Source organism: Parasphingorhabdus sp. W113 (genome assembly GCF_055693205.1).
The window spans coordinates 3,080,094-3,192,578 of the sequence record NZ_CM146328.1 but is presented as its reverse complement, the minus strand read 5'-3'; the positions used below and the strand labels follow the sequence as shown (position 1 = coordinate 3,192,578).

The 112,485-nt window shown below is 58.8% G+C and carries 111 protein-coding genes and 1 pseudogene (2 of these 112 running past the window's edge); 57 read left to right on the top strand and 55 right to left on the bottom strand.

Annotated features, from left to right (window positions below):
* A protein-coding gene (locus ACZ1GS_RS15425; protein ID WP_472696057.1) for a tetratricopeptide repeat protein crosses the window boundary here: on the top strand, nt 1-995 show its final stretch. It extends 1,147 nt beyond the left edge of the window; the window shows 995 of its 2,142 coding nt (coding positions 1,148-2,142); the start codon falls outside the window, past its left edge; the stop codon is at nt 993-995.
* An 8-nt stretch (nt 996-1,003) separates the two neighbouring features.
* Here the strand turns inward: ACZ1GS_RS15425 and ACZ1GS_RS15420 are convergent, their stop codons facing one another.
* From ACZ1GS_RS15420 to ACZ1GS_RS15410, 3 genes are read right to left on the bottom strand one after another with little or no spacing between them, the layout of a single operon-like run.
* Entirely contained in the window at nt 1,004-1,663 is a 660-nt protein-coding gene (locus ACZ1GS_RS15420; RefSeq protein ID WP_472696056.1) for a hypothetical protein, read from the bottom strand.
* 38 nt (nt 1,664-1,701) lie between these two features.
* Nucleotides 1,702-2,979: a cytochrome P450 gene (locus ACZ1GS_RS15415; RefSeq protein ID WP_472696055.1), complete on the bottom strand. Its 1,278-nt coding sequence runs from the start codon at nt 2,977-2,979 to the stop codon at nt 1,702-1,704.
* Between the two features lie 10 nt (nt 2,980-2,989).
* Nucleotides 2,990-3,577, bottom strand: coding sequence for a carboxymuconolactone decarboxylase family protein (locus ACZ1GS_RS15410; protein ID WP_472696054.1), 588 nt, complete (start codon nt 3,575-3,577; stop codon nt 2,990-2,992).
* An 89-nt stretch (nt 3,578-3,666) separates the two neighbouring features.
* Between ACZ1GS_RS15410 and ACZ1GS_RS15405 the strand changes: the two genes are divergently transcribed.
* From ACZ1GS_RS15405 to ACZ1GS_RS15395, 3 genes are read left to right on the top strand one after another with little or no spacing between them, the layout of a single operon-like run.
* Nucleotides 3,667-4,983 (top strand): cytochrome P450, encoded by a 1,317-nt coding sequence (locus ACZ1GS_RS15405; RefSeq protein WP_472696053.1) that lies wholly within the window; start codon nt 3,667-3,669, stop codon nt 4,981-4,983.
* A 9-nt stretch (nt 4,984-4,992) separates the two neighbouring features.
* Nucleotides 4,993-5,394, top strand: a complete 402-nt coding sequence (locus ACZ1GS_RS15400) for a putative quinol monooxygenase (RefSeq protein WP_472696052.1) — start codon at nt 4,993-4,995, stop codon at nt 5,392-5,394.
* A 2-nt stretch (nt 5,395-5,396) separates the two neighbouring features.
* Entirely contained in the window at nt 5,397-5,918 is a 522-nt protein-coding gene (locus ACZ1GS_RS15395; protein WP_472696051.1) for a nuclear transport factor 2 family protein, read from the top strand.
* A gap of 41 nt (nt 5,919-5,959) precedes the next feature.
* On the opposite strand, the gene ACZ1GS_RS15390 is transcribed toward ACZ1GS_RS15395, so the two are convergent.
* Both ACZ1GS_RS15390 and rtcR read right to left on the bottom strand, forming a co-directional pair.
* Entirely contained in the window at nt 5,960-6,409 is a 450-nt protein-coding gene (locus ACZ1GS_RS15390; protein WP_472696050.1) for a phosphatase domain-containing protein, read from the bottom strand.
* A gap of 8 nt (nt 6,410-6,417) precedes the next feature.
* Nucleotides 6,418-8,010: an RNA repair transcriptional activator RtcR gene (rtcR, locus tag ACZ1GS_RS15385; RefSeq protein ID WP_472696049.1), complete on the bottom strand. Its 1,593-nt coding sequence runs from the start codon at nt 8,008-8,010 to the stop codon at nt 6,418-6,420.
* Nucleotides 8,011-8,331: 321 nt separating this feature from the next.
* On the opposite strand from rtcR, the gene ACZ1GS_RS15380 reads away from it, so the two are divergent.
* The 3 genes from ACZ1GS_RS15380 to rtcA are packed head-to-tail and all read left to right on the top strand — an operon-like array spanning nt 8,332 to nt 11,402.
* A complete protein-coding gene (locus tag ACZ1GS_RS15380) occupies nt 8,332-9,558 on the top strand; it encodes an RtcB family protein (protein ID WP_472696048.1) in 1,227 nt (408 codons plus the stop codon).
* Nucleotides 9,559-9,591: 33 nt separating this feature from the next.
* On the top strand, nt 9,592-10,392 hold the full coding sequence (locus tag ACZ1GS_RS15375; RefSeq protein WP_472696047.1) for a nucleotidyltransferase domain-containing protein: 801 nt from the start codon (nt 9,592-9,594) through the stop codon (nt 10,390-10,392).
* On the top strand, nt 10,389-11,402 hold the full coding sequence (rtcA, locus tag ACZ1GS_RS15370; protein ID WP_472696046.1) for an RNA 3'-terminal phosphate cyclase: 1,014 nt from the start codon (nt 10,389-10,391) through the stop codon (nt 11,400-11,402). The genes ACZ1GS_RS15375 and rtcA overlap by 4 nt, the downstream gene beginning before the upstream one ends.
* A 3-nt stretch (nt 11,403-11,405) precedes the next feature.
* Here rtcA and ACZ1GS_RS15365 read toward each other — a convergent pair whose 3' ends face one another.
* A complete protein-coding gene (locus ACZ1GS_RS15365; protein ID WP_472696045.1) occupies nt 11,406-11,981 on the bottom strand; it encodes a LysE family translocator in 576 nt (191 codons plus the stop codon).
* A 166-nt stretch (nt 11,982-12,147) separates the two neighbouring features.
* Between ACZ1GS_RS15365 and ACZ1GS_RS15360 the strand changes: the two genes are divergently transcribed.
* The 5 genes from ACZ1GS_RS15360 to ACZ1GS_RS15340 all read left to right on the top strand — a co-directional run bounded on the left by ACZ1GS_RS15360 (nt 12,148) and on the right by ACZ1GS_RS15340 (nt 17,726).
* On the top strand, nt 12,148-12,585 hold the full coding sequence (locus tag ACZ1GS_RS15360; protein ID WP_472696044.1) for an Lrp/AsnC family transcriptional regulator: 438 nt from the start codon (nt 12,148-12,150) through the stop codon (nt 12,583-12,585).
* A gap of 66 nt (nt 12,586-12,651) precedes the next feature.
* On the top strand, nt 12,652-13,332 hold the full coding sequence (locus ACZ1GS_RS15355; protein ID WP_472696043.1) for an ABC transporter ATP-binding protein: 681 nt from the start codon (nt 12,652-12,654) through the stop codon (nt 13,330-13,332).
* Nucleotides 13,325-15,895, top strand: a complete 2,571-nt coding sequence (locus ACZ1GS_RS15350; RefSeq protein ID WP_472696042.1) for an FtsX-like permease family protein — start codon at nt 13,325-13,327, stop codon at nt 15,893-15,895. The genes ACZ1GS_RS15355 and ACZ1GS_RS15350 overlap by 8 nt, the downstream gene beginning before the upstream one ends.
* Nucleotides 15,895-16,965 carry a lipocalin-like domain-containing protein gene (locus tag ACZ1GS_RS15345; RefSeq protein WP_472696041.1) on the top strand — a complete coding sequence of 357 codons (1,071 nt, stop codon included), beginning with the start codon at nt 15,895-15,897 and terminating at the stop codon, nt 16,963-16,965. The genes ACZ1GS_RS15350 and ACZ1GS_RS15345 overlap by 1 nt, the downstream gene beginning before the upstream one ends.
* 83 nt (nt 16,966-17,048) lie before the next feature.
* The gene (locus tag ACZ1GS_RS15340) at nt 17,049-17,726 is read left to right on the top strand and encodes a nitroreductase (protein ID WP_472696040.1); all 678 of its coding nucleotides are present in this window, start codon (nt 17,049-17,051) and stop codon (nt 17,724-17,726) included.
* A 59-nt stretch (nt 17,727-17,785) separates the two neighbouring features.
* On the opposite strand, the gene ACZ1GS_RS15335 is transcribed toward ACZ1GS_RS15340, so the two are convergent.
* Entirely contained in the window at nt 17,786-19,813 is a 2,028-nt protein-coding gene (locus tag ACZ1GS_RS15335; RefSeq protein WP_472696039.1) for an oxidoreductase, read from the bottom strand.
* A gap of 75 nt (nt 19,814-19,888) precedes the next feature.
* On the bottom strand, nt 19,889-20,956 hold the full coding sequence (locus tag ACZ1GS_RS15330; RefSeq protein ID WP_472696038.1) for an NAD(P)H-binding protein: 1,068 nt from the start codon (nt 20,954-20,956) through the stop codon (nt 19,889-19,891).
* A 113-nt stretch (nt 20,957-21,069) separates the two neighbouring features.
* Between ACZ1GS_RS15330 and ACZ1GS_RS15325 the strand changes: the two genes are divergently transcribed.
* A complete protein-coding gene (locus ACZ1GS_RS15325) occupies nt 21,070-22,047 on the top strand; it encodes a polysaccharide deacetylase family protein (RefSeq protein WP_472696037.1) in 978 nt (325 codons plus the stop codon).
* 115 nt (nt 22,048-22,162) lie between these two features.
* A complete protein-coding gene (locus ACZ1GS_RS15320) occupies nt 22,163-23,128 on the top strand; it encodes an NAD(P)/FAD-dependent oxidoreductase (protein ID WP_472696036.1) in 966 nt (321 codons plus the stop codon).
* A 90-nt stretch (nt 23,129-23,218) separates the two neighbouring features.
* Here ACZ1GS_RS15320 and ACZ1GS_RS15315 read toward each other — a convergent pair whose 3' ends face one another.
* From ACZ1GS_RS15315 to ACZ1GS_RS15295, 5 genes are all read right to left on the bottom strand, one after another.
* The gene (locus tag ACZ1GS_RS15315; protein WP_472696035.1) at nt 23,219-26,656 is read right to left on the bottom strand and encodes a TonB-dependent receptor; all 3,438 of its coding nucleotides are present in this window, start codon (nt 26,654-26,656) and stop codon (nt 23,219-23,221) included.
* A 227-nt stretch (nt 26,657-26,883) separates the two neighbouring features.
* Nucleotides 26,884-27,516, bottom strand: coding sequence for a uridine kinase (gene udk, locus ACZ1GS_RS15310; RefSeq protein WP_472696034.1), 633 nt, complete (start codon nt 27,514-27,516; stop codon nt 26,884-26,886).
* Nucleotides 27,513-28,460 carry an isopenicillin N synthase family dioxygenase gene (locus ACZ1GS_RS15305; protein ID WP_472696033.1) on the bottom strand — a complete coding sequence of 316 codons (948 nt, stop codon included), beginning with the start codon at nt 28,458-28,460 and terminating at the stop codon, nt 27,513-27,515. Before ACZ1GS_RS15305 ends, udk begins: the two co-directional genes overlap by 4 nt.
* Nucleotides 28,461-28,504: 44 nt before the next feature.
* Nucleotides 28,505-29,737, bottom strand: coding sequence for a NupC/NupG family nucleoside CNT transporter (locus ACZ1GS_RS15300; RefSeq protein WP_472696032.1), 1,233 nt, complete (start codon nt 29,735-29,737; stop codon nt 28,505-28,507).
* A 19-nt stretch (nt 29,738-29,756) separates the two neighbouring features.
* On the bottom strand, nt 29,757-30,326 hold the full coding sequence (locus tag ACZ1GS_RS15295; protein ID WP_472696031.1) for an LOG family protein: 570 nt from the start codon (nt 30,324-30,326) through the stop codon (nt 29,757-29,759).
* Between the two features lie 131 nt (nt 30,327-30,457).
* Between ACZ1GS_RS15295 and ACZ1GS_RS15290 the strand changes: the two genes are divergently transcribed.
* A complete protein-coding gene (locus ACZ1GS_RS15290) occupies nt 30,458-31,099 on the top strand; it encodes a queuosine precursor transporter (protein WP_472696030.1) in 642 nt (213 codons plus the stop codon).
* On the top strand, nt 31,096-31,887 hold the full coding sequence (locus tag ACZ1GS_RS15285) for a hypothetical protein (RefSeq protein ID WP_472696029.1): 792 nt from the start codon (nt 31,096-31,098) through the stop codon (nt 31,885-31,887). Before ACZ1GS_RS15290 ends, ACZ1GS_RS15285 begins: the two co-directional genes overlap by 4 nt.
* 1 nt (nt 31,888) lies before the next feature.
* Here ACZ1GS_RS15285 and ACZ1GS_RS15280 read toward each other — a convergent pair whose 3' ends face one another.
* From ACZ1GS_RS15280 to ACZ1GS_RS15260, 5 genes are all read right to left on the bottom strand, one after another.
* Complete coding sequence (locus ACZ1GS_RS15280) at nt 31,889-32,497, bottom strand: nucleotidyltransferase family protein (RefSeq protein WP_472696028.1); 609 nt, start codon at nt 32,495-32,497, stop codon at nt 31,889-31,891.
* Nucleotides 32,494-32,964: a c-type cytochrome gene (locus tag ACZ1GS_RS15275; RefSeq protein ID WP_472696027.1), complete on the bottom strand. Its 471-nt coding sequence runs from the start codon at nt 32,962-32,964 to the stop codon at nt 32,494-32,496. Before ACZ1GS_RS15275 ends, ACZ1GS_RS15280 begins: the two co-directional genes overlap by 4 nt.
* 32 nt (nt 32,965-32,996) lie before the next feature.
* Entirely contained in the window at nt 32,997-35,240 is a 2,244-nt protein-coding gene (locus tag ACZ1GS_RS15270) for a xanthine dehydrogenase family protein molybdopterin-binding subunit (protein WP_472696026.1), read from the bottom strand.
* Nucleotides 35,241-35,242: 2 nt separating this feature from the next.
* Nucleotides 35,243-35,713, bottom strand: coding sequence for a (2Fe-2S)-binding protein (locus tag ACZ1GS_RS15265; protein WP_472696025.1), 471 nt, complete (start codon nt 35,711-35,713; stop codon nt 35,243-35,245).
* 112 nt (nt 35,714-35,825) lie between these two features.
* Nucleotides 35,826-36,566, bottom strand: a complete 741-nt coding sequence (locus ACZ1GS_RS15260) for a hypothetical protein (RefSeq protein ID WP_472696024.1) — start codon at nt 36,564-36,566, stop codon at nt 35,826-35,828.
* Nucleotides 36,567-36,682: 116 nt separating this feature from the next.
* Here ACZ1GS_RS15260 and ACZ1GS_RS15255 point away from each other — a divergent pair, with 116 nt between their 5' ends.
* The 9 genes from ACZ1GS_RS15255 to ACZ1GS_RS15215 all read left to right on the top strand — a co-directional run bounded on the left by ACZ1GS_RS15255 (nt 36,683) and on the right by ACZ1GS_RS15215 (nt 46,832).
* Nucleotides 36,683-37,360 (top strand): DUF4129 domain-containing protein, encoded by a 678-nt coding sequence (locus ACZ1GS_RS15255; RefSeq protein WP_472696023.1) that lies wholly within the window; start codon nt 36,683-36,685, stop codon nt 37,358-37,360.
* Nucleotides 37,357-38,667: a DUF4350 domain-containing protein gene (locus ACZ1GS_RS15250; RefSeq protein ID WP_472696022.1), complete on the top strand. Its 1,311-nt coding sequence runs from the start codon at nt 37,357-37,359 to the stop codon at nt 38,665-38,667. Before ACZ1GS_RS15255 ends, ACZ1GS_RS15250 begins: the two co-directional genes overlap by 4 nt.
* Nucleotides 38,664-39,620: an AAA family ATPase gene (locus ACZ1GS_RS15245; RefSeq protein WP_472696021.1), complete on the top strand. Its 957-nt coding sequence runs from the start codon at nt 38,664-38,666 to the stop codon at nt 39,618-39,620. Before ACZ1GS_RS15250 ends, ACZ1GS_RS15245 begins: the two co-directional genes overlap by 4 nt.
* The gene (locus ACZ1GS_RS15240) at nt 39,617-40,828 is read left to right on the top strand and encodes a DUF58 domain-containing protein (protein WP_472696020.1); all 1,212 of its coding nucleotides are present in this window, start codon (nt 39,617-39,619) and stop codon (nt 40,826-40,828) included. Before ACZ1GS_RS15245 ends, ACZ1GS_RS15240 begins: the two co-directional genes overlap by 4 nt.
* 106 nt (nt 40,829-40,934) lie before the next feature.
* The gene (locus tag ACZ1GS_RS15235) at nt 40,935-41,981 is read left to right on the top strand and encodes a stage II sporulation protein M (protein WP_472696019.1); all 1,047 of its coding nucleotides are present in this window, start codon (nt 40,935-40,937) and stop codon (nt 41,979-41,981) included.
* Nucleotides 41,978-42,928 (top strand): RDD family protein, encoded by a 951-nt coding sequence (locus ACZ1GS_RS15230; RefSeq protein ID WP_472696018.1) that lies wholly within the window; start codon nt 41,978-41,980, stop codon nt 42,926-42,928. Before ACZ1GS_RS15235 ends, ACZ1GS_RS15230 begins: the two co-directional genes overlap by 4 nt.
* A 141-nt stretch (nt 42,929-43,069) precedes the next feature.
* Entirely contained in the window at nt 43,070-44,266 is a 1,197-nt protein-coding gene (locus tag ACZ1GS_RS15225) for an acyl-CoA dehydrogenase family protein (RefSeq protein ID WP_472696017.1), read from the top strand.
* 35 nt (nt 44,267-44,301) lie between these two features.
* Nucleotides 44,302-45,435 carry an acyl-CoA dehydrogenase family protein gene (locus tag ACZ1GS_RS15220; protein ID WP_472696016.1) on the top strand — a complete coding sequence of 378 codons (1,134 nt, stop codon included), beginning with the start codon at nt 44,302-44,304 and terminating at the stop codon, nt 45,433-45,435.
* A gap of 104 nt (nt 45,436-45,539) precedes the next feature.
* Nucleotides 45,540-46,832 (top strand): spinster family MFS transporter, encoded by a 1,293-nt coding sequence (locus ACZ1GS_RS15215; RefSeq protein ID WP_472696015.1) that lies wholly within the window; start codon nt 45,540-45,542, stop codon nt 46,830-46,832.
* Here the strand turns inward: ACZ1GS_RS15215 and ACZ1GS_RS15210 are convergent, their stop codons facing one another.
* Both ACZ1GS_RS15210 and ACZ1GS_RS15205 read right to left on the bottom strand, forming a co-directional pair.
* Complete coding sequence (locus tag ACZ1GS_RS15210) at nt 46,833-47,384, bottom strand: hypothetical protein (RefSeq protein WP_472696014.1); 552 nt, start codon at nt 47,382-47,384, stop codon at nt 46,833-46,835. It lies immediately after the preceding gene.
* A complete protein-coding gene (locus ACZ1GS_RS15205; protein ID WP_472696013.1) occupies nt 47,381-48,118 on the bottom strand; it encodes an SDR family NAD(P)-dependent oxidoreductase in 738 nt (245 codons plus the stop codon). The genes ACZ1GS_RS15210 and ACZ1GS_RS15205 overlap by 4 nt, the downstream gene beginning before the upstream one ends.
* Nucleotides 48,119-48,227: 109 nt before the next feature.
* Here ACZ1GS_RS15205 and ACZ1GS_RS15200 point away from each other — a divergent pair, with 109 nt between their 5' ends.
* Entirely contained in the window at nt 48,228-48,998 is a 771-nt protein-coding gene (locus tag ACZ1GS_RS15200; RefSeq protein WP_472696012.1) for an SDR family NAD(P)-dependent oxidoreductase, read from the top strand.
* Between the two features lie 12 nt (nt 48,999-49,010).
* Here ACZ1GS_RS15200 and ACZ1GS_RS15195 read toward each other — a convergent pair whose 3' ends face one another.
* From ACZ1GS_RS15195 to ACZ1GS_RS15180, 4 genes and pseudogenes are all read right to left on the bottom strand, one after another.
* Nucleotides 49,011-49,784 (bottom strand): SDR family NAD(P)-dependent oxidoreductase, encoded by a 774-nt coding sequence (locus tag ACZ1GS_RS15195; RefSeq protein WP_472696011.1) that lies wholly within the window; start codon nt 49,782-49,784, stop codon nt 49,011-49,013.
* Between the two features lie 73 nt (nt 49,785-49,857).
* On the bottom strand, nt 49,858-51,723 hold the full coding sequence (locus ACZ1GS_RS15190; RefSeq protein WP_472696010.1) for a hydantoinase B/oxoprolinase family protein: 1,866 nt from the start codon (nt 51,721-51,723) through the stop codon (nt 49,858-49,860).
* Between the two features lies 1 nt (nt 51,724).
* A pseudogene (locus ACZ1GS_RS15185) lies at nt 51,725-53,781 on the bottom strand (hydantoinase/oxoprolinase family protein).
* A 29-nt stretch (nt 53,782-53,810) separates the two neighbouring features.
* Nucleotides 53,811-54,731, bottom strand: a complete 921-nt coding sequence (locus tag ACZ1GS_RS15180; RefSeq protein ID WP_472696009.1) for a hydroxymethylglutaryl-CoA lyase — start codon at nt 54,729-54,731, stop codon at nt 53,811-53,813.
* A 63-nt stretch (nt 54,732-54,794) separates the two neighbouring features.
* Between ACZ1GS_RS15180 and ACZ1GS_RS15175 the strand changes: the two genes are divergently transcribed.
* A complete protein-coding gene (locus ACZ1GS_RS15175) occupies nt 54,795-55,976 on the top strand; it encodes a CaiB/BaiF CoA transferase family protein (protein ID WP_472696008.1) in 1,182 nt (393 codons plus the stop codon).
* 9 nt (nt 55,977-55,985) lie between these two features.
* Here ACZ1GS_RS15175 and ACZ1GS_RS15170 read toward each other — a convergent pair whose 3' ends face one another.
* Nucleotides 55,986-56,645, bottom strand: a complete 660-nt coding sequence (locus ACZ1GS_RS15170) for a GntR family transcriptional regulator (protein ID WP_472696007.1) — start codon at nt 56,643-56,645, stop codon at nt 55,986-55,988.
* Nucleotides 56,646-56,748: 103 nt separating this feature from the next.
* Between ACZ1GS_RS15170 and ACZ1GS_RS15165 the strand changes: the two genes are divergently transcribed.
* The 4 genes from ACZ1GS_RS15165 to ACZ1GS_RS15150 are packed head-to-tail and all read left to right on the top strand — an operon-like array spanning nt 56,749 to nt 60,916.
* Nucleotides 56,749-57,504, top strand: a complete 756-nt coding sequence (locus tag ACZ1GS_RS15165; RefSeq protein ID WP_472696006.1) for an aspartate/glutamate racemase family protein — start codon at nt 56,749-56,751, stop codon at nt 57,502-57,504.
* On the top strand, nt 57,504-57,935 hold the full coding sequence (locus tag ACZ1GS_RS15160) for a nuclear transport factor 2 family protein (protein WP_472696005.1): 432 nt from the start codon (nt 57,504-57,506) through the stop codon (nt 57,933-57,935). Before ACZ1GS_RS15165 ends, ACZ1GS_RS15160 begins: the two co-directional genes overlap by 1 nt.
* The gene (locus ACZ1GS_RS15155) at nt 57,935-58,333 is read left to right on the top strand and encodes a nuclear transport factor 2 family protein (RefSeq protein WP_472696004.1); all 399 of its coding nucleotides are present in this window, start codon (nt 57,935-57,937) and stop codon (nt 58,331-58,333) included. The genes ACZ1GS_RS15160 and ACZ1GS_RS15155 overlap by 1 nt, the downstream gene beginning before the upstream one ends.
* Before the next feature lie 57 nt (nt 58,334-58,390).
* Nucleotides 58,391-60,916, top strand: coding sequence for a TonB-dependent receptor (locus ACZ1GS_RS15150; RefSeq protein WP_472696003.1), 2,526 nt, complete (start codon nt 58,391-58,393; stop codon nt 60,914-60,916).
* Nucleotides 60,917-61,089: 173 nt separating this feature from the next.
* Here ACZ1GS_RS15150 and ACZ1GS_RS15145 read toward each other — a convergent pair whose 3' ends face one another.
* The 8 genes from ACZ1GS_RS15145 to ACZ1GS_RS15110 all read right to left on the bottom strand — a co-directional run bounded on the left by ACZ1GS_RS15145 (nt 61,090) and on the right by ACZ1GS_RS15110 (nt 69,634).
* Nucleotides 61,090-62,004 (bottom strand): SDR family oxidoreductase, encoded by a 915-nt coding sequence (locus tag ACZ1GS_RS15145; RefSeq protein WP_472696002.1) that lies wholly within the window; start codon nt 62,002-62,004, stop codon nt 61,090-61,092.
* 77 nt (nt 62,005-62,081) lie between these two features.
* Nucleotides 62,082-63,689: an FAD-dependent oxidoreductase gene (locus ACZ1GS_RS15140; protein ID WP_472698158.1), complete on the bottom strand. Its 1,608-nt coding sequence runs from the start codon at nt 63,687-63,689 to the stop codon at nt 62,082-62,084.
* 98 nt (nt 63,690-63,787) lie between these two features.
* Entirely contained in the window at nt 63,788-64,975 is a 1,188-nt protein-coding gene (locus ACZ1GS_RS15135; protein WP_472696001.1) for a CaiB/BaiF CoA transferase family protein, read from the bottom strand.
* Entirely contained in the window at nt 64,972-65,904 is a 933-nt protein-coding gene (locus tag ACZ1GS_RS15130) for a hydroxymethylglutaryl-CoA lyase (protein ID WP_472696000.1), read from the bottom strand. The genes ACZ1GS_RS15135 and ACZ1GS_RS15130 overlap by 4 nt, the downstream gene beginning before the upstream one ends.
* Nucleotides 65,901-66,518, bottom strand: coding sequence for a 3-isopropylmalate dehydratase small subunit (gene leuD / locus ACZ1GS_RS15125; protein WP_472695999.1), 618 nt, complete (start codon nt 66,516-66,518; stop codon nt 65,901-65,903). Before leuD ends, ACZ1GS_RS15130 begins: the two co-directional genes overlap by 4 nt.
* Nucleotides 66,518-67,918 carry a 3-isopropylmalate dehydratase large subunit gene (locus tag ACZ1GS_RS15120; protein WP_472695998.1) on the bottom strand — a complete coding sequence of 467 codons (1,401 nt, stop codon included), beginning with the start codon at nt 67,916-67,918 and terminating at the stop codon, nt 66,518-66,520. The genes leuD and ACZ1GS_RS15120 overlap by 1 nt, the downstream gene beginning before the upstream one ends.
* Nucleotides 67,890-68,390, bottom strand: a complete 501-nt coding sequence (locus ACZ1GS_RS15115; RefSeq protein WP_472695997.1) for a DUF3598 domain-containing protein — start codon at nt 68,388-68,390, stop codon at nt 67,890-67,892. Before ACZ1GS_RS15115 ends, ACZ1GS_RS15120 begins: the two co-directional genes overlap by 29 nt.
* The gene (locus ACZ1GS_RS15110; protein WP_472695996.1) at nt 68,390-69,634 is read right to left on the bottom strand and encodes an alpha/beta hydrolase; all 1,245 of its coding nucleotides are present in this window, start codon (nt 69,632-69,634) and stop codon (nt 68,390-68,392) included. Before ACZ1GS_RS15110 ends, ACZ1GS_RS15115 begins: the two co-directional genes overlap by 1 nt.
* 220 nt (nt 69,635-69,854) lie before the next feature.
* On the opposite strand from ACZ1GS_RS15110, the gene ACZ1GS_RS15105 reads away from it, so the two are divergent.
* From ACZ1GS_RS15105 to ACZ1GS_RS15075, 7 genes are read left to right on the top strand one after another with little or no spacing between them, the layout of a single operon-like run.
* Nucleotides 69,855-70,535 carry an isochorismatase family protein gene (locus ACZ1GS_RS15105; protein WP_472695995.1) on the top strand — a complete coding sequence of 227 codons (681 nt, stop codon included), beginning with the start codon at nt 69,855-69,857 and terminating at the stop codon, nt 70,533-70,535.
* The gene (locus ACZ1GS_RS15100; protein WP_472695994.1) at nt 70,535-71,428 is read left to right on the top strand and encodes a polysaccharide deacetylase family protein; all 894 of its coding nucleotides are present in this window, start codon (nt 70,535-70,537) and stop codon (nt 71,426-71,428) included. Before ACZ1GS_RS15105 ends, ACZ1GS_RS15100 begins: the two co-directional genes overlap by 1 nt.
* Nucleotides 71,425-72,348 carry a polysaccharide deacetylase family protein gene (locus tag ACZ1GS_RS15095; protein WP_472695993.1) on the top strand — a complete coding sequence of 308 codons (924 nt, stop codon included), beginning with the start codon at nt 71,425-71,427 and terminating at the stop codon, nt 72,346-72,348. The genes ACZ1GS_RS15100 and ACZ1GS_RS15095 overlap by 4 nt, the downstream gene beginning before the upstream one ends.
* Nucleotides 72,345-73,766: an aldehyde dehydrogenase family protein gene (locus ACZ1GS_RS15090; RefSeq protein WP_472695992.1), complete on the top strand. Its 1,422-nt coding sequence runs from the start codon at nt 72,345-72,347 to the stop codon at nt 73,764-73,766. Before ACZ1GS_RS15095 ends, ACZ1GS_RS15090 begins: the two co-directional genes overlap by 4 nt.
* Nucleotides 73,766-74,953, top strand: coding sequence for a class I SAM-dependent methyltransferase (locus ACZ1GS_RS15085; RefSeq protein WP_472695991.1), 1,188 nt, complete (start codon nt 73,766-73,768; stop codon nt 74,951-74,953). Before ACZ1GS_RS15090 ends, ACZ1GS_RS15085 begins: the two co-directional genes overlap by 1 nt.
* Entirely contained in the window at nt 74,953-75,234 is a 282-nt protein-coding gene (locus tag ACZ1GS_RS15080) for a hypothetical protein (protein WP_472695990.1), read from the top strand. The genes ACZ1GS_RS15085 and ACZ1GS_RS15080 overlap by 1 nt, the downstream gene beginning before the upstream one ends.
* A complete protein-coding gene (locus ACZ1GS_RS15075; protein ID WP_472695989.1) occupies nt 75,231-76,250 on the top strand; it encodes a zinc-dependent alcohol dehydrogenase family protein in 1,020 nt (339 codons plus the stop codon). Before ACZ1GS_RS15080 ends, ACZ1GS_RS15075 begins: the two co-directional genes overlap by 4 nt.
* On the opposite strand, the gene ACZ1GS_RS15070 is transcribed toward ACZ1GS_RS15075, so the two are convergent.
* Nucleotides 76,240-76,974 carry a hypothetical protein gene (locus ACZ1GS_RS15070; protein ID WP_472695988.1) on the bottom strand — a complete coding sequence of 245 codons (735 nt, stop codon included), beginning with the start codon at nt 76,972-76,974 and terminating at the stop codon, nt 76,240-76,242. The two genes, ACZ1GS_RS15075 and ACZ1GS_RS15070, sit on opposite strands and share 11 nt — an antisense overlap.
* 99 nt (nt 76,975-77,073) lie before the next feature.
* On the opposite strand from ACZ1GS_RS15070, the gene ACZ1GS_RS15065 reads away from it, so the two are divergent.
* Both ACZ1GS_RS15065 and ACZ1GS_RS15060 read left to right on the top strand, forming a co-directional pair.
* Entirely contained in the window at nt 77,074-77,766 is a 693-nt protein-coding gene (locus ACZ1GS_RS15065) for a hypothetical protein (RefSeq protein ID WP_472695987.1), read from the top strand.
* Nucleotides 77,767-77,810: 44 nt separating this feature from the next.
* Nucleotides 77,811-78,374, top strand: coding sequence for a hypothetical protein (locus tag ACZ1GS_RS15060; protein WP_472695986.1), 564 nt, complete (start codon nt 77,811-77,813; stop codon nt 78,372-78,374).
* Between the two features lie 3 nt (nt 78,375-78,377).
* On the opposite strand, the gene ACZ1GS_RS15055 is transcribed toward ACZ1GS_RS15060, so the two are convergent.
* The 7 genes from ACZ1GS_RS15055 to ACZ1GS_RS15025 form a co-directional block, all read right to left on the bottom strand.
* Nucleotides 78,378-78,740 carry a hypothetical protein gene (locus ACZ1GS_RS15055; RefSeq protein WP_472695985.1) on the bottom strand — a complete coding sequence of 121 codons (363 nt, stop codon included), beginning with the start codon at nt 78,738-78,740 and terminating at the stop codon, nt 78,378-78,380.
* A complete protein-coding gene (locus tag ACZ1GS_RS15050) occupies nt 78,737-79,981 on the bottom strand; it encodes a class I SAM-dependent methyltransferase (RefSeq protein ID WP_472695984.1) in 1,245 nt (414 codons plus the stop codon). Before ACZ1GS_RS15050 ends, ACZ1GS_RS15055 begins: the two co-directional genes overlap by 4 nt.
* Complete coding sequence (locus ACZ1GS_RS15045) at nt 79,978-81,132, bottom strand: nitrilase-related carbon-nitrogen hydrolase (RefSeq protein WP_472695983.1); 1,155 nt, start codon at nt 81,130-81,132, stop codon at nt 79,978-79,980. Before ACZ1GS_RS15045 ends, ACZ1GS_RS15050 begins: the two co-directional genes overlap by 4 nt.
* 27 nt (nt 81,133-81,159) lie before the next feature.
* The gene (locus ACZ1GS_RS15040; protein WP_472695982.1) at nt 81,160-82,710 is read right to left on the bottom strand and encodes an FAD-binding oxidoreductase; all 1,551 of its coding nucleotides are present in this window, start codon (nt 82,708-82,710) and stop codon (nt 81,160-81,162) included.
* A complete protein-coding gene (locus tag ACZ1GS_RS15035; protein WP_472695981.1) occupies nt 82,710-84,002 on the bottom strand; it encodes an MFS transporter in 1,293 nt (430 codons plus the stop codon). The genes ACZ1GS_RS15040 and ACZ1GS_RS15035 overlap by 1 nt, the downstream gene beginning before the upstream one ends.
* A gap of 127 nt (nt 84,003-84,129) precedes the next feature.
* On the bottom strand, nt 84,130-86,631 hold the full coding sequence (locus ACZ1GS_RS15030) for a TonB-dependent receptor (RefSeq protein ID WP_472695980.1): 2,502 nt from the start codon (nt 86,629-86,631) through the stop codon (nt 84,130-84,132).
* A gap of 171 nt (nt 86,632-86,802) precedes the next feature.
* On the bottom strand, nt 86,803-87,792 hold the full coding sequence (locus ACZ1GS_RS15025) for a LysR family transcriptional regulator (protein WP_472695979.1): 990 nt from the start codon (nt 87,790-87,792) through the stop codon (nt 86,803-86,805).
* Between the two features lie 139 nt (nt 87,793-87,931).
* On the opposite strand from ACZ1GS_RS15025, the gene ACZ1GS_RS15020 reads away from it, so the two are divergent.
* Entirely contained in the window at nt 87,932-88,414 is a 483-nt protein-coding gene (locus tag ACZ1GS_RS15020; protein ID WP_472695978.1) for a hypothetical protein, read from the top strand.
* A 71-nt stretch (nt 88,415-88,485) separates the two neighbouring features.
* Entirely contained in the window at nt 88,486-89,172 is a 687-nt protein-coding gene (locus ACZ1GS_RS15015; protein ID WP_472695977.1) for a hypothetical protein, read from the top strand.
* Nucleotides 89,173-89,230: 58 nt separating this feature from the next.
* On the opposite strand, the gene ACZ1GS_RS15010 is transcribed toward ACZ1GS_RS15015, so the two are convergent.
* Nucleotides 89,231-90,139, bottom strand: a complete 909-nt coding sequence (locus ACZ1GS_RS15010; RefSeq protein WP_472695976.1) for a DUF1838 family protein — start codon at nt 90,137-90,139, stop codon at nt 89,231-89,233.
* A gap of 125 nt (nt 90,140-90,264) precedes the next feature.
* Here ACZ1GS_RS15010 and ACZ1GS_RS15005 point away from each other — a divergent pair, with 125 nt between their 5' ends.
* Genes ACZ1GS_RS15005 through ACZ1GS_RS14985 form a run of 5 tightly spaced genes read left to right on the top strand, consistent with a single transcriptional unit; the run spans nt 90,265 to nt 95,128 of the window.
* Nucleotides 90,265-91,074 (top strand): HpcH/HpaI aldolase/citrate lyase family protein, encoded by an 810-nt coding sequence (locus ACZ1GS_RS15005; RefSeq protein ID WP_472695975.1) that lies wholly within the window; start codon nt 90,265-90,267, stop codon nt 91,072-91,074.
* 36 nt (nt 91,075-91,110) lie between these two features.
* Nucleotides 91,111-91,620 carry a MaoC family dehydratase gene (locus ACZ1GS_RS15000; RefSeq protein ID WP_472695974.1) on the top strand — a complete coding sequence of 170 codons (510 nt, stop codon included), beginning with the start codon at nt 91,111-91,113 and terminating at the stop codon, nt 91,618-91,620.
* Nucleotides 91,621-91,661: 41 nt separating this feature from the next.
* Complete coding sequence (locus ACZ1GS_RS14995) at nt 91,662-92,840, top strand: acyl-CoA dehydrogenase family protein (RefSeq protein ID WP_472695973.1); 1,179 nt, start codon at nt 91,662-91,664, stop codon at nt 92,838-92,840.
* Nucleotides 92,837-94,033: a CaiB/BaiF CoA transferase family protein gene (locus tag ACZ1GS_RS14990; RefSeq protein ID WP_472695972.1), complete on the top strand. Its 1,197-nt coding sequence runs from the start codon at nt 92,837-92,839 to the stop codon at nt 94,031-94,033. The genes ACZ1GS_RS14995 and ACZ1GS_RS14990 overlap by 4 nt, the downstream gene beginning before the upstream one ends.
* Nucleotides 94,034-94,039: 6 nt before the next feature.
* The gene (locus ACZ1GS_RS14985) at nt 94,040-95,128 is read left to right on the top strand and encodes a CaiB/BaiF CoA transferase family protein (protein ID WP_472695971.1); all 1,089 of its coding nucleotides are present in this window, start codon (nt 94,040-94,042) and stop codon (nt 95,126-95,128) included.
* An 8-nt stretch (nt 95,129-95,136) separates the two neighbouring features.
* Here ACZ1GS_RS14985 and ACZ1GS_RS14980 read toward each other — a convergent pair whose 3' ends face one another.
* Nucleotides 95,137-95,916: a GntR family transcriptional regulator gene (locus tag ACZ1GS_RS14980; protein ID WP_472695970.1), complete on the bottom strand. Its 780-nt coding sequence runs from the start codon at nt 95,914-95,916 to the stop codon at nt 95,137-95,139.
* A gap of 26 nt (nt 95,917-95,942) precedes the next feature.
* On the opposite strand from ACZ1GS_RS14980, the gene ACZ1GS_RS14975 reads away from it, so the two are divergent.
* The 10 genes from ACZ1GS_RS14975 to ACZ1GS_RS14930 are packed head-to-tail and all read left to right on the top strand — an operon-like array spanning nt 95,943 to nt 105,153.
* The gene (locus ACZ1GS_RS14975) at nt 95,943-97,172 is read left to right on the top strand and encodes an MmgE/PrpD family protein (RefSeq protein WP_472695969.1); all 1,230 of its coding nucleotides are present in this window, start codon (nt 95,943-95,945) and stop codon (nt 97,170-97,172) included.
* Nucleotides 97,169-98,476: an MmgE/PrpD family protein gene (locus tag ACZ1GS_RS14970; RefSeq protein ID WP_472695968.1), complete on the top strand. Its 1,308-nt coding sequence runs from the start codon at nt 97,169-97,171 to the stop codon at nt 98,474-98,476. The genes ACZ1GS_RS14975 and ACZ1GS_RS14970 overlap by 4 nt, the downstream gene beginning before the upstream one ends.
* Nucleotides 98,473-99,834, top strand: coding sequence for a phenylacetate--CoA ligase family protein (locus ACZ1GS_RS14965; RefSeq protein ID WP_472695967.1), 1,362 nt, complete (start codon nt 98,473-98,475; stop codon nt 99,832-99,834). Before ACZ1GS_RS14970 ends, ACZ1GS_RS14965 begins: the two co-directional genes overlap by 4 nt.
* Nucleotides 99,831-101,024, top strand: coding sequence for an amidase (locus ACZ1GS_RS14960; protein ID WP_472695966.1), 1,194 nt, complete (start codon nt 99,831-99,833; stop codon nt 101,022-101,024). Before ACZ1GS_RS14965 ends, ACZ1GS_RS14960 begins: the two co-directional genes overlap by 4 nt.
* An 11-nt stretch (nt 101,025-101,035) precedes the next feature.
* Nucleotides 101,036-101,341, top strand: coding sequence for an REDY-like protein HapK (locus ACZ1GS_RS14955; RefSeq protein WP_472695965.1), 306 nt, complete (start codon nt 101,036-101,038; stop codon nt 101,339-101,341).
* Nucleotides 101,341-102,153 (top strand): SDR family NAD(P)-dependent oxidoreductase, encoded by an 813-nt coding sequence (locus ACZ1GS_RS14950; protein WP_472695964.1) that lies wholly within the window; start codon nt 101,341-101,343, stop codon nt 102,151-102,153. Before ACZ1GS_RS14955 ends, ACZ1GS_RS14950 begins: the two co-directional genes overlap by 1 nt.
* Nucleotides 102,153-102,575: a GFA family protein gene (locus ACZ1GS_RS14945; protein WP_472695963.1), complete on the top strand. Its 423-nt coding sequence runs from the start codon at nt 102,153-102,155 to the stop codon at nt 102,573-102,575. Before ACZ1GS_RS14950 ends, ACZ1GS_RS14945 begins: the two co-directional genes overlap by 1 nt.
* Before the next feature lies 1 nt (nt 102,576).
* Nucleotides 102,577-103,446: a polysaccharide deacetylase family protein gene (locus ACZ1GS_RS14940; protein WP_472695962.1), complete on the top strand. Its 870-nt coding sequence runs from the start codon at nt 102,577-102,579 to the stop codon at nt 103,444-103,446.
* Nucleotides 103,443-104,207 carry an enoyl-CoA hydratase/isomerase family protein gene (locus tag ACZ1GS_RS14935; protein ID WP_472695961.1) on the top strand — a complete coding sequence of 255 codons (765 nt, stop codon included), beginning with the start codon at nt 103,443-103,445 and terminating at the stop codon, nt 104,205-104,207. The genes ACZ1GS_RS14940 and ACZ1GS_RS14935 overlap by 4 nt, the downstream gene beginning before the upstream one ends.
* Nucleotides 104,208-104,250: 43 nt before the next feature.
* Entirely contained in the window at nt 104,251-105,153 is a 903-nt protein-coding gene (locus ACZ1GS_RS14930; protein WP_472695960.1) for a VOC family protein, read from the top strand.
* Here ACZ1GS_RS14930 and ACZ1GS_RS14925 read toward each other — a convergent pair.
* The 12 genes from ACZ1GS_RS14925 to ACZ1GS_RS14870 all read right to left on the bottom strand — a co-directional run.
* Complete coding sequence (locus ACZ1GS_RS14925) at nt 105,150-105,302, bottom strand: hypothetical protein (RefSeq protein ID WP_472695959.1); 153 nt, start codon at nt 105,300-105,302, stop codon at nt 105,150-105,152. The two genes, ACZ1GS_RS14930 and ACZ1GS_RS14925, sit on opposite strands and share 4 nt — an antisense overlap.
* Nucleotides 105,303-105,665, bottom strand: a complete 363-nt coding sequence (locus ACZ1GS_RS14920) for a YybH family protein (RefSeq protein WP_472695958.1) — start codon at nt 105,663-105,665, stop codon at nt 105,303-105,305.
* Between the two features lie 4 nt (nt 105,666-105,669).
* The gene (locus tag ACZ1GS_RS14915) at nt 105,670-106,272 is read right to left on the bottom strand and encodes a carboxymuconolactone decarboxylase family protein (RefSeq protein ID WP_472695957.1); all 603 of its coding nucleotides are present in this window, start codon (nt 106,270-106,272) and stop codon (nt 105,670-105,672) included.
* Nucleotides 106,273-106,301: 29 nt separating this feature from the next.
* On the bottom strand, nt 106,302-106,604 hold the full coding sequence (locus tag ACZ1GS_RS14910) for a YciI family protein (RefSeq protein ID WP_472698157.1): 303 nt from the start codon (nt 106,602-106,604) through the stop codon (nt 106,302-106,304).
* The gene (locus tag ACZ1GS_RS14905) at nt 106,604-107,407 is read right to left on the bottom strand and encodes an alpha/beta fold hydrolase (protein ID WP_472695956.1); all 804 of its coding nucleotides are present in this window, start codon (nt 107,405-107,407) and stop codon (nt 106,604-106,606) included. The genes ACZ1GS_RS14910 and ACZ1GS_RS14905 overlap by 1 nt, the downstream gene beginning before the upstream one ends.
* The gene (locus ACZ1GS_RS14900) at nt 107,404-108,756 is read right to left on the bottom strand and encodes an MFS transporter (RefSeq protein ID WP_472695955.1); all 1,353 of its coding nucleotides are present in this window, start codon (nt 108,754-108,756) and stop codon (nt 107,404-107,406) included. Before ACZ1GS_RS14900 ends, ACZ1GS_RS14905 begins: the two co-directional genes overlap by 4 nt.
* On the bottom strand, nt 108,756-109,208 hold the full coding sequence (locus ACZ1GS_RS14895; protein ID WP_472695954.1) for a VOC family protein: 453 nt from the start codon (nt 109,206-109,208) through the stop codon (nt 108,756-108,758). The genes ACZ1GS_RS14900 and ACZ1GS_RS14895 overlap by 1 nt, the downstream gene beginning before the upstream one ends.
* A gap of 12 nt (nt 109,209-109,220) precedes the next feature.
* The gene (locus ACZ1GS_RS14890) at nt 109,221-110,315 is read right to left on the bottom strand and encodes an NADP-dependent oxidoreductase (protein ID WP_472695953.1); all 1,095 of its coding nucleotides are present in this window, start codon (nt 110,313-110,315) and stop codon (nt 109,221-109,223) included.
* On the bottom strand, nt 110,316-110,789 hold the full coding sequence (locus ACZ1GS_RS14885; protein ID WP_472695952.1) for a VOC family protein: 474 nt from the start codon (nt 110,787-110,789) through the stop codon (nt 110,316-110,318).
* A complete protein-coding gene (locus tag ACZ1GS_RS14880) occupies nt 110,786-111,088 on the bottom strand; it encodes a DUF1330 domain-containing protein (protein WP_472695951.1) in 303 nt (100 codons plus the stop codon). The genes ACZ1GS_RS14885 and ACZ1GS_RS14880 overlap by 4 nt, the downstream gene beginning before the upstream one ends.
* 68 nt (nt 111,089-111,156) lie before the next feature.
* Nucleotides 111,157-112,308 carry a nitrilase-related carbon-nitrogen hydrolase gene (locus ACZ1GS_RS14875; protein WP_472695950.1) on the bottom strand — a complete coding sequence of 384 codons (1,152 nt, stop codon included), beginning with the start codon at nt 112,306-112,308 and terminating at the stop codon, nt 111,157-111,159.
* 42 nt (nt 112,309-112,350) lie between these two features.
* On the bottom strand, nt 112,351-112,485 hold the final stretch of the coding sequence (locus ACZ1GS_RS14870) for an alpha/beta fold hydrolase (protein WP_472695949.1). It continues 501 nt past the right edge of the window; the window shows 135 of its 636 coding nt (coding positions 502-636); its start codon lies beyond the right edge, outside the window — the gene reads right to left on this strand; its stop codon occupies nt 112,351-112,353.

Sequence of the window (112,485 nt, the reverse complement as noted above, 5' to 3'; positions counted from 1 at the left end):
GTGACGGGGTGCTGCCCACGGCGATCGACTTGCTGAACCAAGCGTTGCAGCTCGACCCCGAATTTGCCGAATGCTGGACCGCGCTGGCAGAGGCCGAAATCAACATGATCGTTTTTACACCCTGTCTGGACCGGATGGAGCGATGCGAACAGGCGGCACAATATGCGAAGCGCGCGCTCGCGCTGGCTCCGGACCAGGCGCATGCCCGAGTCATCCTGGCGATTCACAAATGGACGCAGAACGACATATCCGGTGCACTCGATCTGGTTTTTGAGGCGTATAAGCTCGAGCCAAATAATCCGGATGTTCTAAATCGTGCCGGTTCTTTTCTGCTTTATTGCGGGCGGTCCCGGGATGCCCTGCCTTATATTGAGGCCTCTATCGATCAGGATCCGGTCAACGGGCGCAACTATGGTATTTTGTGCGCGGTGCATATCAATCTCGGGAATATCGAAACGGCCATTAATGCCGGTCAGAGAATGGTCGATCTCGGTTTTCCAACATTGTTTCTCGCCAAGGCAATCGCCGCATCGGGTGACAGGGAAGCGGCTGTCGAATCCTATCAGCAGACAAGAAAGCTGATGAACACGGTGATCTTTCCACCAGCCGGCAGCGCGCCGATGGAACCAGAAGCCATGGATGCCTATTGGCTGATGGCAGCGAAAGGATTGTGGAGTGGAAACGAGCAGGACCGAAAAAATTACTGCATGGTCCTGGAAATGCTCCACGCAACGCTGCACGATCCGTATGATTCAACCATTGTATTGCCCGCCATCTGCATGGGCGAATCGCAGATGGTCTTCAAAACGCTCGGCGCGCAAATCACACCCGCGAATTTCTTCTGTTTCATGTTGCTCTGGTCCGACTTCGATCCGGCCTGTCAGGTGCGACGCGATCCCGGTTTCATCGCATTTGCCGAACGGATCGGGATGGTTGCGGCGTGGGAAAAATATGGCTGGCCAGACTTGCTGCCCAAGCCCGCCGCCTTAGCATGATCCCCGGTTCAATTCGGCTGCGAAGGATTGCGGTTGCCCGAGAGGTGTTCCGTGGCTGCCGATCCAGAGCCTTTGTGTGATGGCCCGACGGTTCGTCTGACCAGTATCAGAATTACGAACAGACAACAGGCAATGCCCACCGCTGCCGGAAACAAGATCGTTGTCCAGGAATACTGTTCCAGCGCCAGGACAACGAACAGGTTGCGCAGCGCGCCGATGCTGAAAAACATGGCATTTTCTTCCTGAGGGCTGACATAGGCTTTGCGCACTGACGGCCCAAATCCGAGCAGGTCTACGATCGTCAGAACGATGACAGCGGAGAGCGCTGTTTCGGTCAGCAGCCACAATGGCAACGCACTCCCTGCCAGCGCGAGAAACACCCAATCCATGCGAACGATGCTGGTGTCACGAGATTTGATCCAGGCGAGCAGGGCGACGCACAAGGTTATCAGACCGGACAGGCCGATCACCATTGCACCGATGCCGCCGCCGTCGAGCAGTTGGGCGATGCAAACAACAATCGTACCGAAACCCCAGATTGTCCATGAAAAGACGTGCGGACGCGTCTCGTCGCGTAAGATCGAGCCGATATAGGGGTAGAATGCGGCAAAGGTGAGGACGAGGGCGATTGCCCCAAATATCTCTTTTGTAAGAAATATTCCAAACATGCGATCAGCATGAAGGATGCCATTGCGGATTGCGAGGCTTATCTCGCGCGCCGGGGTTCAAATTCGATATGCAGCGCCTTGAGTGAGCGCAGCAGGAAGTGCGGATGATATGCGAAATCATTCTGCCCTTCGGCAAACCACATATCTTCGAACCGATCGACAATGGCGGTGAACCCCCAGATCAGTTCCCGCCGCGCAAGCGGGGCGCCGAGGCAATGATGGGTTCCGGACCCGAAGCCCATATGCGCCCCGGCCTTTTTGCGCTCGAGGTCGATCTTTTCCGGACAGGCGAAAAAGCGGTCATCGCGATTGGCGGCGGCGTAGCGAATGTTGATCACCGAGCCAGCGGGAATCGGAACCTCGGCCAGCTCCGTGTCTTCGTGGACGAAGCGCATCAGGCTTTGCACCGGAGATTCCAGGCGCACCACTTCTTCGACGAAGGTTTTCATATATTTGTCGGGATCGGATTTCAGCTGGCGCCAGACATCCTTGTTTTCAATCAGCAGTTTCATGCCCGCAGCCAGAGCATTGGTCGTCGTCTCGCTGCCGCCGACAAAAGTGTCTGCCATCATTTCAGCGTGCAGTTCATTGTCATTCAGCGGGCGCCCCCAGCCCTCAATCACCGTGTTGACGAGTATGCTGATCAGCGAATCATCCGGTTTTGCGCGCAGCTTCTCGAAAATAGGCTGAAAATAATGTTGCGCCTCAATTTCCCGGTCGACCATTTCCAGATGGCGGTCCTCCGGCAACATCATCGAGATGCGCTGGAAAAAGGCATCGGTCCAGCGCTTGATCTGCCACATGTCGCTGCGTTTCGCGCCCATCTGCTCGCCGATGATGAACAGCGGCAGCGGAATCGCAAATTGCTGCACCCAGTCACAATGACCATCGTCGATAAACCCGTCGATCAATTCATAGGCAAGATTTTCGACCAGCGGATCGATCTGCTTGATGCGGCTGGGCTTGAAGGCTTCATTGAACATCGCGCGCATCTGCTTGTGGTTCGGGTCATCGCGCCCCGCCAGTGTTGGCGCTGGTAGCCAGCCCTTTTCTTCGAACCGGCGGGTCACCTTGCGCCCGCGTTCAATATCGGCTGGCGCTGCACGGCTACTCATATCGGGTGCGGCGCTCGGGAACCGGGTGGGGTTGGTCAGGACCTCGCGCACATCGTCATAGCGGCTGACGATATACATATTGTCGGTTCCGGGCTGCTTGTAGACCGGGGCCTCATCGCGCAGCCTTTTATACGCATCATAGGGGCATTGCTGCGTAGCGGAGTCGAACAGATTGACGGCGGGGTCGGTTTTGGTAGTCATCTGGTCCTCCTCAACGCACCATGATTTTTTCTTCGCCCCATGGCGCAATTGCATCGGATGTTCGGAACGCTTCGGGCAATTCGTCGACCATGTGCCAGGTCGCCGCTAGCCGGCCAAAGCCGACGAAAAAGGCGCAGGTCATCCCCAGTTCGACAATCTCGGCTTCGCTGAAATGGGCGCGCAGTTCGTCATGGACGGCATCGGTAATCGCCAGATGGTCGGTTGCCATCAGCTCGCCATAACGGATCGCCGCCTTTTCGGCGGCGGTCAAATTGTCAGCTTCCTCCGGCTTCTCGAGCGAACAAACCGCGTCTTCGTCAACGCCATCTTGGACCGCATCAGTATAGCGGATCGCCATGCAGCTGCGGCACTGGTTGAAAAAGGCGATGCGCAGCCGGACCAGTTCGACCAGGCGTTCGGGCAGCTGCCGGTTCATCTTCAGCGCACCGCCAAATTGCATCAGCCCCAGTGCCTGGTCCGGGCAATGGGCAAAATAGCGGGTCAGGCCCTGTTCGAGATCCGTCTGCTGATCCGGTTGCACCGCATCACGAATACGCGGATCCCATTGCTCTGGCGGTAATTTGGCTATGCGTCCCATCCGATCCTCTCCAATCTGCCAATGGCTATGCGGTCCAGAATAGGCTTAGTTGCCAACAAGAAAACTGACAGATTGGAGAAGGACAGGTTTTGGACAAGACGCCCAACCACAAGCTAAGCCCGATGGCCTGTCCGGTAACACTCGACGATATCGATCTGTTCGGCCCCGGTGCGGCCGAACATTGGTATGAAGCTTATGACATTCTTCACGATCAGGCGCCGGTGTTGCGCATTCCCGGCGAGGGGCTGACGCCGGACAAGGATGCCTTCATCCTGACCAGACATGAAGATATTGCCCGCGTGGTCAAGGATTGGGACCGGTTTCCGCCGACCCTGTCGCTGCTCGTCAAACAGATCGCAGCGACCGGAAAATTGCCTCAGGACATGCCAGATCTCGACGCGATGATCATGTCGATCTGCTCGTTGCGGCCGACTCCGAAACTGTGGCGCGCGCACCGTCAGGAACTGACCGATCCCTGGGTCGGGCCAGGCGCGGGACGGCATCAGGCCATGATAACCGGTCATGTTGATCAGCTGATCGACCAGTGGATTGCCGACGGCGCTGTGGATTTCGTCCGGCAATTTGCCCGGCCCCTGCCGCAACGCACCATGGCCTCGGTGCTCGGCTTTCCGCTGGACGATATTCCGCAACTGGAAATCTGGGGCAATGCGCAGGTCTTGTCCTACGTCCATGGTTGCGGTCACAATAACAAGCTTAGTGTGGAACAGACGCGAGAGAAATTCCGGTTGCTGGATGGTTTCAGCGACTATGTCCGCGCCAAAACAAGCGAGAAACGGGCGAACCCGCAGGATGACATGATCAGTTTCCTCACCCAGGTGCATTACAAGGCGCTGGATCGGCCGCTGACCGATGACGAGATTAATGGCGTTGTCTATGCCATGGTGATTGGCGGATTGGAGACGACCCAATATGCCATTGCCGAACAGGCGCAGCTGATTTGCGAGCGCCCCGGGCTGTTCCAGACACTCCAGCAGGACCGCAGCCTGATCCGGACATTTATCGAAGAAGGCATGCGGCTGCGTTCGCCAACCCAGGGGCTGTCGACGCGAATCACGGCCCAGGATGAACAGTTTCAGGGTGTGGCCGTGCCGGCCGGGTCCTCGTTGCACTTGCGCTGGGCGGCGGCCAATATCGATCCGACCGAATTTGAAGACGCCAAGCAACTGAAGCTGGATCGCAAGGCTGTTACCCGCCACCTCGCCTTTTCCGCGGGACCGAGAGTTTGCCCGGGCGCCGGCCTGTCGCGGCTCGAGCAGACGATCGCCTGGAACCGGCTGCTCGATCGGTTGGAGGATATGTCCTTCGGCGAGGGCAATGATTTTCTGCATCAGCCCGGCATCATGCTCGGCATAAACAAGCTGCATCTGACCTTCACCCCGGCATAGGAGAGAGACATGACCACGCTGTTGGCCCATATAAAGATCAAGCCTGGCAAGGAGGCGCAATGGGAGGCGATCATGGATGATATGGTGGCCCAGACTTTCGCCACGGAAACCGGTGTGAACCGCTATGAATATTGGAAGGGACAGGAAGAGAATTTCTATTATTGCCTGCTGTCTTTCACCGACAAATGGGCCTTTTACCGGCACCAGATGTCCGACCATCATGAGGGCCATGATTTCGCTGCTGTGCTCGCCGATATCCGGCTTGAATATGTCGACCCGGTAACCGGTGCCGGCGGTGATTTGGCAGCGACCCGCGACCCTGCTCTGCCGGATGATGCGGATGCCCTCACAATAACCGCGCAGGAGCGCTTCCCCCTGGCCATTGCCGGCTGGTGGAGCGGAAGGAAATAGATATGGAAAAGGCGTTGCAGGAGCTGCTCGACAAGCAGGCGATCACCGAAGTGCTCAACCGTTATTCGCGAACCCTCGACTGGCTCGACGACGACGGACAGGCGACATGTTACTGGCCCGATGCAGCGATTGACTACGGCTTCTTCAAAGGTTCAGCCACCGATTTTGTCCCCGTCGTCATGGAGATTGAACGCGCTTCGAAACGCCGCTGGCATATGCTGAACAGCGTCCAGATTCGTTTCCTCGGTGCGGCGGCTGCTGACGTGGAATGCTATGGTCTGGCGGTGGGGATAAACGACAAGGAAGGCGAGATGAAGGGCAATCTCCTTGGTGGCCGCTATCTCGACAAATTTGAAAAGCGCACGATCAAGACCGGCGCGGAATGGCGTATTTCACAGCGGAAATATATTCTCGACTGGACAATCCCGCTACCGGTTCAGCCCGATGGCAGCCCGCGCCCCGAATTTCCCTTGCACATGCTGGACCTGACGCAGTCGGGCCATGGCGATTATCGACCGATGTAGGCCCCGAAAAGATGCCCGCGCGAGCGGCGCGGCCAATCAGGCTAAAAATCTCCGATGTCACATTGCAGGCACGTAATCCCGTTGCGCCGCCACATGTCGACAACCTGCTGACGATCATCAACCGTGAACAGGATAGTCTTTCCCAGCGCGAGCAGCCGATGCAGGATTTCTTCCTTGATGATGTGATCCGCCCGATAATCACCATCGGCGCGCATATGCATGGCGCCAAAAGATATCTCGTTCCAGCTCAACCATTGTTCGGTCAGTTTGCGATGCGCTTCGTTGCGGCCAGTGACCAGGATCAACTCATAGGCCCCGGAGGTCCAGAGCGTATGATAGAGCTGAACGACGGGCTGGTTCGGCACGTCGCTTCCCATATTGGCATTAAACGCTTTCCAATCCGGTTTTGCGCCCCGGACCAGATGGCGGCGGTGCTCAATATCTGCCAATGTGCCATCAATATCGAACAATATTGTTGGTTTTTCGTTCATTGACTCCGTCATCCGTTGAGATCTCGCCAGGACAATTCAAACCGAGCGAGATATTTCCGCAGGCGATCGGCATCATTCGCACTTTTGCGTTTCTTGCGCGACTCCGAAAACAACATGCGACCGGCTTCGGACAGTGATTTGCTCTGCTGACAGGTCTTGATGACCTGCGAGAGCTGCGCCCGATCAAAAGGATCCAGAGCGGTGATGACTGCATCATCGAGCACGGTGGCGAGATCATCAGGTGGATTGGAATCCGGATCGGCCCAGAGCGTTTTCAATCTCGTCAACTCCATCTCGACGGTGTGTTTGTCGATCCGGCCCGTGGGGGACAATGTGGCCATGCGGGTCACACTGGATGCCAGATCGCGGAAGTTGCCAGACCAGATCGCGGAACCGGAAGTTGCAAACCGCAGATAGGCGGCTCTGGCTTCCTTGTTGAAGGTTACGCGGCTGCCTTCGCGCTCGGCAAACCGGTCCAGCTCATAGTCAAGATTTGGTTCGATATCCTCCTTGCGGTCTAACAGTCCGGGCAGGGCAAAGGTCCACAGATTGAGCCGCGCGAGCAGATCATCGCGGAATCTGCCTTTGCGCACCGCTTCGGAGAGATCCCTGTTGGTGCCGGCAATCAGCTGAAAGTCGGAAGACACTTCCTTGTCCGCGCCCACCGGCAGAAACCGCTTTTCCTCTATCGCGCGCAAAATCATCGCCTGTTCGTCAGCACCGAGCTCGCCGATCTCGTCGAGGAAAAGAATACCGTCATGTGCAGTCCGCAGCAATCCGGACCGTTCGCTTGCGGCGCCGGTAAAGGCACCCTTTTTGTGGCCGAACAGCGCCGACATCGCGCTATCGCCGCGCAGGGTGGCACAATTGACCTCGACAAATGCGCCGGAAACCTGGTGGTTCAGTTTTTTCAATTCGAAGATCCGCTTAGCGAGCTGGCTTTTGCCCGCACCGGTCGGCCCGGTCAGCAATATCGGCGCCTTGGATCGCCCGGCCACTTGCTCAATCTCGTCGATCAGGGTGTTAAATGCCGGGTTTCTGGTGTCGATGCCGGATTTCAGAAAAGACGTGCCTTCCTCAACCTGCGCGGCAAAACGTGACGCGATGCTGTCATAGCGTGACAAGTCCAGATCGATCATGCTGATCTTGCCGGGATAATAGCCGTTCACACGCGCGGCCGGCTGAGTCTGCAGCAGCCGACCGGGCAGGAAGCGGGCCTCGGTCAGCAGGAACAGGCAAATCTGCATGACATGGGTGCCGGTAGTGATATGGATCAGATAGTCTTCCTGGTCCGGATTGAACGGATAGGACCGAGCAAAATCCAGCAGCTTCCCGTAGACCTCTTCAAATTCCCATGGATCATCGAATTCCAGCACCCGTTTGTCCATTGTGGTTTCGGGAGACACTGTTGCGATGTCGGTGGATATCTGATCGGCCAGTCGACAATGTCTGGTGCCGTGCAGAAGAACAAAGCGGTCGACGCGAACATCTTCATGCATGGTCAGTGACACAGACGGCCGCCATTTGTTCCAGCGGGTAGGGCCAAATTTTCCGGCATCTAGCGTGGAACCGAGAAATCCGATAACGACGAGAGGTTTCATGACTATCCGATAATATATAATACTATATAATAATATAAGAAAATGCGATTCTAGAAATTGAGAAAATGAGAACCTGCGCAGCGATATAGAAAAAATCTAATAAAATCATATGGATAAAGAGGTGACGGCCGAGTTTCGGCAAAACTGGCACATGCGCTGCAATAGGAAAGGGGCCTGGCTGGTTGGTCAAACATGGTTGGCCAGGTGACGCGGAAACCGGAGCGGCTGGAATGGGCCAGCCGCTCCCGAGGACATTCTCCGCGGATCAACAGCCTGTCCTCGCAGCTTTTGGCTGCTAAGAACAAGACAAGGAGACCTGCGATGGTCGATATGAACTATGAATTTGTGGACGTTGAAGGCGGCCATCCGATCAAGATGTGGACACGCGGTGTCCCGGTTGATGATGGCGCGCGCGTCCAGCTTGCGAAAGCGGCGCAGATGCCGTTTATCTTCAGCCATATGGCGGCCATGCCTGACGTGCATGTCGGGATTGGCGCAACCGTTGGTTCGGTTATTCCGACCAAGGGTGCGGTTATTCCAGCCGCAGTCGGTGTTGATATCGGTTGCGGCATGATGGCCGCGCAGACATCGCTGATGGCGAGCGACCTGCCGGATAATCTGGAGGCCATCCGTTCAGCGATCGAAGCCGCTGTGCCGCATGGCCGGTCCGTGGGACGTGGTCGCCGGGACAAGGGCTCTTGGGGAGATCCACAGCAGGAGATCCTCGATGCGTGGACTCCGCTATCTGCGCGGTTTGACCGGATTACGGACAAATATCCGCGGTTCAAGAATACCAACAACGTGGTCCATCTCGGCACGCTGGGTACGGGCAATCATTTCATCGAACTGTGCCTCGATACCCAAGACCGGGTGTGGATCATGCTGCACAGTGGTTCGCGGGGTGTCGGTAACGCGATTGGCTCGCAATTTATCGAGCTGGCCAAGCGGGATATGCGCAAATGGCATATCAATCTGCCGGATCAGAATCTCGCCTATTTCCCGGAAGGGACCGATCATTTTGACGATTATGTCGAAGCGGTCGAATGGGCGCAGGATTTTGCGATGGCGAACCGTCAGATGATGATGAAAAATGTCATCAAGGCGCTGCGCGGCCAGATTGCCAAACCGTTTGATGCGGATGTGGAGGCGATTAACTGCCATCACAACTATGTCAATCGGGAGCGGCATTTTGGTGAGGATGTGCTGATCACCCGAAAGGGTGCGGTGCGTGCCTCCAAGGGCATGATGGGTATCATCCCGGGCTCAATGGGTGCGAAATCGTTCATTGTCCGGGGGCTTGGCAACCGGGACAGCTTTGAAAGCTGCAGCCATGGTGCCGGCCGGGTGATGTCCCGGACAGAAGCCAAAAAAGCCGTGACGCTGGAAGAACATATCGAAGATACCAAAGGCGTCGAATGCCGGAAGGATATCGGTGTGCTCGACGAGACGCCGAAGGCCTACAAGCCGATCGAGGCGGTCATGGCCGCGCAGGATGATCTCGTCGAGATTGTCCATACGTTGAAACAGGTTGTGTGTGTGAAGGGCTAGCCCTTCACACACCGGCTTGCTGGAGAGAATATCATGTCCAAAGTCAATCTTGCTGACATTCCCGGCGACGTTCAGGCGGAAATCGAAACCCGGTTGGCGACGATCGAACGCGACGAAGACGTACAGATTCTGTTGGCTATCGAATCCGGCTCTCGGGCCTGGGGCTTTCCTTCGCCCGACAGCGACTATGATGTGCGGTTTGTCTATCTCCGCAAACGCGACTGGTATCTCAGCCTGCGTCCGGGGCGGGACGTGATCGAGCAGCCGATTGTCGATGACATCGATCTCAACGGCTGGGATATCCGCAAAGCGCTTGGGCTTTTGCTGAAATCCAACGCCGTCGTCAGCGAGTGGATGGAATCACCGATAAGATATCGCGCCGATCATCCGGTTGTTGATCAGCTCAAAGGCTTGGCCGATGATGTTCTCAACGGGCGGGCCCTGGCACATCACTATGCCAATCTTGGTCGAAACAATGCCAATCGCTGGATCACAAAGGGCGGGGACGTGCCGGTGAAGAAATATTTCTATTCACTCCGCCCGGCTTTGGCGATCCGCTTCTTGCGCCATCATCCCGGGGAACGCCCGCCGATGGACTTGCAGGCGCTCGTCGATGCCACGGATTTGTCAGTGACGATTGTCGCCGACATTGATGCGCTTATTGCAGCCAAAAAGATAACAAATGAAAAGAGCAGTGGGGCCAGAAAACCGGCCATAGATGCTCTGATAAACGAAGAACTCGGTCGCGCATCCGAAGTGGCCGAACAGGCAGGCGACGAGGCGGCATGTCATGCGCGCGCAGAACAGATATTTTTGGAATTGGTGAACAGATGATTATTATTAATGGCTCCGAAGGCGAAGGCGGTGGGCAGGTTCTCAGAAGCGCTGCATCGCTCTCGCTGGTCACGGGACAGCCCTTTCAGATTACCAATATTCGCGGGAAGCGTGAGAAGCCGGGGCTGATGCGCCAGCATGTCACGTCGCTGGAGGCCGCCTGTGCGATCAGTGCATCTGTATGCGAAGGCCTCACTGTAGGCGCGTCGGACATCACGTTCCGGCCGGGCCCGATCCGGGCGGGGGACTATAAGTTTGCGGTCGGGACAGCCGGCAGCACCAATCTGGTTCTGCAGACGATTCTGCCGGCGCTGATTTTTGCCGATGGCCCGTCGCATATTGTTCTGGACGGCGGCACGCATAATCTGATGGCGCCGCCATTTGATTTTATTGAACGAACCTTTCTGCCGATTATCAACCGCATGGGGCCGACCGTTTCGGCCAAGCTGGTTCGCCATGGTTTCTATCCGCAAGGCGGCGGGCGCATCGCCATTGATGTTACGCCCGCGCCGCTACGGCGCATGGATTGTCTTGATCGCGGCAAGCTGCGGTCGAGCAAAGGCACGGCCTATTTTGCCGGTCTGCCTTTTGAAATTGCCGAGCGGGAAGTGACCGCGGCACAGAAGGTTCTGGGCTGGGAAGAGGAAGCAATCGGCGTGCGGGAATTGCCCGAAGATCAGGGGCCAGGCAATATCCTGATCCTGGAAGCGTCTTATGAGAATGTCAGCGAAATCGTGGCGGGCTTTGGCAAATTTGGTCTGAAGGCCGAGCGGCTGGCGAAGACCGCCGCGAACCGGATGAAAGGCTATATGGCCAGCGACGCTTTTGCCGGCCCTTATCTGGCTGATCAGCTGCTGCTGCCCTTTGCGCTCGCCGGTGGCGGTTCCTTTACCACGGTCAAGCCAAGCCAGCACAGTCGCACCAATGCCGCTATTATCGAAACATTTACCGGTCGAAAAACCGTGTTTGATCAGCAAGATAACGGCACATTTCTTGTGACCGTAAAATAATCGCTACGGCGCGGAGATTTTCGCCATCCGGAAGGCGGTGAAGAGCAGCGCAACGCCGGCAAACTTGTTGAGTCCGGTGATGATCCAGGTTTTCATTTTGCTGCGCGAGAGGCTTTGCCCCAGATAGGCGTAAACGGAGTAAACCAGGATATCCAGGATCGCGGTGACCAGTCCCATGATCAGGATTTGCGGGATGATGGGTTGGCTAGGATCCAGAAATTGCGGCAAGATCGCCGCAAAATATAGCAGCGCCTTGGGGTTCGCAAATTCGACCAGAAAGCCCTTGGCGAACCGTGCTTTTGCGGTTTCGGGACGGCCTTTGACGATGTTCAGCCCGCCGCTCTTGCTGAACAGGGCGGAAAGGCCAAGATAGACCAGATAGCCGACGCCAGCCCATTTGATCGCGGTGAACAGAAAACTCGAGGCGATGATGATCGACGCGATACCCAGGGCTGACAGCGCGAAATAGACCGCGTTGGCGCTGGCAACGCCCAATATCCCCATTTGTGCCCGCCACAGGCCGTTACCCGATCCTTGCGATGTTATGGCGAGGGCCGCTGGCCCGGGCGCGGCAATCACGACCAATGTGGTGCCGACGAAAAGCAGGAAAATGTTGAAGTCGATAAGACCCTCCCTTAGTTTCGAAATGTTGCTGGAATCTAAGCTGCTTGATGGCGGCCAACCACCAGCACTATGCCGGGAGCACCGGAAATTGTCCGGATGGGAAGGCGATTGGGGCGTTGATATGAGTAAACGCGGTCTCGACGACAAGGATTTGCAGCTGTTGAAAGCCCTGCAGGCCAATGCTCGCGCCAGTCTGGTTTCCCTGTCGCGGACCATTAATCTGTCGCGGAGCTCGACCCATGACCGGATCACCCGCCTGGAAGAACAGGGCGTGATCAAGGGCTATACGATTCGTGTCGATCGCACCCAGCTGCCGGCGACCAGGGCCTTTCTTACCCTTCAATTTGCAACCGGGGCGTCGCAAAATGCACTGGTTGGTACGATCCATGAGATGCACGGCGTCGAAGCGGCCTATTGCCTGTCGGGCGATGTCGATATGCTGGTCTATTGCGAGTGTGAAACCATCGAGGACCTCGCCGAATTGCGCGAACAGCTGGCTGGGCGGGAAGGCGTAACCGGAATGACGACGCGGCATGTGCTGGTTTCCTCGGTCTCCTGACAAACGAGAGTATCTGCTGTTGCGATCCTGCGCTATGCACCGTCCTTGTCCTGTAAAGGTTGCGAAATGTCCGTAGAACTGCCGCTTAAACTCCAATCCCTGTCCAAATCCTTGCCCAACGGCAGGACCCTGTTCACCGATATTGATCTGTCCCTGTCGCGCGGCGAATTTGTGTCGATTCAGGGAGAGTCCGGCGTCGGCAAATCGACCTTGCTCAATCTCGCGGCCGGACTGGATGCGCCAACCCGCGGCGAGGTTGTGATCGCCGGCCGGAGTCTCGCCGGACTGGCCGAGACCGAGCTGACAAACTGGAGAGCGGCGCATATCGGCTTTGTCTTTCAGGCCTTTCATGTCCTGCCATTCCTGACCTTGGTTCAGAATGTTTCTCTGCCGGCGATATTAACCGGTGACCCGCGTGAAACCGCGCTCGCCAAAGCCGCAGAAATGGTGGACCGGGTGGGATTGGGCGACCGCGCCGAAGGGGCGGTGTCAGAGCTGTCTGGCGGCGAGTTGCAACGCGTTGCCATTGCCCGCGCCCTGGTTCATGCCCCGACCCTGATTCTGGCCGATGAGCCGACCGGCAATCTCGATCCCGGGACCTCACGGGACATTATGGCGCTGATGACAGAGGTCGTGAAATCAAACGGTGCGGCGATGATATTGGTGACCCATTCGGCGATCGATGCCGCTGCCGCCGATCGCCGTCTGATGATGACCGCAGAGGGCATGCGGGTGCTTGATGACTAGCCAAGCGAACAGCAGCAAAAGCGGCCACATCATCTGGCGCTGGCTGCTGGTAGGGCAGTTTCGTAGCTTCCCGTTCCGTTATATTTTTGCGATGCTGTCAATTGCGATCGGTATCGCGCTGGGCTTTTCCATCCATCTGATCAACGCCTCTGCGAGCGATGCTTTTGGTGATGCGGTGCGCAACATATCCGGCGATGCCGACGCGCAAGTGGCGGGCGCGACCAGCCTCGGTTTTGACGAACAGCTCTACGCGACCTTGTTTGCGCTTCCGCAAGTTGCCGATATCAGTCCGGTAATAGAGATGCCGGCTTTGCTCGGCGCCGCCGGAACCCGGGTCAAGCTGATCGGCATCGATCCGTTCCGGGCGGCGAGCATTACGCCACTGCTGCTCGGCCGGCAGGACCGGAGCACGGATCAGTCCGCGGGCCGGACCGGCGGCCAATCGGCCTTTGATCTGAACGCCCTGTACCTGAGCCGCACAGCCATGGATGGCATTGAAGCCAAAGTGGGCAGCCGGGTGACCCTGCGCGCCAATGATCAGAGTCATATATTCGTGATCGCGGGTGATCTTCCGGGCATTGCCGCCGGGCAAGCGGTTGCGGTTACCGATATTGCCACCGCACAGTGGCGCTTTAACCGCTTGGGTCTGCTCGACCGGCTGGACATCAAGCGGGCCGACACGGTTTCCCAAGCATCGCTCAACCGCGCTCTGACAACGGCCTTGCCCGAAGACGCCCGCATCACCGGCGCTGCGAACGAAACCCAGAAAAGAAATAGCCTGTCGCGCGCCTATCGGGTCAATCTCGAGATGCTGGCGCTGGTCGCGCTCGTGACGGGAGGGTTTCTGGTCTATTCGGCCCAGTCGCTCTCTGCGCAAACCCGGCAACCGCAATTTGCCTTGCTGCGGATCCTCGGGCTGCAAAAAACGCACCTTCAGCGTCAATTGCTGATCGAGGGGCTGGCGCTGGGAGTCATCGGGTCGCTGCTCGGATTGCTGCTCGGCTATGGTTTCGCCAATATTGTGTTGCGGCTGGTGGGCGCGGATCTCGGAGCCGGCTATTTTGCCAGTGCTGCCGGTCCGCTGGATGTCCGGTTGTCCGCCGTGGCGGCGTTTCTGGTGTTCGGCATCGGAACCGCGATTTTGGGGAGCGTTGTTCCGGGGCGCCGCGCCGCCCGCACGATACCGGCCCAGGCGCTGAAGGATTCCGCCGATATCTCTGGGCCGGTCAAAGGCCCGGGCTGGGTGCCCGGGGCAGGACTGATCCTGGTCGGGGCAGTGCTGACCACCTTGCCATCGGTGGATGGCTTACCCCTGTTCGGCTATCTGGCCGTTGCCGCGCTATTGGGTGGCGCGATCTGGTTGACACCGTGGCTGGCCAAAAGCCTGTTGCAACCTTTGCAAAGATTTTCGGCGACAAATCTGCCCTTTGATCTGGCGCTAAACCATCTGATGCGGTCTCCGTCCCAGGCTGCCGCTGCCCTTGGTGGCATTGTTGCCAGCGTCGGGTTGATGATCGCGATGGTGATCATGGTGTCGAGTTTCCGCACATCGGTCGACAACTGGCTGGGATCGATTCTCAGCGCCGATCTCTATGTATCTGGTGGCCTGGCAGCGTCGCGTTTCGATGCTACTGAGCAAGCGCAAATTGCCGATCTGCCGGGCATTGCAACGGCCGAGTTCAGCAAGAGCGTGGCGATGAGCCTGGATCCCAAGAAGCCGCCGGTCAACCTGATCATCCGCCCGGTCGCTGCCTCGCAATATCCGCTGCCTTTGATCGCCAATGCGGGTCAGGACGGGACCGGTGTTCCGATCTGGGTCTCGGAACCGGCAGCCCTGCTTTATGGCCTCGAAATTGGCGAGACCGTGCGGCTGCCGATTGGCGACGGCGGCGTTGTCACTTACGTCGCGGGGATCTGGAGCGATTATGCCAATCAGCAGGGATCGATTGTCCTCGAGTCGACCGATTATAACCAGCTGACCGGCGACCGCGACCGCACCGAGATTGCGATATCGCTGGCCGGCACGGATGCGACGGATGCGATCGATGCGGAAGTTGACAGACTGGCGCCGCTTATAAACCGCATTGCCGGTGCCACGGTCAATATCTCTCCGGCGCGCGGTATCCGCGAAATCGCCCTTGGGCTGTTCGACCGCAGTTTCGCAATCACCTACGGGCTGCAGGCGGTCGCCATATTGATTGGCATGATCGGCGTTGGTGCGACTTTTGCAGCACAAGTGGGGACGCGCGTGAAAGAATTTGGGATGTTGCGTCATATCGGACTGCGCAAGGGTCAGATTGTCGGCATGCTGGGCAGTGAGGGTCTGCTATTGGGGGCGGTCGGCCTGGCTGCCGGACTCGCCTCCGGCCTGGCGATCAGCCAGGTTCTGGTGCATGTGATCAATCCGCAATCGTTCAATCTCACGATGAAAACCCATATCCCATGGGGATTGCTTGTCGGGATTTCGGCTGCGCTCTTGTTAACCTCCGCTCTGACCGCGGTTTTTGCAGGGCGGCGGGCCGTCGCACGGGACGCGCTTCGTGCCGTCAATGAGGATTGGTAATGCGTCATCTGTCTTTCCTGAGTCTGATCATCGCCGTCCTGCTGTCCGCTGGCGCCTGGGCGATGACGAGCACGGTCTATCCGGAAGTGAAGCCCGGCAAGACCATCTCCTTCCCCGCGGATCACGGATCGCATGATGCGTTTCGGACCGAGTGGTGGTATTTTACCGGCTGGCTCGAGACCGAAAGCGGCGAGCCTTTGGGTTTCCAGATCACTTTTTTCCGCACGCGGCCCGATGTCGAAAGCGGCAATCCCAGCGCCTTTGCGCCCAATCAGGTCATTTTTGGCCATGCCGCGTTGTCCGATCCCAAGACCGGTAAACTGCTTCATGATCAACGGATTGGCCGGGCCGGTTTTGGTCTGATCGATGCAGCCGCGTCGGATGCGGCAGTGCGGTTGCTGGACTGGCGGCTGGATCGCAAGCGCAACGGGACGTTTGTAAGCAAAGTCGACGGCAAGGCGTTCAATCTCGATCTCACAATGACACCCACGCAGCCGCCGATGCTCAATGGCCAGGCCGGCTATAGCCGCAAAGGCCCGCGGCCGTCGCAGGCGAGCTATTATTATTCCGTGCCACAGCTGACCGTGACCGGTGTCGTGGACCATGAAGGAAAGCGTTTGCGGGTCACCGGCCAGGCCTGGCTGGATCGCGAATGGTCCTCCGATGTCTTGCCGGAAAACGCCGTGGGATGGGACTGGACGGGATTGAATTTTGATGATGGCAGCGCCTTGATGGCTTTTCAGGTGCGCGGCGCCGACGGCCGGCCGGTCTATGCCGGTGGCAGCTTTCGGGCGGCCGACGGCACGCAGACCGTGCTGGCACCTGAAGATGTCCAGTTCCATCCCAGACGCACCTGGACATCACCCGAAACCGGGGCGGTCTATCCGGTAGAAGCGGAATTTGTCGTGACCGTGGGAGGCGCGCAGAAACGCTATCGGCTCAAACCCATGTTTGATGCCCAGGAACTGAGCGGTCCATTCACCCCGAGCTACTGGGAAGGCGCCGTCACCACCGAGGGCGGACGGGGTTATCTCGAGATGACCGGCTATGCGGAAGCCATCGCCCTGTGATTTCGCCGAACCGGGAAACCGGGCTTTGCATCGCCGCGTTTTTATCCTAGCGCACAGGGGATAATTTTGGAACGGAGCCCCGCATGCAATTTGATGAAGTCATTCTCGGTCGTCGCAGTATTCGCGGGTATAAGCCCGATCCGGTGCCGCAGGAGCTGATCACGGAGATTATCGGCCTGGCGATGCGCGCGCCGTCATCGATGAATACCCAGCCGTGGAATTTCTATGTCATCACCGGTGCGCCGCTCGAACAGATTCGCAAGGGGAATACCGAACGGATGCTCGCTGGCGTCCCGCAATCCCGCGAATTCCGGACCGGCGAGGCCTTTGCCGGTCAGCATCGTGATCGGCAAATCGGGGTGGCCAAACAGCTCTTCTCCGCGATGGAGATTGCCCGTGACGACAAGGATGCGCGGCAGGACTGGGTGATGCGAGGATTCCGCCAGTTTGATGCACCGGTCTGTGTGATCATCACTTATGACCGCGTCCTCGACGGCAGCGATGATACGCCGTTTGACTGTGGTGCGGTGGCAACCGCTTTGGTCAACGCGGCCTGGTCGCGCGGCCTGGGGACGGTGATCAACAGCCAGGGCATCATGCAGTCCCCGGTGGTGCGCGAGCATGCCGGTATTGCCGAAGACCAGGTGATCATGAAAAGCATCGCGCTCGGTTGGCCGGATGAAAGCTTCCCGGCAAACAGCGTTGTGTCGACCCGCAAGCCGGTTGAAGAAGCCGCGCGATTTGTGGGCTTCGATAGCTAGCATCGCCGCCATCCGCCTGAGCTGACGGTGCTACAGTTTCGTTCGCTTGCCGACCGCTGTCAGACTTCTGCCGCCATATAGCTTGCCTGATTGATCGCCGCTTTGGCGTCCAGTTCCTTGGCTTCGAACGCGCCGCCAATCAGGTCGGCGGGCAGGTCCCGGGATTGCAGGTCGTCATAGAGATCACGCAGCGGATCCTGTCCCGCACAGATGATGATCGTATCCGCTTCAACCAGCTGTGGCTGGCCATCATGCTGGAGGATATGCAGGCCATCGTCGTCGATCTTCACATATTCGACACCATTCATCATGCCGACCCCGCGCCGGGTTAGCGCCAGCCGGTGGGTCCAGCCGGTGGTCTTGCCCAGGCCCGAGCCGACCCGGCTTTCCTTGCGCTGCAGCAGGGTGATCTCGCGGTCGGACTTGGCGACTTCCGGCTCGACGCCGGTGACTCCGCCGCGCGGATGGTTTTCGAAATCGACACCCCATTCCCTGGCGAAGACCGCGCGGTCCACCGCACCGGAAGGGCCGGAATGGCTGATCAGCTCGCTGACATCAAAGCCAATTCCCCCGGCGCCGACAATGGCGACTTTCTTGCCAACCTGCTTGGCTCCGGTAATGACATCAATATAGCCGGCGACTTTGGGATGATCGATCCCGTCAATATCCGGCGTCCGCGGCTTGATCCCGGTCGATATGATGATCCGGTCAAAGCCCTCGTCCTGCAGCATCTGTGCGTCGGCGCGCGTGTTCAGGCGCAGGTCGATGCCGTGGACCTCGATCATCCGCCGATAGTAGCGCAAGGTCTCGTAAAATTCTTCCTTGCCCGGAATGGTCTTGGCGAGATTGAACTGACCGCCAATTTCCGATGCCGCTTCGTAGAGTGTGACGGCGTGGCCGCGCTCGGCCGCTACCGTCGCATAGGCGAGGCCAGCCGGGCCTGCGCCGACGACAGCGATGCGTTTCGGTGCTGTTGTCGGCAAATAATTGAGCTTGGTTTCATGACAGGCGCGCGGATTGACCAGGCAGGTGGTCAGCTTGCCGGAAAATGTGTGATCAAGGCAGGCCTGATTGCAGGCAATACAGGTGTTGATTTCGTCTTCCCGGCCTTCGACGGCTTTGCGCATGAACGCGCTGTCGGCCAGCAACGGGCGGGCCATCGATACCAGATCGGCATCGCCGCGGGCGAGCACTTCTTCTGCGACATCCGGCATGTTGATCCGGTTGGAGGTGATCACCGGCACGTTGACGGCCTTGCGCAGCCGCCCGGTCACCGAAGTAAACGCCGCCCGAGGCACCATGGTGGCGATGGTTGGTACGGCGCTTTCATGCCAGGTGAAATGAGTCGAAATAATCGTGACGCCGGCTTTTTCCAGCGCCTGGCCGAGCGTCGTGATCTCTTCCCAGCTCATCCCGCCTTCGAGCATGTCCATCGCGGCAATGCGGAAGATCAGGATGAAATCCTCGCCAACCGCAGCGCGGGTCTGTTCGACAATCTCGAGCGCAAAGCGCATCATATTTTCATAGGATCCGCCATATTCATCTTCCCGCAAATTGGTCTTGCGAACGAGGAAGGTGGAGATCAGATAGCCGGCGGATCCGATGATTTCGACGCCGTCATAGCCGGCCTTCTGGGCCATCAGGGCGCATTGCACATGATCGTCAATCTGTTTCTGGATGCCGGCTTTGTCGAGTTCATTGGGGACATGGCGGGCGATCCGCGACCGCACGGCGGAGGGGGCGACCATTTTGGGATTATTGGCGAGCGGGCCGGGATGCAGGATCTGCATGCAGATTTTCACGTCCGGATCGGCGGCGTGCACCGCGTCGGTGACGAGCCGGTGCTTGGCCGCCTCTTCGGTATTGGACATCCGCGCGCCATGGGGTCCGGATTCTTCATTCGGGGCAATGCCGCCGGTGATGATCATGCCGATATTATTGGCGGCGCGCTCGGCAAAATAGGCGGCCATTCGTTCGAACCCGCCCTCCATCTCTTCAAGCCCGGTATGCATGGAGCCCATGATCGAGCGGTTTTTGATGGTGGTGAAGCCCAGGTCGAGCGGTTCAAGCAATAATGGATAGGTCATATCAGGCTGTCTAGCGCGCTGGCGGCGCTTTGCCATTATCCTAAATAGTAGCGGTTGCGAAATTGAGGCACAGCTTCAGAAGACCGCATGGTCTCCGCGTTCCGCCCGGGCGTCACCGGCAATCAGCCGGGCGTGATAGTCTGCCAGCGTCTCGGTGCCGAACGATGGCGTGGCCTCGGCGTCATATTCGCCGGTTTGCGGGTTCCACACGAGCATCGATTCCGTGGCATAATAGCGGCCGATTCGCGCCAATTCGGCTTTGGCGGCGACGGCCGGGAACAGGCGGCCGAGCAAGGCGAGCAATCCGATAATGCCATCCAGCAAGCGGACCGGCACATGCCGGAAGCGCGGTTCCTGGTCGAGCAGCGCGAACAGCTGTTCGCCTTGTTGCCTTGGCGTCAGCGCTGGCCCCGGACCGCCAATCGGCAGGATCTGATCAAACCGGCTTTCCTCATCGATGCACGCGGCGAGATATTGCCCGAGATCAGCATCGCTAATCGGCTTGCACGCGGTCAGCTGGCCATTGCCGAACAGCAAAAAGGGCTTGCCTAGCCGGACCCGCTCGACCTGGCCCGAGAGCGATTTGAAAAAGGCAGTGGGCCGGACGATCGAATAGCGCAGACCGGATTCGATCAGGACGGTCTCGAACGCCAATTTGGCCTGCTGAAACGCCAGTACCGGTTTCTGGACACAGATGGCGGACAACAGGATCATATGCTGGATGCCAGCGTCCCGCGCCGCTGCCAACGCCGTACAATGGGCCGCATAGTCAATCGCCCAGGCATCTTCCGGCGCGCCGGTGCGGGAGGCCAGACAGGATAGCAGCACGTCAAAGAATTCTCCGCGAAACCCGTCTTTGCGGAGGGATTCGGGATCGGTTGCGTCGCCATAGCGAATCTCGGCATCCGCCGGCAGAGCGCGGTCGCCACTGGGTGCGCTTTCGGTGGTCAATGGCCGGCGGACCAGGCAAACCACCTGATGGCCGCGGCGCACCAGCGCCCTGACCGTTGCGCGGCCGATCGTTCCGGTGGCACCCAGCACGAATATGCGTTTCCCGGGCCCGGCGCTCTGAGAATGTTGACGATTGGCGGTCATGGTGCCGGAGAGAGTGGCAGGCCGTTGCAGCGCGCGCAAGCGTCGCACGATTGTGCGGCCAATATGCGGCCACGGAGCCGGTCTTTAGCGATTTTTAAGGCTGTTGCTGTAACGCTTTGTAAATAGGAACGGAGAATGGGATCAACAGAGACTGTCATATTGTGGAAAAGCCCGATCAGACCGACATTGTGATCACGGTGGATACCGAATTGTCCGCTGCTCTGCACCAGGGCGGTGTGGGCCCGGCTGCCAATTTTGTAAGTTCCATTCTCGGCCGTTGTGTCAACGGGGCCTATGGCATTGTTTATCAGATGGACCAGCTTGATGCCTATGATCAAAAGGCAGTGTTCTTCGTCGACCCCATGCCAGCGCTGGTTTATGGCCCGGATATTGTTGCCGACATGGTCGGGCCGATTGTCGAGCGCGGGCACGAAGTACAGTTGCACATCCACACCGAATGGCTGGAATGGGCCAAAAAGTCACCGGTCGGCGGCCGACAGGGCCGTAATCTTGCCGATTTTTCCTATGAGGATCAACTGACGCTGCTGACCTTGGGCCGCGACTGGCTGGTTGCCGCCGGCGCGCCGGAACCGGTGGCATTTCGGGCGGGCAATTATGGCGCCAATGATGACAGTTTGCGCGCCTTGCATGCTCTCGGTCTGGTTTGGGATTCCAGTTTCAATCCGGCGTCTGACATTCAGGATTGCCGGATCAGCTTGCCGGCAGACCAATCGTCGCCAGTTTATCGTGAAAAGATCGTCGAGCTGCCGGTCGCGGCAATCTATGACCGGCCAGGCAATATTCGTCCGGCCCAGATTTGCGCGCTCTCGAGCACCGAAATGCGGGCGGCGATCGACCACGCCGTTGCCCAGCAGCATCCTGCTTTCGTCATTGTGACCCACAGTTTTGAACTGCTTTCGCGGGATCGCAAACGGGTCAATCGAACGGTAGCCCGGCGCTTTGAACGGCTTGTTCAATATATCTACGGCCGCCCCGACATCGGAACGACGGGGTTTCGCGCTCTGGACCCCGATCACATGGTCAAGCGCTGTGATCCTCTGACCCGCCTGAAAGCCAATAGCTGGCGCACCAGAAAGCGGATCGGGGAACAGATCTGGGCGCAACTGCGGTACGAATAGCCACAGTCTGGCGGTATAATCGGGTCTCGCCGGGACCGCTGCGACTTGTATCTCTCCACCGTCTGTGCATGAAGGAGCCGAGCGCTGCTCTGCGGTCAGCAATGGAACGGATAGTATGAAATTTGCGATTATCGGAGCCGGGATGGCGGGCATGTCCTGTGCCCTGGCATTGCAGGCACAGGGCCATCATGTGCAGCTGTTCGACAAGGGCCGCGGAGCGGGCGGGCGCCTGTCCACCCGGCGGACGCAGACCGCGCTTGGAGAAACCAGCTTTGACCACGGTGCGCCTAGTTTTGTCGCCCGGACCGCAGAATTTGAACGGCAATGCGCTGAGTGGCACCAGCAGGGGCTGCTTGCCCGATGGCCTGAGGCAGACGCAGAGTCCTGGGTCGGCCATCCCCGCATGAACGCGCCGCTCAAGGCCATGGCTACCGCGCTGGATGTTCGATGGCGCAATCTGGTTACCGGGTTTGACCGTGATCCGCAGGCGCCGGATGGCGGTTGGCGGTTACGAGGTGTGTCGGAAGACAGCAATGCGTTTGATGCGGTGATTGTCGCCACGCCGGCTGAGCAGGCCGCGCCGCTTCTGGAGCCCTGGGAATCCGGTTTTGCGCGGGCAGCGGCGGCTGTGCGCTCGCAACCTTGCTGGACCGTGATGCTGTCCTTTGCGGCGCCCTTGCCGCTGCCAACCGCTGTTGCGCTTGGACGGAAAGGCGCCATTGCAAAGGCGATGCGCAATGCCGACAAGCCGGGCCGGCCAGCGATAGAAAGCTGGGTGATTCAGGCCAATGCGGCTTGGTCAGAGGCGCATCTCGAAGATGGGCCGGAGGATGTCTGTGCAGCCATGCGCGCTGAACTGACAGGGCTGGTGCCGGCCATGCCGGAGATTCTATCGGAAAGCGCCCATCGCTGGCGCTATGCACAGCCCGATGGCACAGCCGATCCCCAGACACGCCCGGATGCGGTTTGGAACAGCGCCTTGCAGATCGGTATTTGTGGCGACTGGGTTTTGGGGTCGACGGTCGAACAGGCCTGGCTATCCGGGATTCAGCTGGCGCGGCAGATCTGCGCGCAGGTTTGAGCGCGCCGATACCGGACATATCCTAGCCCACAAAAAAACCGGCGACCCCTTGCGGAGCCGCCGGCTTTGTCAATGCGTGAGCTATGCGATTTAGAATTCGTAACGGACACCCAGTTGAATGCGCCAGACCGAATTGGAGAAACGCAGTGTTTCCTGGTTATCCGGAATTTGGCCATTCAGGCTGTCCAGGATGTAACGGCCCTGCGTATCAACGCCGGAAGTTCCGATGAGATTGACCAGTCCATCTTCGTCATCCCGATTGCGGAACACGTTCCAGTCGGGATCAATGAAGTTCAGGACATTGTCAAAGTCAGCGAACAGCTCGATCTTGTCTTCCACGCCGAAGAACCGGCCAGGACCAGGAATTTCCTGGCTGAACCGCAGGTCCATGTCGAAGACCCAGTCATTGCGGCAGGTGTTGCGGCGGATCGTCTGACCGGGTGTGAAACTACAATTCAAACCGGATATGACATTCAGCAGGCTGTCAATGTCGGCAGCGGTGGCCGTCGACAGAGGCGACAGATTTGGATCGCTGATACCTGTCGGGATATACAACAGAGCGTTATTGTCGCCGGACGTTGAATCCTGGAACCCGTCGCCACTGAAGGTCAAGCTATAGGGACGGCCCGACTGTGCAGAGAAAAACACACCCAGTTGCGTGGAGTAATCGTCGAAAAACTCCTCGCGGAAGTTCGCGGCGACCGTGAACCGGTGGCGGGTTTCGAAATTCGAAGTCGAAATCGCTGGGTCCTGGAAGTCGAAAGCTGCCGTATCTTCAAAGTTACCATTGGCGGTAGCGCCGAAGACATTCCGCGTGTTGTTGGAATCCGTGAATGCATAGCCGAAGCTGACATTCACATTGCCATTGTCGGTGAATATTCCGCTTTGGAAACGCTTCGCCAGGGCAATCGAAAAGACGTGACTGTCATAGGAAGGGCCGTTGGTCAGCTGGTTGAAATCATCAATCCGGGTACCGAAACAGGCGGCGGAAACATTGGTGTAAGTTGGCGGAGTGCCCCCAGTGCCGACCAGTTCGGCATTACAACCTGCGTTTAGCGGATCAATGGCTGCAATGATTGGACGACCGTCAATCGCGAAGCCGTTCAGCCCCTCACTTGGGTTGGGAATCTGAACCAGGTCATTGATGTTGATCGGGTCAATGAAACGCGAATAGATATAATCGAGCTTGAGGTTCCAGTTTGAAAAGAAACCGTCCTGGGCACCGATCGTGGTGTCGACACCAAGATTGGCGCGGAGCACTGTTGGAACATCAAAATTCGGATCGGTGGATTTGACATCAGCGCCACCGCGAGAAGCATTGTTAATCGCTGCCTGTACCGCGCATTGTGGCAAACCGGTGAATTGGCCACCGCTCACGACGCTGAAGTTGCCATTGGCATCCTGCAGTCCCGCACATTCGGCGTCAAACGTGTCACCATTGGCCGACGCAAAGCCGTCATTGGAGAAGGCGTTTGAATAAAATACAACTGGATCGCCGCCGGAGAAAAGGCCGACACCACCGGTTAAGGTCGTGTCGCTGAAGAAACCCTGGTTGAACAGGTCATAAGTAGCCGAAAAACGCGGCAGGATGACCGTATCCAGACTGCTGAACGGAACGCTGTTGGAAAATCCAAAACGCTGCAGGAACGACGGGTTGTTGCGTGGAACGCCGACCCCATCATAGAGCTGTACGCGAACGCCGGCAGTCAGGCTCAACTGGTCCGTCGCCTGCCATTCATCCTGTGCGAAGAAGGAATAGATTTGCCGGCTGAATGTCGCACTGGCGTCATTAATGTCACCGGTTGCAGATGCGGCGATTGTTGCGCCGCCATTAAATCCGAAGCGGCCACCGACAATCAAATCATCGGCACTGGCGAACACACTGGAGGAGTCACCGCTGGCGACAAGACCATTCTGGAAATCCGTCAGATTGCGGAAGAAGATCGACCCCGTCGCATTGATGGCGAACAGGTTGAATACCTCGAGATCGTTCAGCTCGGCGCCGATTTTGATCTTGTGATCATCGGCGTCAATGTTCATCACGAAACGCGCCTGGTCGATTTTGGTGTCGAGCTGGTTGGCCGACCGGAAGATTCCGGGACCGGTGGAAAGGAGACCATTTTCCGTTGGCCCTTGCACGCCAACGACTAGCCGAACGGCCGGCGTTTCGTCTTGTGCTTCACCGCCGCCAAACGGTCCCTGCTTGTCACCAACTTCGGACCGCGAAACGCGAAGCTCGGTCGAAATCCGGTCGGTCCAGTCGGAATAGAGCCGAACCGAATAATAATCCGAAACCGTACCCTCATCTTCAAAGCTGTTCAGCCCGGTGAGATTGTTGGTACCGGTATCGGATTCAACATTGGTCTCTTCGAGGCGCTGATAAGTCGCTTCAAGACGATGGTTGTCGGTGATGTAGGCATCCAGTCGACCAAAATAGCGTACGCTGGTTTCTGGCAGGTTCTGCGGATAGCCGCCGACATCCTGGCCATAGACCGTGTTCGCAATATTGGCGAACTGGTCAAATTGGGCTTGCGTTACGAAATCTGCTTCGGTCGCAAAACCGCCGCCTGCAGGACCAAATTCATTGGCATTGCCAAGATCGGTTTCCTCATATCCGGCGAAGAAGAACAGCCGGTCCGGGATGATTGGGCCAGACAGCGTGGCACCCCAACGTTTTTCGGAAAATGGTGCGACAACGGACCCTCTGTTGCCCGCTTCGTCTCCGCGAAGGCTGTCATTGGTAAACGTATAGAAGGCTGAGCCGTGAAATTTGTTCTCGCCCGATTTGGTGATGACGTTAATGGCACAGCCGGTAAAGTCGGAATATTCGACATCGAACGGAGCGAATTCCACCGAGGTCTGGCGGATTGCATCAAACGGGATGGGGAAGGTGTTGCGGGACGCCGAAGGCGTGCCGTTCAATCCGAACACGTCCGACTGAACAATACCGTCGACCGTGAAGGTATTGGAACGGTCATTGCCGCCAAGACAGCTGATCCGGTCGACTTCATTGTTGCGGTCGAGGCTGACACGCGGGTCGATCCGAATGATGTCGCTGACATTACGGGTGATCGACGGAAAGCCTTCCAGCGATTCGAGGTCGAAGGCCTGGCCTGGACCAACGGCGAGTTGCACGGCTTGCACCCTGGCACCCGTCACGACGATAACCGAATCGGTTGCGCCAGAGGCCAAGCTGAAGGTGAGGCGCAGATTACCGCTGACGTTCAGTGAACGGTTTTCGATGGTCTGCCCTTCGAACCCGGACGCGGTGGCAGTGACCGTGTAAGGTCCGCCAGCGACAAGGCCTTGCGCGCTGAAATTGCCGCCGCTGCCGGTGGTTACCGTGCGCGAGGAACCGGTACGGGTGTCGGTAATCGTAACCGTGGCTCCGGGGAGCGGGTTGCCATCGGCATCATTGACCGACCCTTCAATACCAGAAGTAATTTGCTGCGCAGCGGCTGGCGTTGCCATCAGGCCGGCGGTTGAAAGGCTGACAACGCTCGCTGCCAGAAGATATTTGATTTTCATGATTATGTTCCCCGTCTTGGTCCAATGAAAGGTCAATCCCTGATTGAAGGTCCCGCAAATGGCCTCCAGTCTTCAAAGTAGATGTGCTTTAGGGGTCTAAAATGACAGTTTTGTCTCAACCGCAACCATATTGTTTTGCGCTGCAGCATTTTTTTATGAGCATTTGTGATTTCTGCGGCACAGAAAGAGCGGACCACCAGCCAATCTCGTCACCAAACAAGATTAACTTATTGAATAAGGGCGGTTATTGAATCCACGATTGTGGCGAACTGATCAGTCAGGGCTTTTTGCGGCTGTTGCGAATTTACAACAATATCCGCATGCACCTGTGATGGCTCAACAAATCTATTATGCATCGGGGCGACCTGATTCTCGAATGCTGTGCGGACCGAGTCGGCGGTGCGGCCGCGTTCGCGGACATCGCGTTGCAGGCGCCGTGCGAACCGGACATTATTTTCGCATTGCACGAAGATCGAGAGATCGAGCAGCCGGCGCAGCGGTTCATGATGCAGGATCAGGATTCCGTCGACCAATATGATCGGCCGCGCTGCGGTTCGCTCGGTTTCGGTTTTCGGCATATGGGTCGGGAAGTCGTACAGCGGCCGATCAATGGCATGCCCCTGTTTAAGCGCCGCCAGCTGCACGCACATCTTGTCAAAGTCGACGGCATCGGGGTGATCGAAATTGGGACCACCCTTGCCTTCGGGCGCGTCACCGAAGCCAAAAAAATAGTCATCCTGTGGCAGGATCACACATTTTTCAGGCCCCAGCGCGCCGAAAATATGGGCGGCCAATGTGGTTTTGCCCGAACAACTCCCGCCGCAAATGCCGACCGCCTTGGCCAATGCCCGAGATGTCATGCCAGGCCGATTTCGCGGAGGCGTTCGAGCAGATAGTCATGGGCCGTGATCGGATTGCCGGCGTAGCGGTCAGGATGGTTGGCGTCGATACATTGGGGCAGGGTTTCGATGAGATAGTCCGGCCGAAAATGCAGGAAAAACGGCATGGAATAGCGCGAATGTCCGCGCCGTTCGGGTGGCGGATTGACCACCCGGTGGGTGGTGGACGGCAGGCGGTTATTGGTCAGGCGCTGCAACATGTCGCCAATATTGACCGCCAGTTCCCCTGGCTTCGGTGTCACGGCTCGCCATTGCCCACTCTTGTCGAGCAGCTCGAGCCCCGCTTCCTCTGCCCCGATCAACAGCGTAATCGTGTTGATATCCTCATGCGCCGCAGCCCGCACGGCGGGCGAATCTGCCGGTACTGGCGGGTAATGGATAAGCCGCAGGATGGAATTGCCGTCGGCCACCGTATCATCGAAGAAATCCGAGGGCAGCTCGAGGAACCGGGCAATCGCGGCGAGAATTTTCTGGCCGGCGGTATCAAAGGCGGCAAACAGCGCGAGATAGGTCTCCCGGAACCCGTCAATTTCCTCGGGCCAGATATTGGGGCTCATATAAGGCGCAAAGCGGTGTCCGTCGGGCAATTGCCGCCCGATATGCCAGAATTCCTTGAGATCGCAGATATCGGAATCCTTCGCCGCTTCGGTTCCGAACGGCGTATAGCCACGCGCCCCGCCGCCGCCGGGCACGTGATAGGTGCGTTTTACCGCATCCGGCAAAGCAAAAAAGGCACGCGATTTCGCTTCGGCATCGGCGATGAGTTCGGCCGGGATGCCATGATCGGAAACAATCGCGAAGCCCCAGTCGGAAAAAGACTGGCCGATGCTTTGCGTAAACCGATCCTCGTCCTGGTCAGCCAGAGCGAGCGAAACGGATGCGAGGGATTTGGGAGATGAGGTCATAAGCCTATGATGCGCTGTGGATCGGGTTTGTCAATTGGCGGGTTTCATGCAGCGGACAGCAGGATACCGGCGAGCGCCGCAGACATCAGGTTGGCCAGGGATCCGGCGGCTAGCGCCCGCAAACCGAGGCGCGCGATTACCGGCCGCTGATTGGGGGCTAGTCCGCCGGTCACTGCCAGCTGAATGGCGATCGACAGGAAATTTGCAAAGCCGCACAAGGCAAATGTCACGATTGCCACCGTGCTGGCCGAAAGCTGGTCATTGGAACCGAGATCGCTGAACGCAACAAATTCGTTCAGCACAACCTTGGTTCCGAACAGGCCGCCAGCGGCCACCGCTTCGTCCCAGGGCACGCCGAGCAGGAACATGATCGGAGCGAATATATAGCCGATAATCTGCTGAAAACTGAGTTCCGGCAAGCCGAACCAGCCACCGATCCCGCCCAATATGCCATTGGCGAGCGCCACCAGCGCGACAAAGGCCAGCACCATCGCACCGACCGCAACAGCGATTTTGACGCCGGTTTGCGCGCCCATGGACGCTGCCATGATGATGTTGGCGGGCTTTTCTTCTTCAAAGTCGACGGCGACGACCATCTCCTCTGGCGCTTCGGCATCCGGTGCGTCGGGCATGATGATCTTCGCCATCAGGATGCCACCAGGGGCCGACATGAAGGCCGCAGCGAGCAGATAATCGATGCGGATACCCATGGATGCATAAGCAGCCAAAATCGTTCCGGCGACCCCGGCCATGCCGACGCTCATCACTGTGAACAGCTGGGATTCCGTCAGTTTGGCGAGATAGGGTCTGATCACCAGTGGGGATTCCGACTGACCGACAAAAATATTGGCGGCTGCACAGAGCGATTCCACCTTCGAGATACCGGTGATTTTCTGGATCGCGCCGCCGACCCATTTGATCACAAATTGCATCACGCCGAGATAATAGAGAATGGAGATCAGCGCGGAGAAGAAGATGATGACCGGGAGCGCCGCAATCGCAAAACTGTTGCCGCCGACATCGGGACTGGCCAGCGGTCCAAAAATGAAATTGGTGCCGTCCGCAGCATAGCCCAGCAGATTGGACACGCCGGTCGACATTCCTTCGATGACCCGTTTGCCGGCAGGCACATATAGCACCAGGATGGCGATCCCCGCCTGCAACGCAAAGGCCGCCGCAACCACTCTCAGTTTAATGTTGCGCCACCCGCTGGACAGCAACAGGGCAAGCAGCAGGATCAGGGCAATGCCCGCGAGGCTGGTGAGAAAAGAGGTCATTGGCTGATTGCCTTCATGGTTACCATGTCACTTGTCCCGCGCCGCCGGTGAAACGCGATGCCAGCTGGTCCAGCACGTCGTCCATCTCGTTCGACACGACCAGCTGTTCGCGCCGGGCCTGGGACATGAATCCATGGCCGGCGACATTGTCGAGAAAGGCGGTGAGCGAGTCCCAATAGCCGTTGACGTTGAGCAGGCCGAACGGCTTGGCATGATAGCCCAGGGCGTTCCAGGTCCATGCTTCGAACAATTCATCGAGCGTTCCGATGCCGCCCGGAATGGCGACAAACGCATCGGTCAGCTCGGTCATTTTGGCTTTGCGTTCGTGCATCGAAGTAACCACGTGCAACTCGGTCAGGCCGGTATGGGCAACCTCATGATCCTTGAGCATTTCGGGAATAACGCCATAGACTTTGCCGCCGCCTGCGAGCACCGAATCGGCGATGATTCCCATCAGACCCAGCTTGCCACCGCCGTAGACCAGATCGATCCCGCGCGCCGTCATCACCTCGCCGAGTCGCTGGGCGGTTTCGGCGAAAATCGGTTCATCGCCTATGCTCGCCCCGCAATATACTGCCAATCTTTGCACAAAAACCCCTTTGACCCCGAACCGGCGGCAACCCTGCCAAGGGCCGCGCACATTCTATTTTCTCCCTAGAGCAAAATTTTGCCGAGTCACTATCCCTTTTTTTTGCGATCAGTTCGCGCTAGGGCTCGCAGATGACTGATCAGACGACAACCAATACCATCCCGCGCTCGCTTTTTGTCTTCGCGGTTCTCTATGGCGGCATGACCTGTATCGCAGGTATTTTAGGAGCCAAGCAGGTCGCGATCGGCCCGTTGGCGGTCGAGGCCGGCATCTTCCCGTTTCTGCTGCTGGTAGTGCTGTCCAGCGCGGTCGCCGAATTGCACGGCAAGGATGTTGCCAACCGTCTCGTGCGCCTGGGATTCGTGCCCCTGATCACGGCGATTGCGCTGATCCAGATCGTCCTCGCCTTGCCGACCGATGAAGGCATGTATGAACCGGCCAAGGAAGCCTTCCCGATCATATTGGCGCAGGGATCGCGGCTGATGGTTGCCGGTATTATTGCCTATGGCGTGTCACAGTTTCTGAACGTTTATATCTTCTCGCGCCTGGCCCAGATGAAGGGCAAGCTGCTTGCCTTGCGCGCTTCCATCGCCAGCGCCTTGTCCCAGGTGGTCGACACGCTGATTTTCATCACCATCGCCTTTTACGGCGAGCGCCCGATCGGACAATTGCTGCTGGGCCAGGGCTCTGCAAAAGTCGTCTTGTCCTTTGTGCTCATTCCTTTCCTGATCATCTTCTTCGTCAAACTCGGCAAGCGACTGGATAGCAAGTGAAAGCATATTGGCTTGGACTCGCTGCGCTCTGCCTAGGCCTGACCGGCTGCGCGGAGCCATCCGCCACGACCGGGCCAGTTGAGCAGCGCGAGGCACCCGAAGGCACCAATGTGGTTGCCGTCATTGGCGCCATTCACGGCCAACATCGTCGCAGCGAGGCCTATTCACTGGACGCTTTGCGGGCCGCGATTCGCAAGTTTGAACCGGATGTGATCATGATTGAGTTGCCGCCGGAACGGTTTGCCACGGCAGCAGATAATTTCGAACAGTTCGGAGAGGTCCGGGAAAGCCGGGCGGATGACTTCCCGGAACTGGTCGATGTGATCTTCCCGCTGTGGAAGGAATCGCCGATGACGATCATTCCGGTGGCGGCGTGGACCCAGGAGATTGCGGATGACCGCCGCGCCGCGCTGGCCGCGCTGGAACAGGATCCTGACCGGGTTGCCGATTGGAGCGCCTATCAGGCGGCTGGCAAGGTTTATCGTCAGGCCGTGCGTGGCCGCGCCGATGACCCGCAATTCATCCACAGTGCCGCCTATGATGAAGCGGTGAAAGCGCGACAGGAAAGCTATGAGAAACTGTTCGGCAAGGATCTCGGTGCTGGCGGCTGGGAAGCCATTAATGCGGCGCATTACCAGAATATCGATCAGGCGCTCAATCGCCTGTCGCGCAACGAACAGCGGATATTGATCCTCTACGGTGCATGGCACAAATATTGGTTTCTGGAGCGCTTGCGGACCCGCAATGACATATTTCTGGTGAACGCTGCCGACCTGTTCGCGCAGTGAATCAGCGCTCAGTACGGCCCTGGTGGTTGGCCGCGGCGAGAGCTTCGGGCGTGTCAATATCTTGAAGGCAACGCGCATCCGCGGGCACCAGCACCGCGGTCTCGAGCAGTTTACGGGCGCCCTGGTCGCCCGATAGTTTTTGCAACAGCGGAAATGCCGAGCGCGGAAACAGCGCGGGGGGCATCGGTTTGCGATCGCTGGCCGATGCCACGACGCGGGCCGGCCGGGAATTTTGATAAGTCTCGATCAAGCGGGTTTGATGCTCGGCCGAAACAAACGGCATGTCGGCCAGAGCGATGCACAGCGCGTCGACATCGCGCTCGACCGCGAGTTTTGCTGCCAGGCGGACCGAAGCGGCCTGGCCCTCTTGGGATTGCGTATTTACCGCAATGTCATAGCCGATTGCCTGCCAGCCGGCAGCGCAGGGGTGATCCGGTCTGGCGGCGATGATGGCGCGATAATCAAAGCGATCGCGGACCCAGCATTGCGCGCTGTGCAGACCAAGCATTTTTCCTGACAATTGGCTGGCCAGCTTGTCGGTTGCACCAAAGCGGCGGGACTGGCCAGCGGCCAATAGGGCCAGCATGACAGTCTTGGCCTGCTGGCTCAATTGCCCGAGATATCCTCTAGATAGGCGATGATCGCGGCGCGGGTGTCAGCGCTGCCAACCGCTCCGGCGACCATGGTCGTGCCGGGGATTTTTGCTGTGGGATCAGCCAGAAAGCTGTCCAGCTCGGCGCTGGTCCAGGTGATGCCGGAATCGACAAGGGCGGAGGAATAGGCAAAACCGGAGACTGATCCAGCGGGTTTCCCGGCAATATCGTGAAGATTGGGGCCAACACCGTTTGCTCCGTTTGCGGTCACGGTATGGCAAGCGGCACAGGCTCCGAACGCGGCCTTGCCGGCGGCCACCAGGCTGGTGCCGGGCTCTGCATCGGTTGGCGCTGTTGGCGATGCCGCGGCCTCGCCTGGTTCACGCACGACAATCTGCTCGGTTGGTCCCGGTGCCGGGTCGGTTCCACAGGCGCTCAGGCCCAAGGCGAATAGCGGGGCGCTCAGGCCAATCAGCTTGTTCATGATACTCTATTCCTTCCGGATGGCGTCAGCGATCAGGCAAAGCTGGCTTTGCTGAGCGGCAGCTCGCGAATGCGTTTGCCAGTCGCCGCAAAGATCGCGTTGGTCACCGCTGGCGCCAGCGGCGGCAAGCCGGGTTCGCCCGCGCCGCCAAGGCGCTGGTGATCGCCGTTGATGATCTCGACCATGACTTCGGGCATCTCGTTGATGCGCAATATCGGATAGTCGTGGAAATTGCTTTGTTGCACCGCCCCGTCCTTGACCGAAATTTCGCCATAGAGCGCAGCGGTCAGACCATAGGCGATGCTGCTTTCCATCTGCGCGGCAAAGCCATCGGGATTGACGGCAAAACCAGGGTCAGCGGCGACGAATATCTTTGTCACTTTCGGCTTCTTGCCGGTCATGTCGACTTCCGCCACTTGCGCGACAATCGTGCCAAAGGATGGCACAAACGCGATGCCGCGGCCATGGCCTTCGGGCAAAGGCTTGTCCCAGCCCGCCATTTCGGCGGCTTTGTCCAATACCTTCAGGTGCCGGTCCGAGCCGGCGAGCAATGTCCGGCGAAAGGCATAGCCATCCTGACCAGCGGCGTGGGCCAGTTCGTCGACGAACGATTCGATGAAATAGCCATGCTGGCTGTGATCGACCGAGCGCCAGGGGCCAAAGCGCAAATGGGTCGGCACGTCGACCTTGCGGATCTTGTGATTGGCAATGGCATAATAGGGCACGGTCGGTGCGTCCTGCGGATCAAATAAATGGGTGTGGATATTGCTCCAGCTGACCGCCTTGCCATCCGCATCGAGGCCGGCCTTGAAGCGGCTGGTCGCCGATGGCCGATAGTGATCTTGCACCGTGTCTTCTTCCCGCGACCAGATCATCTTGACCGGATATTGGGTGGCCTGGGCAATTCTGGTTGCCATGATGATGACATCCATTTCCGCCCGGCGACCGAAACCGCCACCGAGATAGGCGTTGTGATAGGTCACAGCATCATAATCGATGCCGGTGGTTTCGGCTGCCGCCTTGCGCGCCATTAACGGCGCTTGCGTGCCCGACCAGACGTCGCATTTCCCGTCACGCACCCAGGCGGTACAGTTCATCGGTTCCATTGTGGCATGGGCCAGAAACGGCACTTTATACTCGGCTTCGACCTTGATCGCAGCTTCCGCGAAAGCGCTTTCGACATCGCCTTCTTCGGTTTCGACATCGCCGTCACTTTCGCCGGCTTCATCGAGCATTTTGGCATAGCGTGCGAACAGTGCATCCTGGTCCAGCTTGTCGCCTTCGGTTTGCGAATATTGCGCTTCGATCGTGTTGAGCGCTTGCTGTGCTTGCCAGTAACCATCCGCCACAACCGCGACGAAATCGCCCATGTTCAGGATCTGCAGCACACCAGGCATTGCCTGAGCGGTTTTGCTGTCAATCGATTCAACCGTGGCGCCCACAACCGGGGCCGCTTTCACCGCTGCATATTTCATGCCCGGCAAATCGGCATCAATGCCAAAAATGGCGCTGCCGTTGGATTTTTCGGGAATATCGGTCCGGGCAATCGGCTTGCCCATCAGTTTATAGGCGTCCGGATTTTTCAACTTCGGCTTGGCGGGCAGTGCCTGTTCGGCTGCTGCTGCGGCAAAGCTTGCGTAAGTGGCCGACTTGCCGGTTTTGGCATGGATGATCATGCTGTCCGCCGTGGTCAGTTCGCTCGCAGGCACATTCCAGTCGCTGGCTGCGGCTGCGACCAGCATCTCGCGCGCCGCGGCGCCTGCGGTGCGCATCGCTCGCTGGCCGGTGCCGCGGATCGAGAAGCTGCCCCCGGTAATCTGGAGGGTCATCGCCTGGGCGAGCTGAAGGAATGTGCCTTGTATCGTGGGTTCCAGAAAAGCCGGGACTTCGAGCGTCGGCGCGAGAAATTCCCGGCCGATATCATTGGACACATATTGGTCGTCGGCCGGTGCTTCCTGCACCCGGACATTTTCCCAGTCCGCATCCAGTTCATCGGCCAGCATCTGCGCCAGCGAGGTGTAAATGCCTTGGCCCATTTCGACATGGGGGACGATGGCCGTGATGACATTGTCGGCGTCAATCTTGACCCAGGCATTGATCAGTTTCTCGCCCTCACCCTTGGCCACAAGCGGCGACAGGCGATCAATCGGATTGCCCGGTCGGACTGCAACACCGACGACGAGCGCGCCCCCCGCGACGACACCCGCGCCAATAAACGCCCGGCGCGTCCATTTGCCCTTTTTGGAGACATTTGCATCATTTGCTGATTGCGCCATGATTATGCCTCCTGCTTCTGCGTAGCCGCAGCGGCTTTGATCGCCTTGCGGATTCGCACATAGGTGCCGCAGCGGCAGATATTGCCGGCCATGGCGGCATCGATCTCGGCATCGCTGGGATCGGGCTTGTCGCGCAACAGGGCGGTTGCGGTCATAATCTGTCCGGACTGACAATAGCCGCATTGGGCAACCTGCTCGTCCACCCAGGCTTGCTGAACCGCGTTCATCGTGCCGTCTTGTGCCGCCAGCCCCTCGATCGTCGTGATCGCCTTCCCATCGGCTTCCGATACCGGAGTGGAGCAGGAACGAACCGGCTTGCCATCGACGTGGACCGTGCAGGCGCCGCACAAAGCAACACCGCAACCAAATTTGGTGCCCGACATTTTCAGATTCTCGCGAACCACCCATAATATTGGCGTTGCCGGGTCGACATCGACCTGCTGTTCCTGGCCGTTAACGTTAAGCTTGATCATGGCGCGTTCACCCGTATGAATTGCATATTGAAACGCAACCTATACGGGAGTCCGCAGGTCAAGCCAAGTGGCAATCAGGACAGGGTGCCCGACGGGCTACCGGTTTCTGTCTTCAGGCGAAGATATCGGCGAGTGTTCCGGTATCGGTGCCTTCTTTCGCGGTGCGCAGATCGACATAGATCGAGGCCACACCCGCGCCTTGCAGCGCGCCGGTAATGGTATTGACGATCATGCCGACAATGATCGACGCGGTGAGGCTGAAGAAGCTTAGCGCTCCGCCGATAAAGCCGATGACCGCGGCGATCACGACAAAGATGATCATCAGCAAAAAGATCATGCCCTTGGACCCCGACGTCAGGTCGGCGCTGCGCTTGAAGGATTCCATGATGCCGGTATCTTCCGCCATCATCACCGGAGCCGCGACGATCCACATCAGATAGAGAATGATGCCCGGGACGATCAGCAGCAGCAAGCCGAACGTGATGCCGATACCGAACAGAATGCCCAGTCCAAGCAAGGGCAGGAATTTGCGGATTGCGCGGTTGATGCAGTCCCCCAGATTGATCTCCTTGTTTCCGAGATCATTCAGCGTCGCCACGATCAGCGTCGCCTGCAGCACAACCGACAGGAACAGAAAGACAAAAAAACCGATCACGCCGGTCAAGACAGCCGTCGTCGATCCGAAGGCGCCAGCGGCGGCGAGAGGGTCGCCTTGCAGCATCTGCATCAGCGCGTTGGGCAAGCCAACGATCAACAGCGAAAGGCCGAGAAAAACGACCGGATTGCGACTGATGACCCCAAATGTATTGTTGAGCACCCGGCTTATATCGATTTTACCTGTTGGATCGGCCATCTTGTCCCCTTTCACAATGTCTGTGAGCGTGATTGTCACAGTCTTGCGTCCAGGTAAACCCTTATGATCCCATCTTCGCGCTTGCTCCAGTCGCTGGTTTCTGCGACATCCTTGTTGTGGCTCAAGACGCAGATGAACAGGGTGAAAATGGCGATGCCAGTTTTGATGCGGCGTGGAAAGACGTGCGGGCCGACGAAGATATCCAGTTTGAACCCAGTGCGGTAACGCCGCCGGAAGAACCGCCGCAATGGTGGATGGATTTTCTCGAATGGCTGGGAGGCGTGCTCGGGCCGGTCGCCGAGGCCATTGTCTATGCCTGGCCGGTCCTGCGCATCATCCTGATGGTGTTGCTCGCCCTCGGCGTGCTGACCTTGTTGTGGGTCATATTATCCCCCTATATTGAGGACTGGCGCAGCCGAAAGAAGCGCGAGGAACCGGAAGACTGGCGACCAGAGCAAAGCGCGGCGCGCCAGTGGCTTGACGAAGCCGACGCGCTCGCCGCCGATGGCCGCTATGAGGAGGCGGCGCATTTGCTGCTGTTTCGCAGCATTGATGATATCGAGGCGCGGCGTCCCGAATTGTTGCGTCCGTCCCATACCGCGCGCGAAATCGAGCGGTTTGACAGTTTGCCCGAGACCGCGCGGACCATGTTTGCGGTGATCGCCGGACATGTTGAACGGGCCATTTTTGCAGCCTCGCCGATCGGAGAAACCGGTTGGCTGGCCTCGCGCGACGCCTATGGCGAATTTGCGTTGCCTGAGAACTGGAAAAAGCAGAAGGGTCAGCGGCGATGAGCGTGCAGGCCAATCCATTCCGGCGCCGGACGATACTCATCATGTTTGCGGTGGGCTTTCTCGCTTTTGTCGGACTGCTCTATGGTCTGGGCACCGGGGACCCGAGCGGGTCGGGTAAAAATGGCCAGGCGCACGGCGCGTCGAACAGCGTGGTCGGATTCAAGGCCTTGGCGACGCTGCTGGAGAAGACCGGAACGACGGTACAATATTCCCGCACGGCCGGCGGTATGGACAATAGTGGGCTGCTGATATTGACACCGCCGCCATTCGCCGATGCCGATGATCTTGCGCAAGTGATCCAGGACCGATCCTATATCGGCCCGACGATGATCATCTTGCCCAAATGGCAGGTCATGGCGGTTCCGACATTGAAAACCGGATGGGTGCAACGCTTCGGCGTCATCGGCGGTGATTCCGGGGAATCAATGCTCAAGGAAATTGCCGACGTCAAGATTACCGTGGCCGATGCACCGGCTGACGAGAAGGCGGTTACCGCCGCGCAAACCCGTGCGGTGAAACTGCCATCGGCGTTGGGGACACCGTTAACCGGGCCGGACCAGCCGGTCACCATGACCGGCGATTATATCCGGTCGATCGTTCGCGATCCTCGAACAGATCAGGCGCTCATCGCCTATCTCGATGACGGCGGCGTCTACGCACAGCTGGATGCCCTCGATGAATCGCGCATTGCCGACGAAGAGGAAATTGACGAATCCTATTTCCCGCTGGTCATCGTCGCTGATGCGGATTTGATGAACAATAGCGGCATGGCGAATGAACAAAAAGCCCGCCATGCGCTCGCGTTGATTGCCGCGGCCTCGACCGGGAGCAATGGCGATGTCACCTTTGACCTGACATTGAACGGGCTGGGTGCCAATACCAACCTGCTGACGCTCGCGTTCGAGCCGCCATTTCTGTCGGCGACAATCTGTCTGATCATCGCCGCGATGGCCGCAGCCTGGATGGCCTTTAATCGCTTTGGCCCGCCGGTTCGTGACCGGCGCAGCATCGATTTCGGCAAGACCGCCCTGGTCAATAACAGCGCCGGTTTCATCAAACGGATGCAGCGGGAATATCTGGTTGCTGAACCCTATGCCGACCTGGTGCAGGATCAGGCAGCCGCGGCGATGGGGATTCCGCCGGATACTGATGATCAGATCATTCGGGATCGTTTGGATGCCCTCGGGGAATCTGATGGCAACCGCTTCACCGCATTGTTGCATCAGCTTCGTACCGCGCATAACGCTCAGGAAACAGTGGACGGGGCAGCAGCGCTGCACCAATGGAAAAAGGACAAGATTGGATGAAAATCGAGGAACTGAAGGCACTTGCAGACTCGGTCCGAGCCGAAGTTGCCAAGGCGATTATCGGGCAGGAAGAAGTTGTCGATCATCTGTTGATTGCGCTGTTTTCCTCTGGACATGTGCTGCTCGAAGGACCCCCTGGTACCGCGAAGACCTTTCTGGCCCAATGCTTTTCGGCAACCCTCAATCTGGATTTCGGCCGGATCCAATTCACGCCGGATCTCATGCCGGGCGATATTGTCGGGTCGAACCTGTTCAATTTCCAGACCAGCACCTTCACGCTGACCCGCGGGCCGATTTTCTGCGACTTGCTGCTCGCCGACGAGATTAACCGGACGCCGCCGAAGACCCAGGCCGCGATGCTCGAGGCGATGCAGGAGCGAGCGGTGACCATTGATGGCGAGACCCATAAATTGTCATCCCGATTCATGGTGATCGCCACCCAGAATCCGATCGAGCAGCAGGGTGTCTATCCCTTGCCCGAGGCGCAGCTCGACCGGTTTTTGTTCAAGCTGCTGGTTGGCTATCCCGATGCTGCGGAAGAGAAGAAGATCGTCACCCAATATGGCGAGCGGGTCGGAGCTCCAGGGCCGTCTGATTTCGGTATTACGGCGCAAGTGGATGAGACCAAATTGATGGCCGCCGCTGAAACGGTGCAATCGGTCAAGCTGGTGGAGGATGTCGTGGATTATATCGTGCGGTTGGTCCGGGCAACCCGGGAAACCGCGGATCTCGACAATGGCGCCAGTCCACGCGCCGCGATCATGCTGGCCAATGCGGCGCGCGCGCGGGCCGCGATCCTCGGTCGCGACTATGTCGTGCCCGATGATGTCAAAACCCTGGCGCCCTCGGTCCTGCGCCACCGGGCCCTGCTGTCTCCCGCTGCGGAAATCGAAGGACGCCGGATCGATACGATCATCGAGGATCTGGTCGAGCGGACTGAAGCGCCGCGGTGATCTATCCGACCGCCCGTGCTGTGCTGTTGATCGCCCTCGGCGCGCCGGTGGCTGCCGTCATGGCAGCGCTGATTCCGGCGCTCTGGGCGATTGGCATGGCTTGGGCGTTGATGATTGTGGCGCTGCTCGTCATTGACGGTCTGATCGCCGCGCGGGCCGGAGCGGTCAATCTCTCGCTGCCCCGGTCAGCAGAAGTTGGCGCACCACTGGAATTGGGTATCGAGGCGCAGTTTTCCGGTTTGATGACACCCCGACAGGTCAGCGGAAATCTCGCCGTGGATGAGCGGCTGGCGGATGTTGGCCAGATGAATTTCACGATGTTGCCCGGGTCAAATGATCATCAGAACTATAGCGGCTCCGCGGAGACTACACCGGTTCGCAGAGGCACGGGCGCCATCGAGAAGCTATGGCTCCGCTGGACCGGACCGCTGGGCCTGGCGTGGCGACAGGTCAGTCAGCCCGGCACCCAGTCGGTCGCGATCATGCCGAATATTTCCGCGGTCCGCAGCCCGACCGTGCAGATGTTTTTGCGCGATAGCGTGTTCGGTTTGCTGGCGCGGAAATTCCGCGGCGAAGGCAGCGAGTTTGAAGCGCTGGCGGAATATCAGCCGGGCATGGACCGCCGCAGCATCGACTGGAAAGGATCGGCGCGCCACTCGAAACTGCTCGCCAAGGAATATGATACCGAACGCAACAACCAGATCGTCTTCGCGCTAGATTGCGGGTCGGCCATGTGCGAACCGATTGATGGTTTGCCGCGCATTGATCGCGCGGTGTCCGCGGCTTTGCTGACCGCTTATGTCACCCTGAAGGCCGGTGACAAAACCAGCCTGTTCAGCTTTGCCGCGAAACCCGAATTATCGACGCCGTTTCTCTCGGGCAGCCGCAATTTCTTTCGCTTGCAACAGGAAGCGGCCACGATCGAATATCGCCATCAGGAAAGCAATTTCACGCTCGCGCTGTCGGCGCTGTCGCAGCGGCTGCAGCGGCGGTCGCTGATCATCGTGTTCACCGATTTTACCGATCCGACCAGTGCCGACCTGATGCTCGAGGCGGCGGGCCGGATGATCGACAAACATTTGATGCTGTTCGTCGTGCTTGAAGACAAGGAATTGACCTCGATCGTCGATCAACCGCCGGAAACAGCGACCGATGTGGCGCGTAGTGTTACGGCGCAAGGCTTGCTCGATCAAAAAAACTGGTGGTAACGCGGTTGCAACATATGGGAATTGATGTGATCGAAGCCGCCCATCAGAATGTCGGAACGCAGCTGATCAACGGCTATCTCAATATCAAGCGGCGGGGACAGATTTGATGGCCAGTATCGCAATGGATCAGACAATCTCCTCCGCAGCGCTCAAGAGCGACCGGTTTCGTCTGGAACGTGAAGCGGACTGGATCCGTCTCGAAGAGATTGTCGCCAAGATGGAAAAGGGCCGCTCGCGGCGGCTGGATGACGCGGATGTCCTCGCCTTGCCGATTTTATACCGGACCTTGCTGTCGAGCCTGTCGATTGCGCGCGAGAATTCGCTGGATGGGGGGCTGATTGACTATCTTGAGGGGCTGGCCCTGCGGTCCTATTTTCTGGTCTACGGCACCCAGACCAGTTTCGGGCGCTGGTTGCGCCAGTTTTTTGGCGGCGGATGGAGCCGGGCGGTCCGCGAGATCAAGGCGGATATCTGGATTGCCCTGTTCGTGATGATCGCCGGAACCGTGATCGGTTATGGCCTCGTCGCGGGAGACACGGACTGGTTTTATGCGCTGGTGCCGGGCAGCTTTACCGATGTGCGCGTCCCTGGCGCGAGCGAAGCGGCCTTGCGCGAGACCATTTTCGGCACCGAAGATCAGGATGGGCTTGGTGTGTTCGCCGCTTATCTGTTCAACAACAACGCGCAGGTCGCTATTCTTGCCTTCGCTTTGGGATTTGCCTTTGCGATCCCAAGCATATTGCTGCTCATCCACAACACCGCGCTGCTTGGCGCCATGGTGTGGGTCTTTGCCCAGCGCGGGCTCACCGTGGAATTTATCGGCTGGCTCTCGATCCATGGAACCACAGAGCTTTTCGCCATTTTGCTGGCTGGAGCGGCCGGCATTCATGTCGGCCGGTCGATCGCTTTCCCCGGCAAAAAATCGCATCTGGCGGCGGCAAGCGCGGCCGGCAAGCGGGCGGCGCTGGTCATGGTCGGGGTGATCCTGATGCTGATATGTGCCGGTCTGCTAGAAGGTTTTGCTCGGCAACTGGTCAATGATACCGCAGCACGCTATGCGATTGGTTGGGGATTGCTGTTGTTCTGGTTGGTCTATTTTTTCGCATTTGGGCGCGGCAAGACCCCGGACGCTGATCGGCAGTTGCCCTCATGAGCGCCACGTCCGCCGATCCCTGGGTCCGCCGGTCGACCAACCCCAAACTGGACCGCATCATGGTGTCGCCAGAGGGCATACCGCTGAATGTGTCCGTCGCCGGTGCCGGTGCCCGCGCTGGCGCCCTGGCGCTCGACATTGTTTTCATTCTGTCGCTTATTCTGGCCGTCACCCTGTTGGGTTTTCTGATCATCTGGGCGTTCGACGCCGCCTTTGGATCGGCCTTGTCGCTGGAAAGCAGCGGCCCGCTAAGCGTGGTTGTTGTGCTGTGGATCATCGCCGTGTTCCTGTTTCGCAATGCCTATTTCCTGTATTTTGAGCTGGGCGATCGGGCGGCCACCTGGGGCAAGCGGATCGTCGGTATTCGCGTCGCCGCGCGGGACGGCGGACGGCTGAGCGCCGAGGCGGTGATCGCCCGCAACATCGTGCGGGATATCGAACTGTTCTTGCCGCTGGTGTTCCTGTCCTCCGGACAGGCCAGCGGTTCGATGACGGATTTCACCGCCTGGGCCGGCTTCCTGTGGGTGGCGATGTTCCTGCTGTTTCCGCTGTTCAACAAGGACCGGTTGCGCGGCGGCGATCTGATTGCGGGGACGTGGGTCATCCAGAATGTGAAGCGCGATCTTGGCGGACTGGTGGCGCCCAGCGAAGAGGCTACGGTCGATCCCGCAACCGGCCGCGAAACCGCCCGTTACGAATTTTCGGATGCCGATCTGGCCGTTTACGGGGAATTTGAATTGCAAGCGCTGGAGAATGTTCTGCGTTCGGACAGCGACGAAGCCTTGCGAACCGTATCGGAATCAATCTGCAAGAAGATCGGTTGGGAACCGGGCAGCGGCGATGAACGGATTTTCCTCGAAGCCTATTATACCGCGCTGCGGGGCAAGCTGGAATCCGGTATGCGGTTCGGCAAGCGGCGCAAGGACAAATATTCCGACCAGCTCTAGCGATTCGATCCGCCGCGTGCGCTGCGCGGAGGGCTGGCCTATCCCGGCATGCCGTAGCGTCACCCCAATGTCCTTTCGAACAGCTTGTTTTGCCCGGTTTTTGGCGTATGTTGGCGCGAAATTGCCAATGGAGACTCGCTCATGAACCTGGAATTCACCGCAGAAGAAAATGCATTTCGTGATGAAGTGCGCAGCTTCATCGACAATAATTACCCCAAACATATTGAGCGTCAGGCAGTCCAGGACGAGATGTCCCCTGAGGATATGACCGCCTGGCACAAGATTCTGGGTGAAAAGGGCTGGTCGGTTCCGGCCTGGCCAGAACAATATGGCGGCACCGGCTGGACGCCGACACAGCGCTATATCTGGTCGGAAGAAAACGCCCGGGTCAATGCGGTGATGCCGCTGCCTTTCGGTGTCGCGATGGTCGGTCCGGTGATCTACACATTTGGCAATGAAGAACAGAAAGCCAAACATCTGCCCGGAATCAAAAGCGGCAGTGTCTGGTGGTGTCAGGGCTATTCGGAGCCCGGTGCCGGTTCGGATCTCGCGTCGCTCAAGACCACCGCGGTTCGCGATGGCGACGACTATATCATCAATGGTCAGAAGACCTGGACCACCTTGGCCCAGCACGCAGACTGGGGCTTTTTCCTCTGCCGCACCGATCCCGATGCGCCCAAGCCGCAACAGGGCATCAGCTTCATTCTGGTCGACATGAAAACACCCGGCATCGAAGTGCGTCCGATCAAGTTGATCGACGGCGGCTATGAGGTCAATGAAGTCTGGCTGACCGATGTCCGGGTGCCGGCCGAAAATCTGATCGGTGAAGAGAATAAGGGCTGGACCTATGCCAAGTTCCTGCTGGCGCATGAGCGCTCCGGCATTGCCGGTGTCGCGCGCTCGAAACGCGGTGTCGAGCAGCTGAAAGACATTGCCACCCATGAAATGCTCGATGGCGAACCATTGATCAAGGATATGGGATTTGCGCGCAAGATCAGCCAGCTGGAAATCGATCTGGCCGCCCTCGAGATCACCGAATTGCGGACCCTGGCAGGCGAGCAGGCGGGCAAGGGTCCAGGACCGGAAAGCTCTCTGCTCAAGGTGAAGGGGACTGAAATCCAGCAGCGCCTGACCGAGCTGACGCTTGAAGCGGTGGGCTATTATGGCACGCCGGACTTCCGTAGCTTCCCGGCCGACGGCTCGAACGACTTTCCGATTGGTCCGGACTATGCGCACAGCGCGGCACCGACCTATTTCAACATGCGCAAGACGTCCATCTATGGCGGGTCAAACGAGATCCAGCGCAACATCATCACCAAAATGGTACTCGGACTCTAAGATCCAACCGCACAAAATTATAAGAAAGCGACACTATGGATTTCAATTTTTCTGACGAACAGAATATGGTTCGGGACGGTATTTCCCGGCTCGTTCGCGAGCAATATGACTGGGATACGCGGCGCGAAGTCATTGCCAGTGAATCCGGATGGCGTCCGGAATTCTGGGCACAGCTTGCCGAACTCGGCATGCTCGCAGCGCCCTTCTCGGAGGAAGATGGCGGCTTCGGCGGTGGCGCGGTTGAAACCATGCTGATCATGGAAGAATTCGGCAAAGGCCTGGTGGTCGAGCCGTTCATCCCGAGCGTGGTCTGTGCAGGCGGGTTTCTGAAACATGCCGGCACCGCAGAACAGAAAGAGGAATATCTCAGCGCCATCATTACGGGTGAGAAAATCTTCGCCTTTGCCTATGCCGAGCCGCAGGGCCGCTATGATCTGGCCAATCTGACCACCACCGCCAAAAAGGATGGTGACGGCTACAAGCTTAACGGCCAGAAAGCGGTTGTGATTGGCGCGCCCTGGGCGACCCATTTTGTGGTGACGGCGCGGACGTCTGGTGGACAGATCGATCAGAATGGCGTGTCGGTGTTCATCGTTGCCAAGGATGCCGATGGTGTCAGCTTGCGCGACTATGCGACGGTTGATGGCCGCCGCGCTTCGGAAGTCTATTTCGAAAATGTCTCCGCAGATGCGCTTATTGGTGAGCTCGACAATGGTCTGCCGCTGATCGAAACCGTGGTCGATGAAGCGACAGCAGCGGTTTGTGCCGAAGCCACCGGCGCGATGCAGGTCACCCACGCGATGACGCTGGATTATGCCAAGCAGCGCAAGCAATTTGGTGTGCCAATCAGCAGTTTTCAGGTGCTCCAGCACCGCATGGTCGACATGTTCATGGAATATGAGCAATCCATTTCGATGTCCTATCTCGCGACGATCAAATTGAGCGAAGCGGAAGCGGCGCGCAAGGAAGCGGTGTCGGCCGCCAAGGTTCGCATCGGCCAGTCAGCGCGCTTTGTCGGCCAGTCAGCGGTGCAGACGCATGGCGGCATGGGCGTTACGGACGAGACTGCGGTGGGCAGCTATTTCAAGCGCCTGTCAATTATCGAAAGCGAATTTGGCAGCGTCGACCATCACATGCGCCGACATATCAAGCTGAACGCTGCCGGCTGAACCCAGCAGGCGGAATTCTGATCCTATCACAATAGGGGGTGCGGCCGGACTGGCTGTGCCCCCTTTTTCGCGCTATTCCGACTGTTCCTTGGGAGGGGTTGAGGATGGTGCAGCAGTCCACAATGTCAGCGAGCAACAGCTACCGCTATTATATCCTGTTCGTGATGATGCTGACCTACATGTTCAACATCACCGATCGCATGGTGATGTCGATCCTGATCGAGGACATCAAGGCGGATTTTGTGCTGACCGACACCCAAATCGGTCTGCTTGCCGGCACGGCGTTCACGGTTTTTTACGTGTTGCTGGGCATTCCGGCGGGCCGCCTGGCGGACCGCACCAATCGCAAGACAATGGTTTCAATCGCGGTCAGCCTGTGGAGCCTGATGACCGCCCTGTGCGGATTGGCAGCCGGTTTCTGGACCCTGTTTCTGGCCCGGCTCGGCGTCGGTGTCGGGGAAGCCGGCGGCAATCCACCCGCGATTTCCATTCTCACTAATTATTTTCAACCGCACGAACTGTCGCGGGCGATGGGGATATTCTCCATTGGCGCGGTGCTCGGGCCGGTTGTCGGCTTTGTCGCTGGCGGCTTGCTGGCCGAGGCTTACGGCTGGCGCTGGACATTTATCATATTGGGCCTGCCCGGCGTCCTGCTCGGCCTGCTCATCTATCTGACCGTGCGGGAACCGGATCGTGGTCAGTTTTCCAAAACCAGCGCCGCCCGGGCGGAAGCAAACCAGCAAGAGCCATTCGCAACCACCATGGCCTCGCTGTGGCAGAACAGCATATTCGTGCGGGTTGTTCTGGCAAACGCGCTGGCAGTGACCGCGTCTTATGCCTTTGCTATCTGGCTGGCCCCGATCCTGATCCGCAATTTTGAAATTCCCGTGTCGCAGGTCGGTATCTATCTGGGGATTGTCTGGATTGCAGGCGGTGTACCGGGCATGATTTTCGGAGGCTATGTTACGGACCGTCTGGCGCTGCGAAACCCGAAATGGCGAGCTTGGTATTGCGCGATCGCGGTATTGGTGGCCTTGCCGCTATTGTGTCTGTGCCTGTTGACCGACAATCTGGTCTGGGCGCTCGCTCTCTATGCGATCGGCTATGGCATTCATTCGTCAACCCAGGGTCCGGCCATCGCGATGATGCAATCATCGGTCTCGCCAACCGAGCGCGGCACCGCTTCGTCCATTGCGAGCCTGTCCGCCACGTTTCTCGGCTATTTCATCGGGCCGGCTGTGGCGGGAGCGATCAGCGACCGGCTGGCACCGGACTATGGGACCTTGTCGCTCAACTATGCGGTCATCGGGATCACGATATTGAGCCTGGTTTTGGCGGTACTTGCTTATTTCTACGCCGCCAAAGCGGTCCAGGCCGCGCCGCTGCAACCAGCCTGATCACTGCTCAACCAATATCCACCACCCGGCAAACGGGCGCGGTTTGTCCCCATGTTCGGGATAGCTGAGATGACCTTCAATCCGGTAGCCGCCATAGTCATAGCGCAGCTCGGGAATAGGACTACCCGGTTCAAACAGGATGCGGTAAGCGCGATCCGGATGCTCGCCATCGTCAGAATTATCGCGATATTCCAGCAAGCCACGATATTCCTTGCCATCGGACATTTGCAAGATGACCGAGCTCGCGCACCGTTCCGGCGGGAAATCCATCGCTTTGCTCAGCGGCGTATCATCAACCGCCAGCACCATCCAATGGGCGGTCTCGTTCTTTTCCGCTTGGGTACCGGTCAGGGTTAGAATGCGGAATATATCACCCGATCGGGACAAACCCATTTGCTCTTTTTCGGTAAGTGGCTTGCGGTCACCACAATCGGTCGATGGGTTATATTCGTTGTAGCGATAGCCATCATGGGCAGGTTCTGCCGCGGCCGGGGTCATAGCACTGAAAATCAGGCCGATTGCGAGGAGCGGCCGCAGGCTCAGATGCTTCACAGCAACAAGCCGCCATCAGCGATAATTGTCTGACCGGTGATATAGCCTGCCAGTGGCGAAGCGAGAAACAGCGACAGTCCGGCCATGTCTTCGGGGTCCCCGATGCGTCCGAGCGGAATGCTGGCGGTGGTCGCGGCGCGGCGCTTGGGATTTTCGGTGGTGACCGCCGTCATCTTGGTCGCGACCAGCCCGGGGGCAATGCCATTCACGCGGATGCCATCCGGTGCCCAGGCTTTGCCCAGGGTGCGGGTCAAGCCCATCGCCCCGGTCTTGGAGGCGTTATAGGCGGGATTGCCCACCGTTGCGTGAAAGGCGGCTGTCGAGCTGATGATAATCACCGACCCCTTGCTGGCTTTGAGCAGGTCAAAAAATTGACCGGCACAGGTCATCAGGCTGTTGAGATTGACCTGGATGACCTTGGCAAAATTTTCCGGTTCAAATTCTGCCCGCTTATAGAGCACCATGCCCTGCGAACAGATCAGCACATCGAGCCTGTCGAATTTTTGTCGCAAGCCTTCGATGGCCGCGTCATCGGCCGCATCCAGACTGTGATAGTGCAAGCCGTCAAAATTGGAATCATCGGCTGAATAGGCGTCCGGGCTGTCCCGCGTGCCGGTGACATGCACTTCGGCGCCGCGGGCGCGAAAGGCCTGGGCGGTGGCGTTGCCGATGCCGCTGGATCCGCCGATGATACAGACGGTCTTGCCTTCATAATTTAACGATGCGTCGATCATATCAATCCTGTCCTTAGCTATCCGACTCCTATGCAAAGCGATATTGGCGCAGCAGAAGCGCTTGGTCTACAACCGAATTTTCAAGAGCAATATGCAAAGGACGTCGCGCATGGATATCCCCTTTTCTTTGGCTGGCCGCACCGCATTGATCGCCGGTGCCTCCTCCGGACTGGGTGCCCGGTTCGGTGAACTCTTTGCTGCCGCCGGTGCCCAGGTGGTGCTGGGCGCGCGGCGAACCGATCGCACAGCAGATCTCGCCAGCAAAATTGCCGACGCGGGCGGCGCGGCGCTGGCGGTGCCGCTCGACGTGACCGACGAAGCCTCGGTGATCGCCGCCTATGATGCGGCCGAAGCGCAATTTGGCACGGTTGATACCATCGTTGCCAATGCAGGTGTAAGCGCAGCCGCGCGCTCCACCGATGTGCCGGCCGATCGGCTGCAGACTTTGCTTGATACCAATTTCAAAGGGGTTTTTCTCGTTGCGCGCGAAGGCGCGAAGCGGTTGATCGCCAGCGGGAGTCGCGAAAGCGAGAAGGGACGGATCACGATCATCGGATCGATCACCTCGCGCCTGACCGGCGAGGGTGATAGCGCCTATGCTGCGAGCAAGGCCGGGGTGACGCATCTTGGCCGCAATCTGGCGCGCGAATGGGTGCGTCAGGGGGTGAACGTCAACACGATCCACCCCGGTTATATCGCGACCGAGATTCAGGGCGACTGGTATCAGACCGATGGCGGCAAGGCGCAGATTGCGAGCTTCCCTCGCCGCCGGTTGCAGGCCATGGCCTCGCTGGATGCGATGATGCTCTATTTTTCTTCTGATGCATCCCAGGCGGTGACCGGTTCGGACATGGTTGTCGATGACGGCCAGTGTCTCTGACCGCCTCTGCGCTTAGCGACCGCCGGTGACAAACAGGCATTGTCCGGTGACCCAGCTCGACGCCGGTGAGGCGAGATAGATCGCGGCGGCAGCAATATCTTCTTCCGTGCCATAGCGGCCGAGCGGTACCTGAATCTGCTTGAGCAAAGCCTCCCGCTTTTCGTCGGAGTCGATGCCCATGGAAAGATCGAAATTTTCGGTCGGAATGGGACCGGGCGCGACCGCATTGACGCGGATCTTCGGTGCCAGTTCGAGCGACAAGGTGCTGGTCAGGCTGTTGACGGCGGCTTTGGACGCGCCATAAGGCCCGTTTTTCACCTGACCGCCAAAAGAGGCGCGCGAGGAGGTGTTGATGATAACGCCGCCATCGGCCGGCATGTGCTTGGCCGCAACCACCGCGCCCATCCACACGCTTTTCAGATTGAGGTCGATCTGGGCATCCCAGTTTTCTTCCGGCGTCCGCGTAAGATAGCGCGGCGTGCCATCGGGCAGACCGCCGGCATTGCTGATCCAGATCGATAATTTGCCCAATTCAGAGACGGTCCGTGCGGCGAGATTTTCGAGCGCATCCATGCTGGTGACATCGGTGGGCACGGATATGGTTTTCCGGCCCAGAGCACGGATTTCGTCAGCGATCGCGTCCAGATCGGTCGCCGTCCTTGCCGCCAGCGCAACATCGGCGCCCGCTTCGGCAAGGCCCAGGGCGATAGCCCGACCAATCCCCTTGCCCGCACCTGTCACTACGGCGACTTCGCCGTCCAGTCTGAATTTATCCAAGATACTCATAGCGATCCGATCTCCCTTGGCTGCCACGATGATCGGCAGCCAGAGGGAAGTCCACTAACAGTTCAGCGCAGACTCAGGCGGCGGCATGACCCGGCTGAACCGGGGCGGGTAGCCCGGTTTCTTCCAAGCAATTGGCCCGTAAGGTTTCGATATCGGGACCGAAATTGAACGGACTGTCGCTCGGCGCGATCGCCGCCGCCATGTCCGCGCGGAGGCGGTCGGTGGCGGGGCTGTCGACCGACCCGTCCGCCGCGATCACAACACCATATTCGCGGGCACCATCGACCGAGACAAGGCCCTGCTGGATTTCGAGAAGCACCAACGCGGGATCGCGCTCGAGCGGGTTGCCCCAGCCGCCACCGCCCCAGGTGACGAAGTGCAGCTGATCACCTTCCGCGACCGTCACATCTTCAACCTTGTTGCCGATGATCGTGCTGGATCCGTCCGCTTTTTCAAGAATCTTGCGCGCGCGCTTGCCCGGCTCGCCGCCATTCACGCCCCAGGGCGGAACGAACCAGCGGTCATCATGGATCGAAATCGTCCCTTTCGCGAGAAAGCGATAGGTCAGGTGAATGCCATTGCCGCCCCGATGCAAGCCGGCGCCGCCGCTGTCCGGTTCGGTTTCATACCGCTCGATCCGCAGCGGGAAATAGCGTTCGAGAAATTCGTTCGGGACATTGGTGAAGCCCGGCCAGAGCGAATGGCCATCCGGACCATCACCCATTGGTCGTCCGGGGATGCCGCCAAAGCCGATCTGGAACAGCTGGAACCAGTCGCCTTTGTCATCATTGCCGGAATAGAACAGATGCGGCGAGGACGAGAAGCCGGCCGCGTTGAGAAATTCCGGCGTCTTCTGACCGAGCAAGCCGCCAAGAATATCGAATATTCGTCCCAGCGCATGGGTTCGGCCTGACAAAGCCGCCGGGAATTTGGGCTTGAGCAGCGATCCTTCTGGAATGCGCACTTCGATCAGGTCATAAAAGCCATCATTGAACAGGATCTGGGGATCGAAGACCATGATCATGTAAATGCCGAAGAACATCTTGAACATGTTTTCATTGAGGAAGAAGTTGATGGATGCACCACTTTGCGGATCGGTGCCTTCGAAATCGAGGATCACCTTGTCGCCGTCCCGCCGCATCGTGCACTTGATCTTATAGGGTCCGGCGCCGATGCCGTCGTCGCAAATATAGTCTTCGAAACTCACTGGCTCTTCGCCGATCGCCTGACCGATCAGGGTCTTCATCGCGCGATGGTTGCGGGCGAGCAATTCCTGGGTCGCTGACACATAGACATCGTCGCCGAACCGGTCGGCCATCTCGATCACCCGGCGCGCGGCGACGCGGCACGAGGCGATAATCGCATTGAGATCGGCCTGGCACCAGTCCGGCTTGCGGGTCTGGTGCATCACGAGCTTCATCAGATCCTCGTTATATTCGCCCTTTTTCCAGATTTTCACCGGTGGAATACGGACGCCTTCTTCAAAGATCGACTTGGCATCGATCGGCATCGAGCCGACGACCTTTCCGCCAATATCGGACTGGTGGCCAAACATCGCGGTATAGGCGATCAGGCGACCGTCCTTGAAGATCGGCAACAGGATCAGCCAGTCATTATTGTGGCTGACCGCGCCTTCGCAGCTATAGGGGTCTGACAGGAAAATCATGTCGCCATCTTCCAGTGTTCCGTCATATTGCCGCAGGAAACCATCGATGAAGCTACCAAACTGACCGACGATCATCTTGCCGCTATGGTCGGCGATCAACGGAAAGGCATCGCCCTGTTCGCGGATGCCCGGGGACATCGCGGTGCGGACCAGGGTTGCGTCCATCTCGATCCGCGCATTGCGCAGCGCGTTTTCGATAATGTCGAGTGTCACCGGATCAATGTCGATTTTTTTGAACGGCGTGTCGTTTGTTTCAATGATTTGCGCGACCATTTTATTGTCCCTCCGCCAGATTGATGAGGATATTGCCCACCGCATCCACTTCGCCTATGCAGCCGGTTTCGATAAGCGTGGTGGAATCCATCTCGACCACGATCGCGGGGCCGGCAATCCGGTCGCCTTGCCGGAGTTTGACCCGATCATAAATGGCGCCATCCTGTTCTGCGCCGTCCATCCACAATTTGTGATCGCGGATTTTTGCGTCCGCGGGATCGCTATTGCCTTTGGGCAATTCCGCCGCGGGCAGGTCCAGTGACTGGCCCAGCGCAACCGCGCGCAGGTTCACGATCTCGTGCGGCGTATCCATGTTGAAGGTGAACAGGCGGTTATGTTCTTCATCGAAGCGCGCCAATATGCCGTCAATGCCATCGCGTTCGAGCACTTCCGGCGTGATGGTTAGCGGCACTTCAAAGGCCTGCCCGGCATAGCGCACGTCAATCTCAAACTCACTGGTCAGATCCGCTTCCGCAACGCCGTCGGAAAGCAATTCCGTCCGGGTTTGGTCGGCCATTTCCCTGAGGATAGCGATCAGCTCGGCGGCATCGGTGGTCGAAGCCAGCTTTGAAAAGGACCGCGCGGTTTCCGTTCGCATTCGGGTGGTGGCATCGCCCAATGCGCACAATACGCCGGGAGAAACCGGCGATACCGCCGGCCAGCTGCCCATCAGTCTTGCCACGGCATTGACGTGCAGGGGACCCGCTCCGCCAAAACCCATCAACGCGAAATGGCGGGGGTCATAGCCCTGCTGGACCGAGATCATGCGCAAGGCTCCGAACATATTCTCGTTTACGATATCAATAATGCCGCGCGCGGCTGCCATCAGATCAATGCCCAGCGCATCAGCAATCTTTTGCACCGATTTCTTCGCGCCTTCGCGGTCGAGCTGGAACGAGCCGCCCAGCAGGTTCTCGGGCAAATAGCCGAGCACGACATTGGCATCGGTGACTGTGGGCTCTTCGCCCCCTTGCCATAGGCGACCGGCCCCGGAACGGCGCCAGCGGATTGCGGGCCAACCCGCAGCGCCCCGGTCAGTTCGGGCACATAGGCAATTGAACCACCACCGGCTCCAACCGTTTTCACGTCCAGCGATGAGGCACGCACCGACAGATGCCCCACTTCCGTGGTCCGCACCCGGCGGGGTTCGAGATTTTCAATCAGTGCGACATCGGTAGAGGTCCCGCCGACGTCCAGTGTGAGGATATTTTTCAATCCGGCATTTTTCGCGACCCAGACCGCTCCGGTCACCCCGCCGGCCGGGCCGGACATCAGGATGTTGACCGGATGCTCCTCCGCTTTTTGCGAGGACATCAGGCCGCCGTCGGAACGGAGCAGGGAAAAGCGACCGGCCATTCCGGCATCGGCCAGCTTGGAGCGCAGGCTGGACACGTAATTGCTCACCACCGGGCGCACGGCGGCGTTGGCAACCGTCGTCAAGGTGCGCTCATATTCCTGCATTTCAGGCAGCACTTCATGGCTCAGGCTGAAGGGAATGTCCGGCATTTCAACCGCCAGCATCTCGCCAATGCGGCTTTCATGCGCGCCGTTGGTATAGGCGTTCATCAGCGACACTGTGACCGCTTCCACGCCTTGCCCTTTGAGATGCGCAATCGCTTCGGTGACGCTGGCTTCATCCAGCGGCCGGACCTCGTCGCCATTGGCATCCATACGTTCCTTGACGGTAACCGTATTTTCCAGCGCCGCCAGGGGTTGCGGCTTGGGCCAGATAATCCACGCAGCCAGCCCGCCGGGCACAAAGCTCCGCGCGATTTGCATGATGTCGCGATAGCCTTCGGTGGTGATCAGTCCGACCTTCGCGCCCTTGCCTTCGAGCACAGCATTGGTAGCAACCGTTGTGCCGTGCAGGAAATAGTCAATGTCGCTGGCTTTGACATCGGCATCCGCGCAAATCGCATTGACGCCGTTCAATATCCCTTCCGAGCTGTCATGGGGTGTGGAGGGAGTCTTGGTCCGCCAGAATTGTCCGGTTGCCTGGTTGAACAGCAACAGGTCGGTAAATGTGCCCCCGACATCAACGCCCAGTCGATACCCCATATTATTCTCTCTCTTTACTGATTATCCATTCAGGCTTCGGCCCGTGCTACCAGAGATGGCAACGGACGGTCCAATATTGTTTCGAACCATTGATTGGTGGCAATGGCTTTGGCCAGATCAACGCCATGTTTGATCGCGGACCGGTCAAGCAGGTTGATCAGATCTTCTGTCGCTATGTTGCCGGTCGCCTTGGGGGCGAACGGGCAACCGCCTAGGCCGCCAAGGCTCGCGTCCAATGTGCCAACCCCCGCCTGGATCGCGGCCCAGGCATTGGCGATGCCGGTATTGCGGGTGTCATGAAAATGCGCGCGCATGCCGATATGGTCAGGCAAAAGGTCTTTTAATCGACGGAACAGCTCCTCGACCTGGCCCGGGACGCCAATGCCAATCGTGTCCGCCAACGCAATCTCGAGCGGTTCTTCCTCCGCCATCTCCTCGGCGATATGCAGCACGGTTTCGGGCGGTACATGGCCTTCGAAAGGACAGCCAAATGCCGCCGAAATCGTCACCTGAGCCTGCAGGCCCTCGGCTTTGGCAAAGCGGATCATGTCGCGGTTCTCGGCAATGCCCTGGGCAATGGTCTGACCTTGATTTTTTTCGCCAAATGTATCGCTGGCAACGATCACGCAGCCCGCTTCGTCAATTCCGCGGCGGCCGTTTTCCTTTGTGGCCAGCGCCCGCAACACACCGCGCTTGTTGAGGCACAGGCCGATATAGGAGATGTCATCGCGGTCAGGCAGGCCGGCGATCACCGCTTCGGCATCGGCCATTTGCGGTACCCGCCCGGGATGCACAAAGCTGGCAACCTCGAAGCGCCGGACACCGGCAGCGATCATCCGATCGATCATTTCGAGCTTGTGTGCTGTCGCAATAATATCCGGCTCATTCTGCAAACCGTCGCGCGGGCTGACTTCCACGATGGTGACCGAATGTGGCTTGTGTTGATTCATGGAAATTGTATACAATCCAGAATCTGCTTTGTATAGCAAAAGGATGATGCGGGAGATTTTTTAATGGCGCAAGGGGCACTGACCGGGTTGCGGTTGATCGAAATGGGCCAGCTGATCGCGGGGCCGTTTTGTGGGCAGCTGATGGGCGATCATGGCGCTGAAGTGATCAAGATCGAGCCCCCAAAAGTGGGCGATGCGATGCGCAGTTGGGGTCAGGGTATTCCGCTGTGGTTTTCGGTTGTCGGTCGCAACAAGAAATCAATCACGCTCAATCTGCGCGAAAAGGAGGGGCAGGATATTGTCCGCAAACTCGTAGCCAAGAGCGACTTCCTGCTGGAGAATTTCCGCCCCGGCACCATGGAAAAATGGGGCCTGGGCTATGATGCGCTTAGTGCGATCAACGAGGCGCTGATCATGATCCGTGTGTCGGGCTATGGCCAGACCGGGCCCTATGCATCGCGGGCCGGCTATGGTTCGATCGGCGAGGCGATGGGCGGTATGCGCTATATTGCCGGAGAGCCGGATCGGCCACCGAGCCGCGCGGGCTTGTCGATCGGAGATTCCCTGGCGGCCACTTATGCCTGTCTCGGCGCGATGATGGCGCTCCATCACCGCCATGTCACCGGCAAGGGGCAGGTGGTTGATTCCGCAATTTACGAGGCAGTGCTGGCGAATATGGAATCGACGGTGGCCGAATATACCGTTGCGGGTCACATTCGTGAACGTACCGGCTCCATCCTCCCGAAAATCGCCCCTTCCAATGTCTATGAAACCAAGGATGGTAGCGTGTTGATCGGGGGCAATCAGGACAGTGTCTGGAAGCGCATGGCGACAATGATGGGGCAGCCCGAGCTGGGCGATGATCCGCGCTATGCGACCCATGTTGCGCGCGGCGAAAATCAGGCCGAGCTGGATGATCTGATCAATCTCTGGACGCGCACGCTGAACAGCCAGGCTGTTCTCGATCTGTGTGAAGAGCATGGCGTCCCGGCGGGGAATATCTACCGCGCCCCGGAAATGATTGCGGATCCGCATTTTGCCGCGCGCGATGCGCTGGTGGCGATGGATCACCCGCAGCACGACAATTTCATGATGCAGAATGTTGCGCCGAAGCTGTCCGCCACCCCTGGCAAGGTCGACACGATCGGGCCGGATCTTGGCGCCCATAACGAAGCCGTTTATGGCGAACTGCTCGGTATGGACAGCGCGACCAGAGCGGATCTGGCAGAGCGCGGCATCATCTAGCGACGCCGGTTACTTCCCGCCACTGGCGGTCATGTCAAATGTGTGGAAGGCCCGGCGGATATGGCTGGTCATGACGGATCGCGCCCAATCGATGTCCTTTGTCGCGAACGCTGCGATCAATTCGTCATGATCGACCGCAGACTGGTTCAGCTGGGTCTTGGAATATTGCAAGGCGGTGCGGCGCACGACCGGCTGCTCGACCAGCGCGGGCATGATTTTGGTGAGTCGCGGCGACCGGGCATATTCCAGAATCAGGTCATGAAATTGCCGGTTCGCGTTGAGAAAGCTGGAAACATCGGGCTTGTCCTGATGGACGGCCTGCTTGAGCGTTTCGTTGATTTCTCGCAATGCAGCCAGGCCCTGATCATCCATATGTTTTGCCGCCCGCGCTGCTGCATGGGCTTCAAGCATGGCCCGCAAGGTGAACATTTCATCGACCTCACCATCGTTCCAGTCGGCCACCGAAAGGCGTTTGGACGGGCTGCGCACCACGAGCATTTCATTTTCCAACCGCCGCACTGCATCGCGCACTGGTGTCCGGGATACACCGGATATCTCGGTCAGCTTTTCCTCGGTCAACTGCATGCCTGGTTCGGCTTCGCCTTGCAAAATGAAGGCGCGGATCTTCTCATAGGCGATTTCGGAAGCGGGCATCACGGGATCGGTCATGGCTGGTGCTCGATAGGGCTACTGCTATTCATAGGGCGATCAGTTTCTACTTGACGGAGTGATTTTGTATACAATAGATGTGCAATAGGGAGTTTTGTCAATTATGACGACGGAAACGAAGCGCATCAAGGTCATTGTCCCCATTCCGATGGATGAAGCAGGAGTCGCCGCGCGCGCCTCGCAACTGCCGGCAGATTTCGTCCGGCCTGGATTTTCGCCGGAATTTGTCGCGGTGCCATGGGGCGCTGCGCTCGGCGACAGCTACCACGATACAATGTTGATGGACTGGACCGTGTTCCAGGCGGGCATCCAGGCAGAAGAAGAAGGCTATGCCGGCGTGTTGATCGACACGGTGAGCGACAGCGGCATGCGCGCCCTGCGATCGCGGCTGAATATTCCGGTGGTCGGGCCAGGCGAAGCGGCGTTTGCCGCAGCGATGATGCTGGGCAAGAAATTCACAGTTCTGACGATGTGGCCGGAATGGTTCCCGCTTTATGAAAAGACGCTGACAGAATATGGCTGGTGGGAGCGCGTCGCGTCGCTGCGGTCGATTGACACACGTCCGGATGTGACCGAATTGCTGGCAGGCAAGGAAGAGGTGATCTTCGACAAGCTGAAAGCCGAAGCCACGGCGGCGATCGAAGAAGATGGTGCGGATGTCATCGTCCTCGGATCGACCACCATGCATCAATCTGCCAAATATCTGGATGATAACTTGCCAATACCGGTGCTTAACCCCGGTCAGGTGGCTTATAAATTTCTCGAGACGCTGCTGGAACTGGGGCTGACCCACAGCAAGGCTGCGTTCCCGGCACCCGAAGTGCCAAAGGACGATGATATAAGAAAAGGATGGTATTAATGGCCGATTGGACCCCAGGAATGGCGGGGCAGGAGCCGCTGCCTTATCCCTTTTATGTGGACATTGTCACCAAGCGCTATTTTGATGGTGTGGATAACAAGAACCTCACCCAGGTACTGAATTGCTTTGCACCGGATGCGATTCTCTATGAGGCGACATCGGATACAACGCACAATGGACGGGACGCGATCCGCGCAATGTTTGAAAAGCTGTTCGCCGATTTTGAGCAGATCTGGCACGGCAATTTCGTGCACACCGCGGATCCCGAAACCAATGCGATCTGTTCGCAATTTACCGTGCTGATCACACCCAATGGCGGCGAGCAATTGCGTTATGAGAATTGTAATCGCTTTTACTGCAAGGATCAGCTGTTCCAGCATGTGACAGTTTATATGAGCGGCGACAACCTGCTCAAAGAAGGAGACGCCTGATGCAATATGAGCCCGGCCTTTCCCGCGACGAACTGATCGAATTTGCCACCAAAACCTATTTCGGCAATGTCGACGCCAAGAATATGGATGCGGCTTTGGACTGCTTTCATGATGAAGCGCTGTTCTGTGTCCAGACTGATTTTACGCGGCATAGCGGCAAGGCAGAAATCCGGCGGATGTTCGAGGATTTTTTTGGGGCCTATGAAACGATTGTCCATCGCGATTTCGTTTGCACTGTCGACGAGGCCAATGGCCGGATCGCGGCGAATTTTATCGCGGAGCTGATCGACGCAGAGGGCAATGTGACCTTGCTCAACAACACCAATTTCTGGCGCCTGCGTGATGGCAAGTTCCAGGAAGTCTATGTTTACATGAGCGGGGCCAATGTCCTCGTTTGAAGCCAGTTTGACGGGTCTAAAGGCCTGCAATCATTCCATCCAGGGAAGGAAATATTTATGAGTCGCTTCAAGACAAATTTATCGCTTTCAGTCGGCTTTGCCGCGCTGATGACCGCCGCGCCGGCCGCCGCACAATCGGGCGGAGAACAGGCCGCCAGCGAGGGTGAAGACAGCAATGTCATCATCGTCACCGCTCGGCGCCAGGACGAATTGCTCACCGAAGTACCGGCATCGATTACCGTGTTCGGTGCGGACGCGATCGACAAAACCGGCATCGAACGCGCTGACGAATTCGTCCAGCTCACCGCCGGTGTGACGATTATTACCGGGACCGCCGAAGCGGGCGACACACAGATCAACATTCGCGGCATCAATGGTACGCGTGACGCCGAAAGCTCGGTGGCCTTGGTGGTCGATGGCATCTTGAAAACCAACACTGCACAGCTCAATCAACAACAGGGAACGCTGCGCCAGATTGAGGTACTCAAGGGACCGCAGGGCGCGCTATACGGCCGCAACGCTGCAGCGGGTGCCATTGTCATCCAGACCCTCAAGCCCAGTGATATTCTTGAAGGCGGAATCGAAGCCAGCGCGGCAGAGGACAATACCTACAAGGCCAATGCCTATGTGTCGGTGCCGATCGGGGACAGCTCCGGACTGGTTCTGTCCGGCAGTTACACCACCAGCGACGGATTTTTCCGCAATTCCTTCCAGAATAACGCCGCAATTGTCGATGACCAGGAAACCTGGTCGGTCGATGGCCGCTTTGTCACCCAGTTGGGAGACAATACGGAGCTGGATGTGAAGGCCCGCTATGCCGATTTGTCCGGTGCATCGATCAACTTCAACGCCTCGTTCCATCTGCCTAATTTTGCTGGCGTGAACCCGGACTTTTTTGAAGATGTGAATGACCATCCCTTTGGTTTTTACGGCAATATCCGGCCAACCAACGACCAGCAGACTTTTGAGGCATCGGCCAAGGTTGAACATCAGTTTGATTCGACCGTGCTGACCGCCTGGGTGCTCTACAGCGATGTCGACCAGGCGCTGACCGCGGATGGCACGTCGGCTGATTTTGCCCGGTTCACCTTCCCCGGCGCGACACCAGCATCGGTGGCGGCCTCCAATAGCTGTTTTGCAACCACCGCCGCCTTGACTGGCTTCCCGGTCAATTCGCCGGGTTTCATCGGCAACAATCCGGTGCCCTTCATTTTTGATCCGGCCAATGGCTCAACCTTTGGCCCTTACAGCCCGACCACCTGCGACGGCACCCAATATCAAATTCGCAACCAGACCGATATCAGCGCCGAAGTGCGACTCGCCTCGGAAAATGACGGGCCGCTGAACTGGCAGGTCGGGGCCTATTTCCTCAACATCGATCGTGATGTCGGGGTCAGTCTGGGCGCGGATCTGGGTCAGGGCGTGACTCGCCAGCTGTTCAACGATGCGAATAGCAGCAATCCGACGACCCAGCTCTATTTCGATAATTTCAACACCAATGTCTACGCAGCCTTTGGTTCGGTTGACTGGGAGCCGACGGACCGGTTCAATGTCGGCCTGGCGCTGCGCTATGATATCGAAGACCGGAGCGTGAGCAATCTGGTGCCCAATGCGACTGATCCGTTTTCCGGCGGTCCGATCAATCCGGGGCAGGCTTTCGGCCCGATTACCGACCAATCGCGGACCTTTAAACAGCTGCAACCGAAAGTCTCGCTGCGCTATGGATTGACCGACGACGTCAATCTCTATGCCAACTGGGGCATCGGTTTTAAATCCGGCGGCTTCAACAACCAGGGTTCTGCTGCGGTCATCGATCAGAATTTCAATCAGTTCCTCGGCACCAATATTCTGATTGAAGACGTGTTCGACAAGGAAACGTCCAGCGCGTTTGAAGCGGGCATCAAGGGCAGCCTGTGGAATGGCCGCATGACCTTTGATCTGGCCGGCTATTACACGCAGGCTGATGATGTTCAGTTTTTCGAGTTTTTCGTCGGCGCTTTTGGGCTCCTCCGGATTGTTTCGAATATTGACGAAGTCGAAATCTACGGCGCGGAATTCAACGCCAATGTAGAGATTGTTGACGGCTGGGATATTTTCGGTTCATTCAACGTGACCGAAAGCGAGATCAAGGCAAACAGTTCGCGTCCCAACACGGTTGGCAATAAATCACCGTCGACTTCTGATTATACGATCAATCTGGGGACCCAGATCGTCGCGCCGATTGCGGATAGTTTCGACATGGTGCTCCGCGCGGATTACCGGATTACCGGCCCGACCTTTTTCCATACCGTCCAGGATGATATCGGACCGACATTGTTCAGCGGTCTGTTACCAGGATCGGCATTGGCCTTGCCCGCTTTCGTCGGTGACGCCGATCTGACGCCGACCGAGCGGGAAGCCTTTGGTGTGCTTGATCTGCGGTTTGGTTTTGAAGGTGAAAGCTGGAAGATCACGGCCTTTGCCGACAATCTGCTCAACCGCAAATATCTCAACGAGGTGATCCCGGCGGTCGAGTTTGGCGGATCGTTCATTTCGCCCGGCGGCCGCCGCCGGCTTGGTGTGGAAGTCGGTTACAAATTCTAGAAACACGCCGCGGTCTGGATGGGCCGCGGCGCGCTTCTGGCGGTAATCAACCGGCTATGGCGTTCTCGACCACGACCCGGCAAAGGCCAGGGTATTGGTGGGACCATGCGATAATGGCGAACCGCGCTCAATAGCGGGTAATCTACCTGCGTCCAGCCAACCAGGCCCGACGGTCAATCGGCGGCGCTTTGTTGCATGCCCGCCATGCGGATCGCCAATGCCGGATCGTTGGGATCGGACCAGTCCTGCCGTGCTGCCCAGTCTTCGAGCCTGGTGGGTTTGGTTCGGAACTGCTCTGCCATCGCATCCGTATCGGCAATGAGCGGTGATACCGGTTGCGTATTGTAGAACCGATAAAAGCTGGCCATCCCGTCATAGACGGAAAAGGGTTCGACGGTGGATGATCCGGTGACCAGCAGGCTCATCGCTGACGCAAAGTCATCAGGGGTCAGGCTTTTGAAGGTGATGGTTTTTCCGGCGGCTTTGCTCAAAATCGCGGCCACTTCATCGCCGACCAGCGCTTGCGGTCCACCCACTGCATATCGGCCGCTGGGCAGCTCTTTTCGTTGCAGCGCCTCCACCATGAAGGCGGCGACATCATCCAGACAAATCCAGGATATTTTCAGGGTCGGATCGGCCGGATAGGCGAAAATCCCGTTATTGACGATCGACGGTTTGCTCCAGGCGCGGATCATATTGTCCATGAACACTTTGGTTTCGAAAATCGCATAGTCGACGCCGCTGTCGATAATCGCCTGCTCGATGGCGCGGCGTCCGTCATGGGCGGGATTGCCGATATCCTGATCGGCCACGTAGCAACTGGTGTTGAAGACGATTTTCTGGACGCTGCTCGCTTTGGCGGCGGCAGCGACATTGTTTCCCAGCTGAGTGGCTTTCTCCAGATCAAACACGAATGGCAAATGCATGGCGATCGCATCCATGCCCTGTGCGGCCGCAATCATCGATTGTTCATCATAGAGATCGGCTTGCACGGTTTCGACTTGCGCGAACGGCGTGTTGCTCAGCGCATCAGGATTGCGCAGCGCGGCAACGGGGTGCAGCTTTGCGTCAAGCAGTCTGCGAAGCAATGGATGGCCCTGATCGCCAGTGGCGCCGATGGTCAGTATCTTGATGATCTTCTCCTGTGGTTCAAAGCGGTTGGATGTCAGTCGTTGACCCGCCGGGTGGCGGCGCGACCGGCAATATAGCCGAATGTCAGAGCCGGGCCGAGCGTGCCGCCCGCTCCGGCATAGACGCCGCCGGTTGGGCCGCTGATCACGTTGCCAGCGGCAAACAGGCCGGGAATGGGGCTGCCTTCGAGATCAAGGACCTGGGCATTGTGGTTGGTTTTGGCGCCGCCATTGGTGCCCAGCGCGCCCATCTTGATCTCGACGGCATAATAGGGTCCTGTTTCAATGGTCCCCAATGTGGCGCCGGCACCTTCGCGAGACCGGTCGCCATAAAAGCGGTCATAGGCATTTTTACCGCGCCCGAAATCCGGGTCGTGGCCATCGCTTGCGTGGTCGTTAAATCGCGCGACGGTTTTTTCCAGCGCCGCTGCATCAACGCTGATTTTCGTTCCCAGATCCCGCAAATTATCGGCTTGTTCAATCCACTCCGGAACCGGCATGCCCGGCATCACCGATGCCAGCGGATAGCGCGAGAGATATTGCTGATCAAAAATCAGGTAAGCGGGCAGGTTGACGTAACTGTAGCTGGCCGGATCAAATTGATGAAAGGCGCCGGCGAGCGCGGAATAGTTGTTGGCTTCGTTGCAGAAGCGCTCGCCCGCCCGATTGACCAGTAATGTATGAGGCAGGGTCCGCTCGATGAGTACCGGCATCGCCCGCTGTTCTCCGCCTTCCCATTCTGCTCCGGGGATCGAAAGCGTGGGCACCCACCAGGCGCTCGTCATATTGCCCAGCCCAGCGCCCGCAGCCATCGCCATTTTCAGGCCATCGCCCTGATTACCCGGTGGCGAAGCCGGGGCGGTGAGCGGACCGCGCAGAAAAGTCTGCTTGAATTCTTCGTTCCATTCAAAGCCACCGGTTGCGATGATCACACCCTGTCGCGCTTTGATTTCCACATCGCCGGTTTCGCCGTGCAATATGGCCCCGCTGACTTTGTCTTGGTCCTTGACGAGACGAAAGCCGCCGCTGTTCAGGACTGGTTCGATCCCGCGATCGAGACAGGCCTTCAGCATCCGGCCGATCAGCGCCTGGCCCCAACCGCGCAGATCCTGATCTTGGCGGTTCTGCATTTCCGCCGGGTCCACCATGCCGGTGCCACCGCCCAGAGGGGTTTCCCGCAACATCATGCGCGGCAGATCGCCATTTTTGAAAACCCGGTCTGCCCATTCGCCCAGCGTTCGAAAATCGAACAGATCATTGTCCAGCGCGCGGCCGCCTTCCGGTTTCGCGCCGGGCCGGTCGAGATAATAGTCGGGATAGCCTTCCAGCATGCTGAGCCGCGCCGCACCGATGGATTCGAGAAACCCAAGCGCTTGCGGGGCTTCGGACACAAAAGCGTTTAATGTATCTTCCTGTATATCGCCCTGGTCGAGCGAGCGAAAATAGGCGAGCGCGTCTTCCTTGCTGTCTTTCAGGCCGGCATCCTGCATTTGCTGGTTGCCGGGAATCCAGACGATGCCGCCCGAAATCGCAGCGGTGCCACCCAGTTGCGCCTGCTTTTCGACGATGGTTACCTGAGCGCCGGCATCATGGGCGGCCAGCGCCGCGCTGAGCCCGGCCGCACCCGCGCCAATGATGAGAATATCGGTTTCGGTAACGATCGCTGCTCTCCTTCTAACCCCGCGAGGTTAGGCAGAAAGTCTAGCGCCGGACCACTGTTACTTTTGACCTGCAGGCGCGCCTAGCCAACCGCTCCGGCTGTGCGCAAAGCGGCAATCTGATCGGCATCCAGCCCGAGTCCCTGCAACAGGCTGTCGCTATGTTCGCCGATATCGGCCAGTGTCGCTGCGGCGGCCGGCCGGCCGCCGTTCATTTCGATCGGCAGGCTGGGGAGCTTGGTCTCGGTTCCGTCAGCAAGCGTGACCGGCTCCAGCCCGCCGCTGGCGTTGAGATGGGGGTCATCAAACATGTCTTCGGGCCGCGCAATCGGCGCAAAGGGCAAGCCTGTGCCTTCGAGTTTGGCGATCAGATCGTCCCGGCCAAAGCCCGCAATCAAAGCCCGGATTTGCGGCATGATCCGGTCGCGCGCGGCGACCCGGTTGTTATTCTCGCGGATCGATTCGTCGGCCCACAGATCATCGAGAGCGAATAGTTTGCAGAATTTTTCCCATAGTGCATCGGTCACGACACCGATGAAAATCGGCTCGTCCTTGGTCTGAAATACGTCATAAATGGCCCATGCAGAGATCCGCGCCGGCATCGGATCGGCCGCTTTCCCGGTGACCGCCTTTTGCGCCATATGCTGGCCGATAAGATAGATTGTCGTCTCGAACAGCGAGCTCTGCACCTTCTGGCCCTTGCCGGTGCGATGGCGTTCTTCAACCGCGGCAAGGATTGCGATCACCCCAAACATGCCGCCGGTCACATCGATGACGCTCGAACCGGCGCGCAGCGGTTGCCCGGGCGGACCTGTCATATAAGCGAGGCCGCCCATCATCTGGGCCACTTCATCGAGCGCGGTGCGGTTTTCGTAGGGGCCGGGCAGAAAGCCTTTTTCAGAGGCGTAGATCAAGCGGTCGTTGCTTTCGCTGAGCTTTTCATAGCCCAAGCCAAGCCGATCCATGGCACCCGGGCGGTAATTCTCGACCAGGATATCCGCGCCCGCCACCAGTTTTTCGGCTATTTCTAGGCCTGCCGGATCTTTGAGATTCAACGAAATGCTCTGCTTGTGCCGGTTGTACATCGGGAAATAGCCCGATCCCGACCCGACCAACGTGCGGGTCCGGTCGCCGCCAATGGGTTCGACCCGGATGACATCGGCGCCCAGCGAAGCGAGAATAGCGCCTACCGCAGGTCCCATGACCATATGGGTAAACTCGACGACCTTGAGGCCAGTCAAAGGGGTCGGTGGAGAAGACTGTTCGGTCATGCTGCTGCTTTCTCAAATCCAAGCGGGAGGCCGGCGTCGGGGGTGAAACCGTAAAGCGGTTCGCCGGGAAGAGCTTCGGCGACAATCTCGCGAACGCGCAAGAGCTTGTCGAGATCGATCCCGGTATCGATACCCATCGCTTCCAGCATGAACACCAGATCCTCGGTGACGATATTGCCAGAAGCGCCAGGTGCGAACGGACAGCCGCCGAGCCCGCCCAGCGATGCGTCAAAGGTGGTGATCCCTTCTGCCAATCCGGCCATGACATTGGCAAGGCCCAGGCCGCGGGTGTTGTGCAGATGCAGGGTGTTGAGCTTGTCCACCCCGATCGCTGCTTTGATATTGCGCACCATACGCGTTACCTGCGCCGGGTTGGCGTAACCGGTCGTGTCGGACAGGCCGACTTCCGCAACGCCCGCGGTCATCGCTGCTTCGGCTAGCCGGGTGACCTGGTCCTCGCTCACCGGACCTTCCAGCGTGCAGCCAAAGGCGGTCGACAGCCCGACTTCGAAATGCGGCCGCGCGCCTTCCGGCTGCGCCGCAACCAGCTCGGCAATTGCCTTGATTTCGGCGAGCATCGCCGGATGGTCTTTCCGCACATTATTGATGCTGTGGGTTTCTGACATGGAGAACGGAATCGACATTTTATCCACGCCGGCCGCAATCGCCCGTTCGGCCCCTTTCAAATTGGGAATCAGCGCGACCACATCGAGATCGGGGATGGTTTTGGCATAGGCGACAATTTCTGCGGTATCGGCCATTTGCGGCAGCAAGGAAGGGGGAACGAAACTGCCCACCTCAATCTCGCCAACGCCCGCTGCGGCTTCCGCCTTTATCCAGGCTTTTTTGGCTTCGGTGGCCATCACCGCGTCGACGCTCTGCAAACCGTCGCGCGGCCCCACTTCGCTGATGGTCACGGATGTCGTCATGTCGAGGCTCCTAAATAAATCCATGGTCTTCTGGCGCGATCCGAATATTGCCAGGCGGCAATATCGTCTGCCATTTTCAGGCTGAGATCGATGGTGTCGAGACCATCAAGCAGCATGGCTTTCGGTTCCGGTTCGATCGGGAACGTCCAATGCGATCCCTCTTCCAATGTGATGGTTTGCGCAGGCAGATCAACCGTGATCGCTACGCCGCTTTCCGCAATGTCCATAATTGCGGCTGCATCAATGACCGCTGGCAATATGCCATTGCGCACGCAATTGCCCGCAAAGATCGGCGCGAAGCTGGGGGCGAGTATGGCTCGAAACCCATATTCCGCCAGCGCCCAGACCGCATGCTCCCGGCTTGACCCACAGCCAAAATTGCTCCCGCCCAGGATGATTTGACTGTCGCGATAGGCCGGATCATTGAGAACGAAATCCGGAGCCGGGTCGCGTCCGCCGATCGCGGTGTATCGCCAGCCGGCGAACAGGCCATCGGCCAGCCCGGTCTTGCCCGTGCTCTTCATCTCGCGCGACGGAATGATCTGATCGGTATCGATATTGTCCCGGATCAGGGGCATCGGTATGCCGCTCAGAAAGGTGAAGGGATCTGCCATCAGCGCACCGCCCTAGGATCGGCAATGGCACCGGCCAGCGCGCTGGCAACGACCGTTTCAGGACTGGCAATATGCGTTTTGACATTCGGCCCCTGCCGGCTTTCGAAATTCCGGTTGGTTGTTGAAACCACGCGGGATCCGGGATCAAAGCTTTCGCCGCCAGCATAGAAGCACATCGAGCAGCCGCTTTCCCGCCATTCAAATCCGGCTTCGCGGAACAGCACATCAAGTCCTTCCGCCTCGGCCTCGCGCTTGACGCGGGAGGATCCCGGAACACAAATGGCCGTGACGTGGCTGGCGATTTTCCGGCCCTTGAGCATCCGGCTGGCGCGGCGCAAGTCGGATAGCCGGCTGTTTGTGCAGCTGCCTATAAATGCGGCATCAATCGGTGTTCCTGCCAGCTTTTGACCGCTGCTCAGCGCCATATAGACCAGCGCCTGATCCGGTGCATTGGCCGGGACCGCCTGATTGATACCAACGGTCTGCTCGGGACTGGTGCCCCAACTGATCATCGGTTGGATAGTGCTGGTGTCGATTGTGATATCGGCATCAAAAGCCGCCGCTTCATCGCTGCGCAGGGATTGCCAGCAATCGGTTGCGCTGTCCCAGTCTGATCCGGCCGGGGCGTAACGCCGGCCCTTGAGATAGGCAAAAGTCTTGGCATCCGGCGGCACAAACCCGGTCATCGCCGAAAATTCGGTGGCCATGTTGCACAGCGTCATCCGCCCTTCCATATCGAGCGCTTCGACGGCTTGGCCGGCAAATTCGATCGCATGGCCCTTTCCGCCAGCGGCACCGTGACGCGCAATGAGCGCAAGGATCATGTCTTTTGGTGTAACCCCATCTGCTAGATCGCCATCAAAGCGGACACGCATGGCTTTGGGTTTGACCAGCCGCAAGGTGCCGGTGGCCATCGCATGTTCGGCTTCCGAGGATCCGATCCCCCAGGCCAATGCGCCAAAAGCGCCCTGCGTACAGGTATGGCTATCGGGTGCCACGAGCGTGCATCCCGGCAAAACTATGCCGAGCTCGGGCGAGATGACATGCACGATGCCCTGATCCGGGTCATTCACATCGAACAGGGTGATCCCGGCAGCCTTGGCCGCCGTGCGTGTTTCGGTAATGAAATTCTGTCCGCCGGGCATCAGCGTCTTGTCGGTGCGGCCGGGGCGGGTATCAACAATATGGTCGGTGACCGCGAACACTCGTGCAGGGTCAGCAACCGACCGGCCGGCTTCTGCCAGCGCGTTCAACGCAACAGCGCCGGTGCGCTCGTGCAGGAATATCCGGTCGATGGCGATCAGGTCGCCGCCACCCGGCAGACCACTGACCCGGTGACCATCCCATAATCTATCCAGTAGAGTGCGAGGATTAGCCAGACTTGGCCTCCATTTCTGCATCGACGCTGCGCCAGTCCTTGGTCACGAAACTCTCCTGTATTGCAGTGCGCGTTTCCAGCAGGCCGTTGCGTATCCAATGCCAGGTCCGGCACCGATTTTGGCCATCATCCGAAATCTGGATCTGTTCATACAGATAGAGCGAGGGATCGCCTTGCCGCTGCCAGTAAAGCATCACTGTGCGGTTATATTCGTCGAGCGGCACTTCGGCTGCCCAACCCTTGATCAGTTCATTGTCCCACCAGACACGTTTGTCTCGATATTCCGCTGGAAACTCGCGCATCTCGGTCTTGCCGTCAGCCCAGCTATAATGGTTGGTCTGATGATAGGGTACGATCCCCTCATCCGGAAAGCGGCATAGCAACCGCGAGGCATGCTCGTCGATTTTCTCGTTCTGGGCATTGAAATAGGTATAAGTCCCGTCCCAGACGCCTTCGTGGCGGGCGAGCAGCGGCATGTCTTCACGGATTCCCATTAAATTTCCTTTTGTCTGGATTGGAGAGCGATATGATATTCCCGCGCGGTCCGTCCATTGATCAACGCCAGATGGGCGGTCGCGAGATGGGCGGGTGCGAGTTGCTGTTCGTCAAAGGCAATGGCGTGGGCCGCATCCACTTCATACCATGGCGCGAACATGGTCCGCGCCCGCGCGATTTGCCAGGCCGTGTGCAAATAATGACCAAAACGATCGGGTGACAAATCCGGATATAGCTGGTCGGGATTCCCTTCGGGTAGACCCGGATAGCGAATGGTATTGGCGCCCAGCGTAGCCGCTGCGGCGTCGATCACCGCTCGCCAGCTTTGCCATTCTGTCGGTGTCGCTCCTGCCCAATTGTCGGACAATCCATGTCCTGGCAGGTCTATCGCAACCTGATCAGGATGTTCGGGGGGCTCGGCGGCATAGGCAGGCGCGTGGAGCACCAGCTGTTTCGCACCACGATTGCCCGTCCAGTGGATCAAACCATCAAAATCCGCTGTCTGGATCGCCAGAAAGCCCTCATTCTCCGCCTCGGGATAGGCATTTTTGATCGGTGTTTCGGTGGCGCGCAGATGATCGAGACTGGCCTGCTGATGATCCGCAGGTGTTGCCACTTTCCGGGCCGACCAATGAGCGGGCATCGCACCCAGGCGATCGATATGCTCCTGCAGCGGGTCACCGTCATAGGCGCTGATCAGGCAGGGCGGAACATCCGCGTCGACCGCAGGAATATCACGCGGCGCGCGTAGCACCGCACCATAGCCGGCCTGATAGGCGTTGCCGGAATCGAGCATTTCCCGGACAATCGCATCCACGCGTTCGGGGTCGTCATTGGCGACCGACAGCCGGTGCTGATCGGATGTTGCGAACCAGGGGAAAAACCAGCTTTGCTCCAATATCCGGTTCCACAGCCAGGTGAGATGCTCGCCATAGCCGGACGGATGGAATTCGGGCAGATATTGGTCGCTGAACAGGTTCATTTCGGCTTCGGTCCAGATTGCATATCCGCCAACGGCCAGGGTGGTGATTCGATTCGGATGACGTTTGACCGCCGTCACCAGAATGATTCCGCCGGAATGAAAGCCATAAGCGGCACATTTCTCAATCCTCAAGGCGTCGAGAAAGGCGATGGTAGCATCACCAAATTCGGCTATTTCGGGTTTCCCCGGGAGCGGGTCGGACTGTCCGAAACCCGGCGTATCCGGGGCGATACACGTGAAATGGGCAGACCACTTCTCCATCAGCATTTCATATTCTTTGGAACTGCGCGGGCTTTGATGAATCATCAACAGAGGCGGCCCACTGCCCGCTCTGCGGAAATGGACGCGGCGCGTGTTGCTGCCGCTGGGAACATCGATAAAGTGACGTGTTATCATTTTTCCAATTTGTCCGGACAAATTTGTCTCGACAAGTCTTTTTTGCAGATTATTGTCATTTTATCGAATCCGGAGAGAAAACCCCATGGCGTTAGTTGGTACCAAAATGGTCGAAGACGGTCGAACGGCGAAACAGATTTTCGAAGAGCTGATCGGCAATCCCGCTCGCAAGAAATTCGGGTTCGGGGAAAAGCTGGCGATCGTCAACGTTGATGTGCAGCAGGCCTATACCCGCACCGATCTGTTCAAGACTGCCTATGAAACCGATCCCAACCAGATCGATTATATCAATCAGATATCTGCTCTGGCGCGCATCAAGGGCATGCCGGTCGTCTGGAGCCGGGTCGCCTACAAGGCGGATGCCGGGGATGCCGGAGTCTGGGGCACGCGGACCGATACCGAAGATTCACTACAGAATATCAAATATGACAGCGCGCGCCACCAATTCGACCCGCGCTGCGACATTGCGGCAGATGATTTGCAATATACCAAACGGATGCCGAGCGCCTTTTTCGAAACGCCGCTGGCAAGCTATCTCACCTGGCATCGTGTCGATACGGTTATCGTGACGGGCGGATCCACCTCGGGGTGCGTCCGGGCCACTGCGGTGGACGCGCTCAGCCATGGCTATCGCGCGATTGTTCCGATTGAAACCTGCGCAGACAAGCATGAAAGCTATCATTTCGCCAATCTCACCGATCTGCAGATTAAATATGCGGATGTCGAACCGGTCCAGGCGGTTGTCGACTGGCTGGAGAACCGCTGATGGCGGATGCGCAGAAAGCCGATCCCGGCTTGTATGACTATCTGCCTTATCGCGGGCGTCCAAAAATTGTCTGGCCCGAAGGCAAGACTTGCGCGGTCTGGGTCGCGCCCAATCTCGAATATTATGAGCTGGATCCGGCTGCCAACCCGCATCGCAAGAGCTGGCCCAAGCCGCATCCCGACGTGGTCGGCTATAGCCACCGGGATCATGCCAACCGCGTCTCCCACTGGCGGATGGCGGAGATGATGACCAAACACGGCTTTCCCGGATCGGTCAGTCTGTCGGTCGCACTGTGCGATCACATTCCCGAGGTCGTTGAAGATGCCAACGCGCGCGGCTGGGAGTTTTTCAGCCACGGCATTTACAACACCCGCTATTCCTATGGGATGGATGAGGCGCAGGAGCGGGCAATTATCGAAGACTCCATTGCCACGGTCGAACGCGCGACCGGCCAGCGCATCCGCGGCTGGCTGGCACCGGCCTTGACCCATACGCCGCGGACGCTGGACCTGCTGGCCGAATATGGGCTCGATTATACCTGCGACCTCTATCATGATGATCAACCGACAGCGGTGAACGTGAAATCCGGCCAGTTGACGGCGATTCCTTACAGTCTCGAAGTGAATGATCACTACGGTTTCTTCATCTACAATATGTCGCCCCGCGACTATGCCGACACGCTGATCCGGCAATATGACCGGCTGGCGGAGGAAGGCGCGCAGTCGGGGACGGTCATGTGCATTCCCCTGCACAGCTATCTCATCGGTCAGCCGCACCGGATTGGTCCGTTCGAAGCGGTGCTCGAACATATCGCCGCCGACGGACGCGCCTGGATCACGACAGCGGGGAATATTGTCGACCAGTTTCGATCCCAAATGGGGGAAACATCATGAGCCTCGATCCGAGTTATCTGGAATATCCCAAACGCCGCCGCGGGATGGACCATGATCATTATCCGTGGAGCAATTTGTTCAACCGCAAGGCCGTGCAATGGCCGGACGACAAGAAGCTGCTGATCTGGCCGGTGATCAGTCTGGAATATTTCCCGATGGTGCCGGAAGACGATCCGTTCCGGGCGCCGGGTCATATGCAGACCGCCTATCCGGATTATCGTCACTATACCGCGCGGGAATATGGCACCCGGATCGGGATTTATCGCTTGCTCGGTGCTTTTGAAAAGGTCGGTGCACGGGTTTCGGTTGCGACCAACAGCGTGATTGCCGAGCGCTATCCCCAGCTGATGGCTGATATCGTCGCCGGCGGCCATGAAATTGTCGCGCACAGCACCGATATGAACGGAACCATCGCCAGCGGCATTCCGGAGGCGGAGGAACGCGATCTGATCCAGACTGCGCTATCGACCTTGGAAAAAGCCACCGGTGTCCGCCCGCGCGGGTGGTTGTCGCTGGCCCGGTCGCAAAGTTTCAACACCCCGCAATTGCTGGCCGAAGCCGGGATCGACTATATATGCGACTGGGTGAATGACGAATTGCCCTATGTCTTTCAGACCAGTGCCGGGCCGTTGGTCAATATCCCGCTCAACCACGAACTGTCGGATCGGCAGATTATCAACGTCCAGCAGCAGTCGGTCGACAGCTATGCGCAGCAAATGGAAGACGCTGTGGACTGGCTGATTGGGGAAGCGAACGATCATGGCGGTCGGATGCTGCCGATGCATTTGACGCCCTATATCATGGGGTTGCCCTATCGCATCAGCCGCTTCGAAAAGCTGATCGCAACATTTGCGGAACGGCAGGATATCGGCTTTGCGCGCGGGGATTCAATATTGGATAGCTGGAAAGCGCAGACATGAAGATTCGCAATCCGCGTACCGGCCAATATGACCATGAGATTGCGCCGCTCAATGGGGACGAAGTTGCCGCGCAGGCGGATGGTTTGCGGTCCGCGCAGCCGGGCTGGGCGGCCCGGACGCCAGCGCAGCGGGGAGAGATTTTACAGCGCTGGGCAGATACAATCGAACAGCATCTCGGGGCGATTATTCCGGCGCTGACCGCCGACACCGGCCGCGGCGGGATTTCCAAGATTGAAGCCGCCGGCGTGCCTGGCCAGATCCGCCGCTGGGCGGCGCTTGCCCCTGACCTGATCGCCCAGGCCCAGCCGGTCGATCAGCCCACCGCCAACCCGACCATCACCACCTCGACGCGGCTGGTGCCCTATCCGCTGGTCGGGGTGATCAGCCCGTGGAATTTCCCGATGACGCTGGCGCTGATCGATGCGATTCCGGCGCTAATGGCGGGGTCGGCGGTGCTGATCAAACCGTCGGAAGTCACGCCGCGCTTTATCCGGCCGTTGCAGGCAACCATCGCAGAAATTCCAGAACTGGCGGCGGTTCTGGCGATCATCGAAGGCGATGGTGCCACCGGCGCCGCGATGGTGGCGGATGTGGACTATATCTGCTTCACCGGGTCGGTGCCGACGGGCCGCAAGGTTGGCGAGGCCGCGGCGCGGGCGTTTATCCCGGCGAGCCTGGAACTGGGGGGCAAGGACCCGATGATCATCCTGCCCGATGCAGACCCGGCAAAAGCCGCCGCGACCGCATTGCGCGCGAGCATCGTGAACACCGGTCAGGCCTGCCAGTCGATCGAACGGGTTTACGTTGCCCGAGATATTGCGGAGCCATTTCTTGCGGCTTTGACAGCGGCAGCGGACGCGGTCGCGCTCAACCACCCGGATATCAACCACGGGCATATCGGGCCGTTTATCTTTGAAAAGCAGGCGGCCATTGCCCAGGCGCAGATTGACGATGCGGTTGCCGGGGGCGCCAAGCTGCTGGTTGGCGGGACCGTGGAGAATCGGGATGGCGGGCTCTATTTGCGGCCGACCATATTGACCGATGTCACGGCGGATATGGCGATTATTCGCGAGGAAAATTTCGGCCCGGTCATTCCGGTGGTGATCTATGATGATGTCGAATCGGCGATTGAACAAGCCAATGACAGCCAGTTTGGCCTGTCCGCAGCTGTGATCGGGGCATCGGTGGAGGAGGCGGAAAAACTTGCATCGCGGCTATTGGCTGGGGCAGTGTCGATTAACGACGGTTCGCTGACCTCGATGGTCTGGGAGGCCGAAAAATCAAGCTTTGGCTATTCCGGGCTCGGGGCGTCACGAATGGGGAGCAGCGGCCTGATGCGCTTTTTCCGCAAACAGGCGCTGATCCGGCAAACAGGCGAGGCGGCGCCGATTGCCGCTTTTGCAGAGGAGAATTTCTGATGGGCGTAGAATTGCAACATCCAATGAAACCGGACCTCAGCGCCGAGGAAGCGGCACGCGGACGGTTTGTATCCGGTATCCGGTCGTTCATCCTCAATGATCTCGCCGGTGATTTGCGGACCGCCTATGACAAACGCGCCGCGCCGGTCTTTGCAAAAGCCCATGGCAAGATGCCGGAAACCAGCAATGATGCCCATGTTGCGCTGCGCGGGGACCCGGCGTTCAACATCTATTCCGCGATGCGGCTGCAGGCCCAGAAAATGGTCTGGCAGGCATCGGGTGAGGTCGTCGCCCGGGATATTGAAAGGCTCGAGCAAGAAGCCGCGAAAGTTGCGGATCAACCGGGGTCGCTGGCGCTCAATCCCGATCTCGAGATTCCGCGCAATGTCGATGCGATCGAAGTGCATCTGATGCCCGGCAGCTATACCCGTGGCGGGAATTCGCTGGAGGCCGGTGCGGTCTACGATCAGGGTCTGGCGGTGTTCTCCATGGGCCTGATGGGGGCCAATCTCGATGATATCGGCCTGTCGATGGCAACCTATGTGCAAGGCAAGTTTCCGGATTTCAAACCGCAAGCGATTCTCGATACCGGCTGCACGATCGGCCACAATACCCTGCCGTGGAAACAGACCTATCCCGATGCCGAGGTGACCGCGATTGACGCTGCGGCAGGCGGTTTGCGCTACGCCTCGGCGCGCGCGAAAATGCAGGGCCAGGCTGTGAACTTTGCGCAAATGTCGGCGGATGCCCTGGACTATGAGGATGACAGTTTCGATGTCGTTTTTTCCTCGATGTTCCTGCATGAACTGTCAAAGAAAGCCCGCGCCGCGGCGTTCAAGGAAGCCTATCGGGTGCTCCGCCCCGGCGGCCTGCTGCTCCACATGGAATTGCCGCCCAATGATCAGATGAACGCCTTTGACGGCTTTTATCTCGACTGGGACAGCTGGTATAATTCCGAGCCCTTTTACAAGGGCTATCGTGATGAAGACCCGCAGGCTTTGTGCCGTGATGGCGGGTTTCCGGCAGAGCGCTATTTCCAGTTTGTGGTTCCCAGCATCGGCATTTACGGGCCAGAGGCGGTGGCCCAGGCGATTGCCGATGAAAAGGCCAATGCGGTCGATAGCGAAACCACCGGACGGCTGGCCGACGGCATCATGTGGTTCGGCTTTGGCGCTTGGAAAGACTGATGACCAAAGGCGAAAATCCCGGCCCGGCGTTCAAGCCGGATGATACACCGAAAGATATTTACGGCGCCGACGGCAAGCCGCAATTTTTTGACGATCCCGGCATGGATCGCTTTGTCGCCGTGGTGATGAACATGGCCCAGGAAATGTGGGTGCAGGAAGAACGGCTGCTGCAATTGGAAGTGGCCAGAGGCGCGGAACCGGTCGACCGCGAAGTCAAGCTGAAAGCCTTTATCGACAGAATTTTCGCGCCGCTGCGCGAGCCAGGGAGTGATGACAGATGAAAGCATGGCAGATGGGGTCGCGAAGCGGCATTGACGGATTGCAGCAGGCCGATCAACCGGATCCGGAAATCGGTCCGGACGAGATTCTCGTCAAGGTCACCGCGGCGGGTCTGAACTATCGCGATCTGATGGTGTTGCGCGGCGACTATGGCACGGATCTGCCGGCAGACCGCGTGCCGCTGTCAGATGGCGTCGGTGTGGTCGAGGCGGTTGGCGCCAATGTGACCGGTTTCGCCATCGGCACCCGCGTCATGGCCCCGCATTTTGTCACCTGGCTGGATGGTCCCTATGGGCTGGCGGTCTTTGGCCAAGATCTCGGGGTGACAGCCAATGGCTGGCTGGCCGAGAAAATCAAACTGCCAGCCAATGCGGCCATCGCGGTTCCCGATACGGTCTCGGATAGCAGCGCGGCGACCATGGCGGTCGTTGGCAGCACGGTCTGGCATGCGATGATCGCCTTTGGCGGCGCGCAGCCGGGTGACCTGGTGCTCGCGCAGGGCACCGGCGGCGTTTCGATTTTCGCCCTGCAGCTGGCAAAGGCCATGGACATGGATTTTGCGATCACCTCTTCCAGCGATGAAAAAATCGCACGGGCCAGGGCGATGGGCGCGGACCATGCGATCAACTATCGTGACCGGCCGGATTGGGCGGCGGCTTTGCTCGAAGCCACGGGTGGGCGCGGCGCGGATGTGGTTGTCGACACTTTGGGCTTTCCCGCCTTGGGCGAGACCGTCGCGGCGTCGGCGGTCAACGCCCGCATTGGCTCGCTGGGCGCTCTGTCCGGAACCCCGCAAGCGCAGGCGAGCGCCAGTCAGGGCGCACTGATCGGCAAGAATATTGCGATCAAGGGCATTGCGTCCGGGAGCCGTCAGATGCTGGCACAGGCGCTGGAGATCGTCGACAAGCATGACATCACGCTGGTTGTCGAAAGTGTTTTCGATTTTGCCGATGCGCCGGCGGCCTTCGCCCATCTCGAAAGCGGGGCGCATATGGGCAAGGTGATGATTACCGTTTGAGTTCGACGAGCTCGTACCAAGTCATCATGTAGCCGCCGACACCGCCCTGGACGAAAATGCCGTCCTCGTCATCGGTGATCCAGACGTCATAAGGCGGGTGCTCGCCGGCCATGCCCCCGGTGCCCGGAACGATGCTGGCATCATCGACAAATTGCAGATGCTTGCACTGAAATGTTCCCGCTGGGACGGTAACCTCCTCTTTGCCGAGATAGATCGCGCCGATCTTGACTTGCGCGATCTGGGGCGGGGTGGCACCCCGGTGATCCGGGGAGGGCAGATAACAGTTGAGCAGTCGCTTGTCGGTCTTTTCCCAGTCCTTGGTCGACAGCATATAGCCATCGGACACAATCGGGTGGGTGCCAAAGCCATCCAGCGGCAGCTCGGCTGCGACCCGCTGGGACAGGCGGCCAATGGAAGGACCGAAAGACTCCATCTCGATATGGCTGCCATCAAAGCGCATCCATCCGGTGCCCATGAACGCATCGCCAATGGTCAGCCGTACATGCAGATCCATCGGCTGGTTGTTCTCGTCCATCCCGTAGATAATGTCGCGCATCACCGTCGGCTCCGGCTCATAAATCTCGCAATGCGCGCGCATCGTCACTTTGCCATCGCTGTGCCGGGTGAACATGAAGGTTTCGAAGCCACGATTCTGTCCGGCCATTTCGGGCTTGCGGGAGGTATATTCCAAACGGCCTTCGATAATCCGGTGCTTCATCATCATTCTCCTTGATTTTCACCATGGCAGGGCATTTTTCACTTGCCAAGCGGAATTTGTCCGGACAAATCATAGGCAGGATTTTTAGGGAGAGGGACCCCGATCATGGAATTTCTGACCGCGAACGAACTCAGCATCCTGCGCTGGGTGCACATATTGGCAATGGTCTATTGGCTGGGCGGGGAATGGGGTGTCTTCCAGACCAGCTATAATGTGACCAATCCGGCGCTGTCGATCGAAGAGCGCCGCCGGCATATGGAGACCGCCTACCGCATCGACATCCTTGCGCGCACCGGTATCGTCCTGTTGCTGCCGCTCGGGCTGCATATGGGCAAGCTTTATGGTTTTGTGCCGTTTCTGGAAGGCAGCGGCATCTGGTGGATGTGGCTGTTCTTCGCGGTCTGGTTGTCGATGACCTGGACCGCCTTTATCAAGCGGGAAACCGATATCGGCGTCAAAGTGACAACCTGGGAAGAATGGCTGCGCTATCCGCTGATCCTGAGCCTGTTCATCGTCGCCTTCATGGCGCTTAACGGCAGTGGCCCGATCGAATCTGGTCCCGGCAATTTCTGGTATCCTGCCAAAATGGGGCTTTATGGCGTGACCTTGTGCATCGGCCTGTTCCTGCGGGTCGTGATGCGGCGCTGGACCGCTCGCTTCCGCAAACTCGCAGCAGGGCCGGACGCGGCGGAAGAAGCCGCGCTGACCCGCGAAATCGGTCAGGCCCGCCTGGCCGCCTATATCTACTGGATCACCATCGCCAGCGTCTGCTTTCTCGGCGCGGTCAAGCCGTTCTGATCCTGATTGATTGACTCGATCGGGGTGTAGGGTAAGGTCGCCCGATGTTGGTACGCCTGTTTCTGTTCCTGTTATTTGCGCCGCTGGGATTGTGGCCAGCTGCGTCAGAGACTCGTGACATTGGCCAAATCAAGCTGACCCAGGCCGATAGCGTGAGCGCAATCCAACCGAAGCGGCTTGCGAAAATTGGCGACGATGTGATCCGTTTCAGCCGGTCACCGGCATTGGGCGGAACCGCGCAGGTGATCGAGATCCACAGGCGGGACAAGAACTGGGCTGTTGGCAAGGTGCAATTTCTATACGGTCACCCCGCTACCCGATGGGAGGTGACAGGGTCGCTGGAGATTGAACTGCCCATTGCCGACTATGATGCGCTCGCCGCCGCCGTCGATGCGGAACTGGCAAGAGGGCGACAGGCTGATTTCAATCAGGAAGATTCTGATGTCATTTTAGTGTGCACCGATGGGCCGGGATATCTGACCGAGCGCTATGTCGCCGGCAAAACCGAAAGGCTACGCGGCCATTGCGCCGCCGATCACCCCAATGACCGCATTGCGCGAATGATGGCGGAACTGGTGGCGCGCAATCTCGCGAAATACCAGTTTTAGCCTTCAGATTTCCCTGAGCTCCCGGCTCACGTCTTCAACCGGTGGTTCGGTTTGTGCGAGCTCTTCGACCATCTGGTGCGGACCGCGCATCACGCGGTAAATATATTCGCGGATCATCACGCCGCGTTCATAGGCCGCCTGCTTGTCCGGCGTGTAGCTCTCGATATCATCGCGGTTGATCGTGCCTTTGGCGTCGAGCAGGCGCTCGACCGTGTCCATGCGCTCGCGCAGGACCGAGACTTCGCCGACCACCGCCATCAGGATCGACAGCATCCGTTCGTCTTCCGGATCATCAAAATATTCCGGGCGCTTGCCTTTGGCTTTCTTGTTGGCGGCTGCCATCCAGTCCAATGGTGTCTCGGTCATTCGGCGGCCTCCTGCACATCAGACGCGTTTTTCCAGGCACCATAGGCGTGCCAGAACGCCGCGCGGCCATGGTCTTCATCGTCGCCAGTGGCAGCTTCGGGGAAGATATCGGTATCAACCACCGCGCGAACGCCGCTTTCGAACAGTTCGCTGCGGTCGAAGCCGGCGGCAACCATCACGTCCTTCATGTCCAGCGCGTGCATGGACGACCAGAACGGCTCGTTATTGTTAAACGCATCCCAGTCCCGGATGAACTGCTCATAGAGCGGCATGGCATCGGAATATTCCGGCTGCTCGAGGTGGAACATCAGCCCGTTGTCGGCGAGCACGCGATAGCCCTCGGCGATGATTTTGGGCAGCGCCTTGCCGCTGGTCTCGTGCAGGAACATCGTCGTCTGAACCCAGTCAAACGTGCCGTCATCCCAACGCGAAAGATCTTCGGCATTGGCCTGAATGAAGCGGATATTGGTGGCGCCGAGCGACTGGGCCCGGGCATGGGCATAGCGCAGGATCGGCGCCGCGGTGTCGATCGCGATAAACTCGCAATTGGGAAAGGCCAGCGCCAGCGGGACGATATTATGGCCGACCGTGGTGCCAATATCGAGCACCCGGCGGGGTTCCCAGCCCGGCCGTTCTTTCTTGATCCATTCGACCAGCGCCTGACCGCCGCCGTCCGACAGCGCCCCCAGGCCGCCAGCGGTGGTTGCGAAAATGCCGCAGTCATAATTGGCACCGGCAGAGACATCGCCCGGCAATTCCTCGCCATGATAGCTGCCCGGCATGCAATGGATGTCGACCGCATTCTGATAGCGCGGAACGGCGATGTCGGGGTTGAGCTCCAGCGTGTCGCGGCCTTCATTATACTGCCGCGCCTTGGCGTTGAGCTCGCCAATCTGGCGCAGCACCATTGCCCGCCCGTTTTGCTGGCGCATCTCCATCGAATTGCGCTTCAGCGCGGACCAGAATTGATGGAACGGATCGGCATTCATCGCCCGGCGAATTTCGAACCGGTCGCTGGGCGCGCGGCCATGGTCTTTCTGAAAGGCCGGCAGAACCCGCTTGTCATAGGCCAGCTTGTTGCCGGGCCCGAGCGCGCCAGATAGGAACTTGTTGAAATTGGCAAGAAAGTCAAAGCGGGCAATCTCGTCATGCGATGCGACCGGCGAGACGCCGTGCCGCGCCACCGCATTATAGGGCGGTGCGACGTCCAGCTGTTGCTCCTGTGGGGTGTTTTTCGTCATATCAGACCATCCTTGATCATACGTTCTATCGTTGCTTCCTGAGTCCGCAGGAAATAGTCGCGATCCGGCGACTGAATTGCATTGTTCTGGATCAATCCATCCGCTTTCTGGACCGAAAGCTCGCCATAAGTGGCAGAAAAAAGCTCAAGTCTCTGCCGTGCGAGGAAATTGGTCATCGCCGGTTTGCGCCGCGCGGCGCGCAACGCCCCGAGATCGATGTCGGCAAAGGCGGTGAAGGTCTCGCCGCTATTGGATTCGGACAGCACCCGCCCCTTATAGTCGACCACCATGCTGTTGCCGTCGGCAGAAGCCAGTGGCAGCGTGGTCTGTTCAATGCCAGCGGTGTTGGCTGACACGACATAGGCCATGTTTTCCTGGGCGCGGGCCTGTTTGGCGATTTGCTTGGGGGTGTCGATCGGAGACCCGATTTCCGAGGAGCTGTGGACGAATATCTCCGCCCCCCGCAGCGCATGGGCGCGGGCGATTTCGGGATAGAGAATTTCTTCCGACGCGATCGCGGCGAGATTGCCGATCTCGGTCCGGGCGACCGGGAACACCCCGTCGAGGCCATAAATGTCGAGATATTTCGACCACACATCGTGGGGCGTCGGCGCGAACATCGAATTGAGCCGGCGATAGCGGAGCACGACATCGCCCGACGGCGCAATGACAAAGCTCGCCTGAAAATAGAGGCCGGGGAAATGCGAGTCCACTTCATAGGCATTGCCGGCGATGAACATCTTGAGCCGCTGGGCCATCGCGCCGAGCGCTTCATATTCCGGACCGTCAATTTCCAGCGCGGCCTTGTCGGCAAAGTCCGGGATCGAAATCCGGCCGGGATAGCTGGTCAGCAGATATTCCGGCAGCACCGCCAGTTTTACCGGGCTACCGCCATATTGCTGGATGAAGATCGTCGCCGACCGGATTTTTGTTTCGATCTCGCCGATCATCGCCAGCATCTGCTGGCGGGCGGCGGCCTTGTCCGGCGTTTTCTCGACGGAGCGGGCGGCCAGTTGCATGGCGACGGCGGCGTAATTTTTGATATCGGTCATAGGCGGTGCTGTATCATTCTTTCCAGTTGCTGCAAAAGCCGGGCTGATCATCTGGCTCGAAAGCGCCGCGGCGATAATCTGTCGGCGGTCAAGATCCATCGGATCGCATTTCCCTCGGGCCCGGCCCTATAAACCCAACGAACCGGGGTTCATCAGGTTCTTCGGATCGACCGCTTTCTTCAAGTGCTGAAGCAAGGCGTCGGCGGCGGGATCGAGGCTGTCGCGATAGCGATAGGTGCGCCCGATCTGGAGATGGACGGCACCGTGATCATGAAACAGATCAACCAGCGCCTGTTTCAGCGTCTGGGTCAGGGCCCAAGCCTCGGGATTGCTGTCGAGCACCGGCAGTTTCGCAAAATGCGCGCTTTCGATCGTGGCTTCGTGAACCGGGTTGGACGCGTCCGGCCAGTAGAGACAGGGTTCGATAATCGCGCCCGAGCCGCTCACCGCGGACACCAGCGTACCGGTAAATATGCCATGCTGATCCATCGCCTCCCGATGAGAGTCGAACAGCGCTTCAATCGCGTCATAGCAGGCTTTGGCCTTGCTGTGCGGGAGCAAGCCGTGGACCGGCGCCCACCGTTCTCCCTGGGCGCCCAGCATGCTGTTAAGCGGCCCGAACGGATTGGCCCGGATGATTTTCGGTATCGTATTCTCGGTCTCGGTCGCGCCATGGGCGAGCGCCATTTTGCGGGCGCGTTCGAGATCATCATCGGCGCCAGCCTGTTGCCGCGACTCGGTCAGCACATGGAGCGAGAATTTGGCTTCATCCATGAAGTCGCGACCCGCAGCGACGACTTTCGCGCCTTCCTTGATGGCACCCCAGACCGAACCCTGTTTCTTCATCATCTGGCCGAGCGCCTTGGCATCGCTGCCCAGACTGTCGCGTTTCATCCGGATGGCGTTGAGGTTGGGGTCAAAGCCAAAACATTCGGTCGACACGCCGGACCGTTCAATATCAGCCATGGCGGCCAGAGTGTCCGCATGGGTTTCAAATGAAAAACTGGCATAGGCATGGGCTTCGGCTTCCGGGATCAGCCGGAGCGTGATCGTTGCCTTCATGCCTAGGGCACCGGTATCAGCAAGAAACAGCCCGGTCAGATCGGGGCCATAGGGGCGGGTGAAATTGGCTCCGGTGGTCAAAATCGTGCCATCGGCAAGCACCACGTCCATGGCGATACAGCTTTGCGCCGCGGTGCCATAGCGACCCGATCCCCAGAACAGGCAATTCTGGCTCATGCCGCCGCCGACCGAGGCCTTCAGTCCGGATAAGGTGCCCCAAAATGGCGTTCGCAGACCTTTGGGGGCGAGCGTTTCATAGAGTTTGGCCCATGTGCAGCCGGCTTCCACAGTCACGGTCATGTCGGTTTCGTTGATTTCCAGCACCCGGTTCATGGCGGCCAGATCAAACAGCACGGCATTGTCATTTTCGGTGGTGTAGCCGCCCGTATAGCTCATCCCGCCGCCGCGCGGGACCACCGGAATATTCTGCTCGGTCGCCGCTTTGACGGCTGCTGATAATTCGGCGGTATTTTTCGGCCGGACCACAGCGAGCAGGTCTGCGCCGCGCTGATAGACATCATGCGCATAGAAATCCAAGGTCTTGGCATCGGTGAGAACCTCTGTGCCGGTATCGGCAATATAGTCGGTTGCGGTGGGATTGGCTTTGGTGGCCATCAGCTTTGCTCCATTGCAAGTTTGTCGTTGGGGGATGGTTCGGCTTCCGGAAATGCGTCAGGATATCGTCCCATGAACAGCAACAGGCCGCCGCCAATGACGAAACCAAATATCGCGACCGACAATATCGGATCATAGCTGCCCATATTGTCGCGCACGCTGGCATAGATGATCGGTGACAAGGCCGAGAAAAACCCGAAGGGCATGTAGAGCATGCCATAGATTTTCCCGTAATTGGCCATGCCGAAATAGCGGCCGGTGAGATAGGCGATCAGATCGCTTTCCGCGCCAGCGGCAAAGCCGAGCAGAAAACCGGCCAGGGCCGCGAGCGGAAAGGTGATGCTGTCGCCGAGCAGGACATAGCAGGATATCGCCGGCAGGCAGAGCAGCGGGAACGCCACGAACCCCTGCCAGAATCGGTCGAGCAACGCGCCAGTGATGATCCGTCCGGACAGGATGCCAATGCCCAGCACGCCCATCACCGTTGCGGCGGTCTGGGCATCCAGCCCGCGATCGGACAACATGGTCGGCATATTGATAAAAGCGCCACCAAAAGCAGTGGCGATGATCGCGATCGACAACCAGATCAGCCAGAAGCGATAGTCCTTCAGGGCGACGCCAAGCGTAACGCCGGTCAGTTGCCCGCTGTCGCTCAGAATCGCTTTCGGGCGTTCCTCGGGCGAGGGCTCCCGAAACAGGAAATAACCGATCGGCAGCGCGACGAAAATCGGCAGGATCGCCACGATCGCAAACATGGCCCGCCAGCCATAATGTTCGATTCCCCAGACCGCCAGCTTGGGCACGACGATTGCGGCGAGGCTTGTCCCCAGCAGCAAAATGCCGAGGGCGAGGCCGCGATTCTTGAAAAACCAGAGATTGATCGCACGGCTCCAACTGACCGGAGTCGAGCCTATGCCGATCAGACCGACGACAACCCAGAGCGCATAATAGATATAGAGGGTCGACGTGACCTGGGCGGTGGGCGTGAAGGAAATGGCCGCAAAGGAAAGACCAAAGGCGAGCAGCGAATAGAGCGCCACTTTGCGGACACCATGCTTGTCGGCCAATGATCCGAAAAACGGGGCCAAAAGCGAAGCGATAATGCCGAAAATGGTGATCGGGAACAGGATCTGGGTCCGGCTCCAGCCGAATTCCGCAATTAACGGTTCAACGGTGAAGCCGATGACATTGAACGGAATGGGAGAGGCGCCGCAAGCCACACCGAGCATGCCGGCGAGCAGGACTTTCCAACCTAGTGCAAATTCGTTGCTGCTCGTGTTCTGGTCAGTCATGCACCCTCTGCGTTTCTAAAATTTGTCCGGACATATTTTCTATAGCGCGAATTTTCCTATATGCCAGAAAAAGAAGGCGGGCAAAATTGGCCCGCCTTCTCCCTGTTATGTCTCCGGCTGGCCGGCCTTAGAATTCGATACGCCCTTTGATCAGGAAAGAGCGCGGCGGATTGAGATAGCTATAATTGGCCAGCGTCGATTCAACCGCTTCCTCGTCGAAGCAATTTTTGCATTCGGCAGCAATTGACCAACCCGCGTCGCTTTTCAGCGTCAGGCCGGCATTGACGATCCAGCGATCATCGGAAAAGGACCCGGTGATCACATTGCCATTGCCCAGCGTGTTGGCCGGGAAAACGGTGCCGCTGAGGCCGGTAATCGGCTGGTCATACAGCGTCACTTCACTGGTACCGGTTTCGCTGCTGCTGCGCCAATTGGCGTTGACCGACGGTATCAGCGACAGGCCGCCGCCAAATTCTGCGGTATAGCTGCCGCCAATTGCGATGGTCCAGTCCGGGGTCCGGACCGGTTCCGCAATCGTGCCATCCGGCGCGACGATACCCACGCCGCAAGAGGCAGCCGTGTCGCCGCCCGACAGGTTGGGAATCTGGCCGGCGGCCAATTGGGCCTGACAGGCCGCTTGCTGGGCGTTGACCGATTGCACGCCGAACGCGTCCAGCGCCGGTGCATCGCGGTCGATGCGATAATTGTCATCCTGATAACCCAAAGATGCGAAAATATTGAGCCCGTCGACCGGCGCGGTATTCAGCTCAACCTCGATGCCCTTGTTGCGATAATCCGCAAAATTCCGTGTGATGAAAGCCAGCGAACCGTTCTGGCGGATGAATGCCGACGGGGTTTGCAGCCCATCAATATCGAGATAGAAGGCGGTCACATTCAGCCGCACGCGATTGTCGAGAAATTCCGACTTGAAGCCAGCCTCATAGCTCCACGCCCGTTCCGGACCGAAGGGCAAAAGTTCGCTGGCCGACGTGCCGCGTGCGTTCCAGCCGCCGGATTTGAACCCGCGGGTGGCGGACGCAAAGAGCAGGATGTCATCCGTCGCAGCATAGTTGATCGCGAATCGCGGGGTCCAGATGCCGACATCCTGATCGCTCGGAATTGCCAGACCATTGGTGGCCACCAGATTGGCACTGCTGACGCAGGTCGCTTCGATCGACCCGTCATTGCAGGACGCCCGGTTGTCGCGAATGTCGAACGACTTTTTCTCATCGGTATAGCGGATGCCAGCGGTGATCTTCAGTTGATCGGTCACGTTGACGTCGCCTTGCAGATAGCCCGCCCAGGCTTCAGCCGTATTTTTGATCGTCCGGTCGGCCAGAACAAAAGGAAAACCGGTTGGTGGCGGTGCGAAAGGCAGCGTGAAGATATCACCGAAATCGGTGGTGTTGTCTTCGTGGAAATAGAAAACGCCGCCGACGAAATCGATCAGCCCGTCACCCAGAGAGCCGGTGACCTTTATTTCCTGAGTGAACTGCGTGTGTTCGCCCTGATTGGCAATGGTGAAACCGCCAAATGTATAGCCGAGGACTGGCGGGATTGGCGAGCTTGTGCTCGGCAATCCCCGACCGTCGGCAAAATCAAGGGCAAAATCCTGATCAAGGCTGACAAAGCCGGTAATCAGATTGACCGTGATATCACCGAGGCCGATTTCAAGGTTGGAGGAAACGAAATCCAGCGCGGTTTCATTGCCAAAGCCGAAATCATTTTTGGGTCCGGTCAGCAGGCCGTTAAAATTGCCGTCCTTGGTCAGGCCTGTGGTCACAAACCGGCCGCTGCAATTGGTTGGATTGGCCGGGTCACAGTCGAAATTGAGCACATTGCCGGAATCGGCATAGGTATGGATGTAGGAACCCGTCCAGCGCACCGTGTCCGACAGCTCGCCGCGGAATCCGAGCCGGACTCCCCAGCCATCATTTTCATTGGTCCGCTCTCCCGTTGTGGTGTTCAGGGCATAGCCTTCATCATCCTGAAAATAGCCGGAAACCTTGACCGCAAAGCTGTCAGCCAGCGGAACATCCACTGAAGCGCGCACCAGGTAGCGCTCATAGCTGCCATAGCCGGCTTCGACATAGCCAGCGAATTCATCACCGGGTTCTTTCAGAATAACGTTGATCGCGCCGCCGGTGGTGTTGCGGCCAAACAGGGTGCCCTGAGGACCGCGCAGCACTTCGAGACGGTCAATGTCAAAAAAGGACAGGTTATTGGCGTTTTGGCGCGACATGTAAATGTCATCGACATAGGTGCCGATGGGCGGATCGAAGGTCGCAATCGACTCCGTGTTGCCGACCCCGCGCAAGAAATAGGAATTGGCGGTCCCGAGCCCGGTATTGTTCAGGCCGACCAGATTGGGGACAAATTGGGTGACTTCCAGCGCGTTTGATACCCCGCGCGTTTCGAGTTCTTCGGCGGAGAAGGCAGAAATCGCGATGGGGATATCCTGAACACTTTCTTCGCGGCGCTGTGCGGTGACCACAATCACGTTCAGGCCGCCTTGCTGGGCGGTTTCGTCTGACGCGCTGTCCTGGGCCTGGGCCGGAACGCTGGCCAGCGCGCTGAGCGCCAGTCCAAAAATGGCGGTGTTTTTCAGTCTTGCTTGTCGCGACATCATGGTCTTCTCCCTGAAGATGCTCTGGGGCACACTCTAATTTACAACATTATTATATACGGTTGCAAAGTTGTCCAGACAACTAACCGGTCTGATAGGGTTATTGAAGCGTCATTGAGAAATGCCAACAACCACTTGTGCTGTATCTACAACCAGGAGATATTTTTGGCGCTGCTATGGTTTTTCCGCCACAGTGATTCCGCGCAACTGCTTGATACCGATGACCGAACGGCAAGCCCCGATCAGCTCGTTTTTCAGGCTCTGGGCAGCGGGCTGGAGAACACTGTTGCGCCGCGTGGCAAAATAGGCGGTGCGGACGATCGGAAATTCGGTGTCCTCGATGATGTGATATTGGCCCATTTCCGCCTCGGTGGCGATAAGTTCCTTGGCGAGCAGCATCACGGAATCGGTTCGCAGCAGGGTGGACTTGGCCAGAATGACCGAATCCATGTCGACATAATTGGCTGGAGGGGACAGTCCGGCGGCGAGAAAGACGTTGCAGACGCGCTGCCATTGGATCTGCAGTTGCATGGACACCAACCATGTCTGTGCTGCCAGGTCTTCGAGCGTTACATCGGATTTGGACGCGAGCGGATGGTCCTTGCGCATCATGATCACATCGCGGTCCATGAACATTTCTGCGGTTTCGATGGCGCTGTCGATTTCCTGTCCTCTGGGCGGCGCGCTGGCGACAAATTCGACCTCGCCGCGCAGCAGTTTCTCGTGCAGCGACGTGGTGTCGCCCGACGCGATGCTCAACGTGACGCCCGGCTGTTTTGTACTGAACCGGTCAATCACCATCGGCGCAATGCGGGGCAGAAACGACCAGCCCAGTCCGATCCGGACATAGCCGCGATCGGCGCCGCGCATGGCGCTGATCTCGGCAGCCGCCAACCGGCTTTCGGCAGTGATCACCTTGGCGCGGCGGGCCAGCGCATGGCCGAAGCGAGTGGCTTCCGCCCCATAGGCGCCGCGCTGGAACAGCTCCACGCCGAGATTCTCTTCCAGCTTCGCGACGCTTTTCGACACGGCCTGCTGACTGACATTATTGTTTTTCGCTGCCCTGGAGAAACTGCCGGTGTCATAGACAGAGAGAAAATGCTGCAATTTCTGGGGATCCATGGATGGCTTGATAAAGCGCTGGCGGAGGTCGGGTTGGCTCATGATCACGTCCTTTGCACAGGCCTTATTTGATCGGCAACATACAATCAGTAGCTGTCAGAAAGCCGATATTGGTTGTTGGGCGCTTCCTATCATGGCGCCTAACGGACTCCAAATGGCATTGACGACAAGGATATGGGACGTGGAACAGCAGCGCAGGTCGATTTTGGCGGACAGCATGCCGGGCATGCTGCGGCACGCCGGCACCTGGTCGGGGACCTATCGTCATGTCGATAGCGACAACCGCCCGCTCGACCAGCATGAAGCCACGGTGGAATGCCTGTTCCCGCAAGATGGTCCCTATGCCTATATCCAGAAAAACCACTTCCGATGGGCGGATGGCCGGGAATATTGCGCGACATTGAACGGCGTGTTGCGCGACGGGAAACTATGGTGGGACAATGATAATTTCACGGGATGCGGCTGGGAAACGGACCACGGCCTGATCTTGCTCAATCTCCATCGCAAGGATGATCCCGGTGCGAATTTCTTTGAAATTATCTGTCTCGGCGACGACGGTAATCATCGCGCCCGGACCTGGCACTGGTTCAAGGACGGGCAATTGTTCAAGCGCACACTCTGTGATGAGCATCGGGTTATCGACCCGTCGGCTGGTCGGACATAGCAAGACCATTGCAATTTGTCCGGACATATCTGATGGTAAGCCGGATGTGATGATAAACGGGGTGTCGGGATATGGCAGAATTGTTCAGTGTTTCTTTCTATCAGCTGCTGGTTTTTACCCATATCATCCTGTTCGTCCTGTGGCTGGGCGCCGATGTCGGCGTGTTCATGCTGGGGCAGCATTTCCGCAAACGGGAGCAATATGATCTGCCGCAGCGGCTGATCTTGCTGCAGCTGCTGGTCAATCTCGACATGGTGCCGCGATCGGCCTGGGCGCTGATGGTGCCGCTGACCATCACCATGGTCGATGCCGGAGGCTGGTGGGACTTGCCGATCTGGGCGATCGCGCTGTCCTGGGCGGTCGGCGGGGCCTGGCTATGGCTGGTCTGGGATGCCCATATCCATGACCAGACCGATCGCGCCGCCCGGGATCGCAAGATCGAAGCCTGGTTTCGTTATGGCCTGACGCTGTTCTATCTCGGCCTCGGACTGTGGTCGCTGATCCAAGGCGCGCCCCTGATACCGGTCTGGCTCGCCACCAAGGCGCTGATGTTCGGATTGATCTTTGCCGCTGCGATCATGATTGACGTCGCGTTCAAACCGGTTGGCGGGCAGCTCGGCAAGCTGATTGCCGAAGGGTCGTCCGACGAGACCGAAATCCCGCTGCGCCGGACCATGGACCAGACCCGGATCTGGGTCTGGATTGTCTATCTGCTGCTGCTCGCCACGGCGTTTCTCGGCAATATCAAGCCGTTCTAGAACAAAAAAAGAGGCCGGTGTTGCCACCGACCTCCCAGGGAGAACTGTTTGAAAGCGGTTATTTCTGTTCCGCTTTCGCCGCCCGCTCGGCGTCGATCATTTTCTTGAACACCGTCCAGGTGGTTTCATTCTTGCGCGGATCATCGCCCGGTGGTGGCGTGGTATAGGCGGGATAGTTGAGCGCGATCTCGTCCTTGATCACCTTGGGCAGCTCATCATAGCTTTTCAGCTTGGCGCCCATCGCGTTGAACACCATCTGTCCCTGACGTCCGCGCATTTTCATCCATGGCATCCAGTCGGAAATGCGCACCCAGCTGATCGTCGGATAGGCGGTCGGGTTGCTGGTATCGAGCATCTCGTCGGCGAGGAAGGCAAAGTCGAAAATCTCCATCGCGTGATATTTGTTGCCGACATAGTCCTGATAATCGCCGGCCAGAACATTGTGATAAAAGAGCGGAACCTCAAACGGCATGAACATCCACTTGCCCTGCCGCCGCAGGGTTGAGATCTGATAGGGCTTGCCGTCCGCGCTATAAGGATAGTTGGGGCGGCTGTTGACCGGGTCATTGGCGATTTGCATCACATCGACCGTCTCGCCGGTCCATGGATTGTCCCATGTCCGCAGCACTTCATTGGTCTCGGGATCGAGATAGAACATCACTTCGCGGCTGACCTGGCGATAACCGACGCCGCGTTTGGGATCCTCGATTTGCACGCATTGGCGAATATTCATGCCCTCGCCGTTGAACAAATGGCGGTCCGGTTCGCCTTGCACCCGCGAATAGACTTTGCCCGACCAGTGATAGACGGCGGGGACGCCATCGGCTTCACCACATTGCGTCCGCTTCATGATTTCCAGCGCATCTTCGGGCTTTTTCGGGTCCAGCGTCCGGGCGTTAGCCGGCGTGCTGGCGAGAATCGTCAGGGCCAGTGCGGCGGCTGCGCTTTGTTTTAATAGGCTCTTCATCGTGAGTTTCTCCCTAAGGTTCGAAGACCGAATAATCTTGAATTATTTTCACTTTCTGGTTGACTTTAGATTTGTCCGGACAAATTGTGAAGGGGCAAAATCACTCTCAGCTATTTTTGGATGATATGACCGGTTTTACGAATTTTCTTTTTGTCCCTGCCAATCGCCCGGAGCGGTTCGAAAAAGCCGCTGCGAGCGGCGCAGATCTGATCTGTATCGATCTCGAGGACTCGGTTCCCGCGGATCACAAGGACAGCGCGCGCGAATCCGTGCTCGCAGCGCTCGCGCAAAGTGACCGGTCCCGGATGGCGATCAGGATCAACGGACTGAAAACCGCGGCTGGTCTTGCCGACCTCCTGGCACTGGCCAAAACCGAGTATCCCCCGGCGCTGGTTTTTCTGCCGATGGTGGAAAGCGCGGCCGAGATTGCTATTGCGCATAGCCTGTTGGGGGACCGGGTAGACGGTCTGATCCCGCTTATCGAGACGGTTCAGGGGTTGCGGCAAGGCGATGCCATTGCCGCCAGCGCAGGTGTTACCGGCATGATGTTTGGCGGTGGTGATTTCTCGGCCCAGCTCGGCACCAAACTCGAATGGGAACCGTTGCTGGCCGCACGGAGCGCGTTTATCTTATGCTGCGCATCGGCTGGTGTGACCGCGATCGACGTGCCCTATATTGATCTCAACAACGCCGATGGGCTGATCGACGAATGCGCGCGATGCAGGGCTTTGGGTTTTCACGCCAAGGCGGCGATCCACCCCAAACAGATAGCCGCTATTGCAAAGACCTTGCGACCGACCGAAGAAGAGGTGGCCGAAGCCAGGGAAGCCGTGCAGGCTTTCGACGCGGCGGGTGGCAAGGCGATTAGTCACAATGGCCGTATGTTAGAAGCGCCGGTTATGCAGCGTTATCGTCACATACTGGCTACCAGTTGAGAATCATAAGCGAATCAATCAATAAGGAACAGCATTATGCGTGATGGAGTCATTGAAGTCAGTCCTGGTCGTTTTCGGGAGACTTTCGGTCGATATTTTGAAGATTTCGAGCCGGGCCATATCTACGAACATCGTCCGGGTCGCACGATCACCGATACCGATAACGTGCATTTCACCCTGCTGACGATGAACACGCATCCTGCGCATTTTGACTATGAGTTCGCCAAGAAAACCGAATTCGGCAAGCCACTGGTCTGTTCGCCGCTCACGGTCGCGCTGATGGTCGGCATGAGCGTCTCGGATACCAGCCAGAAAGCGGTGGCCAATCTCGGCTGGGACAAGATCCGGCTCACTCACCCGCTGTTTCCGGGGGACACGCTTTATGCCGAGAGCGAAGTGCTGGAAAAGAGAGAATCATCATCACGGCCCGAGCAAGGCATCGTGACGGTGAAAACGATTGGCAAAAATCAGGACGGCAAGATTGTGTGCACATTTGAACGCACCATGCTGATCTGGAAGCGCGGATTTGGTGGCGCGGACGACTGAACGGATATCATTCCGATTCGTAATATTCAGGAGCAACGACAATGGCTACGGCTGCAGAAAACCACAATCAACCGATTGATGCAGAAGAAGAACAAGCGTTTATGGATGCGATCCAGAAATGGATCGACCGGTCGGTCAAGCCGGTGGTGATGGAACATGATCACGAGGACAAATGGCCCGAACAGCTGGTTGGCGAAATGGCCGATATGGGTTTGTTCGGCGCCACGATCGGGCAGGAATATGGCGGCCTTGGTCTGCCGGCCACCAGCTACGCCAAGATTGTTGCCGAAATTGCGTCGCACTGGATGGCGATTACCGGCATTTTCAATTCCCACCTGATCATGGCTTGCGCCGTGGAACGGTTCGGCACTGCGGAACAGAAAGCCAAATGGCTGCCGAAATTTGCCTCCGGCGAAATCCGCGGTGGCCTGGCCTTGACCGAGCCCAATGCGGGAACCGACTTGCAGGCTATTCGGACGACCGCGGTTAGAGATGGCGACGATTATGTCATCAATGGCACCAAGACGTGGATCTCCAATGGTATCAATGGCAGTTGTTTTGCGCTGCTGGTGAAAACCGACCCCAAGGCGGACCCCCGCTATAAGGGCATGAGCCTGATGATCGCGCCGAAAGGCGAGGGGTTCACCGTCGGCAAGAAGTTCAAGAAGCTGGGCTATAACGCGATTGACAGTGCCGAGCTGGTTTTTGACAATTACCGGATTCCGGCCGAAAATCTGATCGGTGGCGTCGAGGGGCAAGGGTTTTTCCAGGCCACGGGTGGTCTCGAACTCGGCCGGATCAACGTCGCTGCCCGCGGTGTCGGTCTGGCGGAAGGGTCGCTGCGGCTGGCGACGGAATATGCGCAGTTGCGCGAGACCATGGGCAAACCGATTGCTGACCATCAGGCGATCCAGCTCAAACTGGGCGAAATGGTCACCCGGGCCCGAGCGGCGCGCTTGCTGACGCTGGATGCCGCAGAGGCTTATGATCGCGGCGAACGCTGTGATCTCGAGGCGGGCATGGCGAAATATTTCGCCTCCGAAGCGGCGGTGCGCAATTCCGAGGAATCGATGCGCGTGCATGGCGGTTATGCCTATTCGAAGGAATATGAGATTGAACGCTATTATCGGGATTCCTTGCTGATGTGTATCGGCGAAGGCACCAACGAGATGCAGCGGATGATCATTTCCAAACAATGGGTCAAAAGGAATCCTGTGTGAGTCAGGCGAGGCAACCCCTAAAGGGCTTTCGCGTCCTTTCTGCGGAACAATATGGCGCCGGCCCTTACGGCACCATGTTTCTCGCGCAGCTGGGCGCGGAGGTCATCAAGATCGAGCCTCCCAGAGGCGGCGATACGGCGCGTCATGTCGGCCCCCATTGGCTGCGTGAGCAGGAAAGCCTCTATTTCCAGAGCTTCAATCTCAACAAGCGCTCGCTGACTCTCGATCTGAGGACCAGCGAGGGTCAGGATGTGTTGCACCGGCTGGCCAAGGATTCGCATGTCATGGCCAATAATCTGCGCGGCGATGTGCCGGACAAGATCGGCCTGAACTATGAGGCTTTGAAAGCGGTGAATCCGGCGATTGTCTGTGCCCATATCTCGGCTTACGGGCGCGGCAATGAGCGGTCAAAATGGCCGGGCTATGACTATCTGATGCAGGCCGAAGCCGGGTTTTGCTCGCTGACCGGCGAGCCTGACGGACCTCCGGTCCGGTTTGGATTGTCGATGGTCGATTTCATGACCGGCACAATGGCCGCCGTCGGATTGCTCGCGGCCTTGCTCGACGCGCAGCGCACCGGCAAAGGGTGCGATGTCGATGTCGATCTGCTGTCTGCGGCAATCCACCAGACCAGCTATCCGGCATTGTGGTATATGAACGAAGCCGATGCGACCGGTCGCGCGCCGCGCGGCGCGCATCCGTCCGCCACCCCCAGCCAGATGTTCAAGGCGGCTGACGGCTGGATGTTCGTGATGGCCCAATTGCCGAAATTCTGGACGATATTATGCGACCAGATTGGCCATCCCGAACTGATCACCGATCCGCGGTTCGACACCCCGGCCAACCGGCTCGACAATCGCGCCGCGCTGTCCGATATACTGGATCGAATTTTTGGCGCCGAGCCCGTCGTGCACTGGCTGGAAAAGCTGCAGGGCCTGATGCCGATCGCCCCGATTTATGATCTCGATCAGGCGCTCGACAATCCGTGGCTGGAAACGATCGGCATGCGCGACACGATCAGCCATCCCGACCGGCCGGACATGAACGTCTTGTCCAGTCCGATCAAGCTGGATGGCGAACGGCTCCCGAACCGGGCGGGACCGCTATTGGGTGCGGATAGCGATGCCATATTGGCGGAAGCCGGCTATGACAGCGATGCGATTGACGCATTGAAGGCAAAGGGTGTGGTCTGAACAGGCATGGCTAAACTGTCCGGTATCAAGGTTGTAGACCTCTCGCTTTTCCTGCCCGGGCCGATGCTCAGCATGATGATGGCCGACCATGGCGCCGATGTGATTAAGGTCGAACCGCCAGCTGGCGACCCGGCGCGTGGCATGGAGCCGATGGAAGCCGGGCAATCGGTCTGGTTTCGCAATCTCAATCGCGGCAAGCAGGCCATCGCGCTCGATCTGAAGTCGGAGGCAGGGCGGGCGCAACTCTGGGATCTGCTCGCCGATGCCGATGTCATGATCGAGGGCTTTCGTCCCGGCGTGATGAAACGGCTGGGCTATGATTATGACGCGGTTTCCGCGCGAAATCCGAAAATTGTCTATTGCTCGATTTCGGCCTTTGGTCAGGAAGGCGCGATGGCGCACCATCCCGCTCATGACATGGCGGTGCAGGCGCTCGCCGGATTTCTGTCGGTCAATGATGGCAGCGACGGCGCGCCGGTTGTGCCGGGCGTGCCTTCCGCTGATATGGCCGCAGGTCTCAATGGATTGTCCGCCGTCCTGATGGCGCTGATCGGCCGGGACCAGACCGGCAAGGGCGATTATGTCGACATCGCCATGTTCGATTCCATGCTGCCCTGGTGTGCTCATATTGCCGGGTCGGCGATCGCCGGCGGGCCGTCGCCCCATTCCCAGTCGCAACGCTCCCTCGGCGGCGCAGGCTTCTACAATGTCTACCGGACCAAAGATAACCAATATGTCGTTCTCGGCGGGCGGGAAGTGAAATTTGCGCGCAATCTGTTATCCGCGCTGGACCGGGCCGATCTGATCCCCTTGGCCGAAGCCGAAGCAGGCCCCGCGCAACAGCCGCTGATCGCCTTTCTGCGCGAGACTTTTCTCTCCAGGACCCGCGATGAGTGGGTGCAATGGTTTGCCGACAAGGATGTCGCTTTTTCGCCGGTGCTGGATTTTCGCGAAGCGCTGGATCAGGATTTTCTGCGCGAACGGGGGCTGCTTATCGAGGCGCACGGATCGCATCAGATCGGCCCCTCGTTCCGTTTTGCGTCGGAACAGGACTGGCAGGCGGGCGATGCACCGCTTCTGGAAAAGCCTGAATAATGGCCGGTTCAGTCGACCTCGATATGCATCGAATAGGCAAAGCGTTCGCCGGGGTGATAGCTCGCCGAAATCTCGAACATCCGGTCGCTCTGATCAAAATAGCAGCGCAATATGCGCAAGACCGGATCGCCCTTTTCAAGACCCAGCGCGGTCAGGATGGTCTTGGTGCCCTTGATCGCTTGGATATCCTGGGTGACGCGGGTGACGCTGACTTTGCCGAGCGTTTCAATCTGGCCGAACAAGGTGGTCGCATTGACATCAATCTGCGCGACCGCGTCGGCGAGATCGGGATGCACCCAGGCTTCGGTGACCGCGATCGGCCGCTTGCGTCCGGCTTTCATGCGGTTGCCGCGAAAGGCAAACCACTGGCCATCCGCCGTCGATCCGATCTGTTCGGCGACATCGGTCGGAATGACCGACGGCTTCAGCTGCTCAAAGCTGATCGTGGTATCGCGCGCATATTGCAGAATTTCACCGACATTGCTCAGCGGTTGATGCAGCGCACCGGCGCGGGCGGTCGCGGGCTGAACCACCGTGCCCGATCCCCGCTTGCGGGTGATCAACCCTTCGGAGGTCAGCTTGCGCAGCGCTTCGCGAACCGTGAAACGGCTGACATCATATTTCTTGCACAGCGTGGATTCGGTCGGAAAATCACCGGGATCGGAATAGTCGCCGCGCAACACCGCTTCACGCAGTTCGTCGGCCAGCTCCAGATAGCGCGGCTTTTTCTTCGCGGCGGTCTTGGATTGTGCAGGCGTCTTGGCCGCCAGATTCTGTTTCCCGGGCATGGCTTCGTCTTAGGACGGGTGCCGCTATGACGCAAGAGAGCCTGACCGAGAAATTGTCCGGACATCTGATGCGCCCGGTTGATGACGCGACCCGGCAGCGGGCGCGGTTGCATCTGCTGGACTGGCTCGGCTGCGTGGCGGGTGCGCGCAAGTCCGGACCTGCGCAGAAGAAACTGGGGGCGTATAGCAGCCGCACGGCGTGGCTCGGCAATGTGTTGGAGATGGATGATGTCCATCGCTCTGCGATCCTGCACCCCGGGCCGGTCATCTGGCCAGCCTTGGAAACGTCACCGGGGCCGCTGCCGGCTTTCCTCAATGCCGCGATACGCGGTTACGAAGCGATTATCGCGATCGGATCCACGTTCGATGACCGCCATTATGGCTTTTACCACAACAGCGCGACCGCGGGTCTGTTCGGGGCCGCGATTACCGGTCTGGGGGACGGCGGGGTTGATCGCGATAGGATGACCAACGCGATGGGTCTGGCCGGTAGCGTGGCAGGTGGTCTCTGGCAGATGCGCCATGAACAGTCGGACGCCAAACAATGGCATATCGCGCACGCGCATAGGACCGGCGTGGAAGCGAGCATGGCAGCCCAAGACGGTGCCGTCGGCCCCCGCTACATTCTCGAAGGGCCACAGGGTCTTTACGCCGCCACCTGCGAAAATCCCAAGCCGATGACCTTCCCGCAGCAATGGCGCATCCACGAAGTCAGCTTCAAGCCATGGGGCGCCTGCCGCCATGCCCATCCGGCGATCGATGCGGCGCTGTCGCTCAAGGAAAAACGCGGCGCGCTTGACGGCGTGATCCATGTCGAGACTTATGCCGATGCGATGGATTTCTGTGATCGGCCTGATCCGCAAAGCGTGATCGACGCCAAATTCTCGTTGCAGCACGCGGTGGCGGTCGTCGCCGCGCGCGGGGCGCCGCAGCTGGCAGACTTCGAGCCCGATGCCATCGCTGCGCTGGCAGCGGAGCGCAGCCGCGTCACGGTGGCGGAGGCCGGCGATATCTCGGCGCGTTACCCCGATCATTATGGCGCGCGGGTGACTTGCGGCGGTGACAATGTGGAACTGGTCGACACGCGCGGCGATCCCGAACGGCCGCTGTCGCAAACGGGGATCACCGACAAGGCCAGAGCGCTGATCGCCTGGGGCGGCCTGGCCGGCAAAGAGGCGGATCGGGCGGTGGATCTGGCGCTCAATGGCGATGAAACCGACGCCATTGCGCAGATGCTGCAGGACTGGCTGACATGAGTGCGACGGCGAAAATCCTCGATTTTGCCGCGGCCGATCATGTCCTGCCGGACAGCACGACGGCAGCCGTGCACCGCTTGTTTGGCGACAGTCTGGCCGGCGGTGCGGCCGGCGCGGCTTCTCCGGAAGCGCAGGCGATGATGAGTGCGGTGCGCGGATGGGGCGGCGGCGATGCGGCGCGCGCCTTGGGATTGTCCGATACGCTGCCGACGCCGTCTGCGGCCTGGTTTAACGGGTTTGCCATTCACTGCCTCGAGTGGGACGCGGTTCATGAACCGGCAGTAGTTCATGCCCTGTCGGTTGTTAGCGCGGCTTTGCTGGCCAGCGCGGACCGGATGGGCGGATGCGATGCGGACCGGTTTGTCGCGGCGCTGGCCGTCGGCGTCGATATTGCCAGCGGTCTGGGCGTGGCCGCCACCGGGGCGATGCAATTTTTCCGGCCGGCAACAGCCGGTGTGATCGGTGCCGCGCTCGCGGTGGCCCGGCTCGAGCAACTGCCGGCGGAAAAATTCGCTGATGTTCTTGGCCTGGCTTATTCCCAAGCAGCAGGCACGATGCAGGCGCATGTCGAGGCGTCTATTGCCTTGCCCCTGCAGATCGCAAATGCCAGCCGCGCGGCGATCACCGCCGTCGATCTCGCCCGCGCGGGCATGGATGGTCCGCATGATGCGCTGGAAGGGCCCTTTGGCTATTTCACGCTTATCGAACCGGGCACGCTGTCTGCCTATACCGACGGCATCGGATCGCGCTGGCTGATCGAACAGGTCAGTATTAAACCCTTCCCGTCCGGCCGGGCGAGCCATGGCATCCTGGGGGCGCTCGATGATCGGCTGCGCGATGGGACGCTTGACCCGGCCAGCGTCGAGTCGGTTGATGTGGCGGCGCCGCCGCTGATCCACCGGCTGGTTGGACGCCCCTATGACAGCGCCATGTCGCCGAGCTATGCCCGTCTCTGCCTCGCCTTTCTGGTGCCGTTGATGCTGCGGGACCGGATTATCGACCCGCGCTGTTTCACCGCCGCTGAATTTGCCAATCCGGCGCTGGCGCGGCTGGGCAAAAAGGTTGTTGTCCGGGTTGATGACAATCCCGATCATAACGCGCTTGCACCGCAGACGCTGACCGTGCGCCTGACCGATGGCCAGGAAATCGTGCAGATCATCCGCGACAATCTCGGTAGCCCCACGGCGCCGATGAGCGCTGCACAAACCCAGTCCAAACGCGATCTCGCGCGCAGTCTCGCGCAGCCCGATTGCGACCCGAGACTTTTCGATGACCCTTTTGCTTATGCGACGGAGCCCAAATGACCTTTCCGACCTATTTTGAAGCCTTTGATGCCAAACAGATGCTCGATCAATATCCGGTCGGGGACGCTTTTGTGGATCGCTATACCGGGATGTCACGCGATGCGCTTCATGCCATTCAGAACGCCCAGTTTATCAAGCTGATGGCGCGCGGGTGGGAGATCCCGTTCTATCAGCGGCTGTGGGGGGACAAGGGCATCGAGCCCGGCGACATTCAGGGACTCCGCGATATCACGAAACTGCCGGTCTATGACAAGACCGACCTGATGGCGTCGGTCAACGCCTATCCGCCCTATGGCGATTTTGACGGACGTGGTGACACACCGGTGGTGTTCCATACCACTTCGGGCACCACTGGCCGACCCCAGCCGCTGATGTTCGGTCCCAAGGGGCGCGAAATCACCAATTTGCTGGTCGGCCGCATGTATCGCTGGATGGGTCTGGGCCGCGATGATGTGGTGCAGTCAGTCTATGGTCATGGGATGATCAATGGCGGCCATTATATCCGGGAGGCGGTCACTCACTATACCAACGCGCTGTTCCTGTCGGCGGGAACCGGCATTGAAACGCGGTCGATCAACCAGGTCAATCTGATGGCCGATTTCGGCGTGACCTGTATGGTCGGCTTTGTCGATTATATCCGCAAACTGGCCGATACCGCCGCCGCCGAGGAACTGTTCGACAAGATCAACCTCAAAATGATTATCGGCCATCTCGGCACCGAAGACCGGGCGTCGACCGAAGCGGCCTGGCACGGCGCCAAGGCCTATGACTGGTATGGCGTCGGTGACACCGGTTCGATCGCCGGTGAAGGGCCGGAGCGGGACGGCATGTATGTCTGGGAAGACGCCCAATATCTCGAATTGCTCGATGTCGACAGCGGCGCACCGGTGGCCCCGGGGGAAACTGGCGACATTGTTGTCACCTGTCTGTTCAAGGACGATATCGCGCCCTGTATCCGGTTCAACACCCATGATATTACGGAAGAACGGACCGACAGCAATGCCACCGGCATGGTGTTCAAGCGAATCACCGGTTTCAAGGGGCGGAGCGACAATATGGTCAAACTGCGCGGGATCAACATCTTTCCGCATGCAATCGGTGCGATCATCGAGGACCGCAGTGATCTGACCGGCGAATATGTCTGCCATGTGGTGCGTGGTGCCGCAGGGCGCGACGAGATGCAGGTCACACTCGAAAGCCGCGCGGGATCCGATCAGTCCGAGCTGGCGGCGCTGCTGCGCAAAGGCATTGGTATCGAAGTCGGCGTCGCTGTGGTCGGGCCAGGCGACACCGCGAAAGACACGCAAATTGATACGCGGCAGAAACCCATCCGGCTGATCGATGAGCGCAATTTATGATCGACTGGGATGCCCTGGACGCGGCGAACAAGCCGTTAAACGCCTTTACCGATTTTGATCGCAAGGCAAACGGTGGTGCCGGCGCGCTGGCCGGGGTGACCGTTGGTATCAAGGCCAATATTGCCGTCCAGGATCTGCCCTGGACGGCGGGCTGTGAAATCTTCCGTCACCGCATCGCCGCGACCGACGCCGCTGTCGTCGCCAAATTGCGCGGCGCCGGCGCAATGATCATCGGCATGCTCAATATGGAAGAAGCGGCTTTGGGCGCCAAGACCGACAATCCGTGGTTTGGCAAAAGCTATAATCCGCATCGTTCGGGCTATACGCCGGGCGGATCATCAGGGGGCAGCGCGGCAGCCGTCGCAGCCGGATTATGTGATGTCGCATTGGGCACGGACACCATGGGATCGGTTCGGATACCGGCCGCTTATTGCGGGGTTTATGGGTTTAAACCGGCTCAGTCTGCCGTCAGTCAGGTCGGTCTGGAGCTGGCGGAGTCATCTTTGGATTGCATCGGGCCGCTGGCGCGCAATCTCGATCTGCTCGAAAAAGCGGCGCGGACAATCAGCGACTTTGGGGCGGACAAGGCGGTGACAGGATCGCTGGCAACGCTGGTGGAAACCGGCGTCGAATGCGAGCTGGAAGTGATCGAGAATTTCCGCGACATCATGCGCTGGGCGGGCGAAACGATCGCGGTTGCGCAGTTGCAAAGCCCCTTGTCTCGCATTCGCTTTGCCGGTTTTATCAAGACATCGAAATTCATGGCTGCGCATTTTGCCGATCAGGATCAACGCCAGCTATCCGAGGGCTTCCGAAAATTGCTGACCTATGGTCCGGCCCGCAAGGCAGAGGATTGGGCCGAGGATCAGAGGATATTGCAGCAGACCGCGGACACGATGCAGCAGCTGGTTGCGAAACACGGATTCTGCATTCTTCCGACTGCGCCACAAGGCGCCTTCCCGCAGAGCGAACCGGCTCCGGCCAATCAGGCGGATTATACATGTCTCGCCAATATTGCAGACCTTCCGGCGATCAGCATCCCTTCCGGTTTCAATGACGACGGGATGCCGTTAGGCTTGCAAATCATCTCGGCGAAAAGCTGCGAAGCGGATCTGTTTGACCTGGCGCGCAAGCTGGATGAAAAATTGTCCGGCTATCGCCGACCCGAACATTATCTGGAACTGCCATAGAGGAGAATATTATGCGTATCATCGTCCTGTTTAACCTGAAGGCTGGCGTCGATATTGGCGAATATGAAGAATGGGCGAAGACCCGGGATATTCCGACCGCCAGTGCCTTGTCCTCGGTGCAGTCATTCACCGTTCACAAGGCCACCGGCCTGTTCGGGTCGGAGGATCCATCGCCTTATGAATATTTCGAGATAATCGACATTTCGGGTCTCGATGAATTTGTCACCGACGTATCCGATCCCGCCTTTCAGGCCGCCGCGGCGCCGTTTCAGGACTATGCCGATAATCCCACCTTCATCCTGACCGAAGATCTCTGATGTCCAAAGCATCGGGTGCGAAATTTGCTGGCAAGACCATTGTCGTCACCGGCTCGGGCAAGGAAAAGGGACTCGGCCAGGGTATATTGCAACGCTTCGCCGACGAGGGCGCGCAATGTGTGGTGTCCGACCTGACCATTGATGGCGAGGCCGAAGGCGTGGCGGAAGAGCTGCGCGGGCGCGGCGCCGAAGTCGCCAATATCGCCTGCGATGTCAGCGACGCTGCGCAATGCCAGTCCCTGGTGGACCAGACGGTGGATCGCTTCGGTGCGGTGGATATTTTCGTTAACAATGCCGGGATCGGTTTCATGATGAAGCCGTTGCTCGAGGTTGTGCCCGAGGATTTTGCCACCGTCATCGGTGTGAATCTGAACGGGGCGTTCTATTGTACGCAGGCTGCCGCCAAGGCGATGGTCGCGGCTGGTAACGGGGGGCGGATCATCAATATTGCCTCGCAGGCGGCGAAAACCGGTTTTCCGCATCTGCCCGCTTATGTCAGTTCCAAACACGGGATGGTCGGCCTGACCCGCGCCAGCGCGGTCGAACTCGGCACCCACGGGATTACCGTCAACGCAATCTGCCCCAACCATGTCACCACGGCTCTGGGCGCAGAACAAAATGCCTATTTCTCGAAATTGCTCGGGTTTGAATCGGTCGAAGCCTATCTGGCGAATATGGCAGCGAAAAATCCGATGGGGCGGCCCGGCCTGCCGAGCGACACCGCCGCGGCCTGCGCCTGGCTCGCCAGCGAGGATGCCTTTTATGTGACCGGGGAAGCGTTGAATGTCTCTGGCGGCGAGGAAATGCATTAGTGAACCATTATGGCGGCTCTTGCCATTGCGGTGCGTTGGCGCTCGATTTCCGCAGCGAAAAGTCGCCTGCGGAGCTTGGCGCCAGGACCTGCCAATGTTCGTTTTGCCGGAAGCACGGGGCTTCGTGGACCGCGGATCCGCAGGGCCATGTCGTCATCAATCTGTCCGGTCCGGCTTCGCGCTACCGTTTCGGCACCAAGGCGGCCGATTTTCTGATATGCAGCCGCTGCGGTGTGGTCGGCGCCTGTGTTGGCGAGATGGAAGGCCGGTTGCTCGGCGTCGTGCGTGTCGACTGTCTCGACCAAAGCGCGGTTTTTCTGACGCAAGCGGCGCCGACGGATTTTGACGGCGAAATACTGGACTCGCGCCTCGACCGTCGCGCGAAAGGCTGGACACCGGCCAAGATCAAGGAAGACTATTGAAATGATGCAGGAAGAACGGATCGACTGGCCCGGCGGCGCCAAGATGGCGCTGAGTGTGGTCGTCAATGTGGAAGAAGGCAGCGAAATGACGATTGCGCGCGGCGATCGCGGGATGGAGCCGGTCGACGAGCTGGGCATCCATATCAAGTCGCCGATCCGCAATTTCGGCAATGAAAGCAACTATCTCTACGGGATCAAGGCGGGCGCTCCGCGGATCGTCAAATTGCTCCAGCAATATGACATCATGGCCAGCTGGACGGTCGCGGCGATGAGTCTCGAAAACCACCCGGACATTGCCCAGGCCATTGCCGAATTGGGGCATGAACCGGTTAGCCACGGCTATCGCTGGGTGCATCAGTTCAAGATGGATGAGGAAGCCGAGCGGGCGTTTATCCGCAAGGCTGTGGAGTCGATCGAGAAGACCACGGGAACCCGGCCTTATGGCTGGCTGTCACGTTATTTCCACACCGACAATACCCGCCGGTTGCTGATCGAGGAAGGGTTTGCCTATCATATGGATGATTATAGCGGTGACGTGCCGTTCTGGGATCGCGATACTGTGCGGGACAAGCCGCTCGCTATCGTGCCCTATCAGCTCGACAGCAACGACATGAAAATGTGGACCGACCCGGCGATGACACCGCAGAGCTGGCTCGACTATGCCAAGCATAATTTTGACCAGATCTACCGCGAAGGCGAGGCCGGCAATCCCAAGATGATGTCGCTCGGCCTGCACTTGCGGATCATTGGTCGGCCCGGCCGGATCTGGGCGCTCGAAGAATTTCTTAAGCATGTCCGGGCAAAGCCGGATGTCTGGATCACCACGCGCCACAAGATTGCGCAGCATCTCGCCGAAGTGGACCCGGCATGACGCTGCGGCTGGAGAAAAAGGACCAGCGCGCCCATCTGATCATCGATCGGCCGGACAAGCGCAATGCGTTCAACCAAGCGATGTGGGAGCTGCTGCCCGAGCTGCTCGCCGACGCGATGGCCGATGATGCCGTGCGGGTGTTGCTGGTCCATGCCAGCCATCTCGACAGCGCCTTTTGTGCCGGGGCGGATATCGGGGAATTTGCCAGCGGCTCGTCCGATCCCGGCTGGCGCGCGCGCAATCAGGCCGCGATCGGCAAGGTGCAGCACGACCTGGCGCAGGCGCGGAAACCGACCATTGCAATTATCGATGGCGACTGTGTCGGCGGCGGCTGTGGCATCGCGCTGGCCTGCGACATGCGGGTGGCGGGGCCCAATGCGCGCTTCGGGATCACGCCGTCAAAACTGGGCCTGGTCTATCCGCTGCACGATACCAAATTGCTTGTCGATCTGGTCGGGCCGTCACAGGCCAAACGAATCCTGTTCACCGGTCAGCTGTTGTCGGCGCAGGAAGCGCTGGCGATTGGCATGGTCACGACGCTGGTCAACGAACCCTATGTCGAGGCCGAGAAACTCGCGATGACCATGGCATCGGTATCCTCGCACAGCCAGATCATGAGCAAGGCGATCATCAGGCGCATCCTCGATGGGCAAGCCGATGATGATGACGAAACCCGGGCGCTGTTCGATGCCGCGTTTGAAAGTGACGACTTCAAGGAAGGCGTCAGCGCCTTTCTCGCGAAACGAAAGCCGGAATTCTAGACCAGAGACAATGCCGGCCATTGCCGGATAATCGGAGTGATCAATGACTCACAAATTGCAACATGGTTCGATACTTGGCGGCGTCGCGACCGTGCCCGATCTCGACGCGGCGCTGGCCGACTATCACGACGTGCTCGGCATGCGCATCGTGGCGCAGGGGCCGTTGTCCGCCGATCTGGCGCAGAGCTGGAACTGTCCCGATAGCGTCGGGGCACCGATGGCGGTCCTGCAACCGGTCAGTGATGCCGACTGCTATATCCGGCTGGTTGAACAGGCAGATCATCCCGATTTCAAGCCGACGACAACCTATGGCTGGGCCGCCTTTGAACTGACGGTGCAGGATGTGTTCGGCTGGCCGGACCGGCTGGAAGGCAGCGGTTTCGACATTATCGGACCGCCGAAGGAACTCGAGGGCCTGCCGTTTTTCGTGCCGATGCAGGTGCTCGGCACCGGCCGCGAAATGGTCTATCTCAACGAAGTACGCGAAGACACGCCATCCAGCGATCTGCCCAAGGCCCGGGCGCTGACCGATCATATCTTTATCGTCATTCTGGCCACGCCCGACCGCGAACAGACCGTGGCTTGGTATCGCGATATGCTGCACCTGACGGTCGGTGATACCTATACGCTGGAATATAGCATGATCAACGAAGCCTTTGGCAAGCCGGCGGGCACGGTGTCAGACCTGACCATGGTCCAGAATGACCGGTTGCCGATTGTCGAAGTGGATGATTATCCCGCTGAAGCCAGCGAACGGCCCCGCAATGCTGGCCGGTTGCCGCCGGGCAATGCGCTGGTCACGCTGGCGGTGAAGGATCTTGATGCGGTCGCGGCGTCATGGATTGCCGCGCCCCAAACGCGGGCGGCGGCCCCCTATCTCGGACGGCGCTCTGCGACGACTCTGGGCCTCGCCGGTGAGCTGCTGGAACTGGTTGAAATCGGCTAGCCGGCCGGCCGGTCCTCGGTCCGCAGGTCCGGCGCCTGATTGTCCATGTCGCGCCACAACCGCCAGGTGCCATCGGCGCCCTTCTTGTAGACCAGAAAAGACCGGCCCATCACGTCGATAACGGCGCCACTGGCGGGGGTGATGGTCATTCAGTATTTGGCGGTCAGATAGGCGCGGTCGCGATCGATGGTGATATCTTCATTGGCAAAGTCGATCCGCACCCGATTGCCGACCGCCTTGTTGCGGCCGAGAAACGCGAGAATGGCGTCGACCCCGATCTGCGGTTCGGAGCCATGCGCCATCAGCACCGCATCCGGCTCATACATCGCCCGCAGGCTGGCCGTATCGCCGGCTTCGAAAAAGCGTTTCCAGTGGCGGCCCCAGGCTTCGATCTGGGCGGTATCGCTCGCCGCTTGGGCCGCATGATGATCGGCGCGCGCGGGTGCCGCACCAGCGACCAGCGGCACGGTGGCTAAAGCGATAGCGGCGATCCCGCCGGTGATAATTTTCATGTCGCTACTCCGCCTCCTGCCGATGCTGTCCGGGTTGCCACTGATCGCTGGAGAACAGCGCGGATGCCGACTCAAACGGCTTGTCCTCCAGTGCCGTGGCGAGGCTGTCATTCCAGCGGTTGAGAAAGCCGAACATGCCGATGACCGCCATGATCTCGGTCATCTGGCGCGGGTCATAATGGGTGCCGAGCCGTTCAAACATCGCGTCGGTCACCGCGTTGGGCACCTGTCCGGCAGCAAAGGCGACGTCCAGCGCCGCCCGTTCCGCATCGCTGAACAGATCACTGGTCTGATAGTCCCAGACCGCAGCGATCTTGGCTTCATCCACCCCGAGATCGCGCGCGCCCAGGGTCGTGTGCGCCTTGCAATATTGGCAACCGGCGGCGGCGCTGACCACTGCCCCGATCAGCCGCTTCAGCTGATTGTCGATCGCGCTTTCGCCATAAATGACCGACACCATGCCGCGAAAGGCGTTCAGCAATTCCGGCCAGTGGGCCATGGTCAACACGCTGTTGGGAACATAACCCATCAGATTCTCCGAAAATTTGAGCGCCGTTTGCGTGTCTTCGGGCAGTTCGTCTATTTTCAGCGGGGCGATGCGTGTCATGGGCGGTCTCCTGATAGGGTCGAGTTACTTCACCAGATTTTGCCGCCGATCCAGTCGCCGGCGGCGGGGATGAATTCGGTGATCCGGATGTCGGCCCAGATATCGGCCTCGAAATAGGGATCGGCCTCGAGCTGGGTCCGGGCAGAGGACGGGTCTGTCGCTTTCACGATCAGCAGCGAGCCGATGGTCCGGCCCGCAGGATCATTGAGCGGGCCGGCGATCAGCAGATTTCCCAGGGTCTTTTCGATATGGGCAAAATGCGCATCGCGGGTATCCAGTCGCTTCTGGGCGGTATCCGGTTTGTCGATGCAGTAAATGGCAAAGGCTTTCATCACAGGTCTTTCTCCAGAAAGGCGCAGATCGCCGCGGCGGTGATGTCCGCAGCCTCGTCGAGCACCGCGCGGGTGATGTCGAGCCGTTCAACGAGCCGGGCGCCGGGGATCAGTTCGGCGGCATAGCGGGTGGCATCGAGCAGCATCGACTGGGTGGCAAAGGCCAGGGCCGGGTGCGCGACGCGCGGCAGATGTTGCTCAATGTCATAGGTGAAGGCGGCATGAAACGCAGCGTTCATCTGTTCGCCCGGGCGTAGCTGTTCGGTGAACATGGCGAAACAGCGTTCCGGGCTCTGGCTGTCCCAGCGCTTGGTGATCCCGCGATCCCAGGGTTTGGCGAGCGACTCCAGCTCGGGGCTGATCACAAAGGGCTGGGCTGCCATGGCGTGATATTTGTCTCGTGTGGCCGGTTCAAAGGCGGGGATATCCACCAGCGCCAGGCGTCTTGTCTGTGCCGGCATTTTCTCGGCCATTTCGATCGCCACCAGATTGCCGGTGTGAAAGCCGGTCAGGTCGACGGGTTCGGTTGCCGACAAATCCGTCATCACCGCGATCATCGCATCGGCATAGTCGGCAATGGACGGAGCGGCGATGCATGGGTCGGACCCGCCATAGCCCGGATAATCCGGCGCAATCACCCGGCGTCCGGCGGCCAGTTCTGGCATGATTGCGGTATAGGCGAGGCCCGAAAAGGGCCCGGGATGCAGGCAATAAAGATCAGGATGCTGGCGAGGCCCCTGACTGTCGAGCATGCGCCAGTGCACCTGGCCGAACGGCCCATCCGAATAGCCCTTGCGGATCATTGGGTGCTGTCTCCCAGCCGGTCCATCTGTTCGCTGTACAGCCTGCGCGTCAAGGGCATCATCAGGAACGGCACGATCGCAAAGATAATCGGCACCGCGGCCACCGCATAGCGCAGATTATCTTCGCCAAACACGCTGCTCGACAGTTCGCCGACCACAATCGGTCCGAGCGACCCGAACCAGCTGATCGCGAGATAGTAAAGCGCGACAATCTGGCCGCGCACCTGCGCCGGGGTGATGACCAGCAGCGAGGTAACGCCAATGGCGGAGACGATGCCGATACCGATGGTGTTGATACACAATATCGCGAAAGCCAGCTCCGCCGTCGGCATCAGCAGCGGCAGCGTGCCGGTCGGGACCATGATGAAGAAGCCGATATAGAGGATCCGCAGCGATGCGTCTTTCACGCCCTTTTTGGTCCACCAGTCCGAGATCGTGCCCATGATCAGCATATTGGCCGGGCCGATGACGAGCAGGGCGATGCCGTTGATCGTCGCATATTTCTGCGGCGACCAGCCCCAGGTCCGTTCGAAGGTCGGGGCGAGGAAGCCCTGGCTGTAGGCGATCGCGGTCATCGTGCAGATGATCAGGACAAAGCCGATATAGAGCGTCCGGTTCTTCCAGATATAGCGCAGCGCGTCCATGAAGCCGCTGCCTCCGATCACATCGGATGATGCCGGTGCCGGGCGGCGAGCGGGTTCTTTCATCAGCAGGAAAAAGGCCGCGAAAATCAGTCCCGGCAGACCGACCACGATCAACGTGAAGCGCCACGGCGACAATTCGCCGAAAAAGGGCAGGGTCTGGCTGCCGCTCGAGGCGGTCCAGGCAATGATCGCGCCGCTCAGCAAGGATGCCAGGCCGGCGCCGATCGGCAGGGCCGAGGAATAAAAGGCGATCGGCTTGCCGCGTTTCTCGGTGGGAAAGCTGTCGCCGATCATCGAAAATGTCGCCGGACTCAAGGTCGCCTCGCCCACGCCGACGCCCATGCGGGCGGCGAACAGCTGGACGAAATTCTTGGCGGTGCCGGTGGCAATGGTCGCGGCCGACCATAAGGCAACCCCGATCGAGACAATCCAGATCCGTTTGCCGCGGTCGATCAGCCAGCCCATGAAAATGCCGACAAAGCCATAGACCAGCGTGAACGCGCTGAGCAGCCAGCCGATTGACCGGTCGCTGAGATCAAATTCGGCCTTGATCGGTTCGATCAGCAGGCCGAGAATATAGCGATCCACAAAGCTGAAAATATAGGCGATGGTCAGCATGACCACCAGAAACCAGCCGGCGGTTGCGCTGGGATAGGGTTTGACCGGTGTTTCCGGGGTGGCGGGCGCGTCTGTTTGCGTGGCCATTATTGGGCATCCGGGATCAGGTAGATGACGATCAGATTGTCATCAAAATCGACAATCCCGATTTCCCGTCCGATCCGGCCATCATGGGTCTCGAGGCGGCCTTCCTCATAGACCTTCAGTCCCAAGGCGCTGGATTCTGCCATGACCTTGTCGGGATCCGCCACATCCAGCACGATTGCCCCGCGGCGCGGGTAAGGCACGGTCGGCAGCGGCACATTCTTGATCCCGGACAAGGCCATCACGCGCGGCTGGTTGGGCAGCGACAGAATGACAAAATCCAGTTCCGCGCCGTCGGGAATCTCAAACACCGGAATCGAATAGCTGTCCGGGTTGTGCCCCTTGCGAAACGTGACATCGAAGCCGAGCACATCGCGGTAGAAGGTCAGCGCGCGATCAATATCCGCAACAACAAAATTTCCACGCTGAAACCGGGTCTGTTGTTTCTCGCTCATCCCATATCTCCTTCAAATCCATTCTGACGGTTCGCCCCGAACCGAACAGCATTGCACGCCGACATTGTGGCCGTGATAGAGGTTGGCCAGCGCCCGCGGCATATGTTCAAACCCCTGTTCGACATCCTGCACGGGTTTCAGTTTCCCGGCGTGAATCCACTCCGCGAGATCGTCCATCACCGCGTTCCAGCGATCAAGGTGGTTGTAGACGAAAAAGCCCTGCATCCGGGTCTCGGTTGCCCGCAAGCGGGTGTAGTTGGACAGCTTGAACGGTTCGTCGCGGGTATATTCGCTGATCGAGCCGCACAGCACCACGCGGCTGTGCAGGCGCAAGCGTTCGAGACAGGCCTCGAGCGTCTCGCCGCCGACATTGTCGAAATAGAGATCAATGCCATCGGGCCGCAACTGATCGAGTCGCTCCTCGATATTCTGAGACTTATAGTCAATCGCCTGGCTGCAGCCATGTTCGAGGATGAACGCGCATTTCTCCGGACCACCTGCCATGCCAACCACATCGCAGCCGACCACATTGGCCACCATCTGGCTGACCATCGAGCCGACGCCGCCGGCAGCACCGGACAGCACCATGCGATCGCCCGGCTGCGGGAACCCGCAGGCAAACAGCCCCGCATGAGCCGACAGGCCGGTCATGCCCAGAACGCCGGATCCCAGTGCGGCCGGCAGACCATTGGGCGGCATGCGGAAGAATTTCTCCTGCGGCGTCATTTTCGATACCTTGTAGGTCTGCCAGCCCATTTGCCCCTGGACCATTTCACCCTCCCGCCAGTCGGGATGGCGCGATCGCACCACCTGAGCGACGCCGCGACCGTGAATCACATCGCCCGGCTCGAGCACCCGTTCTCCGGCGGCGCCGGTGCCCTGCATGTAGAAGCGCATGACCGGCGCGAGGCCAAGATAATGGGTTTTGAGCAGGACCTCGCCGTCACCTGGTTCAGGAATGTCTTCCACCGCCCAGGCAAAGTCCGAAGGGACGACATTGCCGACCGGTCGCTCGGCGACGCGCCACTGATAATTGGCACTGTCATCAATCCGTTTGCCGGCGGCGAGGCCATCGAAATCGGCGCGGTTCTGGTCCGTGGCCGACACCTAGTCGTGCACTTTCACGACCTGATTGACTTCAAAGAAATAGCCATCGAGATCCCAGAACGAACAGCCGATCATATCTTTCTGTTTGCCATCCGCCCCGGTGACGGTCCATTCGCGCGGTTCGCTGTGAATGCGGGAGCCGAGCGCGCGGGCGCGTTCGACCGCGCCGGTGGCATCCTCTGACGCCACGACAAATACCGGCGCGCCAAATGCGATCTCGGTCGGCAATTCGGCCGGCGCATCCTGCTTGGGGTCGAGCCATTCGAGCAATCCGATCATGCCAATCAGATCGTCCTCGCATTTGAGGATGATCAGCCGTGTCTGGTCGCCCTTCTTGCCCGCTGCCAGTTGCGTACCGGACAAGGTGAACGGTGTATCCATCCATTTGGTCATGCCAAAGACGGTTTCATACCAATGCGATGCGCGATCGCCATCGCGGACCATCAGGGTTGTGCGTTTGATAATATCAGTCATGCGATTTTGGGGCTTTCTATGACGAGCACCTGACAGTCGGCAATGTCGGCGCGCAGCTTCTTGGCTTCCTGATATTCCGGGCTGTTCCAAAATTTGTGGACGGCCGCCTTGTCCGGCCATTCGGAGATCACCATCGATGCGCCATCCCCGAAATCGCCTTCGAGCAGTTCGGCGCCCGGACCCCGCAGGACATAGCGCCCACCGAATTTTTCGACCAGCGCCCCGGCCGCCTGACCGTAGCCGCTGATGAATTTGTCGCGATCAGCAATTTTAGCGGTAACGATCATATAGGCAGGCATGGGTGAGTCCTTTCAAGTTGTCCGGACAAATTACGCCGGGTCCCGTCGATTGCAACCGCTATTTTCAGCTATTTTGGCCAGCGCGCCTTGTCGCGAAGATAGCGACCGGAATCCTGGGTGTTTTTAGGCTGATAGCCACTGAACAAATTGGGACCATATTTGGATTTATACTGTTCGAAGACCGGCATGAACAGCTCGCTATGGACGATCGGCTGGCTGTTGCGGGTGCGGAAATCGGCAATCGGGATCCGGGCCGTGACATTGGTTTCGAACGCGGTTTCCGCTTTGTTGATTTCCTTGCCCTGGGGATCGTAAATCGCGGTGCCGCCACCACCGGCATCTTCAAAATAGAGTCCGTTGCCAGGCGAGGCGGCATTGTTGGCGATCGCCGTGTAGACTCCGTTATAAAGCGACGTCGCCTGGATATCGAGCGGCGAGAAGCCGCCGGTTGCGGTGCGCAATATGATTTCCGCGCCCTTCATCGCCATGGCGCGGAACAATTCGGGTTCGCGCTGGACCGAACTGGTCGCGAAATTGCCCAGCGGCGTGCGGGTAATCGGAATGACCGCATCGGCGCCGTACATTTCGACATAGCGGTCGAGAACATCATAGATATTGGTGGTGAACAGCTCGAAGTCGCCGCCGAAAAAACCCTTGATATTGCGGGCTTTCCAATGCTTGTCGACGATCTCGCCCTTGTCGTTCATGATCGTCGTGATCGACAGCAGACTTTCGGGCCAGTTGGGGTCGCGGACATAGGATCCGAACACCAGCCAGGTGCCATATTCGCGCGCCTTTTTGGCGAGCATCTCGGTTTCCTCGCCCGGGATCTCGATGGCAATCTTGCGCGCCTCTTTCAGGCCCCATTTGAAATTATAACCGGTGATCGGAAATTCGTGAAAGAACAGCATGTCCTTAGGCCCGGAAAAGCCGCTCGCATAGTCGATCAGATCCATCATGTGCTGGACATTGGCCCGGCGGGTCTGCTTGAGATTTGTTTCGTCCACGGCCAGCACCCGCGACTGCACGGCGCCCAGGCTGATGGTTTTCTTGGCAAGCGGAACCGTTGCATAGCGGCCGTCGGATGACATCGAGAGCGTGTCTGGGCCGCCCTTGACAGTGGCTCGGGCAAAATCGCTCCAGCCCAGCGCCGACCCGGCAGCCATTCCTGCTCCGACGCCGAATAGGGCGCGTCTCGAAAGTCCGTTTTGATTACTCATGGCATTCCTTTCATCGGTGGTGTCCGTTGGACGTTGCTGCGGTCATTGGTCCAGAAAGCGCCGGGCCGCTGCGGCAAATTTTTCAGGCGCGAGATCGAAGCCGCCCAATGTGATGCCAGCGATATGCTCCAGTCCTGCATCTGCAAAAAAGGACGCGGCCGCTTCGGTTTCTTCTTT

What these genes read in the sequence shown, in the direction of transcription:
- ACZ1GS_RS15315 (WP_472696035.1), bottom strand. Translation starts at nt 26,656, where the DNA reads ATGAAAATCAAATATCTTCTGGCAGCGAGCGTTGTCAGCCTTTCAACC.
- ACZ1GS_RS15060 (WP_472695986.1), top strand. Translation starts at nt 77,811, where the DNA reads ATGTTGGTACGCCTGTTTCTGTTCCTGTTATTTGCGCCGCTGGGATTG.
- ACZ1GS_RS15035 (WP_472695981.1), bottom strand. Translation starts at nt 84,002, where the DNA reads ATGACTGACCAGAACACGAGCAGCAACGAATTTGCACTAGGTTGGAAA.
- ACZ1GS_RS15340 (WP_472696040.1), top strand. Translation starts at nt 17,049, where the DNA reads ATGCAATTTGATGAAGTCATTCTCGGTCGTCGCAGTATTCGCGGGTAT.
- ACZ1GS_RS15380 (WP_472696048.1), top strand. Translation starts at nt 8,332, where the DNA reads ATGGTCGATATGAACTATGAATTTGTGGACGTTGAAGGCGGCCATCCG.
- ACZ1GS_RS15150 (WP_472696003.1), top strand. Translation starts at nt 58,391, where the DNA reads ATGAGTCGCTTCAAGACAAATTTATCGCTTTCAGTCGGCTTTGCCGCG.
- ACZ1GS_RS15055 (WP_472695985.1), bottom strand. Translation starts at nt 78,740, where the DNA reads ATGACCGAGACACCATTGGACTGGATGGCAGCCGCCAACAAGAAAGCC.
- ACZ1GS_RS15135 (WP_472696001.1), bottom strand. Translation starts at nt 64,975, where the DNA reads ATGACCGAACAGTCTTCTCCACCGACCCCTTTGACTGGCCTCAAGGTC.
- ACZ1GS_RS15160 (WP_472696005.1), top strand. Translation starts at nt 57,504, where the DNA reads ATGGCCGATTGGACCCCAGGAATGGCGGGGCAGGAGCCGCTGCCTTAT.
- ACZ1GS_RS15375 (WP_472696047.1), top strand. Translation starts at nt 9,592, where the DNA reads ATGTCCAAAGTCAATCTTGCTGACATTCCCGGCGACGTTCAGGCGGAA.
- ACZ1GS_RS15355 (WP_472696043.1), top strand. Translation starts at nt 12,652, where the DNA reads ATGTCCGTAGAACTGCCGCTTAAACTCCAATCCCTGTCCAAATCCTTG.
- ACZ1GS_RS15225 (WP_472696017.1), top strand. Translation starts at nt 43,070, where the DNA reads ATGAACCTGGAATTCACCGCAGAAGAAAATGCATTTCGTGATGAAGTG.
- ACZ1GS_RS15015 (WP_472695977.1), top strand. Translation starts at nt 88,486, where the DNA reads ATGGCAGAATTGTTCAGTGTTTCTTTCTATCAGCTGCTGGTTTTTACC.
- ACZ1GS_RS15270 (WP_472696026.1), bottom strand. Translation starts at nt 35,240, where the DNA reads ATGGCGCAATCAGCAAATGATGCAAATGTCTCCAAAAAGGGCAAATGG.
- ACZ1GS_RS15245 (WP_472696021.1), top strand. Translation starts at nt 38,664, where the DNA reads ATGAAAATCGAGGAACTGAAGGCACTTGCAGACTCGGTCCGAGCCGAA.
- ACZ1GS_RS15175 (WP_472696008.1), top strand. Translation starts at nt 54,795, where the DNA reads ATGGCGCAAGGGGCACTGACCGGGTTGCGGTTGATCGAAATGGGCCAG.
- ACZ1GS_RS15360 (WP_472696044.1), top strand. Translation starts at nt 12,148, where the DNA reads ATGAGTAAACGCGGTCTCGACGACAAGGATTTGCAGCTGTTGAAAGCC.
- ACZ1GS_RS14900 (WP_472695955.1), bottom strand. Translation starts at nt 108,756, where the DNA reads ATGGCCACGCAAACAGACGCGCCCGCCACCCCGGAAACACCGGTCAAA.
- ACZ1GS_RS15260 (WP_472696024.1), bottom strand. Translation starts at nt 36,566, where the DNA reads ATGGCCGATCCAACAGGTAAAATCGATATAAGCCGGGTGCTCAACAAT.
- ACZ1GS_RS15335 (WP_472696039.1), bottom strand. Translation starts at nt 19,813, where the DNA reads ATGACCTATCCATTATTGCTTGAACCGCTCGACCTGGGCTTCACCACC.
- ACZ1GS_RS15110 (WP_472695996.1), bottom strand. Translation starts at nt 69,634, where the DNA reads ATGGAGAAGTGGTCTGCCCATTTCACGTGTATCGCCCCGGATACGCCG.
- ACZ1GS_RS15000 (WP_472695974.1), top strand. Translation starts at nt 91,111, where the DNA reads ATGCGTGATGGAGTCATTGAAGTCAGTCCTGGTCGTTTTCGGGAGACT.
- ACZ1GS_RS14970 (WP_472695968.1), top strand. Translation starts at nt 97,169, where the DNA reads ATGAGTGCGACGGCGAAAATCCTCGATTTTGCCGCGGCCGATCATGTC.
- ACZ1GS_RS15030 (WP_472695980.1), bottom strand. Translation starts at nt 86,631, where the DNA reads ATGATGTCGCGACAAGCAAGACTGAAAAACACCGCCATTTTTGGACTG.
- ACZ1GS_RS14895 (WP_472695954.1), bottom strand. Translation starts at nt 109,208, where the DNA reads ATGAGCGAGAAACAACAGACCCGGTTTCAGCGTGGAAATTTTGTTGTT.
- ACZ1GS_RS15250 (WP_472696022.1), top strand. Translation starts at nt 37,357, where the DNA reads ATGAGCGTGCAGGCCAATCCATTCCGGCGCCGGACGATACTCATCATG.
- ACZ1GS_RS15115 (WP_472695997.1), bottom strand. Translation starts at nt 68,390, where the DNA reads ATGGGAATCCGTGAAGACATGCCGCTGCTCGCCCGCCACGAAGGCGTC.
- ACZ1GS_RS15095 (WP_472695993.1), top strand. Translation starts at nt 71,425, where the DNA reads ATGAGCCTCGATCCGAGTTATCTGGAATATCCCAAACGCCGCCGCGGG.
- ACZ1GS_RS15065 (WP_472695987.1), top strand. Translation starts at nt 77,074, where the DNA reads ATGGAATTTCTGACCGCGAACGAACTCAGCATCCTGCGCTGGGTGCAC.
- ACZ1GS_RS14910 (WP_472698157.1), bottom strand. Translation starts at nt 106,604, where the DNA reads ATGAAAGCCTTTGCCATTTACTGCATCGACAAACCGGATACCGCCCAG.
- ACZ1GS_RS15050 (WP_472695984.1), bottom strand. Translation starts at nt 79,981, where the DNA reads ATGACGAAAAACACCCCACAGGAGCAACAGCTGGACGTCGCACCGCCC.
- ACZ1GS_RS15415 (WP_472696055.1), bottom strand. Translation starts at nt 2,979, where the DNA reads ATGACTACCAAAACCGACCCCGCCGTCAATCTGTTCGACTCCGCTACG.
- ACZ1GS_RS14940 (WP_472695962.1), top strand. Translation starts at nt 102,577, where the DNA reads ATGATGCAGGAAGAACGGATCGACTGGCCCGGCGGCGCCAAGATGGCG.
- ACZ1GS_RS14930 (WP_472695960.1), top strand. Translation starts at nt 104,251, where the DNA reads ATGACTCACAAATTGCAACATGGTTCGATACTTGGCGGCGTCGCGACC.
- ACZ1GS_RS15045 (WP_472695983.1), bottom strand. Translation starts at nt 81,132, where the DNA reads ATGGATCTTGACCGCCGACAGATTATCGCCGCGGCGCTTTCGAGCCAG.
- ACZ1GS_RS15190 (WP_472696010.1), bottom strand. Translation starts at nt 51,723, where the DNA reads ATGGTCGCGCAAATCATTGAAACAAACGACACGCCGTTCAAAAAAATC.
- ACZ1GS_RS15200 (WP_472696012.1), top strand. Translation starts at nt 48,228, where the DNA reads ATGGATATCCCCTTTTCTTTGGCTGGCCGCACCGCATTGATCGCCGGT.
- ACZ1GS_RS15025 (WP_472695979.1), bottom strand. Translation starts at nt 87,792, where the DNA reads ATGAGCCAACCCGACCTCCGCCAGCGCTTTATCAAGCCATCCATGGAT.
- ACZ1GS_RS15005 (WP_472695975.1), top strand. Translation starts at nt 90,265, where the DNA reads ATGACCGGTTTTACGAATTTTCTTTTTGTCCCTGCCAATCGCCCGGAG.
- ACZ1GS_RS15305 (WP_472696033.1), bottom strand. Translation starts at nt 28,460, where the DNA reads ATGACCTCATCTCCCAAATCCCTCGCATCCGTTTCGCTCGCTCTGGCT.
- ACZ1GS_RS15235 (WP_472696019.1), top strand. Translation starts at nt 40,935, where the DNA reads ATGGCCAGTATCGCAATGGATCAGACAATCTCCTCCGCAGCGCTCAAG.
- ACZ1GS_RS15195 (WP_472696011.1), bottom strand. Translation starts at nt 49,784, where the DNA reads ATGAGTATCTTGGATAAATTCAGACTGGACGGCGAAGTCGCCGTAGTG.
- ACZ1GS_RS14905 (WP_472695956.1), bottom strand. Translation starts at nt 107,407, where the DNA reads ATGATCCGCAAGGGCTATTCGGATGGGCCGTTCGGCCAGGTGCACTGG.
- ACZ1GS_RS15300 (WP_472696032.1), bottom strand. Translation starts at nt 29,737, where the DNA reads ATGACCTCTTTTCTCACCAGCCTCGCGGGCATTGCCCTGATCCTGCTG.
- ACZ1GS_RS15130 (WP_472696000.1), bottom strand. Translation starts at nt 65,904, where the DNA reads ATGACGACATCCGTGACCATCAGCGAAGTGGGGCCGCGCGACGGTTTG.
- ACZ1GS_RS15320 (WP_472696036.1), top strand. Translation starts at nt 22,163, where the DNA reads ATGAAATTTGCGATTATCGGAGCCGGGATGGCGGGCATGTCCTGTGCC.
- ACZ1GS_RS15265 (WP_472696025.1), bottom strand. Translation starts at nt 35,713, where the DNA reads ATGATCAAGCTTAACGTTAACGGCCAGGAACAGCAGGTCGATGTCGAC.
- ACZ1GS_RS14965 (WP_472695967.1), top strand. Translation starts at nt 98,473, where the DNA reads ATGACCTTTCCGACCTATTTTGAAGCCTTTGATGCCAAACAGATGCTC.
- ACZ1GS_RS15070 (WP_472695988.1), bottom strand. Translation starts at nt 76,974, where the DNA reads ATGATGATGAAGCACCGGATTATCGAAGGCCGTTTGGAATATACCTCC.
- ACZ1GS_RS14995 (WP_472695973.1), top strand. Translation starts at nt 91,662, where the DNA reads ATGGCTACGGCTGCAGAAAACCACAATCAACCGATTGATGCAGAAGAA.
- ACZ1GS_RS14985 (WP_472695971.1), top strand. Translation starts at nt 94,040, where the DNA reads ATGGCTAAACTGTCCGGTATCAAGGTTGTAGACCTCTCGCTTTTCCTG.
- udk (WP_472696034.1), bottom strand. Translation starts at nt 27,516, where the DNA reads ATGACATCTCGGGCATTGGCCAAGGCGGTCGGCATTTGCGGCGGGAGT.
- ACZ1GS_RS15040 (WP_472695982.1), bottom strand. Translation starts at nt 82,710, where the DNA reads ATGGCCACCAAAGCCAATCCCACCGCAACCGACTATATTGCCGATACC.
- ACZ1GS_RS15290 (WP_472696030.1), top strand. Translation starts at nt 30,458, where the DNA reads ATGACTGATCAGACGACAACCAATACCATCCCGCGCTCGCTTTTTGTC.
- ACZ1GS_RS15105 (WP_472695995.1), top strand. Translation starts at nt 69,855, where the DNA reads ATGGCGTTAGTTGGTACCAAAATGGTCGAAGACGGTCGAACGGCGAAA.
- ACZ1GS_RS14875 (WP_472695950.1), bottom strand. Translation starts at nt 112,308, where the DNA reads ATGAGTAATCAAAACGGACTTTCGAGACGCGCCCTATTCGGCGTCGGA.
- ACZ1GS_RS15090 (WP_472695992.1), top strand. Translation starts at nt 72,345, where the DNA reads ATGAAGATTCGCAATCCGCGTACCGGCCAATATGACCATGAGATTGCG.
- ACZ1GS_RS15085 (WP_472695991.1), top strand. Translation starts at nt 73,766, where the DNA reads ATGGGCGTAGAATTGCAACATCCAATGAAACCGGACCTCAGCGCCGAG.
- ACZ1GS_RS15205 (WP_472696013.1), bottom strand. Translation starts at nt 48,118, where the DNA reads ATGATCGACGCATCGTTAAATTATGAAGGCAAGACCGTCTGTATCATC.
- ACZ1GS_RS14885 (WP_472695952.1), bottom strand. Translation starts at nt 110,789, where the DNA reads ATGACTGATATTATCAAACGCACAACCCTGATGGTCCGCGATGGCGAT.
- ACZ1GS_RS14920 (WP_472695958.1), bottom strand. Translation starts at nt 105,665, where the DNA reads ATGAAAATTATCACCGGCGGGATCGCCGCTATCGCTTTAGCCACCGTG.
- ACZ1GS_RS15100 (WP_472695994.1), top strand. Translation starts at nt 70,535, where the DNA reads ATGGCGGATGCGCAGAAAGCCGATCCCGGCTTGTATGACTATCTGCCT.
- ACZ1GS_RS15350 (WP_472696042.1), top strand. Translation starts at nt 13,325, where the DNA reads ATGACTAGCCAAGCGAACAGCAGCAAAAGCGGCCACATCATCTGGCGC.
- ACZ1GS_RS15180 (WP_472696009.1), bottom strand. Translation starts at nt 54,731, where the DNA reads ATGAATCAACACAAGCCACATTCGGTCACCATCGTGGAAGTCAGCCCG.
- ACZ1GS_RS15010 (WP_472695976.1), bottom strand. Translation starts at nt 90,139, where the DNA reads ATGAAGAGCCTATTAAAACAAAGCGCAGCCGCCGCACTGGCCCTGACG.
- ACZ1GS_RS15165 (WP_472696006.1), top strand. Translation starts at nt 56,749, where the DNA reads ATGACGACGGAAACGAAGCGCATCAAGGTCATTGTCCCCATTCCGATG.
- ACZ1GS_RS15395 (WP_472696051.1), top strand. Translation starts at nt 5,397, where the DNA reads ATGGAAAAGGCGTTGCAGGAGCTGCTCGACAAGCAGGCGATCACCGAA.
- ACZ1GS_RS14915 (WP_472695957.1), bottom strand. Translation starts at nt 106,272, where the DNA reads ATGACACGCATCGCCCCGCTGAAAATAGACGAACTGCCCGAAGACACG.
- rtcR (WP_472696049.1), bottom strand. Translation starts at nt 8,010, where the DNA reads ATGAAACCTCTCGTCGTTATCGGATTTCTCGGTTCCACGCTAGATGCC.
- ACZ1GS_RS14925 (WP_472695959.1), bottom strand. Translation starts at nt 105,302, where the DNA reads ATGACCATCACCCCCGCCAGTGGCGCCGTTATCGACGTGATGGGCCGG.
- ACZ1GS_RS15080 (WP_472695990.1), top strand. Translation starts at nt 74,953, where the DNA reads ATGACCAAAGGCGAAAATCCCGGCCCGGCGTTCAAGCCGGATGATACA.
- ACZ1GS_RS14960 (WP_472695966.1), top strand. Translation starts at nt 99,831, where the DNA reads ATGATCGACTGGGATGCCCTGGACGCGGCGAACAAGCCGTTAAACGCC.
- ACZ1GS_RS15230 (WP_472696018.1), top strand. Translation starts at nt 41,978, where the DNA reads ATGAGCGCCACGTCCGCCGATCCCTGGGTCCGCCGGTCGACCAACCCC.
- ACZ1GS_RS14975 (WP_472695969.1), top strand. Translation starts at nt 95,943, where the DNA reads ATGACGCAAGAGAGCCTGACCGAGAAATTGTCCGGACATCTGATGCGC.
- ACZ1GS_RS15155 (WP_472696004.1), top strand. Translation starts at nt 57,935, where the DNA reads ATGCAATATGAGCCCGGCCTTTCCCGCGACGAACTGATCGAATTTGCC.
- ACZ1GS_RS14950 (WP_472695964.1), top strand. Translation starts at nt 101,341, where the DNA reads ATGTCCAAAGCATCGGGTGCGAAATTTGCTGGCAAGACCATTGTCGTC.
- leuD (WP_472695999.1), bottom strand. Translation starts at nt 66,518, where the DNA reads ATGGCAGATCCCTTCACCTTTCTGAGCGGCATACCGATGCCCCTGATC.
- ACZ1GS_RS15420 (WP_472696056.1), bottom strand. Translation starts at nt 1,663, where the DNA reads ATGTTTGGAATATTTCTTACAAAAGAGATATTTGGGGCAATCGCCCTC.
- ACZ1GS_RS15410 (WP_472696054.1), bottom strand. Translation starts at nt 3,577, where the DNA reads ATGGGACGCATAGCCAAATTACCGCCAGAGCAATGGGATCCGCGTATT.
- ACZ1GS_RS14955 (WP_472695965.1), top strand. Translation starts at nt 101,036, where the DNA reads ATGCGTATCATCGTCCTGTTTAACCTGAAGGCTGGCGTCGATATTGGC.
- ACZ1GS_RS15075 (WP_472695989.1), top strand. Translation starts at nt 75,231, where the DNA reads ATGAAAGCATGGCAGATGGGGTCGCGAAGCGGCATTGACGGATTGCAG.
- ACZ1GS_RS14980 (WP_472695970.1), bottom strand. Translation starts at nt 95,916, where the DNA reads ATGCCCGGGAAACAGAATCTGGCGGCCAAGACGCCTGCACAATCCAAG.
- ACZ1GS_RS15275 (WP_472696027.1), bottom strand. Translation starts at nt 32,964, where the DNA reads ATGAACAAGCTGATTGGCCTGAGCGCCCCGCTATTCGCCTTGGGCCTG.
- ACZ1GS_RS15390 (WP_472696050.1), bottom strand. Translation starts at nt 6,409, where the DNA reads ATGAACGAAAAACCAACAATATTGTTCGATATTGATGGCACATTGGCA.
- ACZ1GS_RS15120 (WP_472695998.1), bottom strand. Translation starts at nt 67,918, where the DNA reads ATGCAGAAATGGAGGCCAAGTCTGGCTAATCCTCGCACTCTACTGGAT.
- ACZ1GS_RS15400 (WP_472696052.1), top strand. Translation starts at nt 4,993, where the DNA reads ATGACCACGCTGTTGGCCCATATAAAGATCAAGCCTGGCAAGGAGGCG.
- ACZ1GS_RS14880 (WP_472695951.1), bottom strand. Translation starts at nt 111,088, where the DNA reads ATGCCTGCCTATATGATCGTTACCGCTAAAATTGCTGATCGCGACAAA.
- ACZ1GS_RS14935 (WP_472695961.1), top strand. Translation starts at nt 103,443, where the DNA reads ATGACGCTGCGGCTGGAGAAAAAGGACCAGCGCGCCCATCTGATCATC.
- ACZ1GS_RS15220 (WP_472696016.1), top strand. Translation starts at nt 44,302, where the DNA reads ATGGATTTCAATTTTTCTGACGAACAGAATATGGTTCGGGACGGTATT.
- rtcA (WP_472696046.1), top strand. Translation starts at nt 10,389, where the DNA reads ATGATTATTATTAATGGCTCCGAAGGCGAAGGCGGTGGGCAGGTTCTC.
- ACZ1GS_RS15170 (WP_472696007.1), bottom strand. Translation starts at nt 56,645, where the DNA reads ATGACCGATCCCGTGATGCCCGCTTCCGAAATCGCCTATGAGAAGATC.
- ACZ1GS_RS15215 (WP_472696015.1), top strand. Translation starts at nt 45,540, where the DNA reads ATGGTGCAGCAGTCCACAATGTCAGCGAGCAACAGCTACCGCTATTAT.
- ACZ1GS_RS15345 (WP_472696041.1), top strand. Translation starts at nt 15,895, where the DNA reads ATGCGTCATCTGTCTTTCCTGAGTCTGATCATCGCCGTCCTGCTGTCC.